Raw genomic sequence first — 114,189 nt, forward strand, 5'->3', positions numbered from 1 at the left:
TGGCTTCACCGGCGGCGGCACCGCCACGCTGCTGATCAACGGCGCCGGGGCGCAGACCATCACCGGCTTCCACACCACCGCCACCGGCTCCCTGCCCAACCTCAACATCGACAAGCCGTCAGGCACGCTGACCATCGCCGGCACCCTGCGCACCGCCCGCAACTGGACCTACACCAGCGGCGGGCTGAGCGCTACCGGCAGCACTGTGATCTTCAACGGCACCCTGACGGTGAGCGGCTCCCACACCCTCGACGCCGTCGAGCTCCATGCCGGCAACGTGACGGTTGCGCCCGGCGACTCACTGAGCGTCGGCGGGCTTTTGACGCTGACCGATGGCAATCTCAACGGCGGCACGATCGAGGCGCTGGGTGACATCTCGCTGCTGGCCGGATTCGACGGCGAGACCGGCACCATCCTGGTCGCCGGGAGCGGGAACCAGGCCCTGACCGGCTCAGCCAACACCACCTCCAGCGACGTCGCCAGCATCGTCATCGACAAGCCGTCGGGGATCCTCTACCTAGTCGGCACGATCCGGATGACGACGGCGTCGTGGACCTGGCTGAGCGGCGCGGTGGATCCGGGCACCAGCACGCTCTACTTCGACACTGCGGTCACCATCAACGGCACTCACAGTCTCTACAACGTATACCTCAGCGGCGGGACACACACCGTGGCGAGCGGCGACATCTTGACGGTCCTCGGGACGCTGACCCTCGACAACGGGACCATCGACGGCGGCACGATTGCCGGAGCCGGGCCGATCAGCCAGGTCTCCACCTTCGACGGCGGCACCGGTCTGCTCGCCGTCACCGGCAGCGCAGACCACACCTTCAACGGATCCGCCACATTCACTGCCGGGGACCTCCCGGATCTCCAGATCGCCACATCGGGCGGCACGCTCACCCTGACCGGGACCATTCGAACCACGCACGACTGGACGCATTCGGCCGGAACCGTAGACCCGGGCGCCGGCACCGTCGTCTTCGCGGGGACCCTGACGATCGACGCGGGAGGCATGGGCTTCAACGACGTCCTGCTGAATTCGGGCACGACCACCCTGGCTGCCAACCTGACCGTTGCCGGCGACCTCACGGTGGCCGCGGGCACCCTGGCGATCGGCTCCAATACCGTGTTTGTGGCGGGCGACGTGACAGTCAACGCCGGGCTGACGGTCTCGACCGGCACGCTCGAGATGAACGGTCTGACGGGCCAGATCCTTGGCGGCGCGACAGCCATCGGGCTGTACAACCTCACCATCGCCGATCCGGCGGGGGTCACCCAGACCACCACCGTATCGGCGGCCGGCACTCTCGACCTCGGCGGCCCTCTCGACTTCAGCGGCGAGAGCCTGAGCATCACGAATGCGATCACGGGCGTGCCGAACGACCTGACCGCCGACGCCACCTCGAGCCTGATCATCAACGGCAGCGGGTCGGGGATCGTCATCCCTACCAGCCTGACGGCCCTCCTGAACCTGGCCATCTCGAACGCCAATGGCGCGGCGCTCGCCGGCCCGCTGACCGTGGACGGAACCGTCTCGCTGGCCGGCGGGAACCTGGATGCCGGCAGCGACGTGCTCAGCATCGGTCTCGCCGGCACCGTCAACCGAACCTCAGGCCACGTGATCGGGCCCCTGCAGAAGTGGGTGGCGGCCGGATCGGGCGTGACCTTGACGTACGAGATCGGCGATGCGACTACCTATGCGCCGGTGGCCCTGATCTTCGGCACGGTGGGCATCACCGGCCGGCTGACCGCGTTCACCACCCCCGGTGAGCACCCCAGCATCGGGACCTCGCCGGTCTTTGCCCCCCAGGATGTAAACCGATGGTGGACGCTCACCAACGCCGGCGTCGCGTTCACGACCCTCGACGTGGTCTTCACCTTTGCGCCGACCGATGTCGACCCCGGCGCGCAGACCAGCCAGTTCATCGTCGCCAAGTGGGATGGCGCCTGGACGACGCCCGCCTCCGGCACAAACACCGCCACCACGATCGCGGCGTTTGGCATGACCTCGCTCAGCGAGTTCGCGATCGGCGAAGCGGCGGCCGATCTCCTGGTCAGCAAAGCCGGGCCGGCGCTCGTCACGGCCGGCTACCCAGCAGGCTTCGACTACACCCTCACCGTTCATAACTCCGGCCCGTCCGACAATACCGGCGGCTTTTCAGTCACCGATCTGCTGCCAGCGGGGCTGACCTTCCAGTCGCTCGGCAGCGACGGTCGCTGCGTGGCGATCGGTCAGAACGTGACCTGCACAAACGCCTCAGGGCTCACCGACGACGCAAACGATGCCTTCGTCATCCACGTCACACTGGACTCGAGCGTCGCCGCAGGGACGATCCTGGCCAACTCCGCAGCGGTCACATCGGCCAACGACCCAGACGGCAGCAACGATGCGAGCAACGTGGTGAGCACAACGGTGACCACCCTCGCCGACATCGCAGACCTTGCGATCGACAGCCCAGATCCAGTGGCCGCCGGTGGCACGCTGATCTACACCATCACGGTCACCAACCTCGGCCCGTCCGACGCCGTAGGCGTGACGCTCACCGACGTCCTCGACACATCTCTCTTGGGAGCGACCTACTGCCTGGACTTCGGGTCCGGCTGCGGTTCCTCGAGTCCCTGGACCGGCCCGGTAAACCTGGGGACGCTCCAGGCCGGGGCGTCGGTCGACGTCGTGATCTCGGCCACGGTCGACCCGACGACGCCGGACGGCACCATCATCCCGAACGCCGCCAGCGTGGGCGCGACAACACCGGACCCGAATAGCCTCAACAATGCGAGCTCCACCACGACCCGCGTGGTGGTGAGCGGATTGCGTTCGACGAGCCCGCCACCATCACCAACCGGCTCGTTGGCAGACACGGGCAGATCGACGTGGGCCGGTGAGGTCTCGCCGCTCATGCTGCTCGCCGTCTTCGCGGCCTGGATCGTGCTCCTTGGGGCGCTCGCCGCCGAGGGTGCCTGGCGCCGCCGCCCCAACAGCTAAGCTGGATCCCCGGTCGGCTAGCCTAGGCCTCCCATGACCCCCGATGCGCGCCTCCTGTTCGCCACGCGGATCGCCCGCATGTTCGGGTACGGCCTGCTCTCCGTCGTGCTGGTCCTGTACCTCGTGGCGCTGGGCGTGGACGGCGTCATGGTCGGGCTGATCCTTACGCTCACCCTGCTCGGCGACGCGGCCATCAGCCTCTGGCTGACGACCCATGCTGATCGGCTCGGACGCAGGCGAATCCTGGCAGCCGGTGCAGGCCTGATGCTCCTGGCAGGGATCGTCTTCGCCATTGCCCACGATCCGTGGATCCTGTTGGTAGCCGCCACGATCGGGGTCATCAGCCCCAGCGGCAACGAGGTCGGGCCGTTCCTGGCGGTCGAGCAGGCATCGCTCTCCCAGACGCTGCCCGACCGCGAGCGGACCCGCGTCTTCGGGTGGTACAACCTGGTCGGCTCCCTGGCGACCGCCAGCGGCGCCCTGGCGGCAGGACTCATCGCGCAGACCATCCAGGGATCGGGCGCCTCCGAGATCGACTCCTATCGGGCGATCGTGATCGCCTACGGGCTGATCGGGATCGTGTTGGCGGCCCTCTTCTGGCGCCTCTCGCCGGCGGTCGAGGTGCCGAGCGCGCAGCGTACATCGGTCGCTACTCGACTGGGGCTGCATCGGTCGCGCGGCATTGTCATCCGTCTCGCCGCCCTCTTCTCACTCGACGCCTTTGCCGGCGGCTTCGTGATGCAGAGCCTGATCGCCTACTGGTTCCAGCAGCGCTTCGACGCCGATCCGGCCACCCTCGGCGCCATCTTCTTCGGGGCCAACATCCTGGCTGGGTTTTCGGCGCTGGCTGCCGCGCGGCTGGCCGCGCGCATCGGGCTCATCAACACCATGGTCTTCACCCACCTGCCGTCGAACGTGCTGCTGATCCTGGTGCCGCTGATGCCCACCCTGCCACTGGCGGTGGGCGTCCTCCTCGCCCGCTTCGCGATCAGCCAGATGGATGTTCCGACCCGCCAGTCCTACACGATCTCGGTGGTGGAGCCTGATGAGCGTTCGGCCGCGGCCGGCGTGACCGGTATCGCGCGCAGCCTCGGCGCGGCCGTCTCGCCCTCGCTCGCCACGCCACTGCTCCAGAGCGTCCCGTTGGCGGGGCTGCCATTCATCATCGGCGGCGGCCTGAAGATCCTCTACGACCTCCTGGTGCTGCGCGCATTCAGCGCGGTGCGTCCGCCCGAGGAGCGGAGCTAGCCCTGGTCAGGTCTGGATTGGCGGCCCGTACCAGACGCTCGCCGCGATGATCACGTAAAGGCCCAGAAGCGCGAGGCCCTCCAGCCATGTGCTCTCGCCGTCGAACACGATAAGCGCGGCGAGGATTGCCGTCAGCGCCACCGCCCCCAGCAGAAGCGGGCTGAGCACCAGGGTCATGGGGGTGCCGCCGACAAAGAGCGAGATGAGGACCAGCGCCGGAGTCAGCGCGATGGCCACCTGGAGGGCGCTGTTCAGGATCAGGGAGCTGGCCAGCTCGGTCTTGTTGCGCCATGCCATCTGCACCCCGACCACGTGCTCGACCGCGTTGCCGGCGATGGCCACGATCACCAGGCCGACGAACGCCTCCGAGATCCGCAGGTCGGCCATGGTCGGCCGCAGCGCATCGACGAACAGCTCCGAAGTCACCGCCGCGCCGATCGCCCCCAGCAGCAGCATCGCGACCGTCAGTCGCAGGGGCCACACCCGTTCGACCGACAGGTCCTCGACCTCGGCGCTCGCGCCAGGACCCCCACCCAGCGAGAAGGGGATCGACGCCGCGAAGATGACCAGCAGCACGATCGACACGATCACGCTGAGGTCGACCGCGTGCCCGGCATTAGGGGCGCCGGGTGCAGTGGCCAGGGTCGGGATCGCCAGCGCCGCGACCGAGAGCAGGAGCAGGGTGGCCATGGACCGAACCGCGGGTCCGTGGAACTGCTGGGTGCCGTGCTTGAGTCCGCCCAGGAAGAAGGCCAGCCCAGCACGAGCAACGCGTTGGCCAGGATCGACCCGATGAGGGCCGTCTGCACGACCACTACCAGGCCCGCCTGCAGGGCAAAGATCGAGATGAACAGCTCGGGCAGGTTGCCGAGCGCCGACTGCAGGATCCCCGTCGTGCGCGGACCGAACCGATGGCCGAGCTGCTCGGTCGCCTGGCCGATCAGGGTCGCCAGCCCGGCCAGCGCGACGGCGCTGGTCGCGAAGACGACGAGGTGGTCTGCGCCGATGGCGTTGAAGACCACGGCGGCCACGGTGGCAACGGCCGAGAGGGCGGCGGTCACGCCCGCGGCAGGTCCCAGGGCCGCAGATTCACGCCGGAATCATGCACGGATCGCCTGGGACCCGGTCGGGTCGATCGACCGATGCGTGCCGGCCCTTTTGGGACCGCTAGCTGATCGGTTGCACCCTGAAGGTGGGATGGTCTTGGGCGGCGGGTAGCTGCTCAAAGTCCCGACGGAACGGCTTGGGCGTCTTGGCCCGGAAGACCGCGATGACGCGCTCCCGCTCCGTGCGGTCGACCTCGACAGCCGTGAAGGGGGTGGTGCGCCCCTTGCGACGCAGCTCGCCGCGACCCGCGGCCCGGAGGTTGCGAACCCAGTTGCAGGCCCCGTATTGCGACAGGAGATACGTGGTCCCGTCGACCTGGATCGGGAAGAGCGCGACGCGCAACGGGCTGCCGCTGCGCCGGCCCGGCACCTCGAGAAGGACGGTGAAGCCGGTCCGCAGCCAGATCGGGCCGCCGATGCGGCGGACCAGAGCCAGCCCTCGGCTCGGAGTGATCAGTGCCTGGGCGGATTGCGGTCGCTGGTCCATTCGTCCCTCCTCCTTGAATGTCCCCTGAGTGCGCTATTCGGGCTCGACGTTTCCGGTGGTCCCGTCGACGGTGACCCGCATGCCCGTATGCAGCCGCGAGGTCGCGTCACCGCAGCCGACGACCGCCGGGATGCCGTACTCACGGGCGATGATCGAGGCGTGGGCCGCCGCGCTCCCCACGTCGGTCACGACCGCGGCCGCCCGTGTGAAGAGCGGCGTCCACGCCGGCGCGGTGAGCGGGGCCACGAGGATCTCGCCGGGCTGCAACTGGTCGAACTCGTCAGGTCCGCGGATCACTCGCACCGGCCCGCTCGCGCGACCAGGCGACGCCGGCACGCCGGAGACCAGGGCCTGATCCGATGGACGGGCGCCGATCAGCCCGGGGAAGCTGTCCCACACTCGCTGGATCATCGGGTTCACGCGGCCGACGAGAGGCGGCGGCACCAGCCGGGCCTGTTCCATACGCAACGACCGCCGGCCGGGCACGTCGACGGTCGCCGGCAGCGGCGCCCCGTCGAGCGTCGCGAGGACCTCGGCCCGCGTCAGGAAGAAGACGTCGTCGGGGTCGGCAACCAGGCCGCGGTCGGCCAGCGCCCCGCCGATTCGAAGCACCGCTCGTCGCATGACCGGCCACGCGATCGTCAGCTCCTCGGTCTGCTCCTCGCGAATCGGGACGAGGTGCTGCGCGTCTGCCAGCAGCTGGCGGAACGCCCGGAGTCGCCGGGGCGACGAGGCGAGGGCCTCGAACGCCGCACGCTCGGCCGTCTCCCGCGCCTCGACCACCCGGCTGTGACTTTGGGCCGGGTTCGTCGCCGTCGCCTCGAGCGGCATGGGAGCGTGCCACCAGTCGAGAGACACGATGCCCTGGCGCTCCTGATCGGCCGGCGGTGCGAACCCTGCGAGGAGCGGCAGGTGGCCGCCGCCCAGCGAGGGAGCCAGATGGATCCGATAGAACCGGGCGAGGTTCATCTCCAGCTTGTACGCGGCACCGCTCAGTGCGGCGATCGAGGTGAAGTATTCGCCGGCGAGCTCGGCCAGCTCGTCAATCACTGACGGCAGGTCGGCGACAGGCAGGGTCTCGATGCGGCCTTCCGCGTCGGCGACTGATGCTCGGTAGCGCGGCTGCAGGTCGTCGCGCCACATCCGCTCGACGACGGGAAAGCTGTGGCGAACGGTAGGTGGGATGATCCCGGCGATGTAGCGTGGATGGCGAACGGCCTTCACCAGCATGCTGGGCAGGCTGCGGAGGAAGGCGCCTCCGGAGATGAAGTTGATCGAGTAGAAGTACCAGCCGTTGACCACGACGTGATACGGCCTCGGTGCGATCTGGCCGATCAACTCGCGGAAGTCGGCGTGCATCCGGTCCTCCATCCGCGTCAGCAGCCAGGACTCGAAGAGGGGAGTGACCGGCTCGCCAATCCACTCGCCGAATCGGAGCATCCGGGTGTAGGCCCCGGGTGCTGGCGATTGCCACGACACGTCGGGCGGCAGCGCGGTCATCGGCCGGGCCTGGACGATCCAGAGCGCGCCCTCCGCGTCGATCGCCCACTCGATGTCCTGCGGGGTGCCACGGGCATCCGCGATTCGTCGAGCCTCGGTCGCCACGCGCACGGCCCCTCGGCGATCGATGGCCTGCTCAGGCTGACGCCGGGGGGTGGCGACGGCTCCTCGCACGACCCACTCGTCACCTAGGGCGGCCCCGGACACCAGCCGATCCCCGATGCCCTGCACTGCGGTGACGACGGAGGCGTGCCGATCTCCGTTGATCGGATCGGCGGTGAGGACCACGCCGGCCGCGGCGGGCGCAACCATCCGCTGGATGATCACGGCCATCCCCCTGCTGGTGGCGGGCTGGTACTCGGCAGCGCGCGAGATGTTGACGCTGGCCAGGCACCGCTCCGTGGCCGCCGGGATCTCGTCCGCCGTGACGTTCAGGACCGACTCGTACATGCCGGCATACGAGTGATCGGCGCCATCCTCGGAGATGGCGCTCGATCGGACGGCGAAGGGGCCGGCGCCCAGGTCGGGCGCGGCGTCGCGGAGCAGCGCCCAGCGGTCCTCCGCGGTCATGTCGGCGGCCCTGGCGGTCAGCACCACCCCATCGGGGACGCGGACGCCAGCCGCCAGGAGCTCTCCGAGGTTGGCCGCCTTGCCGCCGACCTCGGCGACATCGGCCATGCGCACGTCGGCCAGGCGCCGGATGGTTGCCGCGCGGATTGCTGTCGAGTTCATCATCCGTTCTCCGAAGCAGCCGAGGTGATGGCACGGAGGACCCAGTCCACGTCATCGGCCGCCTCGTCGACCGATGAGCCGAGCTGATCGCGCCACAGGCGCAGGGCGGACGACGCGGTGAGGATCACCAGCAGGCGTGCGATCCGATCCTGATTTACCTGCGAGGGCTTGGGCTCGATCGAATCCGCCACCCGACGGAACGCCGCGAGTCGACGCGGGATGTTGAGCCGCCGCACGTCGTCGGACGCTGGGCTGGCCATGGCCGCGCGTGCGAGGTCGCCAAGCGAGTCGGTGCGCTCGAAATAGGCGCGCAACCCCTGACGAAGCTCGTCCATCGAGCGGGGGATGACCTGTTCCTCCAGACCGGCACGGCGCATGGCGTGTGGGTAGACCGCCGCGAGGAGATCGTGCTTCGTTGCGAAATGACGGTAGACGGTCGGCACTGAGACGCCGGCCTCGCGCGCCACGCCGGGGACGGAGACGAATGCGAGGCCTCCGGCAATCACCCGGAGTGCGGCGTCAAGGATGCGTGCCCGCGTCTCCTCGGCCTGCTGGGCTCGGAGCTGGCTCCGGTAGGAGCGCACCTTCGTAGTAGCGACACGAGTCATATTGTGAATATATGACTCGTGTCAACAGGCGAGGGTCACGACGATACGAGGGCGCTCTCAGCCCAAGAGTTGATGATTGGAGCGGGAGACGAGGTTCGAACTCGCGACATCGACCTTGGAAGGGTCGCGCTCTGCCAACTGAGCTACTCCCGCTCTGAGAGTCGTCCACGCCGGATGAGGGTCCGTGAGCGGTGGCAGTTGGCGCAGACGATATCGCACTTCGCCGCCTCCGCCAACATGCTCGCAATACCCGCTCGGCCAACCATCCGCGTAACACCGAAGCGCTTCATCGCCGGCTCGCGATGATCGAAGTCCATCGCACATGGAGGGAATCGCCTCCCGCAATCTGCACACGGCACATCGCGAAGCTGGTCGAGGAGCCCGGTCTGTTCTCGCCAGCGAGCGCGTTTGCGCTCGATGTATCTCGACGAGCCACGGAGGGGCGCAGGGCCGGTCACGCGTTCGACTTGCGCCGTGTGGGTGCGGAGTCGATGGCAATTCGCGCAGACGACGTCGCACTTGCCTACCTCAGACAGCAGACGCTCCCGCGACATCAGCATCGCGCGGCCAGCAGTCAAGCGGAACAACTTGTCTGCGGGATTTCGGTGGTCGAAGTCCATCTGATCGGGCCTGAACACGGTTCCACAGTCGGCACATGGTCCCTTACGAAGATTCCTCAGCATCTCTAAGGTCAAGGCCTGGCGGTCCCTTACGCGCTGAATCTCGCGCTGACGGTTTCGCCAGTAGTAGGTCACATTCGTCTGACGCTGGCTGGGGCGCTGGTGCACAGGGTAATTATAGAACGTCTGTTCTGGGTTGACCTTGGAGCCGCACCAAGGCGTACCGTGCGCTCGTCCGAACTCCCTTCGACTGGAGGAGCAGTGGCCATCATTGTCAAGAGCCTGGATACGCCCGACGAGGCGTACGACTTCGGCAAAGCGGGTCGATATGACATCTCGGTCATCGGCGACTCGATGGCCGCCCGCTCGGTGCTCAATCCCGGCTGGAGCTGGGAAGAGCACGTCAAGCAATATGCGGAGGGCGCCCAGAGCTGTCCCGAGACCCACCACGAGTACGTCATCTCCGGCCACATGCGCTACCTGACCGATGAGGGGGACGAGATCCTCGCCAAGCCGGGAGATCACCTCGTCATTGGGCCAGGTCACCTGGCCTGGGTGATCGGCGACGAGCCGTGCATCACGATCGATATGGAGATCAGCGGGTAGCGCGCCTATCTAGCGACCGGCCAGCGCCTCGACCAAGGGGGCCATCGCCTCCATCGATCCCTGGCGGATGGCGTAGTGGCTGATCCCGTTGCGCGCGCGACGCCGCTCCAGCTGATCACGGAGAGTCGCCATCGTCCCATACAGGAAGTACGGGCTGCCGACGAGCCCAACCGACGCCAGCTTGGCCGCTGCCAGGAGCGAGTGCGGCGCGGGCCGACCGCTGCCGACCATCCCAGCATCCACGATGAACAGGTTCAGCTCCAGGCCGTCGAACCGGTCGCCCGCCGCCTCGCGGACGATCGCGACCTTGCGATCGAGGGCGGCCTCGCCGACGTCGGTCAGGATCGGTCGGCCGCGACGGCTGAACTGGGGGATGAAGCCGACGATATCGGCCTCACGGGCAGCCAGGCGCAGCATTCGCGGGCCGCCGCCACCCATGATGATCGGCGGATGCGGCTGCTGGATCGGTCGTGGCCAGATGCGAGCCGCACCGAGCTCGTAATGCGGGCCGCGGTGGGTCACTGTCTCACCTGCCAGCAGCCGCTTGACCAGACCGCTCGCCTCGACCAGGCGGTCGATCCGGCGCCCGGGCGCGTCATAGGGCATCCCCAGCTGCCGGTAGTCGGCGGTGCGCCAGCCAGCCCCCAGACCGAGCTCCAGCCGCCCGTTTGACAGGAGGTCGAGCGTCGCGGCCTCGCGCGCCAGCATCAATGGATGGCGAAAGTCATTGGCGAACACGAACCCGCCGACGCGCAGTGCGGTGGTGGCCGTCGCGGCTGTCGCCAGGGCGGCGATGGGGGACAGCTGCTGTCCCAGGTGGTCCGGGACGAGCAGCGCGCTGTAGCCGAGAGCCTCGGCGCGCCGGGCGAGCGCCACCCACGCATCGGCGCTGCGAGCGTGGCTGGCAGTGACGGCAAAGCGGAAGGCGCGCACCCGGCAACGGTACGCGACGCGCAACTGGCTGCGCGTCCTACACTCCGGTCAGGAGGTTTGCACATGGCCGACAAGACACCCAAGCGACCACCCAAGCCGAAGAAGCCGAAGAAGCCGAAGGCCTAGCGCAGCCGCGCTACGGGGTCGAGCCTGCCGTGAGACCGTGGACCGGCGGGATTGTTCCCATGCGCCCGGCCTGGTAATCCGCCACCGCCTGCAGGATCTCCTCGCGCGTATTCATCACGAACGGGCCGTAGTGGGCGATCGGCTCGCGGATCGGCTGACCGCCGAGCAGGAGGATCTCAAGGGTCGGTGACGGACCGGCCGGCGTGCGGTCGGCGCCGACCATGAGGTGGTCACCCGCTCCCAGGACGGCGAGCTGTCCCTCGTAGATGGGTGCCTCCTCGGCACCGATGCGTCCGCTTCCCGCCAATACGTAGACCAGGGCGTTGAAGTCGGCGCGCCATGGGACCTCGAGGCGAGCCTCGGGATGCAGCGTCGCGTGCGCGTAGGCGATCGGCGTGTAGGTGACCCCCGGTCCGGCGTGGCCGTCCAGCTCGCCGGCGATGATGCGCACCAGCGCTGAGCCGTCGGTGTTGGTGATGAGCGCCACCCTGTCGGGAACGATGTCCTGGTAGCGTGGCGGGCTCCACTTCAGCCGGGCCGGCAGGTTGACCCACAGCTGCACACCATGGAACAGGCCGCCGCTGCGGACCAGGTACTCGGGCGGCATCTCCGAGTGCACGATCCCGGCTCCGGCGGTCATCCACTGGGTTGCGCCGTCGGTGATCATCCCGCCGCCACCCATGCTGTCGCGATGCTGCATCGCGCCGTCCAGCATGTAGGTCACGGTCTCGAAGCCGCGGTGCGGGTGGTCAGGTGCGCCCTTGGCCTCACCGGGGCCGTATTCGACGGCCCCCATCTGGTCGAGCAGGATGAATGGGTCGACGATCGACAGGTCGATCCCGGGAAACGGACGGCGCACCTGGAAGCCCTCGCCCTCGAGGGTCGTGATGGCGGTGACGATGCCTCGCAGCGGGCGCGCCACACTGCTGGGCGGCACGCTCGAAAGGCGGGGCAGGGTGAGAAGGTCGGCGGTCACGGCGGGCATTGCGGGACTCCATCGGTTTAGTTGCTGGGTCAACTATAACCGATTGTGTCGTTATGGCCCGGCCATTCATCGGTACGGGTTACTTCCGGGCGATGGTGGGGTCTGGTCTGGATCGATAGGGTCTGCTCCCGATGGGATCCGCCGTATCGCGGCCGACCGAAGCAACTCCGCTGCCGCGCTATCGGCGAAGCGGACTGAGCTCGCGCGTCCGCCACCTCATTCGTCCGCGGGCGCGCCGTCACCTATTCCGTGACCCGTTCTTCCTGTACACCGCCGCGGTAGCGCCGATCGCGCTGACCGTTGCCGTGATCTCACGCGAGCCTCGCGACGTTCCCCTGGTCCTCGTCCTCAGTCCGATCTTCATCGGCCTGCAGGTTGTGCTGAGCCTCATCCCAACAAGGGTCCGGCCCTTGACGAAGCTTGGGTGGTCCTTCCTGCGGCTCGCCGTCAGCCTTCTCTACGTGGCCGCATTGACCGAGGTGGTGGGAGGGCCGTCTCACCCGATGTTCGCCCTTTACGTCCCGGTGGTAGTCGCTGCCGCCGCGCTGGGGACGAGCCAGGCGGTGGTCATCGGTGCGGCGGCATCTCTCATCTATCTCGCGCCCGAGCTGGCCGTTCCCGGCTCCCGTGCCGAGGTCGTCCTGCGCGGCATCACCATGGCCGGCGTCAGCATCCTCGTGGCGATCGGGACACGGCGGCTGGTGATGGCCGTCGAACAGACGACTGGGCGGCTCCGTGCCGCGATGATCTCCGAGCGGCGCCATTCGCGCCAGATCGCCGGGATGGAGGCGGTCAGCCACCTTCTCGCGTCGGCGGGTCCCACGCCCGAGATGCTCGATCGGGCGCTGGGCGTGCTGGTCGACCAGTTCAACTACAACTATGTCTCGATCTACCTCGCCGAACGCGACCGGCTTCGGCTCGGCGCGCAACGCGGCTACCAGCAGCCGCCCGAGTCATTCGATGGGACTGCCGGCGTGGTTGGGCGCGTGATGCGCAGCCACGAGCTCGCCTTCGTGCCGAATGTGGCACTTGATTCGGACTACGTGGCTGTCGATGACGAGGTGATGAGCGAGATCTGCGCGCCCCTGATCTACGACGGCGAGTTCCTGGGGATCCTGAACGTCGAGGCACTTGCGCCCCTGGACCGCACCGATCGTGACCTGGTCGCCACCCTGGCCGGTCGGGTGGCCACGGAGGTGGCGCTCGGGCGCGACCGGCAGATGCTTTCCGACCGCGCCGCGGTCCTGCGCAGCCTGAGCGACTTCACCAACGCGGTGAGCGGCGAGCTTGAGATGGCCCGTCTCGGTGCCGCCATGGTCGATGCCGTCCGCAAGGTGATCCCCGCCGACATCGTGACGCTCACCGTCCTGGAGCGCGAGACCGGCCGCTACCTCCTGCGGGCGGTGACCGATGTCGACCCGTCGATCCTGGGGCGCGAGATCAAGCCCGGCGAGGGGCTCGCGGGCCGGGCCATTCGCGATCGGACGGTCGTGGTCGACGAAAATTTTGACCGGGACCGATTCCCGGCCGCCTACCGAGACTCCTCGGAGCCGATGGCGTTGCTGGGCGCGGGGGTGCCGCTGCTACGGGATGGCGTGGTGGTGGGCGCCATCTCGATCCTGCGCCGCGATCGGTCCGACCTGTTCCGCCCGATCGAGCATGAGGCGATGGAGCTGCTGGCCGGGCACGCTGGCCTGGCGATCTCGAATGCCTTCCTGCACGCCGAGGTCGAGCAGCTCGCAACCCACGATCCACTGACCGGCCTGTACAACCGGCGCTACTTCGACGAGGCCCTGACCCGCGTCGTCGCATCCTGGCGCCGCTCGCTTCACGCGGAGCGGCGTCCGGTGGCGGCGATCATGTTCGACCTCGACCACTTCGGCGACTTCAACAGGCAGCACGGCCACCAGGTGGGCGACGAGGTGCTGCGCACGTTCGCCGGTCTCCTGCGCCGCCGATTCAGGGAGGCCGACCTGGTCGCGCGCTTCGGTGGGGAGGAGTTCGTGGCCGTCCTCGATGGCGCGACCCGCGACGCGGCAGTGGCGATCGCAGAGGAGATCCTGGCCGCGGTGGCCGACACGCCCGTCAAGGGCGACGACGGCACCCGACTGTCCGTCACCGTGTCGGCTGGCTGTGCCGAGCTGGACGAGTCCGAGCCGACCAGCGAGCAGCTGCTGCGAACGGCAGACGTGGCCCTGTTCATGGCCAAGCGCGCGGGACGCAACCGGGTCGTGGCGGCCTAGGCTGGCTCGCCAGAGATCTCGTACGCGCTGAGCCGGCGGATCGCGATCAGCGTTGCGACGACGAGGAGCGCGATGGCCACCACAAGCGCCGTGGTCAGGCTGAGCGGCGCGTCGAAGATGTCGGCCGGGATGCCACCGATGCCATCGGCGAAGGCCAGGGTCAGCTGCCGGATGCTGAAGGTGCGCGTCCCGGCGAAGAGTCCGGCGAGCAGTCCCTCCCAGATCAGCACGTAGGCGAGGCCGAAGACCAGCGCGCGGCCCGTCACCAGGCTGACCGCAACGAAGACCGCGCAGTACAGCACGGAGCCGATCGCCGCCCCGGCCGTCATCCCGACCACCAGGCCCTCGCCGAGTCCGCCTGCCGCGATCAGGCCGGCCAGCAGCATCGGCCCGCAGGTGAGCGCTGCCGAGCAGAGGGCTGCCACCGCCAGCTTGGTGAGCACCACGGTCACACGGCTGATCGGCTTGGCCAGCAGGAAGATGGCGGTCCCGTCCTCGATCTCGGCGCCAAGCGCCCCCGTGCCGAAGATGAGCGCCACCAGCGGCATGAGCGTGCCGACACCCAGGTTGCTGAGCAGGCCGGCCGTAAACGGGAGCGCCCGCGCCTCCTCGCCGGCCAGGCGGAAGATCCCCGCCGCCAGCACCAGCACGCCGCCCAGCAGGAGCAGCAGCAGCGTCCGTCGCCGGGAGAGGAGCTGACGCAGCGTGATGCGCGCGATGATCCCGTTCACCTCCGCACCAGGTAGCTGAAGACCGACTCGAGCGACTCGTCGGTGGGGAGCAGCTCGTGCAGGCTGATCTGGTGGCGCCGCGCAATCCCGCTGACCGCGCGGCTGAACGCTCCGAAGTCGTTGGTGCGGACGGTCAGCAGCCCGCCGTCGAGCGCGGCGCCCGCGATCGTCGGCTCGGCCAGCAGGGCGGAGGCGAGTGCCCGGTCGTTGGAGGAGCGCACGGTGAACGTATGCGGCCGATCGGTCATCAGCCTGCGAATCTCGCGGAAGTCGCCCGACGCCGCGAGCCGCCCGGAGACGATCACCAGCACCCGCCCAGCGAGTCGCTCGACCTCCTCGAGGATGTGCGATGAGAAGAGGATGGTGCGGCCCTCGGCCGCCATTCGGTGCAGCAGGTCCATCATGTGCAGCCGCTGCCGAGGGTCCATCCCGTTGAAGGGCTCATCGAGGAGCAGGATCGGCGGGTCGTGGACCAGCCCGGCGGCCACCTTGGCACGCTGCCGCATCCCCTTGGAATATGTGCCGATCGGCCGGTCGGCCGCGTATTCCAGCTCAACCAGGCCGATGGCCCGCGCTGCCGCCTCCTCGGCTTCCGCCGGTGCCATCCCCTGCAGCCGTGCGTTGGCGACCGCGAACTCACGGCCGGTGAGGAACGGGTAGACCGCTTCGCGCTCAGGGACCAGGCCGATGCGGCGGTACATCTCCGGGTGGCGCCAGGAGGGCGAGCCACCAACCGTCACGGTTCCCGATGAAGGAGCCAGGAAGCCCCCGACCATGTGCAGGATCGTCGACTTGCCTGCCCCGTTCGGTCCGAGCAGGCCGGTCACGCCCCCCTCCAGCCTGAAGCTGATGTCGTTGACCGCGACCACGTTGCCGTACCAGCGCGAGACGTTGGTGAGCTCCACCGCCTCCGCGCCCGCGACTCCCGCCTCGCTCATGCGGCGATCCGCCGGTACCGCCACAGCACCGCGACGATGCCCACCAGGGTCAGGGCGGCCGTCAGGACTCCGAAGACCCACAGATCCAGGTCGGCACGGAAGACCGGAGAGTCCGGGATGCTCTGCCCGAGCAACCAGTCGCGGGTCCCGTCGAGCAGCACGAACGGATTGATCAGCGGCGCCACCAGCGACAGGCGCCCGCGGCCGGCCTCGGACAGGATGCCGCCCACCGCGGCCGTCACCAGGAAGACGGCAATGATCGCTCCGGTCGCATAAGCGCGCCGGGGCGTGAAGGAGGCGATCGCCATCCCCAGCGCCGCCAGCGGAAGCGCGTAGATCAAGGGCGCGCCGACGATCTGCGGCAGGTTGCCGAGCTGGTCACCGAACGCGGCGACGACGTCAGTCGAGGCGAGGATCGCCGCGAAATAGATGACCAGCAGTGGTGCGAGGGCCAGCATGAAGAGTGCGGCCGCCATCGCGCCGAACTTGGCGAGCGCGTAATCGCTGCGGGCCAGCGCGTGGCTGAAGTAGAGCGAGAGGACATGGTTGCGCTGGTCGCTGCTCACCAGCTCCGGCGCCTGCGCGGCGACGAAGAGGGCCAGGATGGGCTGCAGGTCCCACAGGTAGTTGTCGTAGTTGAAGGGCGACAGGCCGCTTGGCGCGAGCGCCTGGATCGCTCCGGCCACCGCCGCCGGCACGATCATGATCGCGCTGAGACCCCAGGGAACGACCTTCGAGCGCCCGGGGCGACCGAGTCCGAAGGCGGCCCGCAGGCTGGCCACGAAGAGCGTCGCGAATGCTGCTCTCCGTCCAAGGCGGGGCCCATCGTAGCCGCGGTAGCCCAGGTCGTAGATCGCCCCGGTTGCGCTCTCACGCGGCGCGACCGCCGCCTCACGCCGCGTCATCGGTTCGACCCTCCACGCGGAAGAGGTCCTCGAGCCGATGTCGTCGTTGCTCGAGCCGGGTGAGCGAGAGCCCCATCTCGTCGATCACGTCGCGCACAATGTCGTACGGGCGCTCGTCGGGGCAGTCGACCAGGACGCTGCGTCCATCGACGCGAGCGGTCAGGCCGGCGGCCACCAGGCGCTCGGCCAGGGCATCTGCCCCTTCCTCGACCTCCACGCCCAGGGTCCCGGTGCGTTCCACGAAGCTCGCGATCGGCGCCGACTGCAGCAGCTTGCCTGCGTCGATGGCCAGGAGGAAGGTGCAAACGCGCTCGATCTCGCCGAGCAGATGGCTGGCGACGACGGTAGCGATCCCGAACTCGGTGCCGGTGCGGTGCACCAAGTCGAGCATCTCGTCGCGGCCGGCGGGGTCGAGGCCGTTGGTCGGCTCGTCGAGGAGGAGAAGCTTCGGGTCGTGGACGATCGCCTGCGCCAGCTTGACCCGTTGCTTCATGCCGGTCGAATAGCCGCCGATCGGGCGGTAGCGCTCCTCGTACAGCCCGACGTGTCGAAGCACCTCGGCAGTCCGTTCGCGCGCCGCCGCGGGCGGGAGCCCGGCCATGCGCCCCATGTGGCTGACGAAATCGGTGGCCGAGACATCCGGGGGCAGGCAGTCGTGCTCCGGCAGGTAGCCGACGTACTGGCGGATCTCCGGCCCGCGGGTGGCGACATCCATATCCATCACGGTCGCGCTGCCGCTGGTGGGCTTGAGGAGGCCGAGCAGGATCTTGAGGAGCGTGCTCTTGCCTGCCCCGTTGGCGCCGACGAGACCGATGATCCCCGGCTCCACGTCCAGCGTGAGCCCGTCGAGGGCGGTGACCGACGACCCATACCGCTTCGTCAGCGACTGGGTCGAGATGAGGGGCATCGCACCCGAGTCTAGCGGCCGGCGCCTGATCGCCATCGCCGCCGGCGAGCGCTCACCGCTCCTTGCCGAACTGCGCCTCCGCGGCTACATCCGAGGCCGGTAGTCCGGATCGAAGAAGCGCTTGGGGTCGTCGAGGAACTCGAGCCGGCAGCCGCGGCCACAGAAGTAGTAGCTCTGCCCTTCGTGCTCAGCCGTCAGCCCGGCGGCGCGCGCCACCTCGGGGTTCACGGTCATGCCGCAGACCGGATCGTGCGGCTGCGGGGTTGGCAGGGGAGTCTCCATCGGTTCATTCGTCCTTTTCAGCTGGTTCGGAAGCGCCTGAGGCGGAGCGAGTTGGTTACCACGCTGACGCTCGAGAGCGCCATGGCGGCCGCGGCCAGAGCTGGGGAGAGAAGCCAGCCGGTGAGCGGGAAGAGAGCACCCGCTGCAACGGGGATCAGGACCAGGTTGTAGCCGAAGGCCCAGGCCAGGTTCTGGCGAATCGTGCGCATCGTCGCGCGGGAGAGCCGGATCGCCCCCGGCACGGCGCGCAGGTCGTCCCCGACCAGCGTGATGTCCGAGGCCTCGACCGCGACGTCCGCGCCCGTCCCGATCGCCACGCCCACGTCGGATTGCGCCAGCGCGGGCGCGTCATTGATCCCGTCACCGACCATGGCGACCACTGCTCCCTCAGCCTGGAGCTCCTTCACCCGGGCGGCTTTCTCCCCGGGGCGGACCTCAGCCAGGAGCCGATCCTGCGCGATCCCGACCTGCGAGCCGATCGCCTCGGCTACCGCTACTCGATCGCCGGTCAGCATCCAGACCTCGAGCCCGGCCTCCTGCAGGCGATGCACTGCCTCGGCCGACTCCGGCTTGACGGTGTCGGCGATGGCGAGCAGCCCAATCGCCACGCGCTCCACCGCCACCAGCACCGGGGTGTGGCCGTTCGCCGCAGCCTCGCGCGCCAGCGCGTGGACCGGCCCGATGTCCACGCCCTGCTGGACCAGCATCCGCTCGCTGCCGACGACTGTCCGCCGGCCCTCAACCGTCGCCTGCACGCCTCCGCCAGGGGCCGCGAGGAAGCCTGTTGCGGTCGGCAGCTCCATGCCTCGATCGGCTGCCAGCCGGACGATCGCCTCGGCCAGGGGATGCTCGCTCCCGCGCTCCGCAGAGGCGGCCAGGCGGAGCAGCTCGGCCTCGGACGTCCCGGGCGATGGTCGCAGCTCCACAACTGACGGTTGTCCTTGGGTGATCGTGCCGGTCTTGTCGAGGATCACGGCCGTGATCCGTCGCGCCTGCTCCAGTGCCGCGCCGTCGCGCACCAGGATCCCGGCCTCGGCGCCCTTCGCGGTCCCGACCATGATGGCGGTGGGGGTCGCCAGGCCCATGGCGCACGGGCAGGCGATGATGAGGACGGCCACCGCAGCGGTCAGCGCGGCCGGAAGCCGCGGCTCGGGGCCAAGCAGCAGCCACAGGCCGAACGTGGCGGCCGCCAACAGCACGACCGCCGGGACGAAGCGGGCCGTGACCTGGTCGACCACGCGCTGGATCGGCGCCTTTGAGCCCTGGGCCTGCTCGACCATTCGGGCAATCTGTGCCAGCGTCGTGTCCGTCCCCACTCGTTCCGCGCGCATCACGAAGGAGCCTGATGCGTTCATGGTCGCGCCCGTCACGCGGTCGCCCTCGCGCTTGTCGACGGGTATCGACTCGCCGCTCAGCATTGACTCGTCCACCGCCGAGGCACCATCGACGATGGAGCCGTCGGCCGGTACGCGTTCTCCCGGTCGGACGCGCAGCAGGTCGCCGGGTCGGACTTCGTCGATCGGCAGATCGGCTTCGCGTCCGTCGCGGAGCACGCGTGCGGTGGTCGGACGCAGTTTGAGGAGGGCCTTGATGGCGCCAGTGGCCTGGCTCTTGGCGCGTGCCTCGAGCCATCGGCCCAAGAGCACCAGGCCGATGATCACCGCCGCGCTGTCGAAGTAGGTGGGGTCCGCGGAGCCGATCAGCGTGATCGCCAGCGAGTAGCCGTAGGCAGCCAGCGTCCCGAGCGAGACGAGGGTGTCCATGGTCAGCTCACCGTGGCGCAGGCCCCTCGCCGCGGCGACCAGGAAGCGCCGGCCGAAGACGAACTGCACGACGGTCGCCGGGGCGAGCATCCAGACATTGACCCGCTCCATCGGCCACGGAACGCCGCTGGGCCAGAGGGAGACGACCATCATGGCCAGGCCGATGCCGGTCGCGAGCAGGGCGTCGCGCAGCAGGGCCTGACGCTCGGTGGCCCGCGCCGCGTCTGCCTCATCGACCGCTGCCGCGCCCGCGGATGCCGGCGCCGCCACCTCGTAGCCGGCCGCCTCGATGGCGGCCACGATCCCGCCGCGGTCGATGAGCCGGGGATCGAACTGCACGGTGGCGCGCTCGGTGGCCAGGTTGACGGCGGCGTCCGCCACGCCGTCCGCGCGCGCCAGGAAGCGCTCGATGCGGGTCACGCACGAGGCGCAGGTCATGCCGACGACGGGCAGCGAGAGCTCCGGCAGGGGCGCGGCGGCGGGGCTGGTCATAGGGCCTTCAGGATACTACAGGGGAGTATCTCAACCCGCGGTGGGGAGAGCCGGGGCTCCGCCCGGCGAAACCCGCGCTACGCTGGCCGCGGTATGAAGGCGCTCCTCCTGACCAACGAGTACCCGCCCAACGTCTACGGCGGCGCCGGGATGCACGTGGCCGAGCTGTCCCGCCGGCTGCGGACCCGGATCTCGCTCGAGGTCAGGACCTTCGGCGAGCAGCGCGAAGAGGCGCCTGGCTGGCTGGTACGAGGCTACCCGGCATCTGCCGAGTGGCGATCGCGCGACGATCGCCTTCGCCCGGCCTGGGATGCCTTCGCCCGCTGCCTCGCCATGGCGGCCGATCCCAGCGACGCCGACCTCGTGCATTGCCACACCTGGTACACCCACCTCGGCGGGCTGCTGGTGCAGCAGGCGAACCAGATCCCGCTGGTCATCACGGTGCACTCGCTCGAGCCGCTCCGACCCTGGAAGCGCGAGCAGCTGGGTGGCGGCTACGACCTCTCCAGCTGGGTGGAGCGGACCGCGCTCGAGTCGGCCGATGCGGTGATCGCGGTGAGCCGCGGCACGCGCGACGACGTCCTCCGCCATTTCGCCGTGAAGCCCGAGCGGGTGCACATCATCCACAACGGGATCGATGCCGAGTTCTTCGCGACCGATCCCGCGACGGATGCGTTGGAGCGCCACGGGATCGACCCTGATCGGCCGTACGTGCTTTTCGTGGGACGCATCACGCGGCAGAAGGGGATCGTGCACCTCGTCCGAGCCATCGGCCGGCTCGATCCCGAGATCGGCGTGGTCCTGGCAGCCGGGCAGCCGGATACCCCTGAGCTCGCCGCGGAGGTCGAGGCCGGCGTGACAGCCGCGCAGCGGGAGCGGCCGAACGTGGTCTGGATCCCCGACATGCTCAGCCGCGAGGAGATCCGCCAGCTCTACAGCCACGCGGCGATCTTCGTCTGTCCATCGGTCTATGAGCCGTTCGGGATCACGAACCTGGAGGCGATGGCCTGCGAACGTCCGGTGGTGGCGACCGCGGTCGGTGGCATCCCGGAGGTGGTCGTCGACGGCGAGACGGGGCTCCTTGTCCCCGTCGCATTCCGCCCCGACGAGCCGATGAGCCCCGCCGACCCGGATCAGCTTGCCAGCGACCTGGCGGCTGCCATCAACGGGCTGATGGCCGACCCCGCCAGGCGGGCGCTCATGGGATCCGCCGGTCGACACCGCGCTGTCGAGCAGTTCAGCTGGTCGTCGATCGCCGCCCAGACGGTGGCCCTCTACGGCACGCTCGGGGGGTCGGCTAGGATTCCGCCTCCATGACGGGACCGATCGTGACTGCGCACGACCTTCGCAAGCGCTACGGGAGCCTGCAGGCGGTCGACGGCGTCAGCTTCGAGATCGCGGAGGGCGAGGTGTTCGGGATCCTCGGTCCCAACGGGGCGGGCAAGACGACCACGCTCGAGATGATCGAGGGGATGCGACCGATCGATTCCGGGAGTGCGATCGTCGACGGGATCGATGTCACTCGCGACCCGCGCGGGGTGAAGGCCCGCATCGGCATTCAGCTCCAGGCGTCGAGCTTCTTCGATGAGCTGAACCTGGTCGAGCTGCTCGAGCTCTTCGGCCACCTGTATGAGAGCAGGGTCGACGCCATGGCGCTCCTCGGGGACGTGGAACTCACCGAGAAGGCGCGCTCGCAGGTGAAGACCCTCTCCGGCGGGCAGAAGCAGCGATTCAGCATCGCCTCCGCCCTCGTCAACGAGCCGCGTGTCCTCTTCCTCGACGAGCCGACCACCGGGCTCGATCCGCAGGCCCGCCACCACCTCTGGGGCCTCGTGCGCCAGATTCGCGAGCGCGGGCACACGGTCGTGCTGACGACGCACTACATGGAGGAGGCGGAGGAGCTATGCGACCGGGTGGCGATCATGGATCGCGGCGTGATCGTCGCCCTCGACACGCCGCAGCGACTCATCGACGCGCTCATCGGGCGCGGCTTTACGAAGGCCCGCGTCGAGCGGCTCGCCAACCTCGAGGACGTATTCCTCGACATCACCGGTCACGATCTGCGGGAGGCGGGCTGACCGATGCGCCCCTTTGGGATCCGCGTCGGGGTGTTCTGGGCGCTCTTCGTGGCGAGCGTCCTGATGTTCGTGCGCAACCGCGCCGCCGTCTTCTTCAGCCTCTTCCTGCCGCTGATCATCATGCTGATCTTCGGCGTGCTGAACTTCGAGGGCCCCACCACCATTCAGCTCGGCGTGGTCGACGAGGCGCAGAACGAGGCGAGCGCCGCGCTGATCGACGGCCTCGCTGCCTTCGACTACATCGAGCAATCGAGCGGGTCGCGCGAGGCGGAACTCGCTGAGCTCGAGGACGGCGGTCTCGACTTCGTCCTGCTCATCCCGTCCGGGTTCGATCCCCAGCCCGAGCAGGAGACCGGGCTGGTGGCATACGCCTCGACCGCCGATCCACAGGGGGCGCAGGTCGGGCAGGGGCTGCTGCAGCAGGCCGTCGGCCAGGCCCTCTTCGCGCCGGCTGGCGACAATCCACCAGGCGGCGTGTTTGGGGCACCGCCGGTCCGTTTCGAGTCGGTCGAGTCGCGTGACCTGGGCTACATCGACTTCCTGGCGCCGGGGATCGTGGGCATGACCGTGATGCAGCTCGGCCTGTTCGGGGTCGCCTTCGGCTTCGTGCGCCTGAAGAGGACCGGTGCGCTCCGCCGCCTCTTCGCCACACCCACCTCGCCCGCGTACTTCCTGGCGGCGCAGGTAGCGTCTCGGCTGATGATCGGCTTCGTCCAGGTGGTGATCCTGTTCGGCATCGCCATCTGGTTTGGACTCCAGATGTTCGGCGACTACGGCAGCCTGGCGGTCATCGTGCTGCTCGGCTCGGTCATCTTCCTTGCGGTTGGGTACTCGATCGCAGGCTGGGCGAAGAACGAGGACCAGGCGGCACCGGTCGCCAACCTGATCAGCCTGCCGATGATGTTCCTCTCCGGCGTCTTCTTCCCGCGGGATGCGATGCCGGATCTCCTGGCCAGCATCACGCAGTTCATGCCGCTCACCTACGTCAACGAGGCGCTGCGCGCCGTGGTCAACGACGGCGCCAGCCTCGCGTCGCTCGGACCGCAGCTGCTGGGGATGGGCGTCTGGGCGGCCATCACCTTCGTGCTTGCGGTTAGGCTGTTCCGGTGGGAGTAGGGGCCGGAAAGCCGATGGGCGGGCTTGCGCTGCTGCTGCGCGCCGAATGGCTGGCCACCTTCATCGCCGGCGTGGTCATCTACCTGGAGTTCGGCGGCCACCCACTGCTCCTGCTACCGCTGCTGCTGGGACCGGATCTGTCGATGGTCGGCTACCTCGCCGGGCCGCGCGTCGGCGCCCTGACCTACAACTCGGTCCACAACCTGGTGGTGGCGCTCGGCCTCCTCGCCGTCGGCTGGTTCGCGCCGGTCGCGCCCCTGGCGCTGGCTGGGGCGATCCTCATCGCCCATTCCGGCATGGACCGATCGCTCGGCTACGGGCTCAAGCTGCCGACCGACTTTCGCGACACGCACCTGGGCCGCATCGGCCGGAGCTGACCGCATCGGCCTCCTGTCAGCGAGCCGCGTCGTACGGCCACGCCCGCCCATCCGCGGCACACGACAGGCGAGGATCGCGCTCGTCCTCGAGGGTCTCGAGCCGATGACAGTCGAGGCATTGGCTGACCGGGACCAGCCCACGCCGCGGACAGTCGACGCGACCACGGACGACATCGCGCGTGACGGCGTCGCAGACTATCCAGGATCCTCGGGGCGAATGGGTCTCATGCACCGCGTGCACCGATCGAGCGCACCAGATCGGTCGTCGACAGGATCCCGATGGGCAGGCCGCCATCCGGCTCGACGACCACCAGTCGGTGGACGCGATGCTCCTCCATGCTGGCAGCGGCATCCGTCAGAGAGACATCGGCTCCGACGTCAGTCCGGGAGCTTTCATCGCAGTCGCGACGGGGAGGCCTTGCCAGGCAGCGTAACGCGGGCCACTGGCCGCTGCCATCACATCGGTGCGGCTGAGCACACCAATCAGGGCGCCGTCCTGGTCGACCACCGGCAGCCCGCTCACCCTGCGCTCTCGCATGAGGCGTTCCGCGACGGTGAGCGGTGTGTTGTCACGGATGGTGACGGGCTGGTTGGTCATCACGTCGCGGACCCGAACCTGGCGGCCCTCGGCGGCGGCCTCCACGACGGCCAGACGGGTGTAGTAGTCGGGCAACTCCCGCAGGTGGGCAAGTGCGATCTTGGCGGTGAGGAGCGGATCGTCATCGGTCACGTTCGTGAGCGGATCACGGCGTCCGTGCTCGAGCTCGACCTCCATGCCGATGCGCAACTGCTCCGGGTCGACCTCACCGGTAACGCCCAGCTGAACGGCCAGGGCGACTACCTGTTCAGGGCTAAACGATGCGGTGGTGGCAGTCATCGGTCTTCTCCTTGCGTCTCATGCGGGTCCTGGCCGGCGTTGCCGCGCCGGCACGGCGGGGGGCCCGAGCACCCGCGCTCCCTGCGTTGCTCTAGGACGTGGATCGGGTTGCCCACACGAGGCCGGCGCCAATGAGCAGGAACGTGGCGCCCACGCCCGCGACCAGGCCGGCCAGTGCCAGGCCCAGTTGGAGCGCGGAAGCCGTGACGGTGCCGACCCCCAGCTCGCCGATCAGGCCGTGAGCGGTGCCGCTCCACGCCTGGGCGCGAGCGGGTCCCTCGATCGGATGCGCCCGATCGAACTGGCTGAAGTAGCGCCCGTCGACCTCGAACTCGTACGTCCCGGCCTTGAAGAGCTCGCCTTCGTACTCGACGTCCTCGGTCAGCACCACGGTCTGCACGCCGTTCAGGGTGTGGTAGGCGATCGTCGCCATCTGGAACATGTATTCGCTGGCGGTGTTGACGATCGGGTCGTTGGGGTCGAGCTCCGAGTCCACAACCGGGTAACCCCAGTCGTCAGTCAGCAGCGCCATGATGGCTTGCGCGCCCTCGGTCTCGCCGCGGTCGACCAACACGCCCTCCTCGTTGTAGGTGAGCTGAACGTCCTGCGCCGCACTGAAGGCCTTCAGGGACGCAGTCCCCTCCTGGACCTTGAGGAAAGCAAAGCCACCGGCCGCGAGGAATGCGAGGCCGATGAGCCCGAGGACGATGCCAAGTGCTCGCAGTCGACTGGTCATTTGGATTTCCCTTCCGTGCGTGCGGGTCTTTTTCGTTGCCCATACCCACTGTCGTCGCCCGCCTGGCTGGAGGCACGTGTCGCATGGACCGATTCGGAACGGCCGTGCGGCCCGCGAGGACCGGGCCGTTTGGCCCTAGGGTCTCCGTCCCACGCTCACCTACCGTGCCGGGGACGTCCTGTTCCTTAATCGCCACGGAGAAGCAATGCCTCGCTCCCTCGCCCTCTGGCTCGCCTTCACCATTGCGGGCTCGATGTTCGCGCTGGTGCTGCTCCTGGCCGCCGTCGTTCTCGGCACGCCCGGCAGCGGAGGTGATGCGCAGTTTTCACCTGCCGCGTCAGCTGCCGCAGGACCACTGGGCACCATCGAGATCCACGCATACGACCTGGGCTTCGAGCCGGCGATGGCCCACGTCACTTCGCCGGGCCGCTACCGCGTCAGCTTCGTAAACGACGGAGGCGTCCGCCACGACCTCACCTTCGCGGACGGGACGAAGATCGAGGCGGCGCCTCACGCCACCGCGGCCGGCGAGGTGACCATCTCCGCGGCCGGCCTGACGTTCATCTGCTCGGTCCCCGGCCACGCCGACGCCGGGATGCGCGGCGAGGTGATGGTCACCGGCGGCCCGGCGATGACGCCGGCGCCCTCGGCGCCGATCAGCGCCGAGGAGCTGCGTGACGCCGATGCGGCGCGCACGGCCCAGTTCCCTGCCGAGACGGAGGGCAGGGGCAACCAGATCTTGGAGCCCACAATCCTCGACGACGAAACCAGGCAGTGGGAGATAACCGCCTCAGTCATCCAGTGGGACACCGAGCCGGGAACGATCCTCGAGGCGTACGCCTACAACGGGACCGTCCCGGGGCCCCAGTTGCGCGCCGAGGTCGGCGACAGGGTGCGGATCATCCTCCACAACGAGCTGCCGGTCCCGACCACCATCCATTCGCACGGGCTGATGGTGCCGAGCGCCATGGACGGGGTGCCGGTCATCAGCCAGCCGGCCGTCATGCCCGGCGAGTCCTTCACCTACGAATTCACGCTGCGCAATGCGGGCAGCCACATGTACCACAGTCACTTCATGGCCGACCACCAGGTGCCGATGGGCCTCCTGGGCGCGTTCGTGGTGACGGATCCGGAAGACTCGGCCGAGCCGGCCGCGGACATCGACTACACGATAATCATCAACGACGGGCCGCTTGGCTTCACGCTCAACGGTAAGGGCTTCCCGGCGACTGAGCCGATCGTCGCCACCCAAGGGCAGACGATCCGGGTGCGCTACATGAACGAGGGGCTCCAGATCCACCCGATGCACCTGCACGGGATGCGGCAGCTCGTCATCGCCAAGGACGGGTACCTCCTCCCCGATCCGCACTTCGAGGACACGGTGCTGGTCGCGCCAGGCGAGCGGATCGATGTCCTGGTTGAGGCGACGGAGCTGGGCGCATGGGCCTTCCACTGCCACATCCTGACCCATGCCGAGGGGCCGGACGGCATGTTCGGGATGGTCACGGCGCTCATCGTCGAGGAGTAGGGCGATGGCCGGCTCACAACCCGCGCCGGCCCGGCTCAGCCACCTTGTCGTGCATCGCGCGTCCGCCGTCGACCAGGCCAGGCTCGCGTGGGCGGTCCGGGCGGCGCGAGCGTGGCTCGGCCCCGAGGTCGATGAGGCGCCCGAGGGGATGCACCGCCACCACACCGACCTTCGGCTCAGGGTCGGTAATCGTCCGTCGCTGGTCACCTTCCGCAAGGCAGCATATGTCGACATCGGGCCGGTCGAACAGCTCAACGACGGCTGGCAGGTGGAGATCAGCTGGCGGGCCGCGACCATGGCTCCGCTCTTCCCGGTCTTCTCCGGCTCGCTCGTGGTCCGCGCCGGGGAGATGACGCTGTCGGGCTGGTACGCGCCGCCGGGCGGGGAGTTGGGCCGGTTTGCGGATCGCGCGCTGCTGCACATTGCCGCCACGGGCACCGCCAACTGGCTGCTGGGCGAGCTCGAGCGTGCGGCGCGCGGATCCTGAGGACGACGTTCAGCTGTCGCCGGGCGACCCGAGGCGATGCTTGGCCACGAATGCGGCGGCCTGCCCCCGGCGCTGGAGCTCGAGCTTCGAGAGGATGCTGCTGACGTAATTCTTGACGGTCTTGTCCGAGAGGAACACCTCGGCGGCGATCTCCTTGTTGGTCTTCCCTTCGGCCACGAGCAGCACGATCCTGCGTTCCTGCGCTGTCAGCTTGCTCAGCTCATCCTGCTCGCCGCCGGACGCCGCGCGCCGGACACGCTCGAGGACCCGTTCGGTGACCGCGGGGTCGAGGAGCGAGTCGCCGCGCCCCACCGCCTCGAGCGCAGCCACCAGGTCGCGGCCGCGGATCTGCTTGAGCAGATAGCCGCTGGCGCCGGCAAGGATGGCCGACAGCACCGCTTCCTCATCGGGGTAGCTGGTCAGCATCACGACGCGCGTCGCGGGCAGCTCGGCGCGGATGTCGCGGCAAGCCTCGATACCGGAGCCATCGGGCAGACGCACGTCCATCACCACCAGGTCGGGCTCGAACCGGCGCACTGCGGCGAGCGACTCGGCAACGGTCCCGGCCTCGGCCACGACCTGGAACTCGTCGCGACGAGAGAGGAGCGCCACCAATCCCTCGCGCACGACCTCGTGGTCATCGACGATGAGGAGCCGCAGCGGCGGGCGGCCCGGCGTCGGGTCGCTGCTCATGGCCTGTCCATCCTTCACGTTGCGCCTACTCGGGGAGCGGCAGCACGACGATGATACGGGTCCCACGGCCCGGCCCGCTCTCGACCAGCAGGCTCCCGCCGAGCGACTCCGCGCGGCGAAGCATGTTGGCGAGCCCGTGGTGGCCGCCCCGACCGGGCGTACGGGCGTCAAAGCCTTTGCCGTCGTCCGCGATCTCGAGTCGGACCTCGCCGTTCGCGGCCGTGACCTCCATCGTGGCGCGCGAGGCGTCGGCATGGCGGACGACGTTGCTGAGTGCCTCGCGCGCGATGCTGATCAACTCAGCGCCGATGGTCGGCGCGAGCCTCGTGTCCCCGACCGACTTGACCTCGATGGGCATCGAGCCGTTGAGGCGTGCCTCCTCGGCGAGCGTCTCGAGGGCCGAGGCCACCACTCCCGGGCCATCGAGACCGGGTCGCAGCCCGTAGATGAAGGTCCGGATCTCGGCAATCGCGGCGTGGAGGGCGTCAATAGCACGATCAACCCGCTCGGCCGCCGCCGCCGGGTCCTGCAGGGCGATCTCGGGCACGTCGTCGAGGCCGAGCGTCACCCCATAGATACGCTGGATGATGCCGTCATGCAGGTCGCGACCGATCCGCTCCCGCTCCTCCACCACCGCCAGCGCCTGCACACGCTCACTGAGCCGTGCGTTCTCGATTGCCAGCCCGGCATGGGCTGCGAAGCGCTCGACGAGCGTCTGGTCCTCCGCGCTGAACTCCGCGGCGCCCCGCTTGTTCGTGAGGTACAGATCCCCAACCGCCTGCCCCTTGACGGTGATCGGGACGCCCAGGAAGGAGTGCATCTCAGGGTGATTCGGCGGGAAGCCGTGGCGGCGCGGATCCTCGGCGATCTCGGGGATCCTGAAGGTCTGCCCATTGCGGATGATCAGCCCCAGCAGCCCATGGCCGCGCGGCAGGGCGCCGATCCGCTCCCGCGCAATCGCGCTGAGCCCGCTGGTCATGAATCGCTGAATGACCCCGTCGGGGCGGGCGATCCCGAGGGCCGCATATTCCGCATCGGCCAGGTCGCGCACGCGGTCGACGATCAGATGCAGGACGGCCTCCAGCGCAAGCACGCCCGAGATGCCCTGGACCGCGACGTCGAGCGCGGCCAGGTGCGCCTCGGCGCGGCGGGCGCGCACCTCCCAGCTCACCTCCGCCTCGTTCACGCTCTTAGCGTAGCCGCCGGCCGTCGCCCTTAGGTGCCATCGGCCCACCACGGATGTGCCGAATGGCACGTGATGCGCTCACCTGCGCTCTGGCCCAATGCACGGGTCGGACTCCCAGCGCCCGTCGAAGCCGGGCAGAGAAGGAATCATGGGCCGTATCGTCCTCTTCGCCTCCGCGGTCGCAAGCGTGCTGCTGCTGACCCTCATCTACGCCTTCATCGCAGTGCAGAACAGAGGGAGCGCCGCCGCGTCGCCGACGCCACCCGGCGGTCAGTCGCCGGTTAGTAGCATCGAGCCGCCCCCCGCCGGGGTGGCCAAGGATCCGAACGCGCCGCCCTACGCGCTGCGCGACCCCGTCGCCCCCAAGCTCGGGGACTCGAGGGAGATCGCGATCGACCTCTCCATCGTCGAGAAGCAGATGACCGTGGCCGACGGCTTCGTCCAGACCGTCTACGCCTACGGTCTGACCACAGAAACGGCCACCGCCCCCGGTCCAACCCTGCGCGTCAGGGTGGGCGACACGCTGCGTGTCACCTTCAAGAATCCGGCAAGCAACGCCATGCCGCATTCGCTCGACTTTCACGCCTCGATGGTCGCCTGGAACGACGAGATGCGTGACATCAACCCCGGCGAGGAGCTGCTGTATGAGTTCACGGCCACCAAGGCAGGCGTGTTCATGTACCACTGCGGGACGGCGGGGGTCCTGAGCCATCTGATGAACGGGATGCACGGGATGATCATCGTCGAGCCGGAGGGCGGCCTGGCGCCGGTCGACCGTGAGTTCTTCATGGTCCAGGGCGAGTGGTACCTTGGGCCCCAGGGCCAGGTTGGCGACCTTGCCAAGGCGACCGCGGGCGCGCCGGATCCTGAGTTCGTGACCTTCAACGGGATCGCCACCCAGTACAAGGACAATCCGATCCAGGTCGACCTGGGAGAGCGGATCCGTGTCTTCGTCCTCGATGCCGGCCCGAATCTGGACTCCTCCTTTCATATCGTCGGCACGATCTTCGACGAGGTGATCAAGGAGGGCATTGCGCTGCGCCGTGGGAACGAAGGCAACTGGGGTTCGCAGGCCGTCGACCTGAGCCCGGCGCAAGGCGGCATCGTCGAGTTCACCCTGGCGGAAGACGGGCTGTACCCATTCGTCACCCACGCCTTCAACTTCCCGGATAACGGTGCCGTGGGCCTGTTCCAGGCGGGGGACGGCGATCCACTGAACTGACCGACCGCGATGCGCGGTGGAAGCTCGGAGCTGCCGCGCACGATGAGGGCCGGTCCAGCATTGGGCCGGCCCTTGTTACGCCGCCTTGTCGAACGTGACCTCGACCAGGGGTGAGCGTTGCAGCATCACGTCGAGGTCAGTGCGGCGCCAGTTCTGCGCCACCCGCTCCATGACCGCCCTTCGCTCGACCGGCTCGACGATCGCCCGGGCCGTGGCCGGCAGGTCAGCCTGTACCGCTCGCTTGAGGTGAAAGATGAGGCGGGGATTGGCGAGCAGATTGGCGTACCAGCTGCGGCGTCCCGGGAGGCCGCTGATGATGATGCGGCCGTCCATGTTGTGGAAGACGAGCTCGACCCGTCGCGGCTGGCCGCTCCGGCGTCCGATGGTGGTGATGTCGATGGTGTGGCCCCGTGTCAGGGCCCGCGCGATGCGCTCGTCGACGGCGCTGCTCGCGGTGGTTTGGTTGCTCATGCAACCAATTATAGTCCGATTCGGCCGCGGACGGATCGAACCGGAATAGAACGGGTGTTCGCATGGGGCCGGGGGCGCTAGACTGACGGAGTCGTGTCCGGGACCGATCCTCTCGCACCCTTCTCGGCGCCCACTCGGGCCTGGTTCGCCGAGGCCTTCGCCGAACCGACCCGCGCGCAGGTTCTGGGCTGGGCAGCCGTCTCTGCCGGGCGGCATACCCTGCTGCACGCCCCGACCGGGAGCGGCAAGACATTGGCCGCCTTCCTTTGGTGCCTCGACCGCCTCTTCACCGATGCGGCACGTCGCCCCCGCGAACGGCGATTGCGGGTCCTGTACGTCTCGCCGCTCAAGGCCCTCACCTACGACGTGGAGCGCAACCTGCGCGCCCCGCTGGCCGGCATCCGGCGCACGGCCGAGCGCCTGGGCACGGAACTGCCGGAGGTGCGCGTCGCGTCGCGGACGGGTGACACTCCGGCCGAAGCGCGGCGCCAACTCGTGCGCGACCCGCCCGAGATCCTCGTCACCACGCCCGAATCGCTCTACCTGTTGCTGACCAGCCAGGCGCGCGAGGCGCTGCGCGGCGTCGAGTACGTGATCGTCGACGAGGTGCACGCCATGGCCGGCACCAAGCGTGGGGCGCACCTGGCGATATCCCTGGAACGCCTCTGCGCCCTGACCGACGCCGAGCCGCAACGGATCGGCCTGTCCGCCACGCAGCGCCCGCTATCGGCGATCGCCGCCTTCCTGGGCGGCACGGGTCGGGTGGTGGAAGTTGCCGATGCGGGTGCCGGCAAGACCCTCGAGCTGGAGGTGATCGTCCCGGTCGAGGATCTCAGCCACCTTGCCGACGGGGCCGCCGAGGACGACGCCCCGGAGAAGCGCCACTCGATCTGGCCGAGCATCTACCCGGCTCTGCTGGAGCTGATCCGGGCGCATCGGTCCACCCTGGTATTCGTCAACTCGCGTCGCCTGGCGGAGCGCATGAGCAGCCGCCTGAACGAGCTGGCCGGCGAGGAGCTGGTGCTGGCGCATCACGGCAGCATCGCTCGCGAGCAGCGGCTGCGGATCGAGGAGGAGCTGAAGGCCGGGCGGCTGCCGGCGCTGGTGGCGACCTCCAGCCTCGAGCTGGGGATCGACATGGGAGCGATCGACCTGGTCGTGCAGATCGAGGCGCCGCCCAGCGTGGCCGCAGGACTGCAGCGAATCGGGCGGGCGGGGCACCAGGTCGGCGAACCCTCGATCGGCAAGATCTTCCCGAACCACCGCAGCGGCCTGCTGGAGGCCGCCGTGGTGGTGCGCCGCATGCTCGACGGGGCGATCGAGGAGACGCGCATCCCACGCAACCCGCTCGACGTCCTGGCGCAGCAGATCGTGGCCATCTGCTCCGTGGATCCCTGGACGGTGGACGCGCTGCACGGGCTCCTCATCCGGGCCGAGCCGTTCCGCGACCTCTCACGGCAGCAGCTCGAGGGGGTGCTCGACATGCTCTCCGGCCGCTACCCGTCCGACGAATTCGCCGAGCTGAAGCCCCGCGTGGTGTGGGATCGGGGCGCCGATACGATACAGAGCCGGAACGACGCCCGGGTGGTGGCCGTCGTCTCGGGCGGGACGATCCCGGATCGAGGTCTCTTCGGCGTCTTCCTGGCCGGGGAGGAGGGCGGCAAGGGACACCGCGTCGGCGAGCTTGACGAGGAGATGGTCTACGAGAGCCGGGTCGGCGAGGTGTTCCTGCTCGGCGCCTCGTCCTGGCGCATCGACGAGATCCGCGCTGACCGCGTCATCGTCACGCCCGCTCCCGGGCAGCCCGGGAAGATGCCGTTCTGGCATGGCGACGCTCTGGGCCGTCCGGTCGAGCTGGGGCGGGCCATCGGGGCCTTCGTGCGTGAGATGGACGGCCTGGAGCCTGCCGTCGCCGAGGCTCGGCTGCGCGACGACCACTTCCTGGACGAGCGGGCCGCGCGGAACCTGCTCGCCTACCTCGCCGAGCAGCGCGAGGCAACCGGCACCCTGCCCTCGGACCAGGTCGTGGTGGTCGAGCGCTTCCGCGACGAGCTCGGCGACTGGCGGGTCTGCCTCCTGTCGCCGTTCGGAGGCCGCGTGCATGCCCCCTGGGCGATGGCCATCGAGGCGCGCCTCGCCGAACAGGGGCAGCTGGTGCAGACGATCTGGACCGATGACGGCATCGCCCTGCGCCTGCCGGAGGCAACGGAGCCGCCGCCCGAGGATCTCTTCCTGCTCGATCCCGACGAGATCGAGCGATTGGTGACCGATGCGCTGGGCGGAACCGCTCTCTTCGCCTCGCGCTTCCGCGAAAACGCGGCGCGTGCGCTGCTCCTCCCACGCCGGCGACCGGGCCAGCGCACGCCGCTCTGGATGCAGCGCCAGCGATCCTCCGACCTGCTGGCGGTGGCGAGCCGCTACGGCTCGTTCCCGATCATCCTCGAGACGTACCGCGAGGTCCTGCGTGACGTCTTCGACCTCCCTGCGCTGGGCGACGTGCTGCGAGGGATCCGCGCCCGCCAGATGCGGGTGGTCAGCGTCGAGACGAGCTCGGCGTCCCCGTTTGCCTCCGGGCTCCTGTTCAACTGGGTCGCCGCCTACATGTACGAGGGCGACGCCCCACTGGCGGAGCGACGTGCGCAGGCCTTGGCGCTGGACCCCGAGCTGCTCGCCGAGCTGCTCGGCGAGGAGGAGCTCCGGGAGCTGCTCGATCCCGCAGCGACCGCCGATCTCGAGCTCGAACTGCAGGGCCTCGTGGGCGGGCGGCGGGTGCGCACCCTCGACGGGATCCACGACCTGTTGCGGCGGGTCGGCGACCTGCGATCCGACGAGGTTGCCGCGCGGACCGACCTTCCCGACCCGCTGGCGGCGCTCGCCGCGCTCGAGGCAGATCGCCGCATCGTGCGGCTGCGCCTGGGCGGCGAGCCGCGCTGGATCGGGATCGAGGACGTGGCGCGATACCGCGATGCCGTTGGCGCCAGCCCACCGGCCGGCGTGGCGGAGACCTGGCTGGAGGCCACTGGCGATGGGCAGCCGCCGCTGGACGGACTGCTGCTGCGCTGGGCCCGGACACACGCCCCGTTCATGGCCGGCGCCCCGGCCGGGCGCTGGGGAGTCGCCACGGAGCGCGTCGGCGAGCGGTTGCGGGTCCTGGTCGAGTCCGGCGCGCTGGTGGAGGGATCGTTCCGCCCCGGCGAGTCGGAGCATGAGTTCGCCGATCCCGAGGTGATGCGCGCCCTGCGCCGGCGCTCGCTGGCGCGGCTGCGTCGCGAGGTCGAGCCGGTGCCGGTCGAGGCACTCGCCCGCTTCCTGCCCGCCTGGCATGGAATCGGCAGCCGAGCGTCGGGCGCCTCGCGTCTGCTCGAGGTCATCACCCAGCTGGAGGGCTATCCAATCCCGGCCTCGATCCTCGAGCGCGATGTGCTCGCGTCACGCGTGGCCGGCTACGCGCCGCGACTCCTCGATGAGCTCGGCGCGGCGGGGGAGGTCGTCTGGATCGGGCGTGGGCCGATCGGCCGCGACGACGGCCGCCTGGCGCTCTTCCGCCGGGAGCGGGCCGAACTGCTCGCATCGGCTGGGGCGTTCGAGCCCGGCGACCGACCGAGCGGCCCGCTGCACGACGCCATCCGGCAGCAGCTCGAGCGTCGCGGGGCGACCTTCTTCGGCCCGCTTCGGGTGAACGTCCGGGACGCCCGCACCGACGATGAGCTGCTGGACGCGCTGTGGGACCTGGTCTGGTCGGGTGAGGTCACGAATGACACGCTGGCGCCGCTCCGCGCGCTGTCGCTGCCGCGCTCGCGCTCACGCACGAAGCGACCGGGGCGCCCCGGCGGCACCGGGCCGCCGCGCGCCGCCGGCCGCTGGTCGCTGGTGGCCGACCTGGTCGGCGAGGGCCGCTCTCCCACCGAGCGCAGCCATGCCCAGGCGCTCGCTCTCCTCGAGCGACACGGCGTGGTCACCCGGGAGGCAGTGCTTGCCGAGGGGCTCGCCGGTGGCTTTGCCTCCGTCTATCCCGTCCTCAAGGCGATGGAGGAGGCCGGGCGGGCCCGGCGCGGGTACTTCGTGGCGGGCCTTGGCGCGGCGCAGTTCGCGATGCCGGGAGCGGTCGATCGCCTGCGCGCGGCGCGGGACACGGACGCGGAGGGCGGTCCGGAGATCCTGATCCTGGCGGCCGCTGACCCGGCCCAGCCATACGGCGCCTCGCTGCCGTGGCCGCGCGACGCCGAGTCCGAGCGCCTGTCGTTGGCGCGGGCTCCGGGTGCCTACGTCGTGACCGCGGACGGCGTCCCCGCCCTGTATGTCGAGCGCGGTGGGCGCGGTCTGGTAACGCTGCCCGCCGTGAGGGAGGAGGAGATAGCGTCGCTCGCGCTGGCAGCGCTGCCACGGCTGCTCGCCCCATCCGGTCCGCTGAAGGAATTGCGCCTCGAGCGAGTGGACCGGGCGCCGCCTGGGGAATCGGTGCTGGCCGGTGCGCTGCGCGGCCTGGGGTTCCGACCTTCGTATCGGTCCTGGCTGCTGCGGCCCTGAGTGCACCGGCGGGGGAGAATCCAAAGAGGGCGTGAAAAATGTCCCGGAGGAACCTCACCCCGACCCCTTGATGCAATCTCGGGACCGTGGTCCGGCTCCTCCGGAACAAAAAGAACTGTAGGGGCTGCCGCCAACCCTGCCTAGGGGACTTCTCCACGACTTTTCAGCCGGGCGACGGAGTTATCCACGCCTCATCCACAGCACCACGGCTACCCGCCCACCAGGAACGGCAGCAGGTAGTGCGGCGAGCGACCGCTGAAATTCAGGAAGGTGGCGGCGGCAACGAAGGCCACGAACAGGCCGATGACGGCCCAGTCTGATCGACCGTAGCGCAGTTCGCGCAGCCATGTGCGGCGCTGCACGCCAAAGGCGCGCAGATCCATGGCATCGATCGTGTCCTCCGCTCCGGCGATCGAGCCCACCGTGACGGGGACGAGGATCGGTGCGGCGCGGCGCAGCCTGCTGATGAGCCCGCCCTTGCGAGCGGTGGGGTCATACCCACGAACACGTTGCGCGTCAATTGTCTCGACGACCTCCGCCGCCAGGGTTGGAATGAACCGGATGGTCAGGTCGACCATCACCGCGATCCGATCGCCGATGCCCAGGCGTCGGAGGGCGACTCCCATATCGCCGGGCGCGACGGCGTAGGCCACCGGAAACCCCACCGCCGCGAATGCGAGGTAGCGAACCAGCTGGCTGGCGCCCAGGCTGATCCCCTCTGCGGTCAGTTCGGCTCCGAACGGCGGGATCGTCAGGATCACGTGGGTCGAGGCGCCCGCGAAGGTGCCGGATTGTCCACCGGTGATCAATGCGTTGACGAGGGCGAAGACCGCGATCACCACGATCAGGTACGTCCACTGCAGGCGGACCGAGCGCCACGGGATGCCGGCGGTGGCGTAGTAGCCAAGGGCCAGGATCAGCACGACACCCAATTGGCGCACATCTCGCAGCTGGATGGCCCCGAACACCACGAGGAGCGGTGCGAGGATCAAAACGCGAGGGTCCCGGCGTGAAAGCCAGGACCCTCGCCCGAGATAGGGGAACGCAGCCCGCATCGTTCAGCTGGCTGCAGTCATGGTCAGCGTCCGAGCTGCTCGCGAAGCGGCTCCCACGCATACACCAGGATCGGCGTCACGACGGCCGCAGCAATCGAGTTGCCGATCACGGTTGGGATGTACTCGGTGGTGAGGATCGTGTTGAAACCCAGCTCGGGCTGGATGATCAGCTCGATCCAGATGAAGAGGAACCCGATGACCGTGCCGACCACCCCAGCAACCGCTGAGGTCACCGCCCTGCTGTTCAGGGTCGTCATGCGGCTGGCCATCCAGAACGGGAAGAGGCCCGCTACCAGTCCGGCAAGCCCGCCGGCCACGCTCCACCACCACGAGCCAAACGCGCTCCCGTAGGCCAGCTGATCTCCCAGGGTGTTCCCGACGAAGCCCACCAGAAAGCCTGCAAGTGGGCCGAAGGCGAAGCCGAAGAACGTGACCAGGCCGAACTGCGGGCGAATGTTGACGTTCTGGGTTCCAGGGATCTGGATGGCAAATGTCGCCCAGTTGAGAACCGCGTACAGCGCAGCGCCGATCGCCGAGTAGACGATCACACGCGTGGTCAGTGACCAGGCCCCATCGGGCTTTTCCATGCTCATGGTTGTCATAGGTCTCCTCTGCCTCCCTCGTGGTCAGGCGCTCAACCGAGCGCCTGACCGATCTCCCCCGCCTCCCTCTTTGACCTGGCCACGATCCAGCCTGCAAGCTCTTCGGCGGCCAGGAATGACCCGGTCCTGCTGCCCCACTCCGTGTTCGCCTCCATCAGCGATGTGTAGCGGAGATTGCATGCGGTCCAGCGATCGCGGTCCGCGATCACCTCCAGTGGCGGCCCGTCGGCGACGATTCGACCGTCGCGCATCAGCAGGATTCGATCGGCGTGGGCCAGTGCCAGGTCTGCATCATGCGTCACGAAATAGACGCTTTCGAGTCCCTCGATCCTCTCAACCTCCTTCATGAACCCCGTTGCGCTCCGATGGTCCTGCCCCGAGGACGGCTCGTCAAGCACCAGCGTGCGTGGCTCAATGGCCAGCGCTACCGCGATCGCCAGGCGCTTCTGCTGCCCGAACGACAGGGTAAGCGGTGGCCGCGACTGGATATCCGGCTCGTCTGCCAGGTTGACGCGTGTCAGGGCATCGGTCACCAACGAGTCAAAGCGGGCAGGGTCCCTTGCCAGGTTGATCGGTCCGAACAGGATCTCGTCGCGAACGGTGCGAGCAAAGAGCATCTGGGATGGATTCTGGAACACGTAGCCGAACGTGCCCGCCAGGTCGGCGACGCTGCGGCCGGCGGTCGGCTCCCCGTCCACGACGATCTCGCCATGCATCGTCTGGATGAGGCCGATGGCGGCCTTGAACAGCGTCGTCTTGCCGGATCCATTTGGTCCGAGCACGGCGACCGTCTCCCGCTTGCCGAGCGACGCGCTGACCTCGTGGAGGACCTGCCTGCCGTCGTAGCCGGCGTCAACCGCTGACCACTCCAGTCGTGCGGGTCCGGCGTCCATACCCTTGGCCACGGCTCGCGACGCAGCCGCCGCCCGATGCTGCTGCCCAATCGCACGCTCGAGCACGATGGCGAAGGGAAGCTTCACGCTCGCAGGATCGGCCATGGCCAGAAAGCCCTCCACCCCGCCGAGGTAGTGCGGCGATCCATCCTCGAGGTAGAGCACGCGATCCGGCAGGGCGTCGAGGACGTCCTCGACCCGGTGTTCGACGATCACGACGGCCGTGCCGTTGTCAGCCAGCCGTCGCACCAGCGCCAGGAGGCGGTGCGCAGCAGCCGGATCGAGGTTGGCCAGCGGCTCGTCGAGGACCAGCAGGCGCGGCTGCAGCATGAGCGCGCCGGCGATCGCCAGCTGCTGGCTCTCCCCACCCGACAGCTCGTCGGTGGTCCGTGAGGTGAGATGGTCGATGCCGCTCGCCGCCGCGAGCTCCACCAGGCGCCGACGAATCTCTGCCCTGGGGACTCCCAGGTTTTCCGGACCGAAGGCCAGCTCGCCCTCAACCGTGGATGCCACGAGCTGCTTGCGCGGATCCTGGAGAACCGTGCCCACCAGCAGGGCGAGGTCGCGGAGTCGGAGGTCAGCTGTGGCCCGGCCGTCGATTGCCACGCGACCTGAGAGCTCGCCTCGGTACGCGTGCGGGATCAGGCCGTTGATGGCGCGAATCAGGGTGGACTTGCCGCAGCCGGAGGGTCCAGCCACCAGGAGCACTTCACCTGCCTGGACGGTGAACGAGAGGTCCCGAATCGCCGGCTCGGTGGCGCGTCGATAGCGAAAGGTGAGGGATTCGACCTCGAGCAGCGGGCCGTCGGCCATCGGCTCAGGCAGGCTCGAGTCGCACGGGGGTGTCGAGATCGAGACCAAGCTGCTCGGCGGCCGATCCGAGGTTGACGGCCAGTGCCGGCCCGGCGTAGTCGGCATCCTCGAAGAGGAGTGGCGAGCCGACCGCGACGTCCGCGAAGGTCGCCACCCACGGCACCTTCACGCGTGCCGCATGGTGCGCGCGGCGCGCCGGAAGGACGAGGTCGAACCAGCGGCCGCGTTCCATCTCGCCGAAGGCGGTGACCAGGTCCGAGGTCTCGCCCGCGAGACGACAGTTGCCGAATGCGTCGATGAGCAGGACCGACGTGTCGAGTCCGCCGTCGCGGGGCGTGGCTATCGGCAACTCGAGCTGTGTAATGTCGGTCGGGTCGAGCGTGGGGCCGACCGTTTCGAATGGCGTGCCACCGGCGAGGTGTGCCGCAACCGGCGCGAAGATGTCGCGCCCGTGGAAGGTATGCGACACACTCGGCAGCCAGAGTGCGCGGTTCTCGAGGGCTCGCGCCGCCACGATGCCACCCAGGGCATGAGCAGCCGGCACCAGCAGCCCGTTGTCAGGCCCTACCAGGTAGTCGCCGCGACCCACCTGCAGGGCAATCGGCCGACGGGCCGTGCCGACCCCCGGGTCGACGACGGCCACGTGGACGCCGATCGGGAAGTACGGGACGCTGCGCGCCAGCAGGAACGCCCCGTCCCGCAACGCGAAATGGCGGATTGCGTGGGTCACGTCGACCAATCGCGCGTCGGGGGCGATGTCAAGCATCACGCCACGGCACACCGCTGGCGCGCTCGAGCCGACACCGAAGTCGGTCATGAACGAGATGAACGGTCGGTCGGTCATGGGCGGCATGCTAGCCAACCCCGGCGCGCTCAGCGCAGCTGGACTGTCTCCAGGTAGGCCGGCAGATGAGCCTCCAGCCCCAAGGAACGGATCCGTGTGGCAAAGGCCTCGGCCGCATCGGGGTCGCCATGGGTGACGAACACTCGCTTCGGCTTGCCGTCGCCGCCATTGGCGCCGCCCGCCTTCGCGAAATTGCCGAGCCAGTCGTCGAGCTCGTGCTTATCGGCGTGCGCGGAAAAGCCCGAGATCACGCGCACCCGGCACTTGATCTCATACGCCACACCGTCGATCTTGGCCGCCTTGGCGCCCGATTGGATGTGACGTCCGAGCGTCCCCTCGCCCTGGTAGCCGATGAACAGCAGCGTGCAGGCGGGGTCCGGCAGGAAGTCCTTGAGGTGATGCATGATCCGCCCGCCGGTGAGCATCCCGGAGCTGGCGACGATCATCAGCGGCCGCGGCTGGGTCCTGATCCCCTTCGACTCGTCAACCTCGTTGGTGTAGGTCTCGCCGGGATAGGCGAGCGGGGATTCCCCGGAGCGCAGCAGGACGGCGGTCTCCTCGTCGTAATCCTCCGGGTGACGGAGATACACGTCGCTGGCGCGGCTTGCCATGGGGGAGTCGAGGTAGAGCGGCAGGCGCGGAATGCGCTGGTTGCGATGGAGCTCGTCGAGCACCCAGACCAGTTCCTGCGTGCGCCCAATCGCGAAGCTGGGGACCAGCAGCACCCCGCGATCGGTGGCGACCTCGTTGATCGCCGTCGCCAGCTCTTCGATGGCCTGCTCGTGCGGCGCGTGCTCGCGGTTGCCGTAGGTCGACTCGACCAGCACGAAGTCGCCGTGGCTGATTGGCGTCGGGTCGCGCAGGATCGGCGTCTCGTCGCGCCCGAGGTCGCCGGAGAAGACGATCGTGGTTTCGGCCGCCCCCTCGCTGATCCGCAGCTCGATGATCGACGAGCCGAGGATGTGACCTGCATCACGAAAGATGGCCGTGACACCGTCGAGCACCTCCACCCGGGTGTCATAGCCAACCGGCCTGAACTGGGTCGCGGTCTGCTCGACGTCGGCCATCGAATAGAGGGCGACGCGCGTCATCGTTGTCCCCTCGGCGGGCGCCGCTCGCAGCCTGGCGGGCATCTCGGCGTTGTTCTCGACCGCGGCCACCTCACTGGCCAAGTCGGCATCGTGCGTGGCCGCCTGGTCCGGGTGCTTCCTGCGCCAGCGCGATTCGGCCTCTTCCTGGAGCTTGGCGGCGTCGCGCAGGACGATCTCGGCGAGGTCGGCGGTGCCCGAGGTGGCGTAGATCGGTCCGCGGAAGCCCGCCTTGACCAGGGCCGGGATGCGGCCGCAATGGTCGAAATGGGCGTGGGTCAAGAGCACGGCATCGAGGGCCGCGGGCTCAAAGGCGAACGGCAACCGATTGCGGCTGACCTCATCCGGCGAGCCCTGGAACATGCCGCAGTCGACGACGATGCGGCGATCACCTGCGGTGACCAGGAACTGAGAGCCGGTGACCGTTCCCACGGCACCGAGGAACTGCAGGGTGATGCCCATCGGCGGAGAGTATGCGGGACCGACCATGCCCGGCACATGGCGCTACGATCCGCGCGCATGTCGTTTCCATTTCCACCACCGATCGAGCCGATGCTGGCCAAGCCCACCCCGGAGCTCCCGGTCGGCGAGGGCTGGCGCTACGAGCCGAAGTGGGACGGCTTCCGGGCGCTCGTCTTTCGAGATGGTCCAGAGCTATACCTCCAGTCGCGGGAGCTGAAGCCACTGGACCGATACTTCCCGGAGCTCCTCGAGCCCCTTCGCGCGGTGGGTGGTCCCGAGGCTCGCTTCGTGCTCGACGGAGAGATCGTCATCGCCCGCGACGGCGGGCTGGAGTTCGAGTCGCTGCTGCTGCGCATCCATCCCGCGGCATCCCGCGTCGCGATGCTGGCGGCCGAGATGCCCGCCTCGTACGTCGCCTTCGACTGCCTGGCCGAAGGGACCGATGACCTGCGTGAGGCACCGCTTGACGAACGCCGCGGCCGGCTGGAGAGGCTGCTGGCCGACCCGCCGGCATCGGTCCTGCTCACGCCGGCGACCAGCGATCCGGTGGTGGCGCGCCACTGGTTCGACGTCTTCGAGGGGGCCGGGCTGGATGGCGTGATCGCCAAGCGCGCCGATCTGCGGTACCTGCCCGGCAAGCGTGAGATGGCCAAGATCAAGCACCTCCGCACCGCCGACTGCGTGGTGGCCGGCTTCCGCTGGCACAGGAAGGGGCCCGGCACGATGGTCGGCTCGCTGCTGCTGGGCCTCTGGAACGATGCCGGCCAGCTGCAGCACGTCGGCGTCACCTCATCGTTCACCGAGGTGAAGCGCCGCGAGCTGGTTGCCTTCCTGGAGCCATACCGGGTGGACGCCCTTGACGGCCATCCCTGGCGTGAGTGGAAGGAATGGGAGGCCGCGGCCGAGGGGAATCGCATGCCGGGAGCAACGTCGCGCTGGAACCGCGGCAAGGACCTTTCGTGGGAGCCGCTGCGCCCGGAGCTGGTGTGCGAGGTCGCGTTCGACCACCTGCAGGGCGACCGCTTCCGGCACGGGACGACCTTCAAGCGCTGGCGGCCGGATAAGCCTCCTGCGGAGTGCCGCTATGACCAGCTCGAGGAGACGCCACCCGCCCTGCTGGCCGACCTGTTCGGCGGCCGATGACCGGGTACACTCCACGCCGCCTCGATCGTCCAGACAAGGAGACCCTGCGCCCGTGAGTCACGACGACCCGAACGCCGCCGTCAATGAGCTTGCTGATCGCTTCTGGGACGGAGTCCTCGAGCGAGACCCGGTGTATGCCACCATCCTGGGCGACGACCGCTTTGACGACCGCCTCCCGGACCTCGGTGAGGCCGGCAGGGCCGCGGACGAGGCCTCCTTCCGCGAGACGCTGGCCGAGGCGGAGGCGATCGATCCGGCCGCGCTCGACCCCGAGCAGGTCATCACGCGCGACATGCTGATCCTGGTCGCCAGCACGCACCTCGAGGCACTCGAACAGAGGCAGTACCAGCTGGCGATCAACCACATCTTCGGCACACAGACCATGCCGGTCCGCATCGCCCAGTACCAGATCTCCGACACGCCCGAGGGGCTCGAGCGCCTGCTGACCCGTTTCGGTGCCTATCCTGCCGCAATCCAGCAGGAGATCAAGACCCTGCGCGAGGGGGTGGAGGATGGTCGCACCGGGGCGGCGATCCCGGTGCGCAAGGAGATCGAGCAGATCGAGCGCATGCTTGCCGTTCCCGCCGAGTCCTTCCCCGCGGTGGCCATGGCACACGTCGCCGATGACGCCGCCCGGGAGCGCGTTCGCGCCTCGGTCGAGGCAGACATCTATCCGGCCCTGCAGCGGCTGCGCGATTTCCTGGCCGATGAATACGAGGCTCAGGCCCGCCCTGAGCCCGGCCTCTCGACCACGCCCGGCGGCGAGGAGGCGTATCGGCTCGGGATCCGCATGAACACGACCATTGACACCACCCCGGACGAGGTGCATGCGTTCGGGATGGAGGACTTGGCGCACATCGAGGCCGAAAAGGACGAGATCGCGCGGCGGGCCGGATATGGCGACCGCGTCGCCTACGCCAAGGCGCTTGGCGAGGATCCGGCCAATCACACCTCCTCGCGAGAGCGCATCGTGGAGCTGGCGGCCGAGCAGACCGCTCGCGCGTTCGCCACGGCGCCCCGCTATTTCGGCCGCCTGCCCCGAGCCGATTGCGAGGTCAAGGCCGTCGAGGAGTACCGCGAGCGCGAGGTGCCGCCCGCCTTCTACATGCCGCCCTCGATCGACGGTTCGCGGTCCGGCCAGTACTACCTGAATACGTACCAGTCCGAGGCGCGGGACCTGCACAAGATCGCCGCGATCACCTTCCACGAGGCCACGCCTGGGCACCACTTCCAGCTCGCCATCGAGATGGAGCTCACCGGTCTGCCGGCCTTCCGGACTCTCGGCTCCCGCCTGGCCGGGGCGGCCTACTCGGAGGGTTGGGGCCTGTACTGCGAGCGGCTCGCCGACGAGATGGACCTCTACCGCTCCGAAGCCGAGCGGCTCGGGATGCTGGACGCGCAGTCCTTCCGCGCTGCCCGCCTGGTCGTTGACTCGGGGCTGCACGCATTCGGCTGGAGCCGCGCCCGGGCCATCGAGTTCATGCACGAGCGCGGTTCGCTGCCCCCGATCGATGCGGAGATCGAGGTGGACCGCTACACCATCTGGCCGGGCCAGGCGCTCGCCTACAAGATCGGTCAGCGGGAGATCGAGCGTGCTCGGCGCGAGGTGAGCGAGTTCATGGGAGACCGATTCGACCTGCGCGCCTTCCACGACGAGGTGCTGGCGCACGGCTCCCTGCCGCTGGCGACCCTCCGCCGCGAGATCCCCGGCTGGGTCGAAGCGGCCGTGACGGCGCGCGAGGGCGCCCCCGCGGGCTGAGTGTCCGCCGATATTCGTCCCGCGAATCGGATCACACCGATGGCGCCTCTCCCGCGACGCCTGATTCGTCCCACACATGACTCGATGCGGGAAGGCGGTTATCGGCGCGATTTGATGCACCCTGTGAATAAGGGGACAGGTCGTCGTGCGTCAACCTGAGCGGATCGTCCTGGAGGGACGCTTCGTGCGTCTCGAGCCGCTGGAGGAGAAGCACCGCGACGACCTGCTGGCGGCCGCCGCGCAGGACCCGGCGACGTTCCGCTACCTGTTCACCGACCTGTCGGCCGGCACGGCCACCTGGCCGGCGTACCTGGCGGATGCGCTCCGCTCCGAGTACATCTCGTGGGCGACCGTCGACGCGGCCAGCGGCCGCGCGGTGGGCTCGACGCGCTTCCTCGACATCGCCACCGAGCATGGACGGCTGGAGATCGGCTGGACCTGGATCGCGCCGTCCCACCAGCGGACCGCGACCAACACCGAGGCCAAGCTGCTGCAGCTCGGCTACGCCTTCGACGAGCTCGGGGCGACGCGCGTGGCGCTCAAGACCGACGAGCGCAACGAGCGATCGCAGCGAGCCATGGAGCACCTCGGGGCGGTGCGAGAGGGCGTCCTGCGCCATCAGTTCCGCATGCCCGATGGATTCATGCGCAGCAGCGTGTACTACTCGATCCTCGCCGACGAGTGGCCCGCTGTGAAGGCTCGCCTCGAACAGCGGCTTACGACGGATTGAAGGCGTAGATGAATTCGCCACCGCCGTTTGAGATCAAGATCCTCCGCCAGGGGTGGACTACGGATTCAGGGTTGGATGCGGCGCGCCAAGGTATGGAAACTCCTCCAGCAGGTCCGTGTGCGGGCCGACAAGGTCCGAGGTCACGCGGCCACGGGTGAGGAGGCTGGCGAGGAGGTCGGCCGTGTCGTCCGTCAGGCGACGGCCGTTCGGGTAGCCAGGCGGCTGGGCCGAGTCGTAGGGGAGGACGTCCGGGAGATAGTCAGGGAGAAGATCGGCGGCCTCGGCGTCGGAATAGCCGAGCGACCCGAGGAACGCCAGGAACCGGTCGCGGAAGCGGGTGAGTTGCTCGGTCGGCGGCGTCGCATCGAACTCGAGCCGGTCAACCTCTGGCTCGTTGAATGCATTGTTCGTCCCTGGGCGACCTGCCTGGTCGACCGTCACGACCTCGCCGTCGACCGCGACTATGGTTCGACCCCAGATCCGGATCGGGCCGCCCGCTCCGAGTTCTGCCTTTGGCACCTCGAGCACGATCCCGATCACATTGCGCTCCGCGACCGGGTCGTGGCCGGTGAACTGGAAATCGTTGCGGAAGCCATGCACGTCCTTGAAGTGCGGGTCGCTACGGATGCCGGTGAAGAACCGGTAGCCGCCGGACTGCGCGATGTGCGCCGACTCTCCGATCGACATCGGGGCATCTGCGATGATAATCTCGCCGACAGCGCCAGTCCGGCGCGCGGTCTCCCCCGTCGCGCGGTACAGCGTCGCGGTCGCCTCGGTCCCGGAGGTCGGCGTGAACAGCACGTGGAAGGCGATGTCGGCCTCGAGATCGCCGTTGGTGTCGACCTTGAACTCGTAGCTGGCGGCCGGATCGAAGCTGAGCTCGAGCGCGGAGGGCTCGGGGTTGAAGTCAAGGACGAGCACCGACCGGTCGTCGCGTCCGCGCGCGGGGAAGAGGTACAGGTCGGTGATATCGGTCCGCCCGTCCTCGGTGTCGAAGTGATCCGACATTGAATTCCTCCACTCCCAGGTTTGTCGCAGCCTCAACGAAGGGCAGTCATTCGGCGAGCTTGCTGTTCGGTGCTCGCTCGTCCGTATCTGTCCGATCAGGCGGTTCGTAGCCCTGCCAAGGGCTGTAGTCCGGGTCCGGCGGCTCCGCTGCCGGGCGCTCTGCCTCCGGTACATGGCGCAGGTTGACGCGGATCCGATACCAGAGCGATGACCGGCCGCGCATCCCGTCGACCAGGATGTCGTCCTCGGCAAGCAGCTTCGCCGCCTTGGGGTGGCGCTTCTTCCAGCGTTCCAGTCCCGCCTCCGCATCCTTCCTGGTCTTTGCCTGCGAGATCACGATCAGCGGATGCGCCGACCGGCGCCGTCCGGTCGGGGCGGCGGTGCCATCGGCACGACGGGCAGGTGGCGATGGCATGGCCGGGGCAACTGACCCGACGCGACCACGAGGCGCCGCGGGATCGCGGGGTGCTGGCGGCTCAGCCGGCATGCGTCGCTTCGACGGCTGGACGCGCGGCGGCTCGCCAGGCTGCTTGGCGTAGTTCGGCGGCCACGGCGCGTCGCCCAACCCGGTGGCCTCGTCACGGGCGGAGAGCTCGAGCAGGCCGTCCAGCGACCCGACCGCATCGTCGATCCCGGCGCCTACGTCGCCGAGGCGGGCGTATCGGTCCGGCATCGTCTTCACCGTGAAGTCGGTGAGCTCCGCGGTGGGGACCTCCGACCAGAGGAGGGGTGCGGAGACGCGGGCATCCGGCACGGGCCGCACCGAATAGACCGAGGCGACCGTGCGGTCCTTGGCATTCTGGTTGTAGTCGATGAAGACCCCGTGCCGCTCCTCCTTCCACCACTTGCTGGTGGCCAGCTCCGGCACGCGACGCTCGACCTCGCGCCCCAGGGCCAGGGCCGCTCGACGGACCTCTCCGAAGGTCCAGCGCGGCTCGATGCGGGCATAGACATGGATCCCCCGTGACCCCGACGTCTTGGGCCAGCCGGTCAGGCCGTGGTCCGCGAGGACCTCGCCCGCCACCACGGCCACGTCGCGCACCGTGCTCCACGCCACCCCGGGACCGGGATCGAGGTCGACGCGCAGCTCATCGGGGTGGTCGAGGTCGTCGGCGCGCACAGGGTGCGGGTTGAGGTCGATGCAGCCGAGGTTCACGACCCAGGCCAGCGCGGCGCCGTTGCTGACCACGACCTCGTCCGCTGTCCGGCCGGATGGGAACGAGAGCTCCACCGTGCGTACGAACTCGGGAACGGAGGCCGGTGCCCGCTTCTGGAAGAAGGCCTCGCCGCCGGCGCCGTTGACGAATCGCTTGAGCGCCATCGGCCGGTTCATCACGCCCCGCAGCGCCCCAGGCGCCACGGCAAGGTAGTAGTTGACGAGGTCGAGCTTGGTGATCGCGGCCTGCGCGAAGAAGACCTTGCCCGGATTGCTGATGGCAACCTCGAAGCCGTCGATCTCGAGCTGGACCGATGCGTCAGCCGGCATCCCGACAGGGTAGCCTCTCACCCATGGGCGAGCGCTGGAATCGACTCCTGGAGGCGGCGGATCGCTGGGCGTCCCAGTGGCGGACCACCCGTGTGGGGCGCCGCGCGCTCGCAGGCTTCGCCCTTCACGACGGACCGAGCGTGGCGAGCAGCATGGCCTACTTCGCCATCCTCTCCCTCTTCCAGGTCATCGTGCTGGGCGTGATCGTGTTCAGCCTGCTGATCGGGGAGGGGGAGGCGCGGCGGATCATGATCGGACGTCTCGAGTCGGCGCTCCCGCTCCAGCCCGGCACGGTGACCGCCGTGGTCGAGACCATCATCGAGTCGCGCGGAGGGGTCACGATCATCAGTGTTCCCCTGCTGGCGTGGGGAGCGATCGGCTTCTTCGGAGCCTTGAGCACCGGCGTGGGCCGTGCCTTCGCGACCTCGACGCGGCGCCCGTTCTGGCAGGACAAGCTGATCGCCCTGTTCCTCCTTGGAGGGTCAGGCCTGCTGACCCTGATCGCGGTCGGGATCGGCTTGGCGGAGAGCATCGCCGGCCGGTTGGCCGACCGCCTCCCGGGAGGCGGCAGTGGCGGCCAGCTGCTGGTGGACCTGCTCCGGTTCGCCCTCCCGATCCTGCTGGTGCTGATCGCCCTGCTCGTCATCTACCGCGTCGTTCCGAACCGGCCGGTCACCTTCCGCCAGGTGCTGCCCGGGGCGATCGTGGCCACCATCCTGTTCACGGTGCTGCGCGCCAGCTTCACCTGGTACGCCACCGACGTTGCCCGCTACGAGAGCTTCTTCGGCCCCATCTCGACCGTCATCTCGCTCCTGGTATTCCTCCATTTCGCCAGCATGGTGGTCCTGCTGGGCGCGGAGATCGCCCGCGCAAACGTGCTCGAGGATGACGAGGAGCTGGATAAAAAGGTGGACTCTTGACTAGATCAGGTGGTACCTTCCGGCCACGTCACGCGCTCTGCATGCGCGGCTAGGATCGCGACAGGAGCACGTAGACGGGGCATCTGGGCCGATGGAACAACTACAGATGATTGTCGTATGAGGCGACGATCTCACCTGGCCATCATGGTGATTGCCCTCCTGATGGTCGGAACGAGCATCGTCACCACCTCCCCCCGCGACCAGGCCCAGGCCGCGGATCCGCTCGCCGAAGCGAAGGCGCAGCAGAAGGCGCTCGAGGCAACTCTGAGCGCACAGCGCGCTGCGCTCGCCCAGCTCAGGACCAAGGCGTCGACGCTTGCCGGAAAGCTGGACGACGCGAGGGCGCAGCTCGCATCGGTGACCGCGGAGTACAACCGCGTCAGCGGGCTCCTGGCCGAGGTGCAGGTCCAGGTGGCCGACATCACGGCCCGCCTGGCTGACCTGCGTGCCCAGATCGCCAGCCTTGACGAGCAGCTCGTGGAGGTCGCGGCAGAGATCGTCGCCCAGACCGCGGAGCTGCACGCCCGCGAGTCGCTCCTGCAGGACCACATCCGCTCCGCCTATGAGCGCAGCCAGACCTCGGTGCTCGAGCTCCTCCTCTCGGCCGATTCGCTCGACGCCGCCACCACCCAGGTCGGCTACATGATCACCGTCTCCGACCAGGACAAGCAGCTGGCTCTCGAGATCAGGGACCTGCGAGCCAGCCTCGAGGCGAAGGAGGAGTCGCTTCGCGATGGGCGCCAGCAGGTCGCCGAAGCGCGCGATCAGGCCGATGCCGAGGCCAAGCTCCTTGCCCAGCGCGAGGCCGAGCTGGCGGCGATGAAGGCCGAGCTGGCGAGGCTGAAGGCAGCCGCAGAGCAGAAGCGTCGCGACCAGGAGGCCGCCCTGAACGCCGCCCTCGAGGCGAAGGGCGATGTCGCGCAGCAGGTCGCGGACAACCAGAAGGCGTTTGAAGCGCAGACCAAGCTGGTCGCCAAGCTCCAGGCGGAAGAGGATGCGCGGCGCCAGGCACCGTCCGCGTTCGGCTTCAAGTGGCCCGAGCTCACCTTCCGCGTGACACAGGAGTGGGGTCCCACGAACTTCCTGCTGGAGCCGTCATATACGTACCGGGGTGTCTACTACAGGCACTTCCATGGCGGGATCGACATCGCCAACGGCTGCGGAACCCCGATCCTGGCGGTCGGCACCGGGACGGTCCGGGCGTCAGGGCAGCCGCTCTGGCCGTGGGACTCGGGCTACGGGGTCGTCATCAGCCACGGTTCCGGTGTCCAGAGCTGGTACTGGCACCTGCGCGCCCAGGTGGTCGTGAGTCCTGGCCAGGTGGTCAGCCGCGGGCAGGTGATCGGCTACGAGGGCAACACCGGCAACTCAACCGGATGCCATCTCCATTTCGCGATCAACGACCACGGCATCTGGGAGAACCCCCGGGTCTACCTGCCCTAGCCCGATCTCGCGGCCGCCGGCTCGGCGGCCCGGGCAGCCGGGCGGTACATCCTCTCGACGTACTCGCCGAGCATGCGTGCGGTGCTGAACTGCCAGATCGCAGCCGCGATGGCCTCGCGCATGGTGCCGATCCAATCGCCGGGCATACCCTGGGCATCCCGGGCGTAGAAGCGCGGCACTACCTCCTCTTCGAGAAGCCGATACAGCTCGGATGCATCCGCCTCGTCCTGGGCGGCGCTATCGGCAAGTGACTGCCGCCCGCCGATGGCCCAGCCATTGCGCCCGTTGAACCCCTCGTCCCACCACCCGTCGAGGATGCTGATCGAGGGGATACCGTTCATCGCTGCCTTCATGCCGGAGGTGCCCGACGCCTCCATCGGGCGGCGCGGATTGTTCAGCCAGATGTCCACCCCACCCACCATGAAGCGGGCGATGCGCATGTCGTAGTCCTCGAGGATGAAGATCCGACCGCGCAATGGCTCGGTACGAGAGAGCGTGAAGATGCGCTGGATCACCTGTTGGCCTGGGCGGTCGGCAGGGTGCGCCTTGCCCGCCAGGACGAGCTGCACCGGGCGCTCCGCGTCGGCCATCAGCCGTGCCAGGCGATGCTCATCGTGGAAGAGCAGGTCTGCTCGCTTGTACGTCGCGAAGCGTCTCGCGAAGCCGATTGTCATCATCTCCGGATCGAAGGCCTCGTGGAGCTCCCGGAGCACATCGGGTGACTCGCCGTGACGCGCGAATTGTCTCGCCAGGCGACTGCGCATGAACTCGATCAGCTCCCGCTTCTGCTGTCGGTGGGCGCCCCACAGGTCGGTCTCGAGCACCTCCGCCAGCTTGTCGAAGACCTCCGGCCGCGGGGCGTCGCTGCCCAGCGAGCGAGCCGTGGCGCGCTCGAACAGGCGCCGCAACGGGCGACCGATCCAGGTCGCGGCGTGGACCCCGTTGGTAATGGCTGAGATCGGCTGGGGACGCAACGGGGCCCAGGTGGCGTTAGCGGTCTCGCCGTGGAGGCGGCTGACCGCATTGGCGGCGGTGGCGTGGCGAAGCACGAAAGCCGTCATGTCGAACGGCGGCTCGACCTCGTCGCCGAGGCCGCGTCCGAGCTCCATGAGCTGTTCGGCCGGCATGCCGCAGGCCTTCAGCCAGGGGCTCAACAACCTGCTGGCCAGCGCGCGCTCGAATTGCTCGTTCCCGTCCTTGACCGGCGTGTGAATCGTGAAGACCGAGTTGTTGCCGACGCGCCGCAGCGCCTCATCGGCTCCCAGGCCTGGCTCGGCCGCGACCAGCTCCCGCGCGCGCTCGAGGAGCAGGAAGGCCGAATGTCCCTCGTTCAGGTGCCATGCCGCCGGCTCGATCCCGAGAGCCCGTAGCGCCCGGACGCCGCCGATCCCCAACACGATCTCCTGGCAGAGCCGCATCTCGCGGCCGCGGACGTAGAGGATGTGCGTGATCGGGCGGTCGCTCCCCTCGTTGGCGGGGATGTCGGTGTCCAGCAGCAGGAGTGGGACCCGACCCACCTGCGCCAGCCAGACGGCGACCTGGACCTTGCGATCCGGGAAGTCGACGCTCACCTGCAGCGGAGCGCCGTCACGCCCTCGTGCGCGCCGGAGTGGCAGCATGGCGGGGTCGAGGTCCGGCTGCGCGTGCTCCTGGTGACCATCCGCATCGATCTGCTGACGGAAATAGCCGCGTCGATAGAGGAGCCCAACTCCAATGAACGGCAGCGCCGCGTCCGAGGCAGACTTGCAGTGGTCGCCGGCGAGGATGCCGAGCCCGCCGGAGTAGATCTGCATCGACTCGTGGATGCCGTACTCGGCGCAGAAGTACGCGACAGGACCGGGAAGCGATGCCGCCGGATCCGCGTCGGTAGCGGCCCGGTACCAGGAGTCCGATCCGTTGGCGAGGTAGCGCTCGAACTCGTCCAGGACGCGGCTGGCATCGACCATGAAATCCTCGTCGGCCAGCAGCTCGGTCCATCGGCCCGGCTCGACCGCGGCGAGGACGGGGATCGGGCTGCGGTAGCGCGACCACGCCGCAGAGTCGATCCGGGCGAAGAGCGCACCCGCGCGCGGGGTCCAGCTCCACCACAGGTTGTAGGCCAGCTCGCCCAGGCCTTCGAGTGCGGGCGGGAGCCCGAAATCGTAGCCTGGCTGACTTGGCACCCGGACCGGGGACGTCATCGAAGGCCGATGATAGGGAGTCCGAGCTGCATCCCGCCGCTTCCGCGCGCGAAGCGAGTCCGAGGGTATCGCCGTTTTTCGTGCCAGGGCGTACCCTATCGGACCCGTGATGGACGGCTACTCGGTACAGGAAGCAGCGTCAGTCCTCGGGGTGGCTGAAGGGCGCGTCTGGGAGCTGTTGGCCAGAGGCGTGCTGCTCGGCACCCCCGAGGGCGACTCCATGCGCGTTTTCCTCAAGACGCAGCCCGGACCGATCGCGTCCGCCGCGCACGACGAGCCGCCGCGCACGAACGGCAACGGCGGCACGCATGGCCAAACCGGCGAGGCCAGTGCCTTTCGGGAGCTGCTGACCGAGTTTCGCAACCTGACCGAGCGTTATGGGCAGGCACTGCTAGCCCTTGGAGAATCACGCGGCGAGGTGGCGGGCCTGCGCTCGCGGGTCGATCAGCTCGAGGCGCGCCTCGACCTTCGGTTGCCGCCGCCAGTCGATGCCGCCCCGATGGCCTGGGACTCGCTGAGCGTCCCCGCCTTGACGCCCGAGCCATCCCCCCCGATGCCTCCGCCGGCCGCTCCGCGCCCGCGGGGCGCGCCCCGCCCGCCGGCTCGCCGCAAGCCGCGCCCAGGCAAGGCCCGCTCCCCTCGTGAAGCAGTGGCCGGCTTCGCGGATGCGCTGGCTCGCGCGCAGGATCCGAATGCCGCGGATCTCGGGGAGTCCCGTTTGGAGGCGGACCGTGACTCGCAGGAAAGCGCTGAGGCCACCGGGGCAGCTGTCGCAGCGCCGGACGAGGCGATTCAGGAGGCTGGCGAGGCGACGGATGTCGCCGCGGAGGTGACGGCCGAGGAGGTCGGGGCCGCGGAGGTGACGGCCGAGGAGGTCGGGGCCGAGGAAGTGGCAGCCGAGGAAGTGGCAGCCGGGGAGGAGATCCCCGACGAGCAGGAGGCGGCGGTGCCTAAGCCGGTTGCCGCTGCAGAAGCCGCGGCTGCGGAGGTTGCGGTCGAGGATAGAGCCGAGGCGCCGACGGCCGAGGTCGAACCACCGACCTACAGCACCGTTGTCGTGGAGCCGGATTGGTTCGCAGATGGCGACTTCGCTTGGCTCGACGCGGCGGAGATGGAAAGCAGCGTCCAGGTCGCTCCGCCCACGCCGACGCCGGATCAAGCTGAGCCGGAGCCCGAAAGCTCGTCCGTCGCGACAGGGGCGCTGGAAGAGCCGGAGCCAGAAGCCCAGGCACTGCAGGAGCCGGAGGCGCCGGGCGAGGCGATCCGCCCGCCCGAGCCGGAGCCTGCTCTTGATTTCGAGTCTGCTCTTGATTTCGAGCCTGCGGCCGATTTCGAGCCATGGCAGCCGCCTGAGCCGGCGGCCCCGGAATTTCCTGCCGAACCGGCCGACGCCGAACCGGTCGACGCCGAAGCGGAAGTCGCCGAACCGGTGGTCGCCGAACCGGCAGTCGCCGAACCGGCAGTCGCCGAAACGGCGGCCTCGGACGCGCCCGAACCGCCAACCATGAGCACGGCCGTCGCGGTGGAGGAGGTCGAGGAGGAGGTCATGTGGCTCGGCGGCGAGCCCGATCCGAGTCCCATCGTGCGCGATGAGCCGCGCCCGGAATTCCGGGCCGAGGCGGACCTGTGGCCGGCGGTCGATGCCGCTCCGGTCGTGGAGATCGTTCGGCCGCCGCTGGCCATGACCGAGGATGAGCTTGCCCGCCTCGCGCTCGACGAGGGCTGGGATGACGCCGAGGTGGCCGCGATCCGCGCGATGATCACCCCCCCGCCCTCGTCGACGGTCGACCTGCCGGGCGCCGCCGAGCTCCACGAGGCAATGGCCGCGCTCGAGGCGGTCCCGGTCCAGGCCGATCCTTCATACGACGTGTCTCGGCAGTGGGCAAAGCCTGCCGCGGACGACAACGAGCCGGCCCGTCACGACGACTGGGCATTCGAGCCTGAGCCGGCTCCGCCACCGCCCACCACCAGCCGTTCGCCTTCTGACGTGACCTCCGCGCTACGGCGCACGGCAGCAGACCCCGGTTGGCTTCGGCGTCGCCAGGGGCCGGCTGCGGCCGCATATCGCAGGCTGCGGCGTCTCTTCCCCGGTTGACGACCGGCGCTCCAACTGCCCCTGGCGGGCGACGACTCCCGGATCTGGGACCCCGCGGTGAAGGGTGGGTCGTCGGTCAGTTCGCACTGATCGGCCTGCTCATCATCGTGGGCTTGTCAGGGGAACCAACATTCTGGCCGGCCAGCTCCATCGGCTGGGTGGGATTCCTCGCTGGCGTGGCCGCGCTTGCCGTTGGTGGATGGCTCGCGTTCCGCGCGATGGCCGATCTGGGCGCGAGCATGACCCCGGTGCCGCGACCGCGACCTGATGGCCGCCTGATCGATTCGGGCATCTACACCCGTCTGCGTCATCCCATCTACGCGGGCCTGATGCTCGCGGGCTTCGGGTGGAGCGCAGTCACCCAGAGCGTTGGGGCCTTTGTCGTGGCGCTGCTGCTGGCAGCCTTCCTGGATGCCAAGACGCGCCGCGAGGAGACGTGGCTGCTCGAGCGATACGACGCATACGAGGCCTACCGACGCAGAACGAAGCGCTTCGTGCCCGGAATCTACTGATCCTCGTGGCCCGCGTGCCGGCAGTCTTGGGTGGAGCAAGCGGTGACGGCCGGCGCCAATCGCGCCGCCTGGACTACCTTTGGCCGCATGACCGGCTATGACGCATCGACCGCGCTGGTGGTGGTCGACCTCCAGAACGACTTCGCCGACCCCGCCGGCAGCCTCCACGTGAGCGGCGCGAGCGAGGTCGTGTCGCGGATGAATGACGAGATTCAGGTGGCCGTGAGCGAGGAGGCCATGGTGGTCTATACGCAGGACTGGCATCCGACATCGACTCCGCATTTCGCGAAGGACGGCGGAGTGTGGCCGGTGCATTGCGTCGCCGAGACATGGGGAGCCGAGCTGCACCCGGAGTTGGTGGTGGCGGGTCCGAGCGTCCGCAAGGGGAGCAACGGGGAGGACGGGTACTCGGGCTTTACGATGCGCGACCCCGTCTCGGGCGTTGATCTTCCGACCGAGCTTGCCGCGCTTCTGCGGGACCGGGGTGTGACGAGGGTTGTCGTGGGCGGGCTCGCCACCGACTACTGCGTGCTTGGAACGGTCCTCGACGCGCGAAGGCTCGGCTTCGAGACGATCGTACTGACGGCGGCAGTGGCGGCGGTCGAGCTGACCGCCGGCGACGGAGCACGTGCCCTGGCGCAGATGGCCGAGGCGGGAGCTCAGCTCGACTAGCTGACCGCGATCATGACTGCCGCCGCGCCCGTCTGAAGATCGCAAAGCCAACCGCGACGGCTACGAATCCGAGGACGATCCAGGTCCGATCCGCGGTCATGAAGCTGCGCGGCGCAAACGGCAGATTTAGGCCCTGCGCGATCCACACAGCTCCGGCCAGGGCGAGCAACACGGCGAGCACGCTGACAATCGATCGCATGCCGCTCAGGATAGCCAGATCGGGCCAGACTTGACCTCTTGCGTGCCGGGAATCTGTCGGTATACTCGGCCGCAAGTCGGGCCGCATGAGAGCGGCGCCAGCAGCCTTCCCTCCCCCTCCCACCACGTCCATCGTCGGCTCACGGGGTAGCGGCAAGACCCGTGGCCGGCGCTGATCGAGGCGTAGTGCTCGACGTGGTAACTCTATGTGGGAGGGTCCTCGTGGCCTACACCGATCAGGTGCTCACCTGTGCGGACTGCGGAATCGACTTCGTCTTCTCCGCGTCTGAGCAGGAATTCTTTGCGCAGAAGGGGTTCACCTCTGCGCCCAAGCGCTGCTCCTCGTGTCGAGCGCAGCGGCGTGCCACGGGCGGCGGCAGCAGCTACGCGGCGAGCGGCGGCGGCGGCTACAACGGCGGCGGCTACAGCCGCGGTCCGCGCGAGATGTTCGATGCGGTCTGCGCGCGCTGCGGCAAGGACACGCAGGTCCCCTTCCGCCCAACCGGTGCGCGCCCGGTCTACTGCAGCGACTGCTTCCGGCTGATGCGCGGCTAGTCCAGCATCGGCTCACAGCCAAGATAGGCGGCGCCCCGTTCGCGGGGGGCCGCCTCTTCGTTTTTCGCAGCGCCGATCGGTCCCTATGATGATCAGCAACATGGACGATCGAGCATCCTGGGCCGAGCTCGCTGCGCAGCTCCGCGTCGACTCGATCCGCTCCAGTTCGGCGGCGGGCTCGGGGCACCCGACCAGCTCGATGTCGGCGGCCGACCTCATGGCGGTGCTGCTCTCGAAGTACCTGCACTACGACTTCGAGGCGCCCGAGGATCCGTGCAACGACCATCTGATCCTGAGCAAGGGTCACGCCTCGCCGCTGCTGTACGCCGCATACAAGGCGGCCGGCGCCATCACGGACGCCGAGATGCTCACCTTCCGCAGGGCCGGCAGCCGCATCGAGGGGCATCCGACTCCCGTGCTGCCGTGGGTCGACGTGGCCACCGGCTCGCTGGGACAGGGGCTGCCGATCGCGGTTGGCGTGGCACTTGCCGGCAAGCTGCTGGACCGGCTCCCGTACCGGGTCTGGTGCATCTGCGGCGACTCGGAGATGGCGGAGGGCTCCATCTGGGAGGCGTTCGAGTCAGCCGCATTCCGCGGCCTCGCCAACCTGACCGCGATCGTCGACGTCAATCGGCTGGGCCAGACCGGCGAGACGATGCACGGCTGGGACCTTGATCTTTTCTCCGCGAGGGCGCGCGCCTTCGGCTGGCATGCGATCGAGATCGACGGCCACGACCTTGGCGCCATCGACGGAGCGTACGCCGAGGCGCTTGGCGTGGACGACAGGCCGACCGTCGTGCTGGCGCGCACCGAGAAGGGCCACGGGGTGGCCGCGGTCGCCAACAAGAACGGGTTTCACGGCAAGCCGCTCGCCGACCCCGACGTGGCGATCGCGGAGCTGGGCGGGATCCGCAACCTGAGCGTCGCCGTCGCCAAGCCGAGCGGGCCGGCCGACCCGCACCGATTCCCGGCGAGCGGGGAGCTGCACCTGCCGGAGTACGAAGTCGGCAGCAAGGAGGCCACGCGCAAGGCCTACGGCGACGCGCTGGTCGCACTCGGGGCAGCGCGTGGCGACGTGGTGGCGCTCGACGGCGAGGTCGGCAACTCGACCTACTCCGAGGAGTTCGCGGCCGCGTACCCAGAACGCTTCATCCAGTGCTACATCGCCGAGCAGCAGATGGTTGCGATGGCGGTTGGCCTCCAGGTGCGCGGCTGGCGCCCGTACGCCGCGACCTTCGCGGCGTTCCTGTCGCGCGCCTACGACTTTGTACGCATGGCCGCGGTCAGCCGGGCCGACATCGTGCTGACCGGCTCGCACGCGGGGGTGAGCATCGGTGAGGACGGGCCCTCGCAGATGGCGCTCGAGGACATCGCCTCGATGCGGGCGGTATACGGCAGCACGGTCCTCTATCCATCGGACGCCAACCAGACCGCCGCCCTGTTGGCCAAAGTCCTCCACCGCAAGGGGATCGTCTTCATCCGTACCACCCGCGAGAAGGTGCCGGTCCTGTATCCGTCGACTGAGCCATTCGAGATCGGCGGCAGCCGGGTCGTCCGCCAGACCGATGCCGACCGGGTCACCCTGGTCGGGGCGGGGATCACGCTGCACGAGGCCATCTCGGCGGCTGAGCTGCTGGCAGCCGAGGGGATTGCCGCTCGGGTCATCGACTGCTACTCGGTGAAGCCGATCGACGCCGCCACGCTGCGGGCCGCCGCTGCGGAGACCGGCGGCATCATCACCATCGAGGACCATTGGCCGGAGGGCGGGCTCGGCGACGCGGTGCTCGAGGTCTTCGCCGCCGACTCCGTCCGTCCACGCATCGTCAAGCTGGCAGTTCGCCACATGCCCGGGTCGGCGACGCCGGCCGAGCAGCTCGCCATGGCCGGTATCGATGCCGCCCACATCGCCGCCGCTGCCCGAGACCTCGTACAGGAGATCCGATGATGAACACACTGCAACGGCTGCATGCCGAGCAGGACCAGAGCCCGTGGATCGACTTCATCGACCGTCAGCTGATCGACAGCGGGAAGCTGGCCGAGCGAGTCGAGATGGGGATCCGTGGCCTCACCAGCAACCCGACCATCTTCGGGAAGGCGGTCGCCAGCGGCCAGTACGACGACCTGATTCGCCGCGAGATTGCCGCCGGCCACGACGCACGAGAGATCTTCGAGGAGATCGAAGTCGCCGATTGCGGCGACGCGGCCGATATCCTGCGGCCCGTCTACGACAAGGCGGATGGCGCCGACGGGTTCGTCTCGATCGAGGTCGAGCCGGACCTCGCCGAGGACTCGGAATCAACGCTGGAACGGGCGCGGCATCTGTGGGGCCGCCTGGCGCGCCCCAACGTCTTCATCAAGATCCCTGCCACCCCGGCTGGTCTGCCCGCCATCGAGTCGGCGATCGCCGAGGGGATCAACATCAACATCACGCTGATGTTCAGCGTGGACGTCTACCGGGACGTGGCCCGTGCGTACATCGCCGGATTGCGACACCGGCGCGATGCCGGTGGGGAGATTGGGCGGGTGGCATCGGTCGCGTCGTTCTTCGTGAGCCGGGTCGACACCAAGGTCGACAAGGCGCTCGACGCGATCGGCACGCCGGCCGCCCTGGCGGCACGCGGACAGGCTGCCATCGCCAACGCGAAGCTCGCGTATCACGCCTACAAGGAGATCTTCGAGGGGGGAGAGTTCGACGACCTGGCGGCTGCCGGGGCCCGGGTGCAGCGCTGCCTGTGGGCGAGCACCTCGACCAAGAACCCCGCCTACCGCGACGTCATGTACGCCGAGGAGCTGATCGGTCCCAAGACGGTTGACACGCTGCCGACCGAGACGATCGAGGCCTTCCTCGATCACGGCGTGGTGAGCCGCACTCTGGACGTGGGCCTGGATGAGGCCATCGCGGCGATTCGCGCGGTGGAGGCGCTCGGGATCCCGATGGCGACCGTCACCGATGAGCTGATCGTCGAGGGCGTGGCTTCCTTCACGAAATCGTTCGAGGAGCTGATGGGCGTCATCGACGCGCAGCGCAAGGCGCTCGCTCCGGCGTGACCGCCGCGGCAGGCTCCGCCTCGCTGGCATCCGCGGTGGCTGCACGCCTCTCCCGCTGGACCGATGAGCGGGTCGCTGAGCGGCTGTGGGCGCAGGACGGCAGCCTGTGGGCCGCGGCGGGCAAGCCACCCGCGGAGGTGGCGGCGTGGCTCGGCTGGCTGGATCTGCCGGTTGCGATGCAGCCTCGGATCGGCGAGCTCGAGCGCCTCAGCCGGGAAGTCCGCGCCGACGGCTACACCCGCGCCGCCGTGCTCGGTATGGGAGGCTCAAGCCTAGCCCCGGAGCTCTTCAGCCGCCTGTTCGGCGACTCCCTGGGGGGTTCGACGGCGGGTGGCCTGGAGCTGCGCATCCTCGACTCGACCCACCCCGATGCGGTGCGTGGCTTTCGAGAGTGGGCCGAGTCGGCTCGGACCATCTTCTGCGTGAGCAGCAAGTCCGGCTCGACCACCGAGCCGAACGCGTTTCACGCCGCCATGAGCGCGCACGCACCCGCGCTCGACTTCATCGCGATCACGGATCCGGACACCGCGCTCGCCGACCTCGCACGATCGCAGGGCTTCCGGGCGATCGTCGAAGGGCCGACAGACGTGGGCGGCCGCTACAGCGCCCTCTCGGTGTTCGGGCTGCTGCCGGCCGCGCTGCATGGGGTCGACCTCGGGGGCCTGCTGCAGCGGGCCGCGGCGATGGCCGATGAGTGCCGGCGCCCGGCTGTCGAGAACCCCGGCCTCCAGCTGGGCGCGGCGATCGGGGAGGCGGCGCTCGCCGGCCGCGACAAGCTGACGCTCCTCACCTCGCCCCGGCTGGCCAGCCTCGGCGACTGGATCGAGCAGCTGGTGGCGGAGAGCACGGGCAAGGCCGACCGCGGCATCATCCCGGTGGTCGGCGAGCCGCCGGCCGACGCGCAGGCGTATGGGGAGGATCGACAGTTTGTCGTTATCGCCCTGGCGGGCGACTCCATTCTCGAAGCGGAAGCACTGGCAGGCGAGCTGGAGCGCGTCGGCCATCCTGTCGTGCGCCTGGAGCTGGCGGATCGCCTGGACATCGGCGCCGAATTCGTGCGCTGGGAGGTCGCGACCGCCGCCGCCGGCATGCTGCTCGGGATCGACCCCTTCGACCAGCCCAACGTGCAGGAGGCCAAGGACGCCACCCGCGCGCTGCTGGATGCCTACCGCGCGAATGGCGCGCTTCCACAGCCGGCCCCCCTGGTGGCGGAGGCCGGGATCGCCGCCTACGGCGACGCAACGGTCCTGCGCGACGATCCGGTGACCGTCGAAGGCGCGCTGCGCGCGCTGGTCGACACGGCACGGCCGTCCGACTACTTCGCGCTGCTGGCCTACCTCCCCGGGGACCTTGCCACGATCGAGCTGCTTCAGCGCATACGAACGCTGGTCCGGGACCGCCTTGGGCTGGCGACCAGTCTGGGGATCGGCCCGCGCTTCCTCCACTCGACCGGCCAGCTGCACAAGGGAGGTCCGCCATCCGGCATCTTTGTGCAGCTCACCGCGGAGCCACGCCGCGACCTGCCGATCCCCGGCTGGCCGGAGAGCTTCGGGACGTTGATCGCAGCCCAGGCCGCCGGCGACCTCGCCGCGCTGGAGCGGCGCGGACGACGCGTCGTGCGCCTCCATCTTGCTGAACCGGAGGCAGGTCTTGCCCGCCTGGAGGCGATGATGCATGCCACGCTTGGCGAGCCGGCACGCGCCTGACGGCGCGGCCATAGGAAAGCAGACGATCGAGGAAGAGATGCAGGTCGCGATTGCAGGGCTGGGGCGGATCGGCGCAGGGATGGCCCGGCGCCTCGCGCGCAACGGACATGATGTGATTGCCTGGAATCGCACTGCGGCGGTGGCCACCGCCCTGGCCGCAGAACCGGAAAACGGCGGCCACGTGACGGTCGCCGAATCGCTCGAGGCCATCGCGGCACTCATGAGCGCCCCACGACACGTCGCCGTCAGCGTTCCTTCCGGCGATGCGACTGGCGAGCTGGTGGAGCACCTGGCCGGCGTCCTGGAGGCCGGTGACGTCATCATCGACGCCGGCAACAGCAACTTCCACGATTCGCAGCAGCGCTTCGCGCAGCTCGAGGCACGTGGCATCGAGTTCCTGGACATGGGCGTCAGCGGCGGCATCTGGGGCGTGCAGGTCGGCTTCTGCGCCATGGTCGGCGGCAAGCGCGAGGTCTTTGACCGCTTCGAGCCGGCCGTGAAGTCACTGGCCCCAGAGGGCGGCTACCTGTACTGCGGACCGTCGGGGGCGGGCCACTACGTGAAGATGGTGCACAACGGGATCGAGTACGGCCTGATGCAGGCATACGGCGAAGGATTCGACATCCTGCACGCGTCCGAGTTCGAGATCGACCTCGCGGCCGTCTCGCGCCTGTGGAACAACGGGTCGGTGATCCGCTCCTGGCTGCTCGAGCTGGCGGGTGACGCATTCGATAAGGAGGGCAACGACCTCGCCGACATCCGCGGCTTTGTCGCCGATTCGGGTGAAGGGCGCTGGACGGTGGCCGATGCGATCGAGCACGACGTGCCGGCCCCGATCATCACCCTCTCGCTGCTCCAGCGCCTCCGCAGCCGGCGCGACCCGGACAGCTTTAGCGATCGGGTCCTGGCCGCGCTGCGCAACGAGTTCGGCGGGCACGCGGTCAAGTCCTCGGACGAGGGCTCCTGACCGGCGATGACGATCCGCAGCGAATTGGACGACAAGGCACCCTCGCGGCCGGCGAGCGCACGCAACCCCCTTCGAGCGGGCCTGCGGCTCGAGCGAATGCCGGAGCCCTGCACCATGGTCATCATCGGCGCCACCGGCGACCTCACCGAACGCAAGCTGGCCCCCGCCCTATACAACCTGATGCTGGGCGGCGCCCTGCCGCCCGAATTCACGGTTGTGGGCTTCGCGCGGCGCGACCTCAGCGTAGACGATTTCCGCGCCCATCTGCGCAAGGGGATCGACAAGTACAGCCGCAACCGCCCGATCAAGGCATCGATCTGGGAGTCGTTCAGCGCCGGGATCGAATACCAGCGCGGCGAATTCCACCACCCGGAGGCGTGGGCTGCGCTGGCGAAGAAGCTGGAGCGGATCGATCGCGATCGGGGAACCTCCGGCAACCGCCTCTTCTACCTGGCGGTGCCGCCTGCCCTGCACGCCGAGATCGTGCGCCAGATCGGTGCAGCCGGACTCTCCGGAACGGGGAGCGGGACCGCCCCGCGCTATCGCGGCTGGTCAAGGGTGATCGTCGAGAAGCCGTTCGGGTTCGACCTGCCGAGCGCCAGGAAGCTCAACCGGGAGCTGCGCGAGGTCTTCGACGAGGAGCAGATCTTCAGGATCGATCACTACCTGGGCAAGGAGACGGTCCAGAACCTGTCGGTCTTCCGCTTCGGCAACGGCCTGTTCGAGCCGATCTGGAATCGACGCTACATCGACTCGGTCCAGATCACCGTCGCGGAGACGGTCGGGATCGAGGGTCGCGGCGAGTCGTACGACGAGACCGGGGCCCTGCGCGACATCGTGCAGAACCACGTCCTGCAGCTGATGGCCGTCTTCGCCATGGAGCCGCCGATCGAGTTCAGGGCGGTTGACCTGCGCGACGAGAAGGTGAAGGTGCTGCGCGCGGTGAAGCGGATGTCGCCGGCCGAGGTCGAGGCATCCACCATTCGCGGCCAATACGTGTCGGGCTGGGTGGAGGGTGAGAAGGTCCCCGCCTTCCGAGAGGAGCCCGAGGTTCCACCGAACTCGGAGTGCGAGACATACGTCGCCCTCAAGCTGGCGATCGAGTCGTGGCGATGGGCCGGCGTGCCCTTCTACGTTCGAACCGGCAAGGCGCTCGCCACGCGCGTGACCGAGATCGCGGTCCAGTTCAAGCAGGCACCGCTCGCCCTCTTCTCGCGCGCCGGCGCCGCGCCCATGGAGCCGAACATCCTGGCCATCCGCGTCCAGCCGGACGAGGGGATCCTGCTGCGCTTCGGCGCCAAGGTGCCGGGTCCCGGGCTCCAGATCCGGGGCGTGAACATGGACTTCCGATACGGGTCGAGCTTCGCGGTGGACTCACCGGATGCGTATGAGACGCTCCTGCTCGACTGCATGATCGGCGACGCGTCCCTGTTCACGCGCGACGACGAGGTGGAGCGCGCCTGGGAGATCCTGGATCCAATGTTGGAGGCATGGGCGTCGGGCGAGGGGGGCCGCCTGCACTTCTACCCGGCGGGGAGCTGGGGTCCGGCGGCCGCCGACGAGCTGCTCGAGCGCGACGGACGGGCATGGCGGCGACCGTAGGGCGCTCGACCGCCGCGCGGCGTGCGCTGGCGGTCCACCGCCACCTGATGCGCTTCGGCGAGGCTGAATCGACCGTCGCCGAGCCATGGATCGAGCGCGGCACGACCGTGCAGGCCATTGCCGCCCATCTGGCGCAACTGTGGACCAGCCCGGCCAGCGGCGATGACCCCAGGGTCACCGAGAAGGGGATGTCGCATGCTCGTGCATCGGTGCTGAACCTGATCGTGATGGTGCCCGAAGAGGCATCCGCCACCCGCGTGGTGGAGACGATGATCGGCCTCGGCGTCCGCCACCCGTCTCGCGCGATCGTGCTGGCCGCGGATCCGAAGGCGGGCGGGCCGGCGTTGAGCGCCAGCATCACCGCCCACTGTCACGCTGGGCCGGAGGGCGCGGGCCCGATCTGCTTCGAGGTGGTGGTGCTCACCGTTCACGGCCAGGCAGCCGAGCACCTCTCCGGGATCGTCGCTCCGCTCCTGATCCACGACCTGCCGACCCACATCTGGTGGCCGGGCGATCCACCCTTCGCCGACCCGATTTTCGACCAGCTGGTCGAGATGGGCGACCGCGTGGTGGTCGACAGCGATGAATTCGGCGATCTGCTGCACGGCTTGCGGCGCTTGACGACCCTTCGTCGCCGAAGCGGGGTCGGGGACCTCGCCTGGCGCCGGCTGGCCTGGTGGCAGGAGCTGACCGCCGAGTTCTTCGACGCACCGCGCTTCCGTCGCTACCTGCCCAACCTGAACCGCCTGGTGATCCGCTACGCGATTCGGCCGAAGCACGGGCCGCGGCACCGGCGGCGGCGGCCCAGGGGCGCTCTGCACAACCCCTCGAACGTTGCCTCGCCGCTGGCCGGACCGATGCTCTACGCGGGTTGGATCGCGTCGCGCATCGAGTGGCGTCGCTATTCGACGACCCTGCCGCTGGCGGATGGTCGTCTGCGGCTCAAGCTCGAGGGTCGTCACGAAATGGTCGACCTGCAGATCGAGCCGTTCGAGACCGATGCACTGCCGCCGGGCGAGCTGGTGGCGGTCCGTCTGAAGGCGTTCGGCGAGACGGGCGCCGCGGAGTTCATCATCGAACGATCGGCCGACGAGGCGGTCGTGGCGTCGAATGCCGACGGCATGACCGCCCTGCTGCGCCGCATGCCGATGGAGCTGCCGACCGAGTCCGAGCTGCTGGCAGCAGACCTGGTGATGGACCAGCACGACGCGGTGTACGAGGCCGCAGTCCGAGCCGCCGCCGTCTTCCTCGCCTCGGCGCGGCAGGTCGACCTGGCGGGGTGAGCGTTCGGTTCATGATCCTGCCCAGTCCGGCCGCGCTCGCGGAGGCGGCGGCCGACCGCGTCGTGGCGGCGGCCCGCAACGCGATCCGGCGCCGGGGTCGCTGCCTGCTGGCCCTGTCGGGAGGCTCGACCCCGCGCCTCGTCTACCCGCTGCTGGCGTCCCGGCCGCGGATCAACTCGGTCGACTGGTCGCGCGTCGAGTTCTTCTGGGGCGACGAGCGCGCCGTCCCACCTGACGACCCCGAATCGAACTTCGGCGTGGCACGCGGGCTGCTGCTCGACCATCTGCCCGGCGTGCAGCCTGCGGCGGTTCACCGCATGCCGGCCGACGTCTTGGACCGCGATGCCGCCGCTGCGCGCTATGAGGCTGAGTTGGGCAGCGCCTCCGCAGTGCCGCCGGGCACTTCCCGCCGGCCCAGGTTCGACCTCATCTGGCTGGGGATGGGGCCCGACGGGCACACCGCCTCGCTCTTCCCGCGCGCGCCGATCCTGGCCGAGCGCCGGCGCTGGGTGATGCCTGCCACGGCCCCTCCCGCGTTGGCGGTGGCGGGCCGCATGACCTTCACCCTTCCGCTCATCAACGCCGCCCGCGCCGTGCTGGTCGTGGTGGCCGGCCCGGACAAGGCCGCGGCGCTGCAGTCGGTGCGCTCGGGTTCTCGCGAACTGCCCGCGGGGCGCGTTCGGGCGAGGTCGACGCTCTGGCTGGTGGACGCCCTCGCGGCCGGTGAGGCGGCTCCGAGATGACGTGGGTCTGGTTGCTCGGCGCCACCCTGACCGGTGCCGCGGCCTATTTCGTGGGGTGGCCGGCCTGGACCGGCTTCGCGATACGTCGCCGTCGAGATCTCAACGCCGAGCGCTACCTCGCGTGGCGCGGACGGGCAGGCGATCGGCCGCCGGATCCGCGGCTGACCACCGGCGAGCGCGGCCGCCTGGCGGTGGCTGGCGTCCTGGCGCTGGCTGCCGTCTTCTGCCTGGTCGGCTTCTTCACCTACGCCTGAGCCGATGCGCGTCGAGCTTCTCTACTCCGATGCCGACCCGAACTACATGACCGCTCGCCAGCGGCTCGTGGAGGTGCTCACCGAGGATGCCTTCGAGACGCCGATCCAGATGATCGCCGTCAAGACGGAGGAGGACGCCGAGCTCCTTGCCTTTCCCGGCTCGCCCACGATTCGCATCGACGATGTGGACATCCATCCCTCGGGCATCGGTGAGACCGGCCTTCGGCTCCGCAGCTACCCAACTGACGACGATCACGAGGGTCCCCTGAGCGAGTCGGTGCCCGGCAAGCGCCTCATCCGTCGAGCGGTTGAACGGGCCCGGGGTTGGGGCCACGGGCGCGGGGGGTAGTGGGGCCAGCGCATCGGGCCGGGGAGGGCTAGACTCGGACGGATCATGGTTGCGCGAACATGACTGCCAACAAGCGGCCAAGCACCTCGAGCCTGCGCCGCTTCATCAGCTCTCGACCATACGTCGCCATCGCCGAGCTGCGGCGGCGCTTCATCCTGGATCAACCCGACGCCATGTCGCGCCTCCAGCGCGATGGGCAGGTCGCCTGGGTCGGCCTCCCTGGGCGCGAGGCATCCAAGCTCCAGGACCTGTGGCTGCGGGATGAGATCGGCCTCCAGATGTCGGTCGAGGTCCGCGCGCCGGTGGTGGTCGGTGTCTTCCCGATGCGGATCGCGCGCTACGTGATGGATGGCATGCCGCTCAACGGATCGAATGGCGTGCACCCGCAGCCGGTGCATGCATTGAACCCGGAGCCGGCTCTCGCCGAGTGACGGTCGCCGTCGTCTCGCGCGACCTGATGATCGCCACGCGGATCGCCGATGCCGGTGCCCGCGCCGGGGTCGAGGTGCAGCGCTACGACGACCCAGGTCAGTTGCCTCCCGCTTCTGAGCTGACGCTTGTGCTGGTTGCCTGGGATGAGCGCCGGCCGGACTGGGGGGAGCACCTGATGGCATGGTCCGCTGCTGCTGCGCCATCGGAGGCGCCGCGCGTGGTGCTGTTCGGACCGCACACCGATCTGGCCGCCCACGCGGAGGCCCGCGCATCTGGTCTGGGGCCGATGTGGGCCCGCTCGAAGCTGTTGGCGGAGATCAAGACTCTCCTCGGCTGATGGGCAAATCCACAGCTGGACAATTGCCGGTGGGGTGGAGTCAAGGGCGGTTCTGTACGGAAAATGCTTGACGGGATCGGTTCGGAGTATTAGGTTCCCACGACCGGGGATGCGAGCTGCCCCTCCGGCCAACCGCATATGTGCCCAGCCCCGCGTAGTTGGCCACGCGTCGTCCTTCATCGACACGCGCCCCTCTGCCGTGCTGCCCTTCATCTGTCCTTATTCGGGCCGCGCGGGGACTGACCGTCTTTGCCGCCCGATTGGGAGGGAAGGGTGTGCGCGCCCCGTGGGCGAGCACATGCGTCCCCGGCTCACACCGGGTTTGCCTTTTTCGTTCGCGACGCACTCCGCCGCGATGAGATCACTCTGGGGCTCGAGGGACGCGCTGGCCATCGCGTAGTCGTACTGCCAGCCCGGCCGGAGGTCACTGACACAGACCGCACCACAGGCTGCGCCAACCCACCGCACTGCTTTACCGGCGGTTGGTGGCGACTTGTCCCGCTGGCGTGTCGCGAACATCGACCCCCATCTCAGAGAGCTCGGAGCGCAGCGCGTCGGACGTTCCGTAGTCTCCCGCGGCACGCGCTGCCGCTCGCCGCTCGAGCAGTTCGGCTGCGCCGGCGGGCAGCTCCCCACCCGCGGCCTCGGCCGGGGCATCCAGGTCCAGGCCCAGCACCCGATCGAAGTCCAGGAGCAGCGCTCGCCGGGCGGCCGGCGCAAGATCGTCGTCCGCCGCGACCGCGTGGGCGACCGCAATCGCCTTCGGCATTGCCAGGTCGTCGCTGATTGCCTCCACGAAACGGGCGCGGTGGCCCGCCACCGGCTCGTCCGCGAGATCCGGCTCGGGCCCGGTCTCGACACCCTCCGACACGGCCTTGCGAAGGCGGCGCAGCCCGGCTGCTGCCGCGTGCATCGCGTCCTCGGTGAAGTCGAGCTTGGACCGATAGTGGGCGGTCAGGGCCAGGTATCGGAAGTCGAGCGGCTGAAAGCCCTTGGAAGGGAGGTCGGTGACGCGGATCACGTTCCCCACGCTGCGGGCCATCTTGGCGTCGTCGAGCGTCAGGAATTCGCCGTGCATCCAGACACTCACCACCTGGTGACCCGTCGTCCCTTCGCTCTGCGCGATCTCGTCCTCGTGGTGCGGGAACTTGAGGTCGATGCCGCCGGTGTGGATGTCGAACCGCTCACCCAGGTACTTCATGCTCATCGCCGAGCACTCGATGTGCCAGCCCGGGAAGCCGTCGCCCCAGGGTGACGGCCACGTCATGAGGCGACCTGGCTCCGCTCGCTTCCAGAGTGCGAAGTCCTCGGGGTCGTGCTTATCGGGCTCGATATCGACGCGATGACCGGCCCGCATCTCCTCGATCCGCTGCCCGGAGAGCTGACCATAGGCCGGGAACGCGGAGACGTCGAAGTAGACATTCCCCTCCACCTCGTAGGCCAGTCCCTTGCTCAGCAGAGTTGAGGTCAGCTCGAGCATCTCGGGGATGTGATCGGTCGCTCTTGGCATCACGTCAGCCGGCGCGATGTTCAGGAGTCGCTCGTCCTCGAGCCACGCATCCGTGTAGAAGTCCGCGATCTCGCGTGGCGTCTTCCCCTCCACCTCGGCCGCGAGGAGGATCGGGTCCTCGCCCGTCTCCCGCATGTGCCCGACATCGGTGATGTTCTTGACGTACACCACGTCGTACCCGAGGTATTGCAGGGTGCGGCGCAGCAGGTCGCCGAAGAGGTAGGTCCTCAGGTTTCCGATGTGGGCGTAGCGGTAGACCGTGCTGCCGCAGGCGTAAATCGTGACGCGCCCCGGGGCGATCGGCTCGAGAGCGTCGACCCGTCGAGTCAGCGAGTTGTGGAGGCGGATCGGGTGCATGGGACCGGCATTGTAGCGAGGCACTCGCCCGCTGCCCCCGTGGCTTGCCACGGGGCTAGGCCGTACCCATCACCTCTTCGGTTGAGGCCGCCGATTCCTCGCGCAGCTGTCGCAGGACGCCCTGGTCGAACCCTCCGAAGCGCGGCAGGTCGGCGATGCTGGTGGTGCGGGCCAGCCGCTCCTGCATCTTGCCGAGCACCAGTGAGCTGAAGTCCGGCAGCGCCATGAGCCGGCGCAGTGTCTCGGCGGGGACCTCGAGCAGGGTGGTCGGCTCCTCGGCCACCACGTCCGCGGTTCGCGGGCTGCCGGTCAGCGCCGCGATCTCGCCGAAGACGTCGCCGGCGCCCATGCTCGAGAGGGAATGGTGCTGCCCCTCGCCGGTGGTGCGGCCCGCCACCAGGCGCCCGGACAGGATGAAGTAGGCGTTGTCGCCGGTGTCGCCGGCGCGAGTGATGGCGGTGCCAGCCTCGACCTCGAGGACGCGGCCCCTGGTCACCAGGGCGTCGCGGTCACGCTGCGCCATGCCGGCCAGCGCGGGAATGTAGCGACCCAGGGCCTCGATGTCCGCCGCGGTCGCGGGTCGGGTGACACCCAGTGCCGCGCGAGGCGCGGTCCGCAGCAGCGTCATGGTGCGGCGCCACTCGGCGGCCGGCTGGCCGATGCCGGGCATGATCGCGCCGACGAGCGCGGTGACGACAAGCGCAATCGAGCTGACCAGGAAGAGGAGCTGGACGTCGATGACATCCGCGAGCCCGGCCAGCGCCATGCCGGTGAGATAGATCACATCGCGGATCACATAGCCGGTGCTGAAGACGCGGCCGCGCATCTCGCGGGGCGTGTTGCGCTGGTTGATGAGCCGGCCGGCCACGAACGAGGGCGCGTTGAGCATGCCCGAGAACCCGATCAGACCGATCGCGATCCACACGTTGGTCGAAAGGGCGTACAGGACGCCGGCGATCCCCATCCCGAGGAAGCTCAGGACAAGCCAGGTCCCCTCCCGCAGACGATCGGCATAGTTCGCCATCAGCAGGCTGCCGATGACGAAGCCGACCGAAGTGAAGCCCTCCTGCAACCCGTACTCGAACTCGCCGGCGTTCAGGACCTCGAAGGCGAATGGGAGGAGCAGGACGTTCTGCAGGCCGAAGATGAGCATCACCGGGACGCGCAGCAGGACCATCGAGCGCAGGATCGGGACGCTCATGATGAACTTGGCCCCGAAGCCGAGGTTTCGGATCACCTCGCGCACGGTGGTCAGCTCCTCGACGACCATCGGCTTGATCTTGACCAGGAAGATGAGCCCGGCCGAGATCAGGAAGGTCGCCGAGTCGAGCCAGAAGGCGATCGCGATGTTGAACTGCGCGGTGATCAGGCCGGCCAGCGCAAAGCCGATGGCGGTTGAGCCGAACTGGGCGATCGCCATCAGCGAGTTCGCGGCGCCGAGCTCCTCGTCGGTCGCTACCTCGGGCAGCACGCTGTCGTTCGCCGGGTCGAAGAACTGCTGGACCGACGCCGAGGCCAGGACGAGCACGTACAGCCAGATGATGTCGTCCCCACTGAGCACCAGCACCGGGATCAGTCCGACCAGCACGGCGCGCAGCAGGCAGGAGACGATCATGATCGTCTTGCGGTCGTAGCGGTCCACGATCACGCCCGCGATCAGGCCGAACACGAGGGTCGGCGCGGCGGATGCCATGAGGATCAGGCCGACGCTCAGGACCGAGTTCGTGATCTGGTAGACGAAGATGCCGGCCGCCAGCGAAGTCAGCGCGTCGCCGATGGTCGAGATCAGCTGCCCGGTCCACAGGAACGTGAAGTACTTGTTCCGGAAGATGGCATACGGCGACGCTTTTGGGGCTTGGGCGGCGGGCGCGCTCGCGGTCACGAGGTCCTCCGGAGTGGCCGGGGCGAGATGTCGCGCATTGTGACACTTACCATGAGCCCGATGCCGCAGCGTGACGCCACCGAATCATGGCCCCTGACCCTTGGTGAGGAGCCCGCCTTCTGCCCGGCCTGCGGTCAGGGGCTCGTCGCACGGGTACTGGAAGAGGACCATCGGCCGCGCCTCGTCTGCCCGGACGGGCACGTCACCTGGCGCAACCCGAGGCTCGTCGTCGGCACGCTGCCGGTGCGCGATGGGCGCGTGCACCTGGCGCGCCGCTCGATCGAACCGGCGGCAGGACGCTGGACGTACCCCGGCGGCTTCCTGGAGCTGGGGGAGGCGGCCCAGGAGGGAGCCCGCCGCGAGACGGAGGAGGAGACCCAGCTCAAGGTCGAGGTGGGACGGCTCATCGGCGCCTACTCGCGCCCGTATGCCGGCGTGGTGACCCTCATCTACGAGGCCACCGTGGTGGGCGGCAAGCTGCTGCCGGGGGTGGAGACGAGCGAGGTGCGCGCCTTCGGACCGGATGAGATCCCGTGGGACGAGCTTGCCTTCTCGACCGCCGAGAGCGCGCTCCGAGACTGGGTCGCGTCGCTGCCGGGGCGCGGCGCACGGTTCGAGCCCGAGCTGTACGTGACCGGCGACCCGGCCGAGGGCTAGCCCGGCGACTCGTAGCGACGGAAGACGGCCACCGCATTCTGTCCGCCGAAGCCGAACCCGTTGATGATCGCGGTCCGCACCGCCGCCTGGCGGGCGGTGTTGGGGACGTAGTCCAGGTCGCAGGCGGGATCCGGCGTCTCGTAGTTGATCGTGGGCGGGATCATCCCGTCCCGGATCGCGCAGACCGCGGCGACCGCCGAGATCGCCCCCGCCGCTCCCAGGGTGTGCCCGATCATGCTCTTGTTGCTGCTCACCGCCAGCCGCGCGGCATGCTCACCGAACGCCCGGTGGATCGCCTTGGTCTCGGTCGCGTCGTTGAGCGGGGTGCTCGTTCCGTGGGCGACGACGTAGTCGACCTCCTCGGGCGCGACCCCCGCGTCACGGAGGGCCCGGACCATCGCGCGCGCCGCACCTTCGCCACTTGGCTCCGGGGCGCTGATGTGGAATGCATCGCCGGTCATCGCCCCGCCGGCCACCTCCGCGCTGATCCGTGCCCCGCGACGCTCCGCGTGCTCGGCCGACTCGACCGTGAGCACGGCGGCCCCCTCGCCGAAGACGAACCCGTCGCGATTCGCGTCGAACGGTCGGGAGGCGCCGGTCGGATCGTCGTTGCGCTTCGAAAGCGCACCCATGTTGGCCAGCGCCGCGAACGCGACCGGCAGGATGGCGCTCTCCGTCCCGCCGGCCAGGACCACCTCCGCGTCGCGATGCTCGATCAGGCGCTGTGCGTCGATCAGGGCCTGGACCCCCGAGGCACAGGCCGCGACCGAGGCGATCACCGGCCCGTGCAGGCCGTTCTGGATGCTGATCTGGCAGGCCGCCATCGACGGGGAGTACATCGGCACCATGAACGGGCTGACCCGTTTGCCACCCTGCTCCAGGAAGATCCGCGTGCCGAGCGCCACGTCGCCGATGCCGCCGCCACCAGTATTGAGGATCACCCCGATCTCGTCGCGGTTGGCGTCGCTGATCTCCAGCCCGCTGTCGGCGATCGCCTGGGCCGCGGCTGCCACGGCGAACTGGCTGAAGCGGCTCATGCGGCGGGCCTGCTTGAAGTCCATCCAGGTGGCGGGGTCGAAGTCCTTCACCTCGGCCGCGATGCGCACCTCCTCGCCGGAGGTGTCGTAGGTGCTGATCGGCGCCACCCCGCTGGTTCCCGCCAGCAGGCTCGCCCAGAAGGTGGCGGCGTCGTTGCCGATCGGCGTGATGGCTCCCAGCCCGGTCACGACCGCTCGACGGGCCGGATCGCGCCTCATCAGGTGGCGCTCACGCCTCGACCCGGCCCATGATCAGCGTGCTGTTGTGACCGCCCAGCCCCATCGAATTCGAGAGTGCGACGCGGCTGGCGGTCTGGCGGGCCTCGTTCGGCACGTAATCGAGCGTCAGCTGCGGATCAGGGTGCCGGAGGTTGATGGTGGGCGGGATGCAGCCGGTCTGTACCACCCGGGCGCAGACGAATGCTTCAAAGGCGCCGGCGGCGCCCATCATGTGGCCGGTCATGCTCTTGGTCGAGCTGACCGCCAGACGGGATGCATGCTCGCCGAAGACCGCCTCGATGGCCGCCGACTCATATCGGTCGTTGAGCGGGGTGCTGGTCCCGTGGGCGTTGATGTAGTCGACCGCCTCGGGCTCGATACCTGCCCGCTCCAGGGCGGCGCGCATCGAGCGCTGGCTCCCCTCGCCGCGCTCGGCCGGCGCCGCCATATGGAACGCGTCCGACGAGGAGCCGTAGCCGATCACCTCCGCGATCGGGGTCACTCCACGGGCCCTGGCGTGCTCGAGCTCTTCGAGCACCAGCACCGATGCCCCCTCGGACACGACGAAGCCGTTGCGCGTGGCGTCGAAGGGGCGGGAGGCGATGGTCGGGTCGTAGGCGCCCGTATCGGGGTCGATCGGCGTGCCGAGGGCCCGCATCTGGCCGAAGCCGGCGAACGCGATTGGCACGATCACGGCCTCCGTGCCGGCACCCAGCATCAGGTCAGCCTGGCCACGCACGATCGTCTCCATCGCCTCGCCGATGGCGTGGCCGCCGGTGGCACAGGCGCTCACCACCGCCAGGTTCGGGCCGCGGATGCCGTACTGGATCGCGACCATCCCCGATGCGGCATCCGGGATCATGTGCGGCAGCAGGAACGGGGAGACACGGCCTGGCCCGCGCTCGTTCAGGGTGGCCAAACCATCGACGATCATCCCGATCCCGCCGATCGCGGTGCCGACGATCATGCCGAAGCGATCCGGATCGGCCTGCGCGGTGTCGAGCATCCCGTCGGCATTCAGCAGGCCGGCATCCTTCAACGCCTCGCCCGAGGCGGCAACCGCGAAGTGGGTGTTGCGGTCATGTCGCCTCGCGTCCTTGGAGTCCATGTACTGGGCGACGTCGAAGTCCTTCACCTCGCCGGCGACATGGATCGGGTAGTCGGTCGTGTCGAAGAGGGTGATGTCGGCCACGCCGGAGCGGCCCGCCACCAGGTTGTCCCACGAAGTGTCGGCCCCGATTCCGACCGGTGAGACGACCCCGATGCCGGTGACGACCACCCGCCGTGCTGTCACGCAGACGCCTCGAGGGAACCGGGAAGCCACAGGGCGCCGTCCCCGGGTGCGTCCAGGGCATGCGTCAGGGTCTCCGGCGCGATCCGCTTGATCAGGCCGCTGAGCACGCGGCCCGGACCGATCTCCACGAAGTCGGTCACCCCATCGGCAGCCATGCGGCGCACGGTCTCCGTCCATTGCACGCCGTGGACGAGGTGCTCAGAGAGCTCCCGCCGCAGGCCGTCCGCGGTGCGGATGACGCTGGCGTGCACGTTGCCCAGCATCGGAACCCGCGGCTCACGGAACGGGACCTTGGCCAGGATCTGGCTGAACTCGTCACGGGCGCGACGCATCAGCGGCGAGTGGCTCGCCACGCTGACCGTCAGGCGCACCGCCTTGCGGGCGCCGATGGTCTTGCTCATCTCCAGGGCGAAGGCGAGCGCGGGAATGACACCGGAGAGGACGATCTGGCCCGGGGCGTTGGCGTTGGCGACACCGATCTCGCCGTGCTCGCGTGCCGCGTGGACGACCTCGTGCACCTGCTCGTCGGTGAGGCCGATGACCGCCCCCATGCCGCCCTCGATGCCTCGCTCCTGCATGATCCGCCCGCGCTCGCGGACGAGGCCGATCGCCGCCTCGAAGTCGATCGCGTCGGCCGCGACGGCAGCGGCATACTGGCCCGCCGAGTGGCCAGCCAGCCGCAGCGGCGCCAGCTCGATGCCCGCCTCCTGCGCCTCGGCCCGCATCGCCTCCAGGTAGGCGACGCTGGTGGCCAGGATCGCGGGCTGCGCATTCACCGTCAGATCAAGTTCTTCGGCCGGCCCATCCGCGATCATGCGTGACATCGGGAAGCCAAGGGCGGCATCGGCACGCTCCATCACCGCCGCCGCCGCCGGCGATCGCTCGAGCAGCGCAGCCCCCATCCCCACGTACTGCGAGCCCTGGCCGGGGAAGACGAAGGCGTGCGCACGCGGCTGTTGAGCCGGATCGGAGGGATCGGTCTGGTCGGTCATTCGCATCTGATCGTCGGTTGAGTTGGGCGCGAGTATAGCCGAGGGGCCTTCAATCGCCGATCAGACCGGCCTCTGGCGGGTCACGAATCGGCTGACCACCTGGTGCAGGACCGGCAACCCGAAGCGAATGGCGCTCACCGGCACGCGCTCGTCGTGGCCGTGGAAGAGGGAGAGAAACGGCACGTCAGGGGCGAGCTGCAGCGGGGCGAAGCCGTAGGTCGGGATCCCCAGCGTGGCGAGCGCCTTGGCATCCGTGCCGGGGGTGATCATCATCGTGGCGGCTGTCGCGCCGGGGTCGGCATCGGACAAGGCGCTCCGCATCAGCTCCACGATGGGCGCGTCGCTGGCAGCCTCGATAGCGGGGAGCGTGATGACCGGCTCGACCTGCGCCAGCGCGCCGACGGTCGCCTGCATCTCCGCCAGCAGGGCGTGCTGGTCGGTGCCCGGCAGGGTGCGCACGTCGATCTGCGCCTCGCCATTGCCCGGGATGACATTCATCTTCTTGCCGGCCTGGATCATGGTCGTCGTCACCGTGTCGTGCAGCATCGCGGCGATCGACCGACGCAGGATCGGGTCGTCCACTCCTGACTCGAGTGCGGCGAAGGCGGATGCCTCGTTTCCCGAGCGGATGCCGTCAGCGACCGCGCTGAGGCCAAGCGCGACCAGGAATTCGTCCACCACCGGCGTCAGGCGTGCCGCATGCGCGGCCGCTGCCAGGAGGGTCACGGCCTCCGCCAGCTTCAGGGCCGCGTTGTCGGGGTGTGGCATGGAGCCGTGGCCGGTCGTACCGGTGGTGCGCAGCCGGGTCCAGGCGATTCCCTTCTCCGCCACCTGGAGCGTGTATACCCGGCGCCCACCCACGGTCATCGAGTAGCCGCCCACCTCGTTCAGCGCGGCCGCAGCCGCACGACCCGCGGCGTCGCTGAACAGGTCCGGGCGCTCGGCTGCCCAGTGCCCTGCCCCGAAGACGCCGCCCGCCTCCTCGTCGGCGACCGCGGCGAAGATGACGTCGCGCGACCGCTCGCCGCCGGCACGGGCGAGCGCCAGCATCACGCTCAGCTCCATGGCCACCATGTCCTTCATGTCGACGGCACCGCGGCCCCAGATCACGCCGTCGACCAGCTCCCCGCCGAACGGGTCGCGGCTCCATGACTCAACGTCGACCGGCACCACGTCCACGTGGGAGAGGAGGATCAGCGGGGGATCGGGGTCCCGCACGGTGGCCGGCAGGCGGGCGAAGCACGAGCCGCGACCGGGCGCCGTCTCGAGCACTTCCGCGGCCACACCGGCGGAGGTGAGCACCTCGGCGCAGTAGGCGGCGGCGGCCGTCTCACCGCCGGTCGAGTCTCTGCCGGCAGCCCCGTCCGGGACGCCTGGCGGGTTCACGCTCGGGATCCGGATCAGCGCCATCAGGTGCTCGACGCATTCGTTGGTCGCGTTGTCCCAGTCGATTCCGGTGCTGACGATGCGCGTCATCGCTCTCTACCGCGATGGCATTGCAACGGTAGCGCTCGGCTCGGCTTCGAAGCCGCGATCCCGTCGGCAGAGGCCAGGCGTGCGCGAACGAGCGCGGCAAGCGGCAGCTCTGCAGTCAGGAAGAGCACGGCAACGCCGAGCAGCACCGGCAGCTGGAGAGCGAGGCCCATCAGCAGCAGCGCAGCCAGGAAGAAGCCTTGCATGGCGACGCGGGTGAAGATGGCAAGCCGCAGGTCGATAATCGCGGTCCGCTGACCATCCGGCGCGTCCCGACCCGGTCCAAACACGCCCCAGGCCGCCACCCCCACGAACGCTACCAGCGTCACGACGAACAGTGCGCCACCGCCTCCATCCGCCGGATCGATAACCGGCTGCAGCAAATGGAAGGGCAAGATCGCGGCAGTCAGGATGGCGAACGCGGGAATCGGGACCGCCAGTTGGAGCCATTCGAGAGCCCGTCTGCTGTTCGCAGCCTGCCGGAGCCATCGGGTCAACACGCTGAAGCCCGAGGTCACGAACAGCCACGCATAGAAGTTGCCCCACGGGACACCGAACCAGCCCTGGCTCGCGTCGACGCCGACCCATGTCCACAGCCCGATGCGGATGGCAATGGCGTCGAACGCCAGATCCAGGCTGATCGCCAGCAGGGAATCGACGAAGGGCGCATAGCGGCGGCGAACTCCGAGCGCGTCGGTGATCCGCATCGCCCCAGCGATGATGATGGCCCAGCTCAGGCCGATTACCAGGGGTGCCCGGTCGATGACCAGCACCCACTCGTCGGCGTAATGGTAGGTCCCGTAGATGAGCTGATCGCCCTCCTCGAGCAGGATGCCGAAAATGGCTGCGCTAACGAGCTCGAGGAACGGCAGGCGACCTCGTCGAGCGGCAGCCAGTGCCACGCCGATGAAGAAGATGGTGGCCGCGACCTCGATCAGAAGGTAGACGGGATTCACGGTCCGATGATACGGGGGCGTGCCCGACCGGTCGTAGAATGCCGCCGTGACAACCCAGGTGACATCCGAGGCAGTCCCGATCTTCCTGGCCGGCGAGTTCGTCAGTGCCGGAACGCCACTCGAGGTGCGCGACCCCGCCACCGAGGAGCTGGTGGCGACCACCTGGCAGGCCGGTCCCGCGGAGCTGGAGCGGGCAACCGCCGCCGCCGCCGAGGCCTTCGCAGAGACACGACGCCTGGCGAGCTTCGAACGTCGGGACGCCCTGGCTCACGTCGCTGAGCGGATCAGCCAGGATGCGGATGGGCTGGCCGAGCTGCTCAGCCGCGAGTCGGGAAAGCCGATCCGCGACGCCAAGGGCGAGGTGGCGCGCGGCGCGCTGACGTTCCGAATCGCGGCCGAGGAGGCGCTGCGCATCAACGGAGAGTGGCTGCCCCTCGACTGGAGTGCCGCCAACCGTGGCCGGAGCGGGATCGTGCGCCGCTACCCGATCGGGCCGGTCGCCGGCATCAGCCCGTTCAACTTCCCGCTGAACCTGGCCGCCCACAAGGTCGCTCCGGCGATCGCGGCCGGATGCAGCATCGTGCTCAAGCCACCGTCCAAGGATCCGCTGGTCATGCTGCGCATCGCCGGCTATCTGGCCGAGACGAACCTGCCCAAGGGGGCCGTCTCGATCCTGCCCATGGATCGGCCCACCGGCGACCGGATGGTCGCCGACGATCGGTTCAAGCTCCTCAGCTTCACCGGCAGCCCATCGGTCGGCTGGAAGATGAAGGCCGAGGCCGGCAAGAAGAAGGTCGTCCTCGAGCTGGGCGGGAACGCGGGGGCGATCGTCGACGACACGGCGGACCTCGGCTGGGCCGTCGCGCGCCTGGCATACGGCGCCTTCGCCTATTCCGGGCAGGTCTGCATCAGCGTGCAACGCATCTATGTCGTGCAGTCGATCTTCGACGACTTCCAGCGCCTCTTCGTGGAGAAGGTCCGCGAGCTGAAGGTTGGGAGCCCGCTCGATCCGGCCACCGACCTGGGGCCGATGGTCAACGCGAAGGCTGTGGCACGCACCCACGAATGGGTCGGTGAGGCGCTGGAGCGGGGTGCAAAGGCGCTCGTCGGTGGCGAGCCGGATGGGCTCTTCTACCCACCGACCGTGCTGGTGGACGTGCCGAAGGACGCGCGAGTCTGCGGCGAAGAGGTCTTCGCCCCCGTCGTCAACCTGTTCCCGGTTGCCGATTTCAAGGCGGCGATCGCTGAGATCAACGACAGCCAGTTCGGCCTGCAATGCGGCGTCTTCACCAACGACCTGGAGCGAACGCTCGTCGCCCACGACGAGCTGGAGGTCGGCGGCGTGATCATCAACGACGTCCCGACCTGGCGCACCGATGCGATGCCGTACGGCGGGGTCAAGGACTCGGGCCTCGGCCGCGAGGGGCTGCGCTGGGCGATCGAGGACATGACCGAGCCGCGCCTGCTGGCGTTCGCCCGGCCGCTGTAGGCCAATCCATGACCGATCTGGCCGCAGCGCCGGCCGATCTTGCGATCCGCTATGCCCGGGTGCTTCCCGCGACGGAGCTGCGCGACGGAGAGCTGATCCCGGTCGAGATCAATGGCCGGCCCGTGGTTCTGGTGCGCCACGCCGGCGCCTTCTACGCGGTGCAGAACAACTGCTCGCACAAGGACTTTCCGCTGTCGGAGGCCGGCTTCGACCCACGCGACGAGGTCCTGGTCTGCGCCTGGCACGGCGGCTGCTTCGACCTGCGCACCGGCCAGGCGGTCGTGCCGCCCGCGACGGAGGCGGTCGAGATCTTCCCGGTGCGAGTCAGCGCCGATGGCTGGGTCGAGATCGGCCTCACCGGCAGCCTCGCTGCCTGAGCGGCGACCGATGGATCTCGAGGCGCTCCCCTTCGTCAACTGGATCTTCTGGGCGGCGCTCACCTCGGGCTCCCTGCTCGTGGTCGGGGGTACCGAGCTGCTGGGCGGCACGACCCGCGGTTATCGGCTGTTCATGGCCGGGCTCCTTGCCGTCTGCGCGGCGGTACTGCTTCTCTCCGAGCTGAATCTCTCACCCGGGACCACTGCGGACGAGACGGCCGGGGTTCGTCGCGGCCTGGTCTGGGCGCTTACAGCCCTGACCGGCGTGTACCTGGTGGCATCCATCGCCAACCTGCCGCGCAGCGGCCTCGCGCTGGCGGCCGGCTCCGTGGGGATCTTCTCGCTGGCGGCCCTGGCCGCAGCTGGTGGGACCCTCAGCGCGCCTCTCTTCACGGCCCAGTTGATGCTTGTCGCGTTGGCGCTGGGAGCCGCTACCGCGGCCATGCTCCTCGGGCACTGGTACCTCGTCACGCCCAAGCTGTCTCCCGCGCCCCTGCGACGCATGATGTGGCTGCTCCTGGCCGCGCTCGCCCTGCAGGTGCTCCTCTTCTTCGTCGCCGTGACCGTGATCAGCAGCGGCCCGCTCGGCGGGCCGATCGGATGGCTCACCTGGCTGCGCCTGGTGGCGGGCATCCTCTTGCCGATCGGGATCACCGTCCTTGCGCTGCTTGCCAGCCGCGCGGCGTCCCTGCAGGCCAGCACGGGGCTCCTGTACATCGGCCTGGCGCTGGTGATGGCCGGGTCGATCGCGGGTGCAAGCCTCGCCTACCTGACCGGCGTCCCGGTCTGACTTGCGCGATGCAGATCACCGTCCGCTGCTTCGCCACGCTGCGGGAGCTGGCCGCGGAGCGGACGACGCTGACTCTGCCAAGCGGGGCGGTGGTGGCCGACGCATGGGCTGCGCTTGCCCAGGCACACCCCGCGCTGGTGCCGAATCGTCCGTTCGTGCGCGCCGCACGGAACGGCGAGTACGCGGCCTGGGAGTTGGCGCTCGAGGACGGTGACCTGGTCGCGTTCCTGCCGCCGGTGAGCGGTGGTGGCCCGAGCGGCATGACGGATGCCATGATCGATGTGCGAGGTCTGGAGGCAAGCGTCGCCGCGACTCACCACGGAGCGCTGGTGACCTTCGTCGGCCGCGCGCGCGATCGAGCTGATGATGGCCGCGAGGTGCTCGAGCTCGAGTACGAGGCCTACCCGGAGATGGCGACCGCTGTGCTGGCGGAGATCGTCGGCGACGTGGAGCGGCGCTGGACGGGCTGCGCGGTGGCCGTTGTGCACCGGGTCGGCCGGGTGCCGATCGGTGAGGCGGCGGTGGCGATCGTCACCGCGGCAGCGCATCGCTCAGAGGCGTACGAGGCCAATCGGTTCGTCATCGAGGCGATCAAGGAGCGCCTCCCGATCTGGAAGCGTGAGCGATTCGCCGACGGCAGCGAATGGAGGCGGCCCGGCGCCTAGGGGCTCGTGGCTCCGCTCCCGACACGCTCCCAGGTCCGGTGGTGGCGGACGCCGGGCAGCCTCATGTACCCTGCCGCGGTATGTCGACCCCCCTCCCCGGACAGATCCGGTGCCCGACCTGCCACCGCTCGACGCCCCCGGCGGCGTTCTGCACCCAGTGCGGGACGGCGATTCCGGCGTCAGCCCGGGCAAGGCCGCGCGGCCTCGACCGCGAGGAGCTGCAGGATCGCATCCGCGTCCACCGGCCCGGCGACGCCCCGTTCCGGCGAGGCTCGCCGGTCGGCGAGGTATACGGGGCCGCGCCCTCCCCGTACCAGCCCTACCGGCCCGAGCCCGAGGACGAGCTGGTGCTCCCGGGTGCCGAGGCCGCCGAGGGAGCGCCCCACGCCGATAACACGCCGCCGGGATTCGACGACCGGCCGGTCGTCCCGCCACCGGTCGTTCCGCCACCGGTCGTGGCTCCTGCGGCCGCGACGACTCCGCCGCCGGCGCGGGTCTTCAAGCAGCCAGCCGTCCCCGCATCCCCCCCGGTGGCACCCGCGGTGCAGGCCGCTACAGCCGCAGCCGCAGCCGCGGCCGCTCCGCCCCCACCGCCCGCGCCCGAACCCTCTCTCCCACCGGCCGCGCCGGTTGACCAGTTCGACGCCCCGGAACAGCCATACGATCCCGCCGAGCCGTACGACTACCAATATCGGCCGCTGGATGACGATTGGGGGCGGCGTGGCTCCGGCATGAGCCCGCTGGCGATCGGCGGCTTTGTGCTCCTTGGGGTCCTGGCGATCGCGGTGGGTGCCTTCATGTCGGGCCTCTTCTCGGGCGGCGTTGCACGCGAATCGCCGTCTGGCACGCCGCTCACCTCGGCGGCCCCCAGCGGCAGCCTGGGCCCGAGCCTGGGACCGAGCACCGCGCCGTCGGTGCCGGGAGCCACGCCGATTGCCTCCAGCGACGGAGGCCCGGTCGTCTTCCCGGACGGCTTCACCGCGCGCACGGAGCCGTGCGCCGAGGAGCCGTCGAGCCAGGACGGCTGCAACTCGAGCGGCGCCACCATCAGCGGCGGATCGGTCTGGGTCTGGATCGGATTCCGCGAGGGTAATGATGCCGACGTCCTCCATGCCAGCATCCTTGATGCGTCGGGCAGGTCCGTCGGAGATGGCAGTCTGTCCCTGGGATCGATCGACTGCGGCAACTCCTGCAACGGCTGGGCTCGTTTCCGCTTCAGCGGCCTGAGCGTCGGCAACTACACGATCAAGGTGGAACGCAACGACGCGCTTGCCGCCGAGGCGACCTTTAGGGTGACGGGCTAGCTGGTCCGCGACCGTCCGCTTGGCCTGGGCGTGCCTCCAGCCACGCGCCGCTTGGCGGCGAGTGCGCTGATCGCCTCCATCACGCACCGATGGGCGACCGCGGCCGTGATCTCACTGACGTCGTAGGCCGGCGCCACCTCGACCACGTCCATGCCCGCCAGGTCGACCGTCGTCACGATCTGTCGGATGGCCCGCAGGAGCTCACGCGACAGCATCCCGCCGGGCTCCGGAGTGCCGGTCCCCGGCGCCATCCCCGGGTCGATCACGTCGATATCGATCGACAGGTAGATCAGCTCGGGCCCGTCGAGCGCCTCCGCGATCGCGTCGGCGACGACCGCCTCCGCTCCGCGTTCCTCGATCTCCGTCATGAAATGGACCTGCAGGCCATGCTCGTTCATCCATTCCAGGGTGGCGGGGGGCGGCCAGTAGCCGCGCAATCCGACCTGCACGAAATTGCGCCCTTCGATGGCGCCGGACTCGATCAGCCGCCGCATCGGCGTTCCGTGTGAGGCGAGCACCCCCCACGTGCTGTTGGCGGCGTCCGCGTGCGCGTCGAAGTGCACCATTCCCAGGCGCTTGGGGGCGATCGCCTCGGCAACCGCCGACGCGGAGGGGAAGGTGATCGAGTGGTCGCCGCCCAGCACGATCGGGATTGCTCCGGCCTGCGCCACCTCGAGCACCTTGCGCCGAATCACCGCATGACCACGCTCCAGGTTGGCGGGAACCAGCGGGGCATCCCCGGCATCGACCACGTCCATCCACTCGAATGGCTCGATATCGAGCTGCAACGAGTTGGGCGACCCGGCGTGATAGGTCGCGGCTCGGATCGCTCGCGGTCCAAAGCGTGCACCGGGGCGGTGGCTGACCGCGTCATCGAAGGGCGCCCCGACGATGGCGACGTCCGGCCGGCGTGCCCGCAGTGCCTCGTCATCGGTCAGCTCCGGGAGCTTCTGGAAGCTGGTCCTCCCGACGTACGCGGGAAGGTCAAAGTCGTCCCACTCGGTGTAGGGGTCGAGTCCGGTGGGTGGGTCCTCGTCGTTCGGGCCGCGCTGGCGGCGGGTCTCATCGGCCATCGGTGATGGCTGACGCCCTCCTGCGAAACGATCGCGGGCGCCGTCGCGGCGCGGAGCAGGCCCGCTGCTGATGCGACCCCGATCCTACCAGAGGGAAGCCAGCGGGAGGGTCCTGCTACCATCGATCGGCCATGCCAGACGTGCGCCGTACGTACACCATCGAGGAGGCGAACGCCCTCATTCCGCAGGTGCGCGCGGTGCTCCTGCAGCTCGCCGTCGAGCAGCGTCGCCTCGACGCGTCCCACGCGGAGATGCACCGGCAGCTGGATGCCAACGGGGATCCGGAGAGTGCCTCCGCGGCCGCCCGGCAGGAGGCGGAGACGGCCGAGATCCGAGAGGGGATGCGCACCCTGCTGGTGCACCTCAACGACCTGGGGGTCGAGGTGCGAGACCTGGAGATGGGTCTGGTGGATTTCCCCGGCGAACGGGAGGGCGAGTCCGTCTGGCTGTGCTGGCGCCTGGCGGATGCGCGCGTCGCCTTCTGGCACCCCACCGACGAGGGCTACGCGACGCGGCGGCCCTGGTGACGCGCGGCTGATGCCGATCACCGTCATCGGCGACACCACGCTGGACGTGACGGCCCGAGCAGCAGGGCACCCCCGCGCCGGCGGCGACGTCCCGGCGAGGATCTCGATCTCGCCCGGGGGGCAGGGAGCCAACGTGGCGGTTCGCCTGGCTCGCGCCGGCGTTGACGTTCGGCTGGCCACCGCCATCTCCGATGACGCTGCCGGCCGCATGCTGGCTATGGCGCTTGAGGCCGATGGGGTTGAGATCGTGCGGCTTGTGGCGGAGCGCAGCGCCCTGGTGATCTCGCTGCTCGATGCCGATGGCGAGCGGTCCATGCTCTCCGACCGGGTCACGCTCGACCCCAGCGCACTCCCCGCGGCCTGCCGCGGCGCTGATTGGGTCCATTGCTCCGGATACCCGCTGGCGGACGATGTCAGCGGCGATGCCGTGGCCGAAGTTCTCGGCTCGCTGCCGCCGTCGACCAGGGTGAGCGCCGGCGGGGGATCGCTGCCGGATGACCCGGCCCGCTCCGCACGGGTCAGGAGCCGGGTCGCGACGGCAGGCGTCGCGCTGCTCGTCTTTGGCCGGGACGAGGCGGCCGCGCTGCTGGACCGGCCGCTGCCGTCGGTGGCCGCCGCTGCTGACGCGCTGGCGATCGCGTTTCCCGGGCTGATCGCCGTCGTCACCGGCGCTGCGGCAGGCTCAGCGGCGGCGGGTCCGGGCTTCGCCCTGTCGGTGCCGCCGATCGAGGCGACGACCCCGATGCTGGACTCGACCGGGGCGGGCGATGCCTACGTGGCGGCGCTGATCGTCGGGCTGCGGGGATCCGATTGGCCACCGGGCGTGCCGATGCTCCGCGCGGCGATGGAGCGAGCATCTCGCGACGGCGGCCTGGTTTCCCGGGTGCTCGGTGCCCAGACGAGGACGGCGTCGGAGCCGACCGGCCGATGAGCGAATCGACACCCCTCTCGATCTCCGACGAGGTCGCCGCGGCGATCTCCGCCGGCCGGGCCGTGGTGGCGCTCGAGTCGAGCCTGATCGCCCAGGGACTGCCCTCCCCGCAGAACCTGGAGACCGCACTTGCAACCGAGCGCGCAGTGCGCGACGAGGGAGCGGTGCCGGCCACGACCGCAATCGACGCTGGACAACTCGTTGTCGGCGCCACGCCGGCCCTGCTCGAGCGACTCGCCGATTCCGCACAGGACGCCGGGAAGGCCGGCTCTCGCGACCTCGCCCCGCTCCTCGCTTCCGCACGCCTGGCATCGACCACCGTCAGCGCCGCCATCCGGATCGCCGCCATGGTCGGCATTCGCGTGCTGGCCACCGGTGGCATCGGCGGCGTCCATCGTGGCGCCGCAACCTCGTTCGACGTCAGCAGCGATATCGACGAGCTGGCGACGACCCCGGTCGCCGTCGTATGCAGCGGCGCGAAATCCATCCTCGACCTGTCCGCGACGCTGGAGCTGCTGGAGAGCCGTCGAGTGCCCGTCATCGGCCTCGGCGTCGACGACCTTCCGGCGTTCTACAGCGTCAGTTCCGGGTTGCGCCTGCCGCATCGGGTGGAATCGGCGGGCGAGGCGGCTGCCGTGCTCGCTCTCCATCGGGCGATCGACGGGTCGGGCGGGATCCTCTTCGTCCAGCCTGCCCCCGCCGACCTCGCCATTCCGTCGAACGAGGTCGCCTCCTGGATCGAAGCGGCCAACGCGGAGGCTGCACAGCGGGGGATTCGGGGCGGCGCCGTGACCCCGTTCCTCCTCCGCCGCGTCGCCGAGCTTTCTGACGGGCGCGCGCTTCGCACCAATATCGGACTCATCGTGAACAACGCCAGGATGGCCGCGCGCGTGGCCGTGGCGTACGCGGAGATGCTTCGCGGCAGCCTGGCCTGAGGAACCGCGTACATCGGCTGGTATCCTGCCAGTCAGCCCGCAACGGGCCGCGACACAGCAGAGGGAGTTCGCATGCGGATCTACGAGGGTAGCCCGCGGCAGGACTGGGAAGAGGTGCTCCGCAGTATCGGCGCTTTCGTTGACCGCGAGCGGATCAAGGAGCTGCTGCTGCTCGAGCTGGACGCCGGATTCATCCTGCAGGGGATGGCATTGCCAGCGGCCGGCGCGCGGACCGAATCCGAGGGGTCTCTCACCAAGATCACGCGCGAGCTCCCGGACGACGAGGTCGCCGAGCTGATGGAGGTCGCCGCGGTCAAGCGCTCGGATGCGCCACCCGGGACGCCTCATACCGAGATCGCGAATTACTACGAGCACGCGATGCGGGTGATCGGCGCCTACCTGGACCTGAACCATCCGCGCGACGTCTTCTTCTTCGAGCAGGGAGGATCGTTCGTCCTGAGGCTTCTCGTCCTCGGGGCGGGTGCCGCCCCGGCCGGCCATCAGCTGGTCGAATTCACGAAGGACGACATCATGTCTATGATCGAGTCTGCACCAGCGCAACGAGAAAAGCCCGCCCGGGAATCCGGGCCACCTGGGGAGACCGTGGCATGAAAATCTTCAAGATCCTGTTCGTCACCATCGGCGCCGTCCTGGCCGCGATGATCATCATCCCGCTCACCGTCCTGGCTGGCCTCTTCGTCTGGCTCAAGCTGACCGAGGAAGGCGACGAGGACGACCTCGAGATCGAGGACGCCGTCTAGCCGGTACTCAGCGCCCACGCCGCCGTCCAGGAGACGGCGGCCAGCAGGATTCCGTACCAGAGCCAGCGCTCGCTCCTCGTTCCGGCGGCGATGCCAACCAGGCCGATCAAGCCCAGCGCGACGCTCGCCGGCGAAGCTCTTCCGCCGATCAACAGCGCACCGCCGACCCCGAGTCCGACGGCCAGCGCCAATCCCGCTGCAAGCAGGCGACTTGCCCGCCGGCCGAGCACCTGCGCCAGGCTGCGCGACGAACCGGCGGCATCCGCCTCGAAGTCTCGCAGCGTGTTGGCCAGGTGCGCTGCCATCGCAAAGGGTGCCACCAGCGGGATCGCCGGCAGCACCCGCTCGATCGGGACTCCCACCCCCGCTGCAATCCACGCCGGAAGCAGGCCGAAGCTGACGAGGTACGGGAGCGGGGAGAGCGGCGTCCGCGACAGGAACAGGTTGTAGGCAAGCGCCGAACCTGATGCCGCTGCTCCCAGCACCAGCGGCAGGGTGCCCGTGCGCCACGACGCGGCCAGCTGCACGGCCAACCCGATCGAAGCGACCCAGGCCGCCGCATTCAGGCTCAGCTCACCGGCGGGGAGCGGCTTCTCCGGTCGCACAGCGGCGTCCCGGAAGCGGTCGGCGATGTCGTTGGTCGCGCCGGTGAAGACCTGGGAGCCCGCCACCGCGAGCACAGTGAAGAGCCATCGATCGCCGATCGGCGCGCCCGCCTGCGTCGCCAGGATCGCGCCAAGCGCCGCAGTCAGGACGACCACCGCCAGCGCCGGTGCAGGATGGATCAGGCGAATTGCGGCAGGCATCGGTCCAATCATCGCGCGTCCGTCGGACACCCGGTTGCCCGGTGCGCTAAACTGACCTCCCGAGTACGGCGTTGGCGTCCGGTGCTCGCGTGTCCCTTTTCGAAGGCACGCTTGAGCCACGAGGCAGAGGAGCCCGAGCGATGCCGAAGTATGTCTTTGTGACCGGCGGCGTGACCAGCTCGCTGGGCAAGGGCATCACCGCCGCCTCGATCGGACGGATCCTCAAGGCACGCGGCATCCCGGTCTCGATCCTGAAGCTCGACCCGTACATCAACATCGACCCCGGCACGATGTCGCCGTACCAGCATGGCGAGGTCTTCGTCACCGACGACGGCGCGGAGACGGACCTCGACCTCGGGCACTACGAGCGCTTCATCGACGAGAACCTGTCGCAGGCGAGCAACGTCACCACCGGGCGCATCTACCAGAGCGTGATCGCCAAGGAGCGCCGCGGCGACTACCTGGGCGGCACCGTGCAGGTCATCCCGCACATCACCAACGAGATCAAGGAGCGGATCGCGCGCGTTGCCCGCGAAGGCACCGGCTCGGTCGCGACCAGCGGGCTGGCCTCGCACGGGGTCGTGGTGGTCGAGGTCGGCGGCACGGTCGGCGACATCGAGAGCCTCCCCTTCCTGGAGGCGATCCGCCAGATGCGCAAGGACGTCGACCGCCGGAACGTGCTGTACGTGCACGTCACCTGGCTTCCGCAGATCGGCGCAACCGGCGAGCTGAAGACCAAGCCGACCCAGCACTCGGTCAAGGAGCTGCGAGGGATCGGGATCCAGCCCGACGTCATCATCCTGCGCAGCGATGAGCCGATCGAGGACGAGATCCTCGACAAGGTCTCGCTCTTCACCGATGTCGACGTCAACGCGGTGATTCCGCTCAAGACGGCAAACAGCATTTACGAGGTCCCGATCCAGCTCGAACGAGCAGGGCTCGGCAAGCTGATCACCCACGAGCTGGAGATCCCCGGCAGTGAACCGGACCTGCGCGACTGGCAGGATCTGGTGGCCCGCATCCGCGCTCCGCGGCCCGAGGTCGAGGTCGCCATCGTCGGCAAGTACACGGAGCTGCCCGATGCCTATATCAGCGTCTCCGAGGCGCTCAAGCATGCCGCTCTCCACCACCGCGTCGACGTCAAGGTGCGCTGGATCCGAAGCGAGCACCTGGAGCGAATCGAGCAGGAGCAGGTCGATGACGAGCTGAAGGGCGTCGCCGGCGTGCTCGTCCCCGGTGGCTTCGGATATCGCGGGGTGGAGGGCAAGATCCGGGCCATCCGCTGGGCGCGGGAGCAGCGGGTGCCGTTCCTCGGCCTGTGCCTCGGGCTGCAATGCGCCGTGATCGAGTTCGCGAGGATGGCGCTCGGCACCGATGACGCCAACAGCTCCGAGTTCAACGTCTTCACCGAGCACCCCGTGATCGACCTCATGCCCGACCAGACCGATGTGACCGACAAGGGCGGGACGATGCGGCTCGGCCTCTACCCCGCCCGCCTCGAGGAGTCGTCCAAGGTGCGCGAGGCATATGGCACCGAGATCGCGTATGAGCGCCACCGGCATCGGTTCGAGGTCAACAACGCCTACCGCGAGCGGCTCTCGGAGGCAGGGATGTGGTTCAGCGGCGTCTCGCCCGATGATCGCCTGGTGGAGTACATCGAGCTGCGCGATCACCCCTGGTTCGTGGCAACCCAGGCGCATCCGGAGCTGAAGAGCCGGCCGAGCCGGCCACATCCGCTCTTCCGCGACTTCGTCGGAGCCGCCGCCGCCCGACTCGGCCTGGGAGCGACCACGGATGCGGCAGAGGCTGCGGTGATCCCGGTCGCCGAAGGCAAAACCTGAGCCGATGAGCCCGCGCGCCGTCGCCGCCCGAAGGGCGGCCTTCGACCGGTCTGCCTACGAGCGCGACCTCGGGGTTTTCCTCGCCGAGCGCGAGGAGGAGCTCTACCAGCACGGTGCCGGCCTCCACGACGAGCTGGCCCTGCGACCGATCTACGAGCGCCACACCTCGCTCTTCAGCCGCGCCGTCGTGGATGGGCTGCGCCGTCTGCTCAAGGCCGGCGGCCCAGATACCGGCCACAACCGTGCCCTGCTGGCGGCTGCCACCGATGGGTTCATCGAGCGGGCGACCGCCGAGCTGACCGACGCCATCGGCACGGCCGAGGCGACCGCTGTCGTGGTATGGCGCGGCGAGGCGATTCCGTACCGAGCCCTCCGCAACAGGATCAGCGAGATCAGCGGCCGCGCCGAGCGGAACGCGCTGTATTCCTCCTATCTGGAGGCGGAGGAGGCGTTGAACCCGATGCGCCAGGAGCGATTCGATCGGATCGGGGAGCTGGCGCGTGGACTCGGCTACGGGGACTACGTCGAGCTGATCAAGACGACCCGTGGCTTCGACCCCGATGAGCTGGCAGCCGGGGTGCGCGGCTTCCTGGACGAATCGGAGACGCCCTACTTTGCCGCGCTGCGACGCTACCTGGCACGCATTGAGATCGAGCAGGGCGACGCGAGCCTCGCCGACCGGTGGTACCTGATGCGCGGAAGCGGCTGGGACCACTGGTTTGATGGCCGTCGAATGCTGGCGGTCCTGGAGTCGACCCTCCGCGGCCTGGGGATCGAGCTGCGTGACCAACCCGGCGCGACGCTGGACGTGGAGGCGCGTCCGAACAAGTCGCCGCGCGCGTTCGTGGCGGTCGTCAACGCCCCGCGCGACGTTCGCCTGGTGATCCAGCCGCGCGGCGGGTGGGACGACTACGGCTCGGTGCTGCACGAAGCCGGGCATCTCGAGCACTTCCTGCACGTCGACCCCAAGCTGCCGCTGGCGCTGCGCGAGCTGGGCGATGCGAGCGTCACCGAGGGCTACGCCATGACCTTCGAACGGCTGCTCGCCGAGCCTGACTGGTTGATGGCACAGCTCGGCATGCCGGCCGAGCACGCGGCCTCATTCGCCGACTTCTACTCGCTCTACCACCTCATCCTGCTGCGCTCGCTGGCGGCCCGTCACCTCCACGAGCTCCGCATGCATCGAGGTGGCGATGCGGCCGTGCATCGGGCAACCTACGCCGGGCTGGCCGGCCTGCTGACCGGCGTGCGGGAGCCGGAGGAGCGGTACCTGGTGATCGACGATGGGATGTATGCCGCCTCCTACCTGCGCTGCTTCATGCTGGACGCCGCGCTGACCGACCACCTCATCGAGCGCCACGGAGAGGCCTGGTGGCGCTCGACGGACGCCGGCGAGACGCTCAAGCGAGCCTGGAATCGGGGGCAGCAATGGACCGCCGAACAGGTGGTTGCGCATCTCGGGTATGATTCGCTGGACTGGCGACCGGTCGTGCGTCAGATTCGGGCCAAGCTCGTCGGCGAGATGAGCGGCTACGGCGGGCCCAACATCACCACTCGCGCAGGGACCCGCAAGGTCTGACCGGTCATCCGCCCGCGCGTCCCCCGGACGAGAGCGACACGCTCACGCGTGGTCCCGCAGAAACTCGGCCGTCAGCGGCGCTCGCTACCCAGATCCCATTCTGATCGAGGTTACAGGCACTCCATGAACGACGAAACCCGCTCCCAGCGCCGCGGCCGGCCACGACGCAGACCCGATGGTGGAGGCCCGCGCCGGCAGGCGCCGCGTCCCGTCTACCAGGGTCGGCGCAACAACTACGCGACCGGCGGCTACTCGTCGATCTTCGCAGGCCCGTTTCCACGGGAAGGCGATGAGACCGATGAGGGCTGGAATCTCGCCGAGCTGCAGGCCCGCAGCCTGGAGGAGCTTCGCGAGCTGGGCAGCGAGCTCGGCGTCGAAGGAGCCGACGAGCTTGACCACTCGGACCTCGTGCTGAAGCTGCTCGACGTGGTGCCGCTCACCCCGGCGCAGCCACGCCTCGACCAGAACGGCCAGCCGGGGATCGCAACCGGGGTCCTGGAGATCGTGGACGAGGGCTTCGCCTTCCTGCGCCGCCACGGCGTCATGCCCTCAAACGACGATATCTACGTCAGCTCGTCGCAGGTCCGCCGCTTCGGACTGCGGACCGGGGACAAGGTCGAAGGCCAGACCCGGCCACCGAAGGACCAGGAGAAGTACTGGGGCCTGCTGCGGGTCGACACCGTCAACGGCGTGGATCCCGACACTGCCCGCCGACGCCCGTACTTCGACACGCTGGTGCCGGTCTTCCCCGACGAGATGTTCGATATCGAGACCGATCAGAAGAACCTGACCCAGCGCCTCATCAACCTGATCAGCCCGATCGGCAAGGGGCAGCGTGGCCTGATCCTGTCGCCGGCCAAGGCGGGCAAGACGACCGTCCTCAAGCACATCGCGGCGGGGATCACCGACAACTATCCCGAGGCTGTCCTGATGGTCGCCCTCATCGGCGAGCGGCCGGAAGAGGTCACCGACATGAGTCGGAGCGTGAAGGGCGAGATCTTCGCGTCGACCTTCGACGAGCCGACCGAGAACCACACCCGGGTCGCCGAGATGTGCCTGGAGATCGCCAAGCGCCAGGTCGAGACTGGCCGCGACGTCGTTGTCCTCCTCGACTCCATCACGCGCCTGGCGCGGGCCTACAACCTGGCCCTGCCGGCATCGGGCAAGACCCTCTCGGGCGGCGTTGACCCGATCGCCCTCTACCCGCCCAAGCGCTTCTTCGGCGCCGCCCGCAACATCGAGGGCGGCGGCAGCCTGACGATCATCGCCACCTGCCTGGTCGACACCGGCTCGCGCATGGACGACGTCATCTACGAGGAGTTCAAGGGGACCGGCAACATGGAGCTGGCGCTCGACCGCAAGCTGTCGGAGAAGCGGATCTTCCCCGCCATCGACGTGCTTCGCTCGGGCACCCGTCGCGAGGAGCTGCTGCTCGACGAGAACACGCTGCGCATGATCTGGACGATGCGTCGCATGCTCTCGGCGGTTGGCCCGAACGAGGGGATCGAGCTCCTGATGCAGCGGCTCGGCAAGACGACGAACAATGCCGAGTTCCTCGTCTCGCTCAGCAAGAGCGTCGAAGCCTCCGAGCGCTGACCCGGCCCCGTCCCATGCTGCACCTCGCGCGTCGTCAGATCGCCGCGCTGCTGGGGGGCGCCCTGCTGCTTTCAGCCTGCGGGCCGAGCGCTCCGAGCCAGAGCGAGACGGAATCGGTCCAACCGTCCGCATCCAGCGCTGCGAGCGCCAAGACGGGCGAAGTCGTCCCGGCGCCCGGCTCGTCGAGCAGCGTCTACGAGCCGAATCCAGGCGCTATCGTTGTGGCGATCGACCCCGGCCATGGCGGCTGCCTCGACTGGGGCGTCCCCGACCCGCTGCAGCGAGGCGCGGCGCTCAGCGAGAAGGTGATGACGCTCGCCATCGGCATGGAGCTCAGACGCACGCTCCAGGACCAGGGGGTCACGGTGGTGATGACGCGTGAGACCGATGTGGCGCTCGCCGGCGACGACTATCCGGACCTGGGCTGCCAGGGGCCGCCGTTCCGCGACGTGAATGGCGACGGTGAGACGGGCTTCGATCCGGAGGGCAAGACCCGCATGCGCGACGAGCTGCAGGCCCGCCTGGACCTGGTCAACCTCGCTCGCGCCGACCTGCTGGTCAGCATCCACATCAACTCGATCACCCAGAACGGGGTGGTCTTCGAGATCGCCGCCACCCAGACCTACTACACCGATGAGACGCCCTGGGGGCAGACCGCCACCCAGCGCCTGGCGCAGGCGATGCAGGACGACGTTGTGAATTCGCTGGACCCGCTCGCCTCGTATGAGCGCCAGGATCGCGGCATCTCGGCGGTCAACTTCTACATCGTGGCCCCGCCACTCTTCGAGACGACCCCGGACCGCCCAGACCCCGTGAAGCAGCCGACCCGCGGGGCGCTGATGCCCGCGGTCCTGAGCGAGGTCGGCTCGATCACACTGCCTGCCGAGCACGACCTGCTGCTTACCCCCGCAGGACAGGCGGCGGCGGCGCAGGGGATAGCCGCCAGCTTGGAGGCCTACTTCGCAGATCGGCCGCTGGCGGCGCGCTTCGACGCGCTCATCCCGCTCGGCGAGGCAGGGCTCGTCCCAGCCACGGTCGGTGGCAGCGGGCCGCCCTACTGGGCCGCGGGACTCCGCCGCGCCGAGCTCGCCCTGGGGCTACCGGTGCGCCTGACGAACACCGGCACCGATCCCTGGCCGGATGATCTCAGAGTGCTCGTCGGCTGGGAGTCGAGCGCGGAGCCCTATCTGCGTCGGGCTCCCCCTGCGCTTGACGACAGCGAGCTGGATGTCCCGCCGCTCGAGCCCGGCGAATCGGTCGTGCTGGTGCTCAAGCTGGAAATCCCGGTCTCGGAACGAGGGATGCTGTGGGTCACGCTCGGCAACGACCAGGCGTCGTTCAGCGACCTCGGATCGGCCCCCCTGCAGCTGTCGACCAGCGGTCCATAGGACCCCGATATGACTACTGGCGCGTGCCCCAATGGACAGCCCCCAAGGTTGACCTCCTCTTAACGGCGCTGCTACCATCGCTGCGCACGACTCCTGGCCGGCGTCGTCGCCCGTGCCGGTGGGAAGAGCGGGGTCGGGCAGCCACAGAACCAAGGATGCAACCGCGGGAGCCTCTGTATTGCCCGATAAGCGACGGTCCTCGCGCCGCGCGACCGACGAGCGACCAACTGCACGAGCAGTCTCACATCTCGCCGTGCTCGCCCTCCTGGCGGTGACCGTCGTCGTTGGCGTGCGCGTCACGGCTGAAGGCTCAACCACCGCCAGCAGTCAGCGCGGCTTCCCATTCGGACTCATCGCCGTGGCCCAGGGGGCCGACGCGGCGTCCCTCGCGCAAGAGATCGTCCGCTACGACCTCGTCCCGCAGCCGGAGAGCCCGGAACTGCTACCGGAGCGTGGGGCCCGGGCCGAACTGCCCGTCATCACACCCCTACCCACGCCGGTCGCCCCGCCACCGCCGCCACCTCCGCCCGCCCCGAAGCCGGTCTACGTCAAGGCGGCACCGGTCGTCGGCACGGGAGAGCTCCTGTGGCCCGTCCCAGGCGGGGTGATCACCCAGTACTACAGCTCGTACCACAAGGCGCTCGACATCGCGGGGCCGACCGGCAGCACGGTGATCGCGGCAGCCGCCGGAACGGTGACGTGGTCCGGCTGGAAGAACAATGGCGGCGGGCTGGTGATCGCGATCGATCACGGCAACGGGATCGTGACCCTCTACAACCACCTCGGCAGCCTGTGGGTCGCCAAGGGCACAGCAGTCACCGCCGGCCAGGGGATCGCCGCGGTGGGCTGCACGGGGGTCTGCACGGGGCCACACGTCCACTTCGAGACGATCGTCGGCGGGGCCATCGTCAATCCCCTGCGTTACCTCTAGCCCCGTTCGCGGTTCCCGCGCTCGAAGTCGCCCGGCCAGGGCCGCTGCAACCCCGTTGCTATCATCGGTCACCGATGTTCGCTGACCAGGTTCGGATCTTCGTGGCCGGCGGCGCTGGTGGCGACGGATCGGCATCATTTCGGCACGAGGCACATGTCCCCCGCGGCGGACCCGATGGAGGGGACGGTGGCTCGGGCGGCGCGGTGGTGCTGGTCGTCGATCCCGGCATGACCACCCTTGGGGACCTTCGCCATCATCGGCACCATCGCGCCAAGGCGGGCGGTCGCGGTGCGGGTCGCAAGGCGCACGGCAAGAACGCTCGCGACGTGCTCGTGCCCGTTCCACCCGGGACCGTGGTGCGACTGGCGGCGGCCGGCGACGAACCCGACCCTGACGGAGCTCTCCTTGGAGAGTTGCTGGCGCCCGGGGAGCGGCTGGTGGTCGCGCGGGGCGGACGCGGCGGACGTGGCAACGTTCATTTCGTCAGCTCCACCCACCAGGCGCCGACGCACGCCCAGAAGGGCGAGCCGGGCGAATCGCGCTGGGTCGAGCTCGAGCTGAAGCTGATCGCCGACATCGGACTCATTGGAGCTCCCAACGCCGGGAAGTCCTCGCTCCTCGCGGTGCTGACCGCCGCCACGCCGGAGGTCGGCGCCTATCCGTTCACCACGATCCGGCCCAACCTGGGGGTGATCGAGCTGGACGAGGAACGTCACGTCGTGATCGCCGACCTGCCGGGCCTGATCGAGGGTGCCTCCGAGGGTCGTGGGCTGGGACATGATTTCCTGCGGCACGCCGAGCGGACGCGTGTCCTGGTGGCCGTCGTCGACGGCGCCGCAGCGGATCCGGTCGGCGAATGGCAGGCTGTCGAGGCCGAGCTTCGCGAGCACGATCCATCGCTCATGCTGCGACCGATGCCGATGGTCGTCACCAAGCAGGACCTCCCCGAGGTGCACGCCGCCTGGACCGGCATCCGCCGCACGCTGGGCGCGACCGGCGCCAAGCCGATCGCCGTCTCCGCTCACGCCGGCACCGGGCTGCGCGAGCTGCGGACGGCGCTGGCCGAGGCGCTCGATGACTCAGAGGGCCGTTCCGCCTCGGAGCCCCTGCCCGGGGCGGTGCGCCTGCATCGGTTCGACCCACTCGACGCCGGGTGGCAGGTGATCGCCGAGGCAGACGGCCTCCGCGTGCGGGGTCGGCGCATCGAGACGACCGCCGCCCGCACAAACTTCGAGAACTACGAATCGCGCGATCGATTCCAGCGCACCCTGGAACGGATGGGGATCGACGCCGAGCTGCGACGGCTGGGGGCGCGCAGCGGGACGATGGTGCGCATCGGCTCGGTCGAGCTGGAGTGGGGAGACGAGGATTGAGGGGCGCGGCGGTTCGGGCCGAGGGAACGACAGGACGCGCCTCCGAGCTGCACGAGGCGGCACCCGAACCGGTGGCCCGAGCCAGGCAAAAGCCCCGAGCCAGGAAGGTCGGGATCCTGGGTGGCACATTCGACCCGCCGCACATCGGCCACCTCTGGCTGGCCACCCTGGCCGCCGACAGCCTGGGCCTCGGCCATGTCCTGCTGATGCCGGCCGCGCGTCCGCCGCACAAGGGCCGCACGGCCATCAGCAACGCAGCCGACCGGGTGATGATGACCCGGCTGGCGATCAGCGGCGATCCGGGGCTCGACCTGTCGCTGGTCGAGATGGAGCGCCCTGGCCCCTCCTACACGGTCGACTCGCTGGCGCAGCTCCGTGCCCACCTCGGCAAGGAGGTGGGGCTGGTCCTGATCATGGCCGCAGACTCGTTCGCGGAGATCGAGACCTGGCGTGAGCCGGATCGGCTGCTCGAGCTGGCGGAATGGGCGGTCGGTCCGCGTCCCGGGACGCCGCTGCCGGAACGCGAGGAATTGCGCGCGCGCTTCGGTTCGGCTGCAGCCCGCATCCACCTGCTGGATGGCCCGTCGCTCGACCTCAGCAGCTCCGACATCCGGGCTCGGGTGGCGGCGGGTCGCCCCATCCGCTACCTTGTCCCGCGGGCCGTCGAGGAGCTGATCACGGCCCGTGGCCTGTATCGAAGGAAGAGACCATAGAGGAGCGCACAGACGGGCTGACGGCCATCGATCCCGGTGACCTCGCGCATCGGATCGTGGACCTCGCCTCCGACAGGAAGGCGGTCGACATCGTGCTGCTGCGGACGACCGAGGTGACCACCATGGCCGATTACTTCGTCATCTGCACCGGCCGCAGCGACCGTCAGCTCCAGGTGCTGGCCAACGGGATCATCGACGAGCTGCGCGACGACGGGATCCGTCCACTGGGCGTCGAGGGCCGCGGTGCCGCGCGCTGGGTGCTGCTTGACTACGGCGCGGTCATCGTCCACCTCTTCGCCCCCGATGAGCGCGAGTTCTACGGGCTCGAGCGGCTGTGGAGCAACGCGGCGCAGGTCGTCCGCCTGGTCTAACCGCGCTCCGCAGGTACTACCGGGGTACCAGTCCGGGCACACCGGACCTCCTATTGAGCCGATCGGGGGCCGCTTCCATGCTCGGGCCATGGACGAGCACGCTATTGAGCACACGAGCGAGGAAACGCCGGCCGAGTCCTGCCGCTTCTGCGGCGGCGGCCTGCTGACCAGCGTCTTCGACACCTCGTTCCGCGACACCGCCGCCGAGGAGCGACTCTTCTTCGCCATCCCCGGGGCCCTGTGCGTGCCCTGCCGCCAGCTGTACGTCGACCGCCAGCTGATCGGGATCCTGGGCCTCTCCGAGTCGCAGTGCACCTTCGCCATCCAGAGCGACCGGGTCCTGCGCGCGGGCGCCGCCTAGCCGAATCCCTCAGCCGCGCGTCGGACGCGTTGCCAGCAGGTATTCCCCCAGCCAGGCGACCAGCGCCGGCTCCTCCTCCATCTCGTTGGCCTTGATCGACAGGTCGGCCTCGAACAGACCGCGCAGCATCCCCTCCAGCTCGGCCCCCGAGTAGCGTCGCGCCGACTCCGCGATCCGCTCGGCCATGCGCGCGTTGCCGCGCCCGACCCGCCTGGTCAGCTCCTGCGGCGTGGCGCCGTTGGCGCCCAGGTCGCGGGCGACGATCAGGTCGGCGATCCTGCCCTCCAGCGCCGCCAGGATCCTGAGCACAGGCTGCCCTTCGCCGATGGCCCGCTCGATCGCCGCCGCCGCGGCCGCCGGCTCGCGCCGGTCGATGGCATTGGTGATCGCGAACACGCTCGCCGGTCGCGTGTCGCTGACCAGCGCCTCGGCGTCCGCGGGGGTGATGGCGCGTGCGCCCGCATAGGTCGCCAGCTTGCGCAGCTCGCCGTCCGCCACCCTGGTCTGCTGCCCGCGCTCGATGTCCGATTCCCAGATGGCGCCGCCGATGCGCTCCGCCAGCACCGCGGCGGCCCGCGGCTCGATCGCCACGCCGAGGCCTTCGGCGTGGGCGCGGATCCAGCCCTGCAGCTGGTTGCGCCGGGGCGTGGCCCGTTCCTCGACGGTTCCGCCGCGCGCCACCACGGCCTCGACGATCCGCTGCAGCAATGCCGGCGGACGCCCGGCATCGCGGGACGGCCGGAGCTCGGCCAGCGCCAGCGCCGCGCCGTCGGGCAGCTCGGTCGCGAGGGCCAACAGCTTGTCGGTTGCCGCGTTCGAGCGGCCAGCCGCGAAGATCGGCTGGTGCAGCACCACCAGGTGAGCGCCGAACATGCCCACCGTGGCGGACTCGAGCCGGGCTCGGTCGATGGCAGCCTCATCAGGGCTGCGCTCGGGCGTGATCTCGGTGCGCTCCGCAACATCCACCCGCGCCGCGAAGGTGGTCAGCGACTGGTCGATCCCGAAATCGTCATCGCCATGGACGAAGAGGAGTGTCATCCGGCCTGCCCCTCCGCCCAGGCAGCTCGCAGGCGCGCCTCGAGCTCGTCCACCGTCAATCCGGCAGCGGCCGCGAGGTCGGCCTGCATGGCGTGCGCCGGGGCACGGGCCAGCTCGAGATCGGCCCGGTAGTCGGGGTAGCGGCGGGCCTGGTCATCGATCCGCTCGTCGATCGAGACGAAGGCCTCCGCCACGTGCCGGTCGGCCACCGCCACTGCCACGGAGGCCCAGCCGCGTGGTTCGCGTGACGGATCGAGCAGGCTGGCGATGGGATGCGACGCGATCGGCTCGGCCAGCTCCGGATACCCGCGCTCGGCCATCCACCGCGCCCCGAGCACACCGTGACGATCGCCGTCGCCTCTGGTCATGGGCTTGTCAACATCGTGCAGTAGGGCGGCGACCGCGACAAGGCGCGGATCAACTTTGACATCGGCCGCATCAAGGAGCCGTGCCGCCTCGGCCGCGACCCGACTGACGCCGCGCGAATGCGTGACGATCCCGTCGGGAAGGTCGAAGGAGGCAAGCAGCCGCTCGGCCTCGGCGAGAGTGGGAACGGCGGCCATGCAAGGATGCTACGCGCCGGCCGGCTGGCCGTGATCGGCCGGGCGACTACGGCGCGCCAGGGATCGCTGCCCGCGCGGCTGATCACCCGGTAGCGCAGGCCATCGCTGATCACTTCGAGGTTGCCCTCCAGATCGGTTCGATGCAGTCGGAGCCCGGGGACCTGGCGGAGGTTGTCGAGGGTCACCTGGTGCGGGTGCCCGTAGTCGTTGCCGAGGCCAGCCGAGATGAGGGCGGCACCGGGACGGGTTACGTCCAGCAGGGCTGGGCCGCTGCTCGAATGGGAGCCGTGGTGGCCGACCTTCAGCACGTCGATCCGGGGCAGAAGTCCGCGTTCGGCAAGTAACGCCTCGACCGGCATCTCCGCGTCACCGGTCAGGAGCGCCGTGAAGCCGCCGCTGCGCAGCAGGCCAACCACCGACGCGTTGTTGATGTCGCCCTCGGGCAAAGGACCGGCGACGTCATTCACGCTGGGGTAGAGGATGGTGACCGTCGTCGTCCGATCGAGCGTCAGCCTTGCACCCGCTCGCGCCGGCGCAAGGCGCGCCCCAGGCTCGTCGCGCGCCTGGATGATGAATCGGGGATAGGTCGGGTTCTGGTAGGCGCGGCCCGCATCCAGGATCAGCCCAACCTGGTAGCGCTCCATGGCTGCCACCAGCCCGGCGACGTGGTCCTCGTGTGGGTGGGTCAGGATCATGACGTCGATGCGACGCTGCCACCACGGCAGACGCTCGCCCAGGCGCCGAAGGAGAAGATCCGGATCTGGTCCGCCATCCAGCAGCATCGTGGCGCCCGAGGGCGCGGTCACCAGGATGGCGTCCCCCTGCCCGACATCCAAGGCGACCAGGTGCAGGCGGCCGTCCGGCAGGCTTGTCAGTGTCAGCGCGCCGAGAAGGGCGCCAGCGGCCGCGAGCCCAACCATCGGACGAGCCAGCTGTTGGACAGATGCGCGTGTGAACGCAATGGCTCGCTGGAGAAGGGCCGAACGTCTGCGCGATGACTGCAGTGGCAACAGCTCGCCTTCGGCGGGTTCCGGCTCGGCCGGCCTACCGTAACGCCGCGAGGCGATTGCCAGGGCCGGATACCAGCCCAGCGCCAGCCAGCCAGGCGCGGCCACCGACACTGACGCGAACGGGATGGCCGCGGCGGCCTGCCCGGCGACGATCATGGCGCGCAACAGGAGCCACGCGCTCCCACCGACCGCCCAGCGCAGCATCTCGGTGAGCGGGGTGACCTGAAGGGCCGAGGCGATCGCCCCCAGCGGCGCGGCGATGGCGCACAGCAGCATGACCAGCGGCACGAGTGGAACCACCACGACGTTGGCGGCGGGCGCGACCAGAGAGAGCCGCCCGAAGCTGCCGACCACCACCGGCAGCGTGGTGAGCTGCGCCGCCAAGGTCAGGGCGACCGGCTCCCGGAGCCACGCCGGCCAGCCAGCCAAGCGCCGCTCGATCGAGCTCCCAAAGAGGATCAATCCGCCCGTCGCCAGGGCTGACAGCTGGAAGCCGACATCCCACAGGACCGATGGCGCAGCAATGAGCATTAGCAGGGCCGCAAGTCCCAAGGTAGAGGCGGCGTGCGCCCGCGACCCTCCGAACCGGGAGACCATCATGGCTCCGGCCATCAGAGCGGCGCGCACGACCGATGGCGAGGCGCCGGTCAACACGACGTAGGCGACGATCGTTGCGCCGGCGCCCGACGGCGCCAGCCAGCGACCGCCGCGACGCTCCTCGAGGGGTCGAAGGAGCGCCCCGACAATCGCGGCCACGATGGCGATGTTCCAGCCGGAAATGGCGACGACGTGGGTCAAACCAGCGACAGCAAAAGCATCCGCGACCTCGGGCGCGATGCTGCTTCTCACCCCGAGCAGGATGCCGGCGCCGAGCGCGGCTTCCGGCTCGGGCACCATCTCGTTGAGGCCGTGCAGCAGCCAACCCCGCGCCGCCGCGGCGATCCCGGCCGGCCCCGCCCGCGCCGGGCCGTCGAGGACGCGCGCCTCACGGGCGCGCAGCAGCCCGCCGATTCCCTGGCGGGCCAGGTACGCGGGGTAGTCGAAGCCATCGAACGCGGCCGGCGCCTCGACCGCTGCCGTCAGCACGACGCGTCGTCCGACTGCGAGTGGCAGGCTGCGGGGCAGGGTCGCGAGCAACCGTCCGCCTATGGGGTGCGCATGCCCCTGCAGCCGTGCGATCACCTCCTCCAGCACGACCTGCTGTGTCGACCCGCGCGGCCTCGGGTCATCGATCACGGTGCCGGCGAGCTCTATCTGTCCTCGGTCGATCAGGCCGGCGACGCTTCCTGGTCCTGATGGGAGCGCGAGCGCCGTGCCGCGCCAGGCGCCGAGCAGCAGGCCAATGCCGACGGCAGCGCATGCAATGCCGCTCCGCGGCCGGCGGACGACGAGAAGGAGGGCGCCCACCGCGCCAGCAACCGCGCCGACGGCGAACGCCGCAGATCCGGCGTTCGCATCGGCGCAGAGGATCCCCGCCGCGAGGCCGACGAGCGCGCCGGGTAGTGCCAGGCGCGCTGCCATGGATGCCCCAGGCACCTCAGCCGACGATAATGAGATCGCGGATCTTGTCCACCTGGGCGTTGGTCAGAACCTTGCGGGTCACCATCTCCTCGAGCGAACTGAACGGTTGCTCGGCGCGCGCGGCGACAATCTTCTGGACGGTGACCGGACCGATCCCGGGCAACGCATCGAGCTCCTCAGGGCTCGCCGAGTTCAGATCGACCAGGACGCTGCCAGCGCCGCTCCCGGATCCGCCACCGCCCGCAGTGGCGCCGATCAGCGGGACGACGATCTGCTGCCCGTCGCGCAGGGTGGCGGCCAGGTTGACCTGGGCCGCTGCCGCAACCAGGTCGACGTGGGGGCCGTAGCCACCGGCCGCCTCGATTGCGTCCGCCACGCGCGATCCTGTCGGCAGCTCGATGATCCCCGGACGCAGGACTGCACCCTCCACGTCCACCACCAGCCGCTCCGACGAAACCGCGACCGCCGAGGCCGAGGGCTCGCCGAAGGGATCCAGCACTTCGTCTGGCGTTGACGGCGCCGCACCGGCCCCCAGCAACAGCCACGCGCCGAGCCCCACCGCCGCCAGGGCAGTGGCCAGCGCGGCGATGGCGATCCGGTCACCAATCGTCATGGGCCCTCCTCCCGTCGCGTGGAGGCGAGCGGTGGACCTGTCCGAAGCCCGGCGTCCGGGCACTCGACCCCGGGCTCCGGAAGCAGGACGCGCAGCCTAGCGGCGGCGGTCTTATCCGCGCCTTACCGCCGGCTCATCAAACGCCCCGCCGGCTAATCCCCGGGGGTGACGATGTTCACCAGCCGACCCGGGATCTGCACCACCTTGCGCGGCGCGCGTCCCTTCAGGTAGGCCTGCACCCGCTCGCTGGCCAGCGCCAGCCGCTCGATCTCCTCTGGAGCGGTATCGGGCGACACCGACAGCCGGCCGCGCAGCTTGCCATCCACCTGCACCGGCAGCTCGATCCTCTCAGAGACGACCAGCGCCGGGTCGAAGGTGGGCCACGCTTGCTGGTGGATGCTGTACGGCTTGCCGCGCCGTGCCCAGAGCTCCTCGCTGATGTGCGGCGCCATCGGCGCCAGCAGCAGGAGCAGCGCGTCGACCGCCTCGGCGTAGGCATCGGTCCCGGCCAGGCCGTCGTCACGCGCACTGCCAAGGGCATTGGTCAGCTCCATCAGCCTGGAGAGCGCCGTGTTGAAGTGGAACTCGGCGTAGTCCTCGCCGACCTCCTTGATGGCCCGATGGGTGGCCTGCCGCAGGCCCCGCGTCTCGCCGTTGCCCGGCCGCGAGCCAGAGGCCTGGGCCACCGCCCAGACGCGGCCTAGGAAGCGATGCACCCCCTCGATGCTCGACGGGTTCCACGGCCCGCCCTGGTCCCACGGCCCGATGAACATCAGGAAGCAGCGCACCGTGTCCGAGCCGAAGCGCGAGGTCAGGTCGTCTGGGTTGACCACGTTGCCGCGCGACTTGCTCATGCGGTGATGGTCGGCGCCCAGGATCTGGCCCTGGTTGCGCAGCGCGGTGAACGGCTCGTCGAAATCGAGGTGGTGCATGTCGCGCAGCGCCTTGACGAAGAAGCGCGAGTACATCAGGTGCAGCACGGCGTGCTCGGCACCGCCGGTGTACAGGTCGACCGGCATCCAGCGCATCACCGCCACCGGGTCCCAGGCCTGCGTCTCGTCGTGGGGCGAGCAGTAGCGCAGGAAATACCACGCCGAGTCGACGAAGGTGTCCATCGTGTCCGTCTCGCGCCGCGCCGGTCCTGCGCAGACCGGGCACGAGGCGTTCAGGAACTCGGCGTGGGACTGCAGCGGGCTGACCCCGGTGGGCGCGAAGTCCACGTCGCGCGGCAGCAGCACCGGCAGCTGGTCCTCCGGCACCGGCTGCGGACCGTGCTCGTCGCAGTACACGATCGGGATCGGTGCGCCCCAGTAGCGCTGCCGGCTGATCAGCCAGTCGCGGATGCGGTAGGTGACCGCCGCCTGCCCCTGGCCGCGCTCGGCCAGCTCCTCGGTGATGGCCGCGATCGCATCGGACGCGGCCATGCCCGTGAAGTCGCCGGAGTCGACCAGCACCTCGTCATCGGTGTGCGGCAGGAAGGCCCCGCCCTCCCGCACCCGACCGTCGCGGGGGGCGACCACGTAGCGGATCGGCAGGTCGTAGCGCTTCGCGAAGGCGTAGTCGCGGTCGTCATGCGCGGGGACCCCCATCACCGCCCCGGTCCCGTAGGTGGGCAGCACGTAGTCGGCGATCCAGATCGGGATCCGCTCGCCCGTCATCGGGTGGATCGCGAATGCGCCGATGAACACCCCCCTCCGATCCCGCTCGGTGCCCATCCGCTCGATCTCGGTCTCGCGCCGGGCCGCCGCCACGCAGGCCTCCACCTCGGCACGCCGCTCGTCCGTGGTCAGGGCTGCGACGGCCGGGTGCTCCGGGGCAAGCACCATGAACGTTGCCCCGAAGATGGTGTCGGGACGGGTGGTGAAGACGCGGATCGGGGCCACCCCATCGGCCTCGACTGCGAAGTCGACCTCGGCGCCCTCGCTGCGACCGATCCAGTTGGTCTGCATCAGGCGAATCGGCTCCGGCCAGTCGATCTTGCTGAAGTCGAGCAGCTCGTCCGCGTAACGGGTCGTGCGCAGGAACCACTGTTCCAGGTCACGCTTGATGACCGGCGTCCCGCAGCGCCAGCAATGCCGATCGGCCCCCTCGACCTGCTCGCGCGCCAGCACCACCTGGTCCTTTGGGCACCAGTCGACCGGCGACATGGCCCGATACGCCAGCCCGGCATGGAAGAACTGCAGGAAGAGCCACTGGGTCCAGCGGTAGTAGGCCGGGTCGCTGGTGACCACCTCGCGCGACCAGTCGAACATGCAGCCCATCGAGCGGAACTGGGTCCGCATCCGCTCGACGTTCGTCTCGGTCCACTCCGCCGGATGCACGCCACGGTCGATGGCCGCGTTCTCGGCTGGCAGGCCGAACGAGTCGAAGCCCATCGGGAACATGACGTTCAGTCCCTGCATGCGACGCATGCGCGCGACGATGTCCGGCCCGGTGGCGGCATACCAGTGCCCGATGTGCAGGTCGCCAGACGGGTAGGGGTACATGGTCAGCAGGTAGTGCTTGTCCCGCGGGTCGTCGTCATCGGCCCGATACAGGTCGTCGGCGGCCCATCTCTCACGCCAGCCAGACTCGTAGGTCTTCGGATCGAACCGATCGCCGCGCTCGGTCATTCGGGTGCTCCTTCTTCCGGGAACCAGGCCATCAGCAGCTCGTCGCGATACTCGCCGCCCGGAACGCGGTACTGGCGGCGGCGCAGCCCCTCCCGCACGAATCCCGTGTGCTCGTACACGGCGATCGCCCGGTCATTGTCCGGGAAGACGCCCAGGGCAACCTTGGCCAGGCCACGCTCGCCCGCCCAGCTCTTGGTTGCCTCGACCAGCGCCGAACCGATCCCCACACCGCGCCAGCCATCGGCCACGCAGATCGACAGGGTGCCCACGTGGTCGCTCACCACGCTGCGCTCGACACTGACCAGCACGTTGCCGACCACGTCGCCGTCCGCCTCGGCCACCAGCGCCAGGCTGCTCGCGTCGCGGATCATCTCGCCGATGTAGAACGCCTCGGACGGCTGGCTCACCGCCGACGGAGGCGTCACCAGCCAGCGTCCCTCGCGGCGCACGTCGGCGAACAGGCTCGCCAGCGCCCGCGCATCGGTCGGGCGTGCCGGGCGCAGCGTCCAGGGCCGGCCATCCCTGGCCGTCCGGGGCTGGCTCTCAGTGATCGTCATGCTGGCCACGCCATCCTCATCGGTCTTCCGACAGGTACGACAAAGCCCCCACCTCGTCAGTGACGAAGGGGGGCCTTCGCGGTACCACGCTGACTTGACCGATTGGGGTGGTGGAGCTGGGGGGACTCGAACCCCCGACCCCCTGCATGCCATGCAGGTGCTCTCCCAGCTGAGCTACAACCCCACGATCGGTCCACTCATCGGCGCTGCTATCGGACGCCATCCCGGCCGGTATTGGCGGCTGCTCGGCAGGTGAGTTCGGGGCCCTGCGATCGCCGGCTTGCACCTTCCCGGCTCGCTGCAGATCGGAGGCGGACGCCTACTGCTCCCGCGTCATCGCGTTCGGCGCGGAGTATAGCGCAGGGTTTCGAAACCAAACCAAAGTCCCATTCGCACGAACGGCAGGGTCATTCGTGCGCGAGAAGCCGGCGTCCATAGTCGCCGCATGCCCGGCCCGCCCAGGAACACTCGGGACAGAATCGGCGCCTTCGTGCTGGCGACCGCCGTCGCCTGCCTGCCGGCATCGGTTGCACTGGCCGCGGACAGCCCGGCCGGGGATCGCGCGGGCGCATGGCCCTCGTCGTGGCGCGCCTACCTGTTGTCAGATGGCTCCAAGGTGAGCGACGTCATCGGCGATGTGGGTTGTGGGCAGGGCTACTGCGACGTGAGCAGCGGCCCGTCCGGAAACCTCAACTCGGTCTACTTCAACTCGAATGGCACGAACGTCTTCTTCCGCATCCGGCTCGCGGGCGATCCTCGCAAGGCGTCCGCCGGGGGATTCCAGTCAACGACGTACATGCTCCAGATCGCGGTCGGCGGTGTCGCCCGCGTGGCGGTGGGCCTCGACGGTAAGAATCCACATCGTGACTTCGTGTACGTCGCCAACGCCGATGGCACCGCCCATACCGAGGTCTACGCCACGCCCTTCAACAACGCGGGCGGCGAGCTCTCCGCCGGTGCACGAGGTCTTCCCGACGGGAGCGGCCAGTACTTCGTCGACTGGCAGGTCCCGCTGAGCCGGATCACGCAACGTTCCGGCGGCGCGATCACCGCCTACACACCCGTCCAGCTCTTCTTCGGGACGTCGCAGTCCGCCAACCTGGCGGTTCTCAACAAGGACTTCATGATCGGTAACAGCGTCAATTTCGGCGGCGGCAGCACGGTTACGCTGGTCCTCCCGCCGCCCGTCGCCCCGGCGGCCGTGCCCTCCGCCACTGTGCCTCCGGGCACGACGCCCGCCCCAGCGGCGCCCGCACCCCTTCCGCCCGGGCCACCGACACTGCCGGATGCAAGCATGCCGGCCGGGCCACCGCCCATCGACCTTGCCGTGGCGGTCGTGCTTGTGGCGGTTGGCTTCCTGGTGCTGATCCGTCCTCGCCGTCGGACCTAGCGAGCTCAGACCGCCGGAGAGACGCCCTCCCTCAATGATCCGCCAGCGCGGCCTCCAATCGGGTCAGGCTGGCGTCGAGGTCGCGCTCCGCCGTGTCGGTGACCATTCGTTCCAGCGGCGCCATGAAGATGTTCTCGGCGCGCACCTCCGACGTGAGGGTGGTCTCCGTCCCGCCGTCGTGAGCCGCCAGGTCCAGGGTGGCCACGATCCCCATCCCGCTCACGCTCGCGGCGAGTGCGAGGCGTCGTTCCGGCTCGGCCTCTCGCACCGTGATGTCAGCGGCCACCTGCTGGCCCATCAGCTCGAGCACGACCCGGGCCGTCGAACCGACGGCGGTGGGCGGGGGAGAGGTGCGCTCGGCAGCGACGATCCCCGCCTGCCAGCGCGGCAGGTTGGCGGGATCGGCCAGGAACGCGTACACCTCGGCCGGTGAGGCGGAGATCTGAGCGGTCCGTTGCACGCGACGCATCGGTCCTACGGTAGCCGACCGGACGGTACGGCGGCCGGCCCATGACCATCGGTCTACGCTGGTGTTCGGCCGAACCGCGTATCCTGCTCGCGCGCTCATTCATCCAGGAGGGGCTGTGCACCGCAGATTCGCACCGGTCATGGTCGCCGTGCTTGCCGTGCTGGCGGCTTGCCAGAGCACACCGGCGATCACCGACCCGGTCGAGATCATCACCCAGGGTCTCGACGCCACGGCCGACCTGAAGAGCCTCCACATCTCGCTCGCGCTGGACGGGAGCTTCACGGTGCCCGATGGCGGCGGCACGTTCAACCTCGATTCGACCAGCCTGGAGGCCGACGTCGACATCGAGGCCAAGAGCGTTCGTGCAACCCTGGCCGTGCCTGCCTTCCTCAACCTGACGGCGGACGTGATCGTCATCGGCCAGGACGTCTGGTTCAGGACGAGCCTCGGCGGCACCAAGTGGTTCCATCAGACGAACGACATGATGGGCAGCCCATCGCCATCGGCCTCGCTCGATCCCCAGGTGATGATCGACAACGTGAAGGAGGCGCTGGCGAAGGAGGGCGTGGTAACCAAGAAGCTCGCCGACGTGGCCTGCGGTGACCGCCAGTGCTACCAGGTCAGCGTTTCAGCGCCATCGGCGCTGATGACCGACGCCGGCGCGGTTGCATCCCTCGATCCGTCGACGATCTTCGGCGACGCGCTGGTGATCAACCTGCTCTTCGACCGCGAGAAGCTGTGGCTGACCGAGGTCTCGACCAGCGTCGACAGCGAGACGGTGGGGACCATCAGCGCCACCCTGAGCTTCAGCAACTTCGACGAGGCCGTGGACTTCAGCCCGCCGCCCTCTCCCGAGGTCACCGAAGGGGAGTTCACGATCCCGGGGCTGTAGCGCCTAGTTCGCGGCGTCCAGGGCGCGCTCGAGCTCACGAAGCCGACGAGCCTCGGTGGCGATGATCTGGATGCATGCACACGACTTCTCCGCCAACCCGTCGTGGCTGGCGATGCTGATCTGCCCCCGGGCGTAGTGGACCAGACCTGCGTCCTTGAACTGGCGCATCACGACTGACAGTCCCGGACGCCGTACGCCGATCATCTGGGCCAGGAATTCCTGCGTTACGTGGAACGGCTTCTCGTCGACGCGTTCGTCGACCTGGAGCAGCCAGCGGGCCGCCCGTTGGTCGAGCCGATGCATCCGATTGCACAGGATCAGCTGCGCCATCGTCACCATCACGACCTGGGCATGCCGCTGCAGCAGTCGCACCAGCGTGCCACCGCGCGGCAGCTCACCCACCAGCACCTCGGATCGCATCCTCACGCCAGTGAGCGGCACCTGGACGATGGTGCGAACCGGCGACTGACCGGTGCCCAGGAAGACGGGGAGGCCCGTCATACCCTCCCGCCCGATCATGGCCGTGTCGACCGACTCGCCACCTTCGTCAAGTGCCACGATGGAGGCGACGCCACTCGTCGGAAAATAGACGAACTCGATCTGCTCGTTGGCCGATTCGAGTTCGGCCGAGCGTTCGAGGCGCACAGGTTCGAGCGCGGTCCGGATGCGATCGAACTCGTCGTCCGCCAGCCCACGCAGCAGGAGGTTGGCTCGAGGGTCGACGGTCGGTGGGTCAGGGTGGGAGTTGTTTCGCATGACGACCCATTGTCTCCCTACCGTATGTCTGAAAGCGTACAGACGACATATGAGACATTGGCATCCTCGAACCCGCGATGAGTGTGTCAGACCGATTGCAGAATTTGTTCCGTGAGATGCCCATGGCCCGTAACTTGTTGCTTCGAACGTTCGGCCGCAGCACCCCGCGGCTCGGTCAGGCCTAGAGCATGGCCAAGCGTCCGGCTGCCGAGGCCGTGATCAGCCTCGACCCAAACGGCCGATACATCAGCGCCAACAAGCCCGCCCTTCAGCTCTTCGGCGTCACGCTTGCCGAGCTGCGCGCCTCGCCGCCGGACCGATTTGCGATCCGGCCCACGAATCAGTCCGAGCGGGCCGCGTTGCGGGCCGAGTGGGAATCGGCCGGCTCACGGCCGCTGGTCGGCACGGCCGGGCTGAAGCGTGCCGACGGGACGACGATTCGGATCTCGTATGCGATCGAGACCGCCCGTCCGGGATTTCGCGCTCGCCTGTGGCAGGTCGACGGATCTCCGGAAGCGCCGCCAACCGTCTTTTCGGTTGGGAGCGTCCTTCGCGAGTGGCGTGCCGCCGAACGAAACCTGGCTGAGCTCGTGCCGGGCACGCCAGAATGGAGGCGGATCCTGGGTGAGATCGAGCTGCTGCGGGACAGGTACCACGAGCTCTTCAAGTCGGTCAAGCCCCAGGCCTGACCGTCAGACCTCCCGAATCAGCCCACCAGCTCCGCGCGGCTGTCACCTTTTGGAGCCGATCCCTCCCTGTATAGGCATAGTGACGACCATCGTGGCTCCCGTCGCGGCTGCTGGCGAGATTGAGGCGGTCTACCGCCAGGACGGCGATCGCCTGTGGCGGGCGCTGTACGCCTTCGCCGGCGACGAGGACGTGGCCTCCGACGCGGTGGCCGAGGCGTTTGCCCAGGCGCTGCGCCGAGGCTCGGAGATCAGAGATGCACGCAGCTGGGTGTGGCGCTCAGCCTTCCGGCTGGCTGCCGGCGACCTGAAGCGCCAGTCCAGCCTCGCCCACGGACCGATCCCCGAGGGCGCCTTTCACGATGCGCACGCCGATGAGCAACTGCTCGTCGCGCTCCAGGGCCTCACCCCGCAGCAGCGCGCCGTGATCGTGCTGCACTACTACGCCGACTGCCCGGTGCGCGAGATCGCGCGCCGCACCGGTATCAATCCGCTTGCCGTGCGCGCTCATCTGAGCCGCGGGCGCAAGCATCTCGGCGTCCTGCTGGGTGACGAGCGATGACCGATCTGCACACCCGTTTCCGCACGCTCGACAGCTTGTCGGCGCCCAACCTCTGGTATGACATCGAGGAGCGAGCCATGGCCATGCAGCCCACCCGTCGGCGCAGTCCCTTCGTCCTGATCGCCGTCATGCTGCTGCTGGTGCTGGCCATCGGCGGAGCAGTGCTGGTCGGGTCAGGCATCGTCAAGCTCCCGGTGAGCGTTGATGCCTCGGCGAGTCCTTCATCGGCACCTTCTTCGTCGGCGCAGGAGTCGATCGCAGCATCCTCGAGTCCGGCCGAGCAGGTCGCGGCATCGTGGACCGCCACGGGGGCGATGCTCGAAGCGCGCACCAGCTACACGGCCACTCCGCTGCTCGATGGCACGGTGCTGGTGGCGGGCGGTGTGGGCGCTGATACCAGCGACTTCTTTGCGAACATCCTGGCCTCCGCCGAGCTGTACGACCCCAGCACCGGGCAATGGACTGCCACCGGGGCGATGCTCGGGGTGCGCACCGGTCACACGGCAACGCTGCTGCCCGATGGCAAGGTGCTGGTGGTGGGCGGGGGAAGCAGCAGCGACGGCGACGGCGGCCCCCTGTCCTCGGCTGAACTGTATGACCCGGCCACCGGGTCGTGGACCGCCACCGGCAGCACGATCGGGGCTGGCCCCGGTCGCACGGCCACCCTCCTGAATAACGGCGAGGTCCTCGTCACGGGTGGATCCCAAGGTAACTTCGAACCGGTGGCCTTCGCCGAGCTGTACGACCCCAGCACCGGGTCCTGGTCGGCGACCGCGGACATGGTCGAGGCTCGCTCCGGCCATACGGCCACGCGGCTGCTCGATGGCAAGGTGCTCGTGACAGGCAGCGGCACCGAACTGGCCCCTGCAGAGCTGTATGACCCCAACACCGGGCAGTGGACTGCCACCGGGAGCATGGGCGGGATCTTCATCGGTCACACGGCCACGCTGCTGTTGGATGGCAAGGTGCTGGTGGCGGGCGGCATGGCCGGCACGGGCGCGCTCGCCTCCGCCGAGCTGTACGACCCCAGCACCGGGCAATGGACTGCTACCGGGGTCATGCTCGAGGCTCGCCTCTTCCACACGGCAACGCCGTTGCCCGGTGGCAAGGTGCTGGTGGCGGGCGGCACCAACAGCGTGATCGACGGAGGAGTGGCCTCCGTATCCGCTGAGCTATTCGACCCCGGCATCGGCTCCTGGACTGCCACCGCGGGGATGCTCGAGGCTCACGGGGGTCCGGCCACGCTGCTGGGCGATGGCACGGTGCTCGTGGCGGGCGGCGCTGGCAGCAGCGGCTACTTGGCCTCGGCCGAGCTCTACGACCCGGGCAGCGGGAACTGATCTGCGCGAACGACCCCGACAGGGGGAACTGATCGGTCGCGCTCGGGACGGGATGGGGGTGGTGGTCCGTGTCTCACAGTATGCGAACCAGCCGACCGGCGTGGTATCCCGCCTCTTGCCGCTCCAGGAGCCCCATGTGGTCGCTTCGAGATCTGGTCGGCTCTAGCGGACTTGACCCGGCGAACCACGTGCCGAACCGTCCTCCCGGTGGCGGTCGCTGCAGCACTCGCAGCTTAGAACGCGACCTCCCACCAGAATGACCATGCCGCTAAGGACGTCAGGGTGAAAGACGGAACCTTCTGATCGCGGCCCGCCACTATGTAAGCACAACACCGTTCCGAGAAGCCCGAATCAGATGGACCGGCGAGATCTCGTTGAGCGCGCCCGACGCGGAGACCATGACGCCTTCGCGCAGCTGACTGCCGCCGATCTCGGCCGTCTCTACGGGGCTGCGCACCTCCTGCTGGGCCAGACGGAGCCGGCGCAGGATGCGGTGCAGGACACGCTGCTCGAAGCATGGCGTGGCCTCCCCAGTTTGCGTGACGCATCCAGATACGACGCCTGGGTGCATCGGCTCCTCGTCCGGAGTTGCTATCGACAGCGCAAATGGAACCATCCCTCGGACTCGGCCTTCGGTCGCGACCGGACAACCGACGGAGCCTTTGACGCAGTGGAGGACCGCGAGCAGCTCGAGCGTGGCTTCCGCCGGCTGCCGGCCGAGCAGCGTGCCGTCCTGGTGATGCGGTTCTACCTGGACCTCTCCCTCGCCGATGTCGCCGCGAGCCTTGGGTTGCCGGAAGGGACCGTCAAGTCACGGATTCATCGAGGCCTGGCGTCGCTGCGCGCCGCCCTGGAGGCTGATGCCCGTCATCCGTACCGCCTGCCGGAGGGATTGATCTGATGACCCGGTCTGTCGACCTTGAGTCCGCGCTGCGCCAGTGGATGGACGCCGAAGCGCCGCAAGCGCCGCCCGACGACCTGCTGACTGCAGTCCTCTCCCGGACCGCCGACACGCGCCAGCGTCCCGCGTGGCTGCCACGCCTCGATCTGCCCCTGATCCCAACCGCGCGGCTCCGGATGGTATGGCTGCTCGCGCTCATCCTGCTCCTCGTCGTGGCAATGGCCGGTGCCCTGGTAGTGGGGTCGCCGCGGATCGTCCCGACGTCGGTCCAGAACGGGCTCATCGCGTTCATCGGCGTGGGAGCCGGCGAGAGCACCTGGTCCGAGGACGGTCGCGGCTCGGACGTCTACCTCGTCGCCCCGGACGGCACCGGCCTGACCCGGCTGACCGAGACGACCGAGGTCGAGTGGGGTCCGGCCTGGTCATCCGACGGCACGCGTCTCGCCTTCATCCGGGAACTGACGGCGGGCGGTCGTCCACCTGAAGGCGTGGACTGCGAAGCCGATCCCGCTGCCTGCGAGCGCGGCACACCCGGCCAGTACGCTGTCGTCGTCACGAGCGCCGCCCCCGGAACCGAGCGCGTCGTGTTCCAGTCGGCTGGTGTGATCAACTCACTCGTCTGGTCACCCGACGGAACGCACCTCTCCTTCGTCAACGAGAACTCGGGCGGACTGCTGGCTCTCGATGTGGCCACGGGCAGCACGCGGCTCGTCGTTCCGGAAAGCTATGACGTGGCGGCCTGGGCGCCGGACGGGACTCGGCTGGTGGCCCAGGGCGTTGCCGACCCGTCGGGTGCCGATCTCTACCTCGTGTTCATCGATGACCGCGAGCCGATCCGCCTCACCCGCGACGAGGGCTACGAGGGGTGGCCGGCCTGGTCGCCGGATGGCGACCGCATCGCCTTCAGCTTCGACCCGGACGGGAGCGCCCGGGCCCATCGTGTCGAGCTCATGGCCGCCGACGGCAGCGGGCGATCGGTCCTGGCGGAGGAGGCCTACGGCCCGGCATGGTCGCCGGACGGCGCCCTCATCGCCTTCGTCAAGACATTCGGTGATCCGACCGGACGTTCGAACGAGGTGTGGGTGATGGCACCCGACGGCAGCGGTCAGCGCAAGCTGGCGGATGAAGGAGGTCGCCTCCGCTGGTCTCCAGACGGTGAACTCGTGTTCTGGGGGACCTGGTCAGTCCGCCCTGACGGGTCGGGGCTGACGAGGCTGCCCACCGGCGGAGTGCCACTCTCCGAGGGCTTGGCCGATGTCGACTGGCAGGCGATCCGGCCGTAGGTCACCACAGGGAGTCCTCTCCCCTGGACCCCCGCCATCGAAGAACCGCTCGCGGCGAGGCCCGCCATCTTTCAACAGCTCGGGCTCCGCTTCCGCAGCGAGCTCGCGCTGCTCCTCAGCGGCATCGAAGACGGCCCGTCGAACGCGCCCAAGGCCCGCCAGCGTTCACGCGCAAATGCTTGACATGCAAGAGGTCACTGGTTCGAGTCCAGTGTCGCCCACCATAACGACCTCTAGCCGCGCCGGGAGTGCCAGCACGAGGCCCCGGCGCTCTGCGTAGTCCGTTCGGGTGCGCCGAAATGACCACTTTTCGGGACGGGTCATCGCTTGTGGGTGACCGGGTGCCAAACCTCGGGTCAGGGTGGCCCGCCCTTTCGGGGCGTCGCCCTAGTGTTTTCCAGATTACCGATCGCCGCGGCTGGATCGGTTTCTGGTGTCCGTGGGACGTGCGTGATCCGCCCCGGTTCCGCGGATGGCGGGCCGCGATTGCGGCTAGACTCGCCCCCGATGCTGGCCCGCGGATCGCTCTTCCGACGACATCCACGCAACCCGATCATCAGCGCTGCCGATCTGGCCTACCCAGCGAACACCGTCTTCAACCCGGGAGCGGCGGCGGTCGACGGCCAGACGGTCCTGCTCATCCGGGTCGAGGACCTGCGCGGCATGAGCCACCTGACGGTCGCGCGCAGCCCGAATGGCGTCGACGACTGGCGGATCGACGCGGAGCCGAGCCTGCGCTCTGCGCCCGATCGCCATCCGGAGGAGCTGTGGGGCATCGAGGACCCCAGGCTGACCTGGCTGGAGGAGGAGCAGGCGTGGGCCGTCGCCTACACCGCATACAGCCAGACTGGCCCGCTGGTCTCGCTGGCGCTGACTAATGACTTCCGGACATTTCGCCGCCTGGGCGCGGTCCTGCCGCCCGAAAACAAGGACGCCGCGCTCTTTCCACGGCGCTTCGACGGTCGCTGGGCGATCATTCATCGACCCACGCCGTTGGGCGGGAAGGCAAGCATGTGGATCTCCTATTCGCCGGATCTACGTCATTGGGGCGAGATGACCCTGCTGCTCGAGGCCCGAGAGGGCGCCTGGTGGGACGCCCGCAAGATTGGGCTCGGTCCACCGCCGCTGGA

At 69.2% G+C, this 114,189-nt stretch carries 104 protein-coding genes, 2 tRNA genes and 2 pseudogenes (1 of these 108 cut by a window edge); 60 read left to right on the plus strand and 48 right to left on the minus strand.

The genetic code is table 11. The features are described from left to right. Positions 1-2,989 (plus strand): DUF11 domain-containing protein (locus WEB29_02540; protein ID MEX2135828.1); only part of this gene is annotated, 2,989 nt, incomplete at its 5' end. Positions 2,990-3,022: 33 nt separating this feature from the next. After that, positions 3,023-4,237 (plus strand): MFS transporter, encoded by a 1,215-nt coding sequence (locus WEB29_02545; protein ID MEX2135829.1) that lies wholly within the window; start codon positions 3,023-3,025, stop codon positions 4,235-4,237. A 6-nt stretch (positions 4,238-4,243) separates the two neighbouring features. On the opposite strand, the gene WEB29_02550 is transcribed toward WEB29_02545, so the two are convergent. The 6 genes from WEB29_02550 to WEB29_02575 form a co-directional block, all read right to left on the minus strand. Next, a complete protein-coding gene (locus WEB29_02550) occupies positions 4,244-4,927 on the minus strand; it encodes a hypothetical protein (protein MEX2135830.1) in 684 nt (227 codons plus the stop codon). After that, complete coding sequence (locus WEB29_02555) at positions 4,825-5,298, minus strand: hypothetical protein (protein ID MEX2135831.1); 474 nt, start codon at positions 5,296-5,298, stop codon at positions 4,825-4,827. Before WEB29_02555 ends, WEB29_02550 begins: the two co-directional genes overlap by 103 nt. Before the next feature lie 106 nt (positions 5,299-5,404). After that, the gene (locus WEB29_02560) at positions 5,405-5,830 is read right to left on the minus strand and encodes a nitroreductase family deazaflavin-dependent oxidoreductase (GenBank protein ID MEX2135832.1); all 426 of its coding nucleotides are present in this window, start codon (positions 5,828-5,830) and stop codon (positions 5,405-5,407) included. A gap of 33 nt (positions 5,831-5,863) precedes the next feature. Then, entirely contained in the window at positions 5,864-8,062 is a 2,199-nt protein-coding gene (locus WEB29_02565; protein MEX2135833.1) for a PEP/pyruvate-binding domain-containing protein, read from the minus strand. Next, positions 8,062-8,670, minus strand: a complete 609-nt coding sequence (locus WEB29_02570) for a helix-turn-helix domain-containing protein (GenBank protein ID MEX2135834.1) — start codon at positions 8,668-8,670, stop codon at positions 8,062-8,064. The genes WEB29_02565 and WEB29_02570 overlap by 1 nt, the downstream gene beginning before the upstream one ends. 77 nt (positions 8,671-8,747) lie before the next feature. Beyond that, positions 8,748-8,823, minus strand: a tRNA-Gly gene (locus WEB29_02575). 728 nt (positions 8,824-9,551) lie between these two features. Here WEB29_02575 and WEB29_02580 point away from each other — a divergent pair. Beyond that, the gene (locus tag WEB29_02580; GenBank protein ID MEX2135835.1) at positions 9,552-9,896 is read left to right on the plus strand and encodes a cupin; all 345 of its coding nucleotides are present in this window, start codon (positions 9,552-9,554) and stop codon (positions 9,894-9,896) included. Between the two features lie 9 nt (positions 9,897-9,905). On the opposite strand, the gene WEB29_02585 is transcribed toward WEB29_02580, so the two are convergent. Then, complete coding sequence (locus tag WEB29_02585; GenBank protein ID MEX2135836.1) at positions 9,906-10,829, minus strand: TIGR03621 family F420-dependent LLM class oxidoreductase; 924 nt, start codon at positions 10,827-10,829, stop codon at positions 9,906-9,908. 136 nt (positions 10,830-10,965) lie between these two features. Beyond that, positions 10,966-11,940 (minus strand): pirin family protein, encoded by a 975-nt coding sequence (locus WEB29_02590; protein MEX2135837.1) that lies wholly within the window; start codon positions 11,938-11,940, stop codon positions 10,966-10,968. Positions 11,941-12,071: 131 nt separating this feature from the next. On the opposite strand from WEB29_02590, the gene WEB29_02595 reads away from it, so the two are divergent. Further along, positions 12,072-14,183, plus strand: a complete 2,112-nt coding sequence (locus WEB29_02595) for a diguanylate cyclase (GenBank protein ID MEX2135838.1) — start codon at positions 12,072-12,074, stop codon at positions 14,181-14,183. On the opposite strand, the gene WEB29_02600 is transcribed toward WEB29_02595, so the two are convergent. The 6 genes from WEB29_02600 to WEB29_02625 form a co-directional block, all read right to left on the minus strand. Beyond that, a complete protein-coding gene (locus tag WEB29_02600; GenBank protein MEX2135839.1) occupies positions 14,180-14,914 on the minus strand; it encodes an ABC transporter permease subunit in 735 nt (244 codons plus the stop codon). The two genes, WEB29_02595 and WEB29_02600, sit on opposite strands and share 4 nt — an antisense overlap. Beyond that, complete coding sequence (locus tag WEB29_02605; protein ID MEX2135840.1) at positions 14,911-15,852, minus strand: ABC transporter ATP-binding protein; 942 nt, start codon at positions 15,850-15,852, stop codon at positions 14,911-14,913. The genes WEB29_02600 and WEB29_02605 overlap by 4 nt, the downstream gene beginning before the upstream one ends. Continuing rightward, a complete protein-coding gene (locus tag WEB29_02610) occupies positions 15,849-16,757 on the minus strand; it encodes an ABC transporter permease (GenBank protein MEX2135841.1) in 909 nt (302 codons plus the stop codon). The genes WEB29_02605 and WEB29_02610 overlap by 4 nt, the downstream gene beginning before the upstream one ends. After that, positions 16,744-17,664 (minus strand): ABC transporter ATP-binding protein, encoded by a 921-nt coding sequence (locus WEB29_02615; protein MEX2135842.1) that lies wholly within the window; start codon positions 17,662-17,664, stop codon positions 16,744-16,746. The genes WEB29_02610 and WEB29_02615 overlap by 14 nt, the downstream gene beginning before the upstream one ends. A gap of 84 nt (positions 17,665-17,748) precedes the next feature. Beyond that, positions 17,749-17,946, minus strand: a complete 198-nt coding sequence (locus WEB29_02620; protein ID MEX2135843.1) for a YHS domain-containing protein — start codon at positions 17,944-17,946, stop codon at positions 17,749-17,751. A 17-nt stretch (positions 17,947-17,963) separates the two neighbouring features. Then, positions 17,964-20,201 (minus strand): heavy metal translocating P-type ATPase, encoded by a 2,238-nt coding sequence (locus tag WEB29_02625; protein ID MEX2135844.1) that lies wholly within the window; start codon positions 20,199-20,201, stop codon positions 17,964-17,966. A 93-nt stretch (positions 20,202-20,294) separates the two neighbouring features. Between WEB29_02625 and glgA the strand changes: the two genes are divergently transcribed. Genes glgA through WEB29_02645 form a run of 4 tightly spaced genes read left to right on the plus strand, consistent with a single transcriptional unit; the run spans position 20,295 to position 23,772 of the window. Continuing rightward, complete coding sequence (glgA, locus tag WEB29_02630) at positions 20,295-21,518, plus strand: glycogen synthase (protein MEX2135845.1); 1,224 nt, start codon at positions 20,295-20,297, stop codon at positions 21,516-21,518. Next, positions 21,515-22,279, plus strand: coding sequence for an ABC transporter ATP-binding protein (locus WEB29_02635; protein MEX2135846.1), 765 nt, complete (start codon positions 21,515-21,517; stop codon positions 22,277-22,279). Before glgA ends, WEB29_02635 begins: the two co-directional genes overlap by 4 nt. A gap of 3 nt (positions 22,280-22,282) precedes the next feature. Further along, positions 22,283-23,395, plus strand: a complete 1,113-nt coding sequence (locus WEB29_02640; GenBank protein MEX2135847.1) for an ABC transporter permease — start codon at positions 22,283-22,285, stop codon at positions 23,393-23,395. Next, complete coding sequence (locus tag WEB29_02645; GenBank protein ID MEX2135848.1) at positions 23,386-23,772, plus strand: DUF4260 family protein; 387 nt, start codon at positions 23,386-23,388, stop codon at positions 23,770-23,772. Before WEB29_02640 ends, WEB29_02645 begins: the two co-directional genes overlap by 10 nt. Before the next feature lie 224 nt (positions 23,773-23,996). On the opposite strand, the gene WEB29_02650 is transcribed toward WEB29_02645, so the two are convergent. The 4 genes and pseudogenes from WEB29_02650 to WEB29_02665 form a co-directional block, all read right to left on the minus strand. Continuing rightward, positions 23,997-24,110 carry a CBS domain-containing protein gene (locus tag WEB29_02650; GenBank protein MEX2135849.1) on the minus strand — a complete coding sequence of 38 codons (114 nt, stop codon included), beginning with the start codon at positions 24,108-24,110 and terminating at the stop codon, positions 23,997-23,999. 17 nt (positions 24,111-24,127) lie between these two features. Next, the gene (locus WEB29_02655; protein MEX2135850.1) at positions 24,128-24,370 is read right to left on the minus strand and encodes a CBS domain-containing protein; all 243 of its coding nucleotides are present in this window, start codon (positions 24,368-24,370) and stop codon (positions 24,128-24,130) included. Between the two features lie 30 nt (positions 24,371-24,400). After that, positions 24,401-24,649: pseudogene (locus WEB29_02660) on the minus strand (DUF5661 family protein). A 91-nt stretch (positions 24,650-24,740) separates the two neighbouring features. Beyond that, positions 24,741-25,385 (minus strand): hypothetical protein, encoded by a 645-nt coding sequence (locus tag WEB29_02665; GenBank protein ID MEX2135851.1) that lies wholly within the window; start codon positions 25,383-25,385, stop codon positions 24,741-24,743. A gap of 205 nt (positions 25,386-25,590) precedes the next feature. Between WEB29_02665 and WEB29_02670 the strand changes: the two genes are divergently transcribed. Together WEB29_02670 and WEB29_02675 are read left to right on the plus strand one after the other, a co-directional pair. Further along, entirely contained in the window at positions 25,591-26,913 is a 1,323-nt protein-coding gene (locus tag WEB29_02670; protein ID MEX2135852.1) for a multicopper oxidase domain-containing protein, read from the plus strand. 4 nt (positions 26,914-26,917) lie between these two features. Next, positions 26,918-27,400 (plus strand): hypothetical protein, encoded by a 483-nt coding sequence (locus WEB29_02675; protein MEX2135853.1) that lies wholly within the window; start codon positions 26,918-26,920, stop codon positions 27,398-27,400. A 9-nt stretch (positions 27,401-27,409) separates the two neighbouring features. Here WEB29_02675 and WEB29_02680 read toward each other — a convergent pair whose 3' ends face one another. Together WEB29_02680 and WEB29_02685 are read right to left on the minus strand one after the other, a co-directional pair. Next, entirely contained in the window at positions 27,410-28,093 is a 684-nt protein-coding gene (locus WEB29_02680; GenBank protein MEX2135854.1) for a response regulator transcription factor, read from the minus strand. Positions 28,094-28,118: 25 nt separating this feature from the next. Continuing rightward, on the minus strand, positions 28,119-29,279 hold the full coding sequence (locus WEB29_02685) for a GAF domain-containing sensor histidine kinase (GenBank protein MEX2135855.1): 1,161 nt from the start codon (positions 29,277-29,279) through the stop codon (positions 28,119-28,121). Positions 29,280-29,427: 148 nt separating this feature from the next. Here WEB29_02685 and WEB29_02690 point away from each other — a divergent pair, with 148 nt between their 5' ends. After that, on the plus strand, positions 29,428-30,501 hold the full coding sequence (locus tag WEB29_02690) for a multicopper oxidase domain-containing protein (protein MEX2135856.1): 1,074 nt from the start codon (positions 29,428-29,430) through the stop codon (positions 30,499-30,501). 75 nt (positions 30,502-30,576) lie between these two features. Here the strand turns inward: WEB29_02690 and WEB29_02695 are convergent, their stop codons facing one another. After that, positions 30,577-30,972, minus strand: a complete 396-nt coding sequence (locus WEB29_02695) for a nitroreductase family deazaflavin-dependent oxidoreductase (protein ID MEX2135857.1) — start codon at positions 30,970-30,972, stop codon at positions 30,577-30,579. Between the two features lie 93 nt (positions 30,973-31,065). On the opposite strand from WEB29_02695, the gene WEB29_02700 reads away from it, so the two are divergent. Continuing rightward, positions 31,066-35,499: a DEAD/DEAH box helicase gene (locus tag WEB29_02700; protein ID MEX2135858.1), complete on the plus strand. Its 4,434-nt coding sequence runs from the start codon at positions 31,066-31,068 to the stop codon at positions 35,497-35,499. A 209-nt stretch (positions 35,500-35,708) separates the two neighbouring features. Here the strand turns inward: WEB29_02700 and WEB29_02705 are convergent, their stop codons facing one another. Genes WEB29_02705 through WEB29_02725 form a run of 5 tightly spaced genes read right to left on the minus strand, consistent with a single transcriptional unit; the run spans position 35,709 to position 41,256 of the window. Next, on the minus strand, positions 35,709-36,554 hold the full coding sequence (locus WEB29_02705; GenBank protein MEX2135859.1) for an energy-coupling factor transporter transmembrane component T: 846 nt from the start codon (positions 36,552-36,554) through the stop codon (positions 35,709-35,711). Positions 36,555-36,577: 23 nt separating this feature from the next. Further along, entirely contained in the window at positions 36,578-37,147 is a 570-nt protein-coding gene (locus tag WEB29_02710) for an ECF transporter S component (protein MEX2135860.1), read from the minus strand. Between the two features lie 41 nt (positions 37,148-37,188). Further along, on the minus strand, positions 37,189-38,862 hold the full coding sequence (locus WEB29_02715) for an ATP-binding cassette domain-containing protein (GenBank protein MEX2135861.1): 1,674 nt from the start codon (positions 38,860-38,862) through the stop codon (positions 37,189-37,191). A gap of 4 nt (positions 38,863-38,866) precedes the next feature. Next, entirely contained in the window at positions 38,867-39,706 is an 840-nt protein-coding gene (locus tag WEB29_02720) for an SAM-dependent chlorinase/fluorinase (protein MEX2135862.1), read from the minus strand. 29 nt (positions 39,707-39,735) lie between these two features. Then, positions 39,736-41,256, minus strand: coding sequence for an MBL fold metallo-hydrolase (locus WEB29_02725; GenBank protein ID MEX2135863.1), 1,521 nt, complete (start codon positions 41,254-41,256; stop codon positions 39,736-39,738). Positions 41,257-41,313: 57 nt separating this feature from the next. On the opposite strand from WEB29_02725, the gene WEB29_02730 reads away from it, so the two are divergent. The 3 genes from WEB29_02730 to WEB29_02740 all read left to right on the plus strand — a co-directional run bounded on the left by WEB29_02730 (position 41,314) and on the right by WEB29_02740 (position 44,888). Continuing rightward, entirely contained in the window at positions 41,314-42,399 is a 1,086-nt protein-coding gene (locus WEB29_02730; GenBank protein MEX2135864.1) for an ATP-dependent DNA ligase, read from the plus strand. A gap of 52 nt (positions 42,400-42,451) precedes the next feature. Further along, a complete protein-coding gene (locus WEB29_02735) occupies positions 42,452-44,158 on the plus strand; it encodes a DUF885 domain-containing protein (GenBank protein MEX2135865.1) in 1,707 nt (568 codons plus the stop codon). A gap of 145 nt (positions 44,159-44,303) precedes the next feature. After that, positions 44,304-44,888: a GNAT family protein gene (locus tag WEB29_02740; protein MEX2135866.1), complete on the plus strand. Its 585-nt coding sequence runs from the start codon at positions 44,304-44,306 to the stop codon at positions 44,886-44,888. 57 nt (positions 44,889-44,945) lie between these two features. Here the strand turns inward: WEB29_02740 and WEB29_02745 are convergent, their stop codons facing one another. Together WEB29_02745 and WEB29_02750 are read right to left on the minus strand one after the other, a co-directional pair. Further along, positions 44,946-45,896 (minus strand): DUF4331 family protein, encoded by a 951-nt coding sequence (locus tag WEB29_02745; GenBank protein MEX2135867.1) that lies wholly within the window; start codon positions 45,894-45,896, stop codon positions 44,946-44,948. Between the two features lie 46 nt (positions 45,897-45,942). Further along, the gene (locus WEB29_02750) at positions 45,943-47,382 is read right to left on the minus strand and encodes a DNA polymerase domain-containing protein (protein MEX2135868.1); all 1,440 of its coding nucleotides are present in this window, start codon (positions 47,380-47,382) and stop codon (positions 45,943-45,945) included. A 23-nt stretch (positions 47,383-47,405) separates the two neighbouring features. Between WEB29_02750 and WEB29_02755 the strand changes: the two genes are divergently transcribed. After that, positions 47,406-48,302 (plus strand): YihY/virulence factor BrkB family protein, encoded by an 897-nt coding sequence (locus WEB29_02755; GenBank protein MEX2135869.1) that lies wholly within the window; start codon positions 47,406-47,408, stop codon positions 48,300-48,302. A 117-nt stretch (positions 48,303-48,419) separates the two neighbouring features. Continuing rightward, positions 48,420-49,745: a peptidoglycan DD-metalloendopeptidase family protein gene (locus tag WEB29_02760; GenBank protein ID MEX2135870.1), complete on the plus strand. Its 1,326-nt coding sequence runs from the start codon at positions 48,420-48,422 to the stop codon at positions 49,743-49,745. On the opposite strand, the gene glgP is transcribed toward WEB29_02760, so the two are convergent. Next, the gene (gene glgP, locus WEB29_02765) at positions 49,742-51,925 is read right to left on the minus strand and encodes an alpha-glucan family phosphorylase (protein ID MEX2135871.1); all 2,184 of its coding nucleotides are present in this window, start codon (positions 51,923-51,925) and stop codon (positions 49,742-49,744) included. The two genes, WEB29_02760 and glgP, sit on opposite strands and share 4 nt — an antisense overlap. A 109-nt stretch (positions 51,926-52,034) precedes the next feature. Here glgP and WEB29_02770 point away from each other — a divergent pair, with 109 nt between their 5' ends. From WEB29_02770 to WEB29_02780, 3 genes are all read left to right on the plus strand, one after another. Then, positions 52,035-54,020: a hypothetical protein gene (locus WEB29_02770; protein ID MEX2135872.1), complete on the plus strand. Its 1,986-nt coding sequence runs from the start codon at positions 52,035-52,037 to the stop codon at positions 54,018-54,020. 113 nt (positions 54,021-54,133) lie between these two features. Then, positions 54,134-54,532 (plus strand): isoprenylcysteine carboxylmethyltransferase family protein, encoded by a 399-nt coding sequence (locus tag WEB29_02775; protein ID MEX2135873.1) that lies wholly within the window; start codon positions 54,134-54,136, stop codon positions 54,530-54,532. Positions 54,533-54,574: 42 nt separating this feature from the next. Then, positions 54,575-55,204 (plus strand): isochorismatase family protein, encoded by a 630-nt coding sequence (locus tag WEB29_02780; GenBank protein MEX2135874.1) that lies wholly within the window; start codon positions 54,575-54,577, stop codon positions 55,202-55,204. A 10-nt stretch (positions 55,205-55,214) separates the two neighbouring features. Here WEB29_02780 and WEB29_02785 read toward each other — a convergent pair whose 3' ends face one another. After that, positions 55,215-55,403: a hypothetical protein gene (locus WEB29_02785; GenBank protein ID MEX2135875.1), complete on the minus strand. Its 189-nt coding sequence runs from the start codon at positions 55,401-55,403 to the stop codon at positions 55,215-55,217. A gap of 221 nt (positions 55,404-55,624) precedes the next feature. On the opposite strand from WEB29_02785, the gene WEB29_02790 reads away from it, so the two are divergent. The 12 genes from WEB29_02790 (at position 55,625) to WEB29_02845 (ending at position 66,678) form a co-directional block, all read left to right on the plus strand. Beyond that, a complete protein-coding gene (locus WEB29_02790; protein ID MEX2135876.1) occupies positions 55,625-55,957 on the plus strand; it encodes a zinc-ribbon domain containing protein in 333 nt (110 codons plus the stop codon). 100 nt (positions 55,958-56,057) lie between these two features. Beyond that, positions 56,058-57,902 (plus strand): transketolase, encoded by a 1,845-nt coding sequence (locus WEB29_02795; protein ID MEX2135877.1) that lies wholly within the window; start codon positions 56,058-56,060, stop codon positions 57,900-57,902. Beyond that, positions 57,902-59,005, plus strand: a complete 1,104-nt coding sequence (tal, locus tag WEB29_02800; GenBank protein MEX2135878.1) for a transaldolase — start codon at positions 57,902-57,904, stop codon at positions 59,003-59,005. Before WEB29_02795 ends, tal begins: the two co-directional genes overlap by 1 nt. Beyond that, complete coding sequence (locus WEB29_02805) at positions 59,002-60,711, plus strand: hypothetical protein (GenBank protein ID MEX2135879.1); 1,710 nt, start codon at positions 59,002-59,004, stop codon at positions 60,709-60,711. Before tal ends, WEB29_02805 begins: the two co-directional genes overlap by 4 nt. Further along, positions 60,680-61,678, plus strand: coding sequence for a decarboxylating 6-phosphogluconate dehydrogenase (gene gnd / locus WEB29_02810; GenBank protein ID MEX2135880.1), 999 nt, complete (start codon positions 60,680-60,682; stop codon positions 61,676-61,678). Before WEB29_02805 ends, gnd begins: the two co-directional genes overlap by 32 nt. A gap of 6 nt (positions 61,679-61,684) precedes the next feature. Further along, the gene (zwf, locus tag WEB29_02815; protein ID MEX2135881.1) at positions 61,685-63,280 is read left to right on the plus strand and encodes a glucose-6-phosphate dehydrogenase; all 1,596 of its coding nucleotides are present in this window, start codon (positions 61,685-61,687) and stop codon (positions 63,278-63,280) included. Beyond that, positions 63,265-64,563: a glucose-6-phosphate dehydrogenase assembly protein OpcA gene (locus WEB29_02820; GenBank protein ID MEX2135882.1), complete on the plus strand. Its 1,299-nt coding sequence runs from the start codon at positions 63,265-63,267 to the stop codon at positions 64,561-64,563. The genes zwf and WEB29_02820 overlap by 16 nt, the downstream gene beginning before the upstream one ends. A gap of 11 nt (positions 64,564-64,574) precedes the next feature. Next, a complete protein-coding gene (gene pgl / locus WEB29_02825; GenBank protein MEX2135883.1) occupies positions 64,575-65,306 on the plus strand; it encodes a 6-phosphogluconolactonase in 732 nt (243 codons plus the stop codon). After that, complete coding sequence (locus WEB29_02830) at positions 65,303-65,560, plus strand: hypothetical protein (protein MEX2135884.1); 258 nt, start codon at positions 65,303-65,305, stop codon at positions 65,558-65,560. Before pgl ends, WEB29_02830 begins: the two co-directional genes overlap by 4 nt. A gap of 4 nt (positions 65,561-65,564) precedes the next feature. After that, on the plus strand, positions 65,565-65,909 hold the full coding sequence (locus WEB29_02835) for a thioredoxin family protein (GenBank protein MEX2135885.1): 345 nt from the start codon (positions 65,565-65,567) through the stop codon (positions 65,907-65,909). Between the two features lie 59 nt (positions 65,910-65,968). Next, a complete protein-coding gene (locus WEB29_02840) occupies positions 65,969-66,340 on the plus strand; it encodes a hypothetical protein (protein ID MEX2135886.1) in 372 nt (123 codons plus the stop codon). Continuing rightward, complete coding sequence (locus WEB29_02845; GenBank protein ID MEX2135887.1) at positions 66,337-66,678, plus strand: hypothetical protein; 342 nt, start codon at positions 66,337-66,339, stop codon at positions 66,676-66,678. Before WEB29_02840 ends, WEB29_02845 begins: the two co-directional genes overlap by 4 nt. Positions 66,679-67,150: 472 nt before the next feature. On the opposite strand, the gene cysS is transcribed toward WEB29_02845, so the two are convergent. Continuing rightward, positions 67,151-68,545, minus strand: coding sequence for a cysteine--tRNA ligase (gene cysS, locus WEB29_02850; GenBank protein ID MEX2135888.1), 1,395 nt, complete (start codon positions 68,543-68,545; stop codon positions 67,151-67,153). A 55-nt stretch (positions 68,546-68,600) separates the two neighbouring features. Further along, positions 68,601-70,427 carry an MFS transporter gene (locus WEB29_02855; protein ID MEX2135889.1) on the minus strand — a complete coding sequence of 609 codons (1,827 nt, stop codon included), beginning with the start codon at positions 70,425-70,427 and terminating at the stop codon, positions 68,601-68,603. A gap of 60 nt (positions 70,428-70,487) precedes the next feature. On the opposite strand from WEB29_02855, the gene WEB29_02860 reads away from it, so the two are divergent. Next, positions 70,488-71,084, plus strand: a complete 597-nt coding sequence (locus WEB29_02860; protein ID MEX2135890.1) for an NUDIX hydrolase — start codon at positions 70,488-70,490, stop codon at positions 71,082-71,084. On the opposite strand, the gene fabF (WEB29_02865) is transcribed toward WEB29_02860, so the two are convergent. From fabF (WEB29_02865) to WEB29_02885, 5 genes are read right to left on the minus strand one after another with little or no spacing between them, the layout of a single operon-like run. Next, complete coding sequence (fabF, locus tag WEB29_02865; protein MEX2135891.1) at positions 71,081-72,340, minus strand: beta-ketoacyl-ACP synthase II; 1,260 nt, start codon at positions 72,338-72,340, stop codon at positions 71,081-71,083. The genes WEB29_02860 and fabF (WEB29_02865) overlap by 4 nt on opposite strands. Before the next feature lie 10 nt (positions 72,341-72,350). After that, positions 72,351-73,634, minus strand: coding sequence for a beta-ketoacyl-ACP synthase II (gene fabF / locus WEB29_02870; protein ID MEX2135892.1), 1,284 nt, complete (start codon positions 73,632-73,634; stop codon positions 72,351-72,353). Beyond that, positions 73,631-74,626, minus strand: coding sequence for an ACP S-malonyltransferase (fabD, locus tag WEB29_02875; protein ID MEX2135893.1), 996 nt, complete (start codon positions 74,624-74,626; stop codon positions 73,631-73,633). The genes fabF (WEB29_02870) and fabD overlap by 4 nt, the downstream gene beginning before the upstream one ends. Before the next feature lie 60 nt (positions 74,627-74,686). After that, positions 74,687-76,102: a M20/M25/M40 family metallo-hydrolase gene (locus WEB29_02880; GenBank protein ID MEX2135894.1), complete on the minus strand. Its 1,416-nt coding sequence runs from the start codon at positions 76,100-76,102 to the stop codon at positions 74,687-74,689. Then, positions 76,099-77,055, minus strand: a complete 957-nt coding sequence (locus WEB29_02885; GenBank protein MEX2135895.1) for a carotenoid biosynthesis protein — start codon at positions 77,053-77,055, stop codon at positions 76,099-76,101. The genes WEB29_02880 and WEB29_02885 overlap by 4 nt, the downstream gene beginning before the upstream one ends. A 46-nt stretch (positions 77,056-77,101) precedes the next feature. Between WEB29_02885 and WEB29_02890 the strand changes: the two genes are divergently transcribed. The 5 genes from WEB29_02890 (at position 77,102) to WEB29_02910 (ending at position 81,680) form a co-directional block, all read left to right on the plus strand. Then, positions 77,102-78,544, plus strand: a complete 1,443-nt coding sequence (locus WEB29_02890; GenBank protein ID MEX2135896.1) for an aldehyde dehydrogenase family protein — start codon at positions 77,102-77,104, stop codon at positions 78,542-78,544. A gap of 8 nt (positions 78,545-78,552) precedes the next feature. Further along, entirely contained in the window at positions 78,553-78,921 is a 369-nt protein-coding gene (locus WEB29_02895) for a non-heme iron oxygenase ferredoxin subunit (protein ID MEX2135897.1), read from the plus strand. 10 nt (positions 78,922-78,931) lie between these two features. Then, a complete protein-coding gene (locus WEB29_02900) occupies positions 78,932-79,711 on the plus strand; it encodes a hypothetical protein (GenBank protein ID MEX2135898.1) in 780 nt (259 codons plus the stop codon). A gap of 8 nt (positions 79,712-79,719) precedes the next feature. Further along, a complete protein-coding gene (locus WEB29_02905) occupies positions 79,720-80,376 on the plus strand; it encodes a molybdenum cofactor biosynthesis protein MoaE (protein MEX2135899.1) in 657 nt (218 codons plus the stop codon). Positions 80,377-80,456: 80 nt separating this feature from the next. Continuing rightward, a complete protein-coding gene (locus tag WEB29_02910; protein ID MEX2135900.1) occupies positions 80,457-81,680 on the plus strand; it encodes a hypothetical protein in 1,224 nt (407 codons plus the stop codon). On the opposite strand, the gene speB is transcribed toward WEB29_02910, so the two are convergent. Continuing rightward, positions 81,677-82,753 (minus strand): agmatinase, encoded by a 1,077-nt coding sequence (gene speB / locus WEB29_02915; GenBank protein ID MEX2135901.1) that lies wholly within the window; start codon positions 82,751-82,753, stop codon positions 81,677-81,679. The two genes, WEB29_02910 and speB, sit on opposite strands and share 4 nt — an antisense overlap. Before the next feature lie 131 nt (positions 82,754-82,884). On the opposite strand from speB, the gene WEB29_02920 reads away from it, so the two are divergent. The 5 genes from WEB29_02920 to WEB29_02940 all read left to right on the plus strand — a co-directional run bounded on the left by WEB29_02920 (position 82,885) and on the right by WEB29_02940 (position 85,907). Next, entirely contained in the window at positions 82,885-83,280 is a 396-nt protein-coding gene (locus tag WEB29_02920) for a DUF2203 domain-containing protein (protein ID MEX2135902.1), read from the plus strand. A 10-nt stretch (positions 83,281-83,290) separates the two neighbouring features. Next, positions 83,291-84,211 carry a PfkB family carbohydrate kinase gene (locus tag WEB29_02925; protein ID MEX2135903.1) on the plus strand — a complete coding sequence of 307 codons (921 nt, stop codon included), beginning with the start codon at positions 83,291-83,293 and terminating at the stop codon, positions 84,209-84,211. Further along, positions 84,208-85,146, plus strand: coding sequence for a pseudouridine-5'-phosphate glycosidase (locus WEB29_02930; GenBank protein ID MEX2135904.1), 939 nt, complete (start codon positions 84,208-84,210; stop codon positions 85,144-85,146). Before WEB29_02925 ends, WEB29_02930 begins: the two co-directional genes overlap by 4 nt. Positions 85,147-85,218: 72 nt before the next feature. Continuing rightward, positions 85,219-85,758: a hypothetical protein gene (locus tag WEB29_02935; protein MEX2135905.1), complete on the plus strand. Its 540-nt coding sequence runs from the start codon at positions 85,219-85,221 to the stop codon at positions 85,756-85,758. Then, a complete protein-coding gene (locus WEB29_02940; GenBank protein MEX2135906.1) occupies positions 85,755-85,907 on the plus strand; it encodes a hypothetical protein in 153 nt (50 codons plus the stop codon). Before WEB29_02935 ends, WEB29_02940 begins: the two co-directional genes overlap by 4 nt. Here WEB29_02940 and WEB29_02945 read toward each other — a convergent pair. Then, complete coding sequence (locus WEB29_02945) at positions 85,904-86,713, minus strand: UbiA family prenyltransferase (GenBank protein ID MEX2135907.1); 810 nt, start codon at positions 86,711-86,713, stop codon at positions 85,904-85,906. The genes WEB29_02940 and WEB29_02945 overlap by 4 nt on opposite strands. A 140-nt stretch (positions 86,714-86,853) precedes the next feature. Here WEB29_02945 and WEB29_02950 point away from each other — a divergent pair, with 140 nt between their 5' ends. From WEB29_02950 to WEB29_02990, 9 genes are all read left to right on the plus strand, one after another. Next, positions 86,854-88,554, plus strand: a complete 1,701-nt coding sequence (locus tag WEB29_02950; protein ID MEX2135908.1) for a CTP synthase — start codon at positions 86,854-86,856, stop codon at positions 88,552-88,554. A gap of 4 nt (positions 88,555-88,558) precedes the next feature. After that, a complete protein-coding gene (locus WEB29_02955) occupies positions 88,559-90,133 on the plus strand; it encodes a hypothetical protein (GenBank protein MEX2135909.1) in 1,575 nt (524 codons plus the stop codon). Positions 90,134-90,256: 123 nt separating this feature from the next. Next, positions 90,257-91,729, plus strand: coding sequence for a transcription termination factor Rho (gene rho, locus WEB29_02960; protein MEX2135910.1), 1,473 nt, complete (start codon positions 90,257-90,259; stop codon positions 91,727-91,729). A 14-nt stretch (positions 91,730-91,743) separates the two neighbouring features. Continuing rightward, entirely contained in the window at positions 91,744-93,117 is a 1,374-nt protein-coding gene (locus tag WEB29_02965; GenBank protein MEX2135911.1) for an N-acetylmuramoyl-L-alanine amidase, read from the plus strand. 253 nt (positions 93,118-93,370) lie between these two features. After that, complete coding sequence (locus WEB29_02970; GenBank protein ID MEX2135912.1) at positions 93,371-94,048, plus strand: M23 family metallopeptidase; 678 nt, start codon at positions 93,371-93,373, stop codon at positions 94,046-94,048. Between the two features lie 74 nt (positions 94,049-94,122). Next, positions 94,123-95,421: a GTPase ObgE gene (obgE, locus tag WEB29_02975; protein MEX2135913.1), complete on the plus strand. Its 1,299-nt coding sequence runs from the start codon at positions 94,123-94,125 to the stop codon at positions 95,419-95,421. 71 nt (positions 95,422-95,492) lie between these two features. Next, complete coding sequence (nadD, locus tag WEB29_02980) at positions 95,493-96,134, plus strand: nicotinate-nucleotide adenylyltransferase (protein MEX2135914.1); 642 nt, start codon at positions 95,493-95,495, stop codon at positions 96,132-96,134. A 56-nt stretch (positions 96,135-96,190) separates the two neighbouring features. Then, positions 96,191-96,505: a ribosome silencing factor gene (gene rsfS / locus WEB29_02985; GenBank protein ID MEX2135915.1), complete on the plus strand. Its 315-nt coding sequence runs from the start codon at positions 96,191-96,193 to the stop codon at positions 96,503-96,505. 88 nt (positions 96,506-96,593) lie between these two features. Next, positions 96,594-96,866 (plus strand): hypothetical protein, encoded by a 273-nt coding sequence (locus WEB29_02990; protein ID MEX2135916.1) that lies wholly within the window; start codon positions 96,594-96,596, stop codon positions 96,864-96,866. Positions 96,867-96,875: 9 nt separating this feature from the next. Here the strand turns inward: WEB29_02990 and holA are convergent, their stop codons facing one another. From holA to WEB29_03025, 7 genes and pseudogenes are all read right to left on the minus strand, one after another. Then, positions 96,876-97,904 (minus strand): DNA polymerase III subunit delta, encoded by a 1,029-nt coding sequence (holA, locus tag WEB29_02995; protein ID MEX2135917.1) that lies wholly within the window; start codon positions 97,902-97,904, stop codon positions 96,876-96,878. After that, entirely contained in the window at positions 97,901-98,467 is a 567-nt protein-coding gene (locus WEB29_03000; protein ID MEX2135918.1) for an HDIG domain-containing metalloprotein, read from the minus strand. Before WEB29_03000 ends, holA begins: the two co-directional genes overlap by 4 nt. Positions 98,468-98,694: 227 nt before the next feature. Next, a pseudogene (locus tag WEB29_03005) lies at positions 98,695-100,998 on the minus strand (ComEC/Rec2 family competence protein). Between the two features lie 16 nt (positions 100,999-101,014). After that, positions 101,015-101,611, minus strand: coding sequence for a helix-hairpin-helix domain-containing protein (locus tag WEB29_03010; GenBank protein ID MEX2135919.1), 597 nt, complete (start codon positions 101,609-101,611; stop codon positions 101,015-101,017). Positions 101,612-101,763: 152 nt separating this feature from the next. Next, the gene (gene leuS / locus WEB29_03015) at positions 101,764-104,223 is read right to left on the minus strand and encodes a leucine--tRNA ligase (protein ID MEX2135920.1); all 2,460 of its coding nucleotides are present in this window, start codon (positions 104,221-104,223) and stop codon (positions 101,764-101,766) included. Beyond that, positions 104,220-104,780, minus strand: coding sequence for a GNAT family protein (locus WEB29_03020; protein ID MEX2135921.1), 561 nt, complete (start codon positions 104,778-104,780; stop codon positions 104,220-104,222). Before WEB29_03020 ends, leuS begins: the two co-directional genes overlap by 4 nt. Positions 104,781-104,888: 108 nt before the next feature. After that, positions 104,889-104,964: transfer RNA gene (locus WEB29_03025), tRNA-Ala, on the minus strand. A 306-nt stretch (positions 104,965-105,270) separates the two neighbouring features. On the opposite strand from WEB29_03025, the gene WEB29_03030 reads away from it, so the two are divergent. Continuing rightward, positions 105,271-106,170: a hypothetical protein gene (locus WEB29_03030; protein ID MEX2135922.1), complete on the plus strand. Its 900-nt coding sequence runs from the start codon at positions 105,271-105,273 to the stop codon at positions 106,168-106,170. Positions 106,171-106,201: 31 nt separating this feature from the next. Here the strand turns inward: WEB29_03030 and WEB29_03035 are convergent, their stop codons facing one another. Further along, the gene (locus WEB29_03035) at positions 106,202-106,639 is read right to left on the minus strand and encodes an SRPBCC family protein (protein MEX2135923.1); all 438 of its coding nucleotides are present in this window, start codon (positions 106,637-106,639) and stop codon (positions 106,202-106,204) included. Between the two features lie 115 nt (positions 106,640-106,754). On the opposite strand from WEB29_03035, the gene WEB29_03040 reads away from it, so the two are divergent. Beyond that, positions 106,755-107,531: a hypothetical protein gene (locus WEB29_03040; GenBank protein ID MEX2135924.1), complete on the plus strand. Its 777-nt coding sequence runs from the start codon at positions 106,755-106,757 to the stop codon at positions 107,529-107,531. A gap of 3 nt (positions 107,532-107,534) precedes the next feature. Here the strand turns inward: WEB29_03040 and WEB29_03045 are convergent, their stop codons facing one another. Further along, the gene (locus WEB29_03045; GenBank protein MEX2135925.1) at positions 107,535-108,287 is read right to left on the minus strand and encodes a Crp/Fnr family transcriptional regulator; all 753 of its coding nucleotides are present in this window, start codon (positions 108,285-108,287) and stop codon (positions 107,535-107,537) included. Positions 108,288-108,475: 188 nt separating this feature from the next. Here WEB29_03045 and WEB29_03050 point away from each other — a divergent pair, with 188 nt between their 5' ends. The 6 genes from WEB29_03050 to WEB29_03075 form a co-directional block, all read left to right on the plus strand. Continuing rightward, the gene (locus WEB29_03050; GenBank protein ID MEX2135926.1) at positions 108,476-108,976 is read left to right on the plus strand and encodes a PAS domain-containing protein; all 501 of its coding nucleotides are present in this window, start codon (positions 108,476-108,478) and stop codon (positions 108,974-108,976) included. 91 nt (positions 108,977-109,067) lie between these two features. Beyond that, positions 109,068-109,535 carry a sigma-70 family RNA polymerase sigma factor gene (locus WEB29_03055; protein ID MEX2135927.1) on the plus strand — a complete coding sequence of 156 codons (468 nt, stop codon included), beginning with the start codon at positions 109,068-109,070 and terminating at the stop codon, positions 109,533-109,535. Beyond that, positions 109,532-110,875: a kelch repeat-containing protein gene (locus WEB29_03060; protein MEX2135928.1), complete on the plus strand. Its 1,344-nt coding sequence runs from the start codon at positions 109,532-109,534 to the stop codon at positions 110,873-110,875. The genes WEB29_03055 and WEB29_03060 overlap by 4 nt, the downstream gene beginning before the upstream one ends. Before the next feature lie 355 nt (positions 110,876-111,230). Then, positions 111,231-111,776 carry a sigma-70 family RNA polymerase sigma factor gene (locus WEB29_03065; GenBank protein MEX2135929.1) on the plus strand — a complete coding sequence of 182 codons (546 nt, stop codon included), beginning with the start codon at positions 111,231-111,233 and terminating at the stop codon, positions 111,774-111,776. Beyond that, positions 111,776-113,059: a hypothetical protein gene (locus WEB29_03070; protein ID MEX2135930.1), complete on the plus strand. Its 1,284-nt coding sequence runs from the start codon at positions 111,776-111,778 to the stop codon at positions 113,057-113,059. The genes WEB29_03065 and WEB29_03070 overlap by 1 nt, the downstream gene beginning before the upstream one ends. Positions 113,060-113,566: 507 nt before the next feature. After that, a protein-coding gene (locus tag WEB29_03075) for a glycosidase (GenBank protein ID MEX2135931.1) crosses the window boundary here: on the plus strand, positions 113,567-114,189 show its 5' portion. The gene runs 346 nt beyond the window's last position; 623 of the gene's 969 nt are visible here — the first part of the coding sequence; it begins with the start codon at positions 113,567-113,569; its stop codon lies off the right edge, out of view.

It is taken from the genome of Chloroflexota bacterium, from assembly GCA_040902225.1.
Classification (GTDB): domain Bacteria; phylum Chloroflexota; class Limnocylindria; order QHBO01; family QHBO01; genus CF-167.

Bases quoted from the DNA above. Each gene is read 5' to 3' on its own strand.
- WEB29_02930 (MEX2135904.1), top strand. From the start codon at position 84,208: ATGAGCGAATCGACACCCCTCTCGATCTCCGACGAGGTCGCCGCGGCG.
- WEB29_02820 (MEX2135882.1), top strand. From the start codon at position 63,265: ATGGCGGCGACCGTAGGGCGCTCGACCGCCGCGCGGCGTGCGCTGGCG.
- WEB29_02835 (MEX2135885.1), top strand. From the start codon at position 65,565: ATGCGCGTCGAGCTTCTCTACTCCGATGCCGACCCGAACTACATGACC.
- WEB29_02670 (MEX2135852.1), top strand. From the start codon at position 25,591: ATGCCTCGCTCCCTCGCCCTCTGGCTCGCCTTCACCATTGCGGGCTCG.
- WEB29_02950 (MEX2135908.1), top strand. From the start codon at position 86,854: ATGCCGAAGTATGTCTTTGTGACCGGCGGCGTGACCAGCTCGCTGGGC.
- WEB29_03045 (MEX2135925.1), bottom strand. From the start codon at position 108,287: ATGCGAAACAACTCCCACCCTGACCCACCGACCGTCGACCCTCGAGCC.
- WEB29_02940 (MEX2135906.1), top strand. From the start codon at position 85,755: ATGAAAATCTTCAAGATCCTGTTCGTCACCATCGGCGCCGTCCTGGCC.
- WEB29_02665 (MEX2135851.1), bottom strand. From the start codon at position 25,385: ATGACCAGTCGACTGCGAGCACTTGGCATCGTCCTCGGGCTCATCGGC.
- WEB29_02655 (MEX2135850.1), bottom strand. From the start codon at position 24,370: ATGACCAACCAGCCCGTCACCATCCGTGACAACACACCGCTCACCGTC.
- WEB29_02590 (MEX2135837.1), bottom strand. From the start codon at position 11,940: ATGCCCGCCGTGACCGCCGACCTTCTCACCCTGCCCCGCCTTTCGAGC.
- WEB29_02620 (MEX2135843.1), bottom strand. From the start codon at position 17,946: ATGGAGACTCCCCTGCCAACCCCGCAGCCGCACGATCCGGTCTGCGGC.
- WEB29_02920 (MEX2135902.1), top strand. From the start codon at position 82,885: ATGCCAGACGTGCGCCGTACGTACACCATCGAGGAGGCGAACGCCCTC.
- WEB29_02560 (MEX2135832.1), bottom strand. From the start codon at position 5,830: ATGGACCAGCGACCGCAATCCGCCCAGGCACTGATCACTCCGAGCCGA.
- WEB29_02965 (MEX2135911.1), top strand. From the start codon at position 91,744: ATGCTGCACCTCGCGCGTCGTCAGATCGCCGCGCTGCTGGGGGGCGCC.
- tal (MEX2135878.1), top strand. From the start codon at position 57,902: ATGAACACACTGCAACGGCTGCATGCCGAGCAGGACCAGAGCCCGTGG.
- WEB29_03060 (MEX2135928.1), top strand. From the start codon at position 109,532: ATGACCGATCTGCACACCCGTTTCCGCACGCTCGACAGCTTGTCGGCG.
- WEB29_02650 (MEX2135849.1), bottom strand. From the start codon at position 24,110: ATGGAGGAGCATCGCGTCCACCGACTGGTGGTCGTCGAGCCGGATGGC.
- gnd (MEX2135880.1), top strand. From the start codon at position 60,680: ATGCCACGCTTGGCGAGCCGGCACGCGCCTGACGGCGCGGCCATAGGA.
- WEB29_02830 (MEX2135884.1), top strand. From the start codon at position 65,303: ATGACGTGGGTCTGGTTGCTCGGCGCCACCCTGACCGGTGCCGCGGCC.
- WEB29_02595 (MEX2135838.1), top strand. From the start codon at position 12,072: ATGGGATCCGCCGTATCGCGGCCGACCGAAGCAACTCCGCTGCCGCGC.
- WEB29_02895 (MEX2135897.1), top strand. From the start codon at position 78,553: ATGACCGATCTGGCCGCAGCGCCGGCCGATCTTGCGATCCGCTATGCC.
- fabF (MEX2135891.1), bottom strand. From the start codon at position 72,340: ATGAGGCGCGATCCGGCCCGTCGAGCGGTCGTGACCGGGCTGGGAGCC.
- WEB29_02605 (MEX2135840.1), bottom strand. From the start codon at position 15,852: ATGAGCGAGGCGGGAGTCGCGGGCGCGGAGGCGGTGGAGCTCACCAAC.
- WEB29_02565 (MEX2135833.1), bottom strand. From the start codon at position 8,062: ATGAACTCGACAGCAATCCGCGCGGCAACCATCCGGCGCCTGGCCGAC.
- WEB29_02945 (MEX2135907.1), bottom strand. From the start codon at position 86,713: ATGCCTGCCGCAATTCGCCTGATCCATCCTGCACCGGCGCTGGCGGTG.
- WEB29_02795 (MEX2135877.1), top strand. From the start codon at position 56,058: ATGGACGATCGAGCATCCTGGGCCGAGCTCGCTGCGCAGCTCCGCGTC.
- WEB29_02550 (MEX2135830.1), bottom strand. From the start codon at position 4,927: ATGGCCACCCTGCTCCTGCTCTCGGTCGCGGCGCTGGCGATCCCGACC.
- WEB29_02770 (MEX2135872.1), top strand. From the start codon at position 52,035: ATGGACGGCTACTCGGTACAGGAAGCAGCGTCAGTCCTCGGGGTGGCT.
- WEB29_02880 (MEX2135894.1), bottom strand. From the start codon at position 76,102: ATGACGCGCATCGTCAGCACCGGAATCGACTGGGACAACGCGACCAAC.
- WEB29_02730 (MEX2135864.1), top strand. From the start codon at position 41,314: ATGTCGTTTCCATTTCCACCACCGATCGAGCCGATGCTGGCCAAGCCC.
- WEB29_03000 (MEX2135918.1), bottom strand. From the start codon at position 98,467: ATGGCCGCCGTTCCCACTCTCGCCGAGGCCGAGCGGCTGCTTGCCTCC.
- holA (MEX2135917.1), bottom strand. From the start codon at position 97,904: ATGACACTCCTCTTCGTCCATGGCGATGACGATTTCGGGATCGACCAG.
- WEB29_02615 (MEX2135842.1), bottom strand. From the start codon at position 17,664: ATGCCCCTCATCTCGACCCAGTCGCTGACGAAGCGGTATGGGTCGTCG.
- WEB29_02840 (MEX2135886.1), top strand. From the start codon at position 65,969: ATGACTGCCAACAAGCGGCCAAGCACCTCGAGCCTGCGCCGCTTCATC.
- WEB29_02725 (MEX2135863.1), bottom strand. From the start codon at position 41,256: ATGGGCATCACCCTGCAGTTCCTCGGTGCCGTGGGAACGGTCACCGGC.
- WEB29_02625 (MEX2135844.1), bottom strand. From the start codon at position 20,201: ATGACCAGCCCCGCCGCCGCGCCCCTGCCGGAGCTCTCGCTGCCCGTC.
- WEB29_02695 (MEX2135857.1), bottom strand. From the start codon at position 30,972: ATGAGCAACCAAACCACCGCGAGCAGCGCCGTCGACGAGCGCATCGCG.
- WEB29_02760 (MEX2135870.1), top strand. From the start codon at position 48,420: ATGAGGCGACGATCTCACCTGGCCATCATGGTGATTGCCCTCCTGATG.
- WEB29_02910 (MEX2135900.1), top strand. From the start codon at position 80,457: ATGTCGACCCCCCTCCCCGGACAGATCCGGTGCCCGACCTGCCACCGC.
- leuS (MEX2135920.1), bottom strand. From the start codon at position 104,223: ATGACCGAGCGCGGCGATCGGTTCGATCCGAAGACCTACGAGTCTGGC.
- WEB29_02675 (MEX2135853.1), top strand. From the start codon at position 26,918: ATGGCCGGCTCACAACCCGCGCCGGCCCGGCTCAGCCACCTTGTCGTG.
- WEB29_03035 (MEX2135923.1), bottom strand. From the start codon at position 106,639: ATGCGTCGCGTGCAACGGACCGCTCAGATCTCCGCCTCACCGGCCGAG.
- cysS (MEX2135888.1), bottom strand. From the start codon at position 68,545: ATGCACCCGATCCGCCTCCACAACTCGCTGACTCGACGGGTCGACGCT.
- WEB29_03010 (MEX2135919.1), bottom strand. From the start codon at position 101,611: ATGACGATTGGTGACCGGATCGCCATCGCCGCGCTGGCCACTGCCCTG.
- WEB29_02935 (MEX2135905.1), top strand. From the start codon at position 85,219: ATGCGGATCTACGAGGGTAGCCCGCGGCAGGACTGGGAAGAGGTGCTC.
- WEB29_02705 (MEX2135859.1), bottom strand. From the start codon at position 36,554: ATGCGGGCTGCGTTCCCCTATCTCGGGCGAGGGTCCTGGCTTTCACGC.
- fabD (MEX2135893.1), bottom strand. From the start codon at position 74,626: ATGACCGACCAGACCGATCCCTCCGATCCGGCTCAACAGCCGCGTGCG.
- WEB29_02610 (MEX2135841.1), bottom strand. From the start codon at position 16,757: ATGACGCGGCGTGAGGCGGCGGTCGCGCCGCGTGAGAGCGCAACCGGG.
- WEB29_02710 (MEX2135860.1), bottom strand. From the start codon at position 37,147: ATGAGCATGGAAAAGCCCGATGGGGCCTGGTCACTGACCACGCGTGTG.
- glgP (MEX2135871.1), bottom strand. From the start codon at position 51,925: ATGACGTCCCCGGTCCGGGTGCCAAGTCAGCCAGGCTACGATTTCGGG.
- WEB29_02570 (MEX2135834.1), bottom strand. From the start codon at position 8,670: ATGACTCGTGTCGCTACTACGAAGGTGCGCTCCTACCGGAGCCAGCTC.
- pgl (MEX2135883.1), top strand. From the start codon at position 64,575: ATGATCCTGCCCAGTCCGGCCGCGCTCGCGGAGGCGGCGGCCGACCGC.
- zwf (MEX2135881.1), top strand. From the start codon at position 61,685: ATGACGATCCGCAGCGAATTGGACGACAAGGCACCCTCGCGGCCGGCG.
- speB (MEX2135901.1), bottom strand. From the start codon at position 82,753: ATGGCCGATGAGACCCGCCGCCAGCGCGGCCCGAACGACGAGGACCCA.
- WEB29_02750 (MEX2135868.1), bottom strand. From the start codon at position 47,382: ATGCCGGCTGACGCATCGGTCCAGCTCGAGATCGACGGCTTCGAGGTT.
- WEB29_03020 (MEX2135921.1), bottom strand. From the start codon at position 104,780: ATGACGATCACTGAGAGCCAGCCCCGGACGGCCAGGGATGGCCGGCCC.
- WEB29_02640 (MEX2135847.1), top strand. From the start codon at position 22,283: ATGCGCCCCTTTGGGATCCGCGTCGGGGTGTTCTGGGCGCTCTTCGTG.
- WEB29_02900 (MEX2135898.1), top strand. From the start codon at position 78,932: ATGGATCTCGAGGCGCTCCCCTTCGTCAACTGGATCTTCTGGGCGGCG.
- WEB29_02925 (MEX2135903.1), top strand. From the start codon at position 83,291: ATGCCGATCACCGTCATCGGCGACACCACGCTGGACGTGACGGCCCGA.
- WEB29_02860 (MEX2135890.1), top strand. From the start codon at position 70,488: ATGCCGCAGCGTGACGCCACCGAATCATGGCCCCTGACCCTTGGTGAG.
- WEB29_02990 (MEX2135916.1), top strand. From the start codon at position 96,594: ATGGACGAGCACGCTATTGAGCACACGAGCGAGGAAACGCCGGCCGAG.
- WEB29_02745 (MEX2135867.1), bottom strand. From the start codon at position 45,896: ATGTCGGATCACTTCGACACCGAGGACGGGCGGACCGATATCACCGAC.
- obgE (MEX2135913.1), top strand. From the start codon at position 94,123: ATGTTCGCTGACCAGGTTCGGATCTTCGTGGCCGGCGGCGCTGGTGGC.
- WEB29_03070 (MEX2135930.1), top strand. From the start codon at position 111,776: ATGACCCGGTCTGTCGACCTTGAGTCCGCGCTGCGCCAGTGGATGGAC.
- WEB29_02690 (MEX2135856.1), top strand. From the start codon at position 29,428: ATGGGCCGTATCGTCCTCTTCGCCTCCGCGGTCGCAAGCGTGCTGCTG.
- WEB29_02785 (MEX2135875.1), bottom strand. From the start codon at position 55,403: ATGCGATCGATTGTCAGCGTGCTCGCCGTGTTGCTCGCCCTGGCCGGA.
- WEB29_02680 (MEX2135854.1), bottom strand. From the start codon at position 28,093: ATGAGCAGCGACCCGACGCCGGGCCGCCCGCCGCTGCGGCTCCTCATC.
- WEB29_03065 (MEX2135929.1), top strand. From the start codon at position 111,231: ATGGACCGGCGAGATCTCGTTGAGCGCGCCCGACGCGGAGACCATGAC.
- WEB29_02905 (MEX2135899.1), top strand. From the start codon at position 79,720: ATGCAGATCACCGTCCGCTGCTTCGCCACGCTGCGGGAGCTGGCCGCG.
- glgA (MEX2135845.1), top strand. From the start codon at position 20,295: ATGAAGGCGCTCCTCCTGACCAACGAGTACCCGCCCAACGTCTACGGC.
- WEB29_02715 (MEX2135861.1), bottom strand. From the start codon at position 38,862: ATGGCCGACGGCCCGCTGCTCGAGGTCGAATCCCTCACCTTTCGCTAT.
- WEB29_02755 (MEX2135869.1), top strand. From the start codon at position 47,406: ATGGGCGAGCGCTGGAATCGACTCCTGGAGGCGGCGGATCGCTGGGCG.
- WEB29_03050 (MEX2135926.1), top strand. From the start codon at position 108,476: ATGGCCAAGCGTCCGGCTGCCGAGGCCGTGATCAGCCTCGACCCAAAC.
- WEB29_02955 (MEX2135909.1), top strand. From the start codon at position 88,559: ATGAGCCCGCGCGCCGTCGCCGCCCGAAGGGCGGCCTTCGACCGGTCT.
- rho (MEX2135910.1), top strand. From the start codon at position 90,257: ATGAACGACGAAACCCGCTCCCAGCGCCGCGGCCGGCCACGACGCAGA.
- WEB29_02545 (MEX2135829.1), top strand. From the start codon at position 3,023: ATGACCCCCGATGCGCGCCTCCTGTTCGCCACGCGGATCGCCCGCATG.
- WEB29_02720 (MEX2135862.1), bottom strand. From the start codon at position 39,706: ATGACCGACCGACCGTTCATCTCGTTCATGACCGACTTCGGTGTCGGC.
- WEB29_02635 (MEX2135846.1), top strand. From the start codon at position 21,515: ATGACGGGACCGATCGTGACTGCGCACGACCTTCGCAAGCGCTACGGG.